The organism is Mycoplasma simbae ATCC 49888 (assembly GCF_000702705.1).
In the GTDB taxonomy this organism is placed as follows: Bacteria; Bacillota_I; Bacilli_A; order Mycoplasmatales; family Metamycoplasmataceae; genus Mycoplasmopsis; species Mycoplasmopsis simbae.
Genome location: NZ_JNJG01000007.1, coordinates 1 through 85,108, shown reverse-complemented (window position 1 = coordinate 85,108; position 85,108 = coordinate 1). Strand labels below are relative to the sequence as shown.

Sequence of the window (85,108 nt, the reverse complement as noted above, 5' to 3'; positions counted from 1 at the left end):
GTGAGGACTGGTGGAGCGCTAAGAAGTGAGAATGCCGGTATGAGTAACGATTCGTGGTGAGAATCCACGACGCCTATTGGGGAAGGTTTCCTGGGCAAGGTTCGTCCACCCAGGGTTAGTCAGGACCTAAGGCGAGGCGGATACGCGTAGTCGATGGACAACAGGTTAATATTCCTGTACTTTCTATAATAGTGATGGAGTGACGGAGAAGGATAGGCTTACCTCTTACTGGATTGAGGGGCAAGTAGCAACTGGAAATTGTAGGCAAATCCGCAATTTGTAACCGGGAGCTGTGACGCATAGGCGCAAGCTGAATTAGTTGATTTCATACTTCCAAGAAAAGCTTCTAAACTTAATATTATGGAAACCTGTACCGAGAACGGACACACGTCCCCAAGATGAGTATTCTAAGGCGAGCGAGAAAACTAGTGTTAAGGAACTCTGCAAAATGACCCCGTAAGTTCGCAAGAAGGGGTGCTCACGCAAGTGAGCCACAGAAAATTATGAGGGGCAACTGTTTATCAAAAACACAGCTCTCTGCTAAACCGCAAGGTGATGTATAGGGGGTGAAGCCTGCCCAGTGCCCGAAGGTTAAGTGGATGCGTTAGCTTTATGCGAAGCGTTGAAATGAAGCCCGGGTGAACGGCGGCCGTAACTATAACGGTCCTAAGGTAGCGAAATTCCTTGTCGGCTAAATACTGACCTGCACGAAAGGCGCAATGATCTCTCAACTGTCTCAACACTAGACTCGGTGAAATTATGGTCCCAGTGAAAACGCTGGGTACCCGCATCAAGACGAAAAGACCCCATGGAGCTTTACTACAACTTCGTATTGAAATTTGGTCTAACATGTGTAGGATAGGTGGGAGACTTTGAAGCTAAGACGCCAGTCTTAGTGGAGTCAACCTTGAAATACCACCCTTGTTATATTGAGTTTCTAACCTGCCATCATCATCGGGTGGGGGGACAGTGCGTGGTGGGTAGTTTGACTGGGGCGGTCGCCTCCTAAAGAGTAACGGAGGCGTTCAAAGGTACACTCAATACGGTCAGAAACCGTATGCAGAGCGCAAAGGTAGAAGTGTGCTTGACTGTGAGACTTACAAGTCGAGCAGGTGCGAAAGCAGGACTTAGTGATCCGGCTGTACATTGTGCAATGGCAGTCGCTCAACGGATAAAAGTTACCCTGGGGATAACAGGCTTATCTTGCCCAAGAGATCACATCGACGGCAAGGTTTGGCACCTCGATGTCGGCTCATCGCATCCTGGAGCTGGAGTCGGTTCCAAGGGTTGGGCTGTTCGCCCATTAAAGCGGTACGCGAGCTGGGTTCAGAACGTCGTGAGACAGTTCGGTCCCTATCTGATGTGGGCGTTGGAATATTGATGAGAGCCGTTTTTAGTACGAGAGGACCGAAACGGACGTACCACTGGTGTTCCAGTTGTTCCGCCAGGAGCATAGCTGGGTAGCTAAGTACGGAAAGGATAACCGCTGAAAGCATCTAAGTGGGAAGCCTCCTCAAAGATTAGTATTCCCTTGAGATTCCTTATAGACTATGAGGTCGATAGGCTGGATGTGTAAGCATGGCGACATGTTGAGCTGACCAGTACTAATAAATCGATAGGTTTAAAAGTAATGTGTATTTATGACATTTCAATGAATTTTAAAACAACTATTCAGTTTTCAAAGAGCACGCTGCCTAAGGCAGTTTTTTTATACTTTAATGCATATAAACCTATATTTAGGCTTATTTAAGCAAAATATTATTCACTTTAGCGTGTTTTTTTGTTTTAGATATTGCATTAAAGTATTAAAATTTAACTAGTATTAGATATTAATTTATAGGGGCATAATGGATATAAAATTTATTTATAAAGTCACAAATGTGCATTGAATTTTATTTTCCTTATTGAGTATAGTGTTAGCATCACTAAGTTGGCTTATACCCTCATTAATATTTGGATACGTGATTGGAGCAAGCGTTTCTTACTTGCTCTTTGAGTTAAGAATATTGCTGAGCACAAAAATATTAACTAGCAAACAAAGTGCTTATGCTTATAGCATGCTTAATTGAGTTTTAGCTTTAACACTAGTTTCGCTTGTATTAGCGTTAATTTTTGCAATCAATTATTTTGCGCTTGGCTTTGATCACATCGTTAGTGGGCCAGTTAATGTGTTTAGTTTTAGTTTTGCATTAATTAATGTCAAAGTAGCAATAATTTTGGCTCATTTGTGAAAAAATAAACGAAAGGAGGCACATGGAAGTATTCGCTAAACATTTTGGTGTTTGAAATCAACCCCAACTGCTTTCACTAGCTGTTACAGTGTTAATAATTTTAATTATTAGTCTGGTTGTATTTATTAAAATCAAAAAAGGCTCGCAAGTTAATAAAGCACCTTCAGCTACTCAGCTAGTGGCTGAAACATATGTTAATATGCTAGATAATGCATATGATGATACAGCTTCAGGTAAATTGCCATGAGCTCGCTTTTACATTTTTGCTCTCGCAACATTTTTACTTATTGGTAATATGCTTGGCTTAATTGGTCTAGAACCTATTGCTTCCTCATATTCAATTACTTTAACGCTTGCGTTAATTACTTTCATTGGCATTTACTTGGTGGGTATATGATACCAGCGCCTATGATACTTTTTCCGTTACATTCGTAACCCCGCGGAAATATTGGGTCAATTTTCACCTTTAATTGCGCTAAGTTGCCGTATGTTTGGTAATATCACCGGCGGAGCTGTAATTATGGCGAGTGTGTATTATGCAGCTGGCTGGGCATGAAGTTTAATTTTTCCCGGCCCGCAACTATACTTTTTTGCCACAATCGTGACACCGTGAATGCACATGTTTTTTGATATTTTCGGTGCTGCAATTCAAACTTTAATTTTTACGGTTTTAACTACCATTTATTGAACTAACGAAGTACAAATGCGTACTAAAAAACCAAAAAAAGTTAAATCAAATGCTAAAGAACAAAATTCTAATATAATCACATTATCAAATAATATTTACTAGGAGGTTATTATGGATAAAGGTTTAATCGCTGTTGGCGCTGGTATTTGTATGCTAGGTTGCATCGGTACTGGACTAGGGCAAGGACTTGCATCAGGGCGTGCTGCTGAATCAGTGGGACGTAACCCTGAAGCTGCTTCAAAAATAAGAACTATCATGATTATTGGTATGTCTTTATCTGAAACAGCCGCAATTTATTGTTTTTTAATTGCTATTTTACTAATTTTCGTATTTGCAAACAGATAAGGAGTAATTTATGCTTACATATTTAACTCACTTATCACAATCCAGCGGAGCATTCGCTCCTAAAAGTGTTGAAGAAGATTTTGGTGAAAAATTTGCCAAATTATATCCTTCTTGACCAATGCTAGTGGCTACATTAATATCACTACTTTTAGTGATGCTTATTTTGTGACACTTTATGTATAAACCAGTCAAAGAAGCTATCGCGGCTCGGCAAAAATACATTCAAGACAATATTGATCAAGCCGAACAAGCTAATTCAAGTTCACAGCAACTTTTGGCCAAGGCTAATGAAAAGTTGCAAATCGCTCATGATGAAGCCCAAAACGTATTAACGCGTGCACGCTTGCAAGGCGATAAAGTTTTAGAGCGCTACATCAATAAAGGCAAACGCGAGGCTGAACGCATAATCGAAGAAGCTAAAACCGATGTAAGGCTGCAAAAAGAACAACTTGAAGAACAAAATCGTGCACAAATTGCTTCAGCAGCGTCAATGCTAAGCCGCAAAATTTTAGCTAAACATGCAAATGAAGAAATTGAAAACGAAATCATTGATCAATTTTTAGAAGGTAAATAATGTATCAAAAAGCTAACGTTGAAGGCTATGCGTATGCATTATTTGAGTTGGCCAAAGAAAACAATGAGCTTGAGCAAACTTACACTCTTTTTGCCAGCTTTCATAACGCGGTGCGTGAACACAAACCATTTTTACAGCTTTTAGCTAATCCTGCCTTGGATAATGAAACTAAATTTAGCTTCATTGATCAAACATTTGCATCTTTAACTACTTCAGATTTAATCACTAACTTTTTTAAAGTGTTAATAGAACGCAAAAGTGTTGGTTTATATTCGCGCATTACTAAACACTTTTTTACTTTGGTAGAAAAACATCAAGGTGTTAAACGTGCCAAAATTTATACCTCATTTGCTCTAGATCAAGCACGCAAGGATAAATTTAAAAACTATTTACAAGCTAAATATAATTGCAAAATTAATTTAGTGAGCATTATTAAACCTGAACTTTTAGCTGGTTTTAGAATCGAAGTAGATAGCGATGTAATTGAACAAAATAACGCTTTAGACTTAGATAAACTTGCTAAATTAATCTCGCGAAAGGAGGCGTAGATGGCATCATATAACGAAGATATTTACAAAATCATTAAAGCTCGCATTAAAAACTTTAATTCAACTGTTGATTTTAGCGAAGTGGGCCAAATTATCACCATTGGTGATGGAATCGCTTTAGCAACCGGGCTAGACAACGCCAAAAACGGTGAAATCATCGCCTTTAAAAATGACATTTACGGCATGGTGCTTAACCTTGAAGAAGAAGTAGTCGGTATTGCTATTTTTGGTCACGCCAACGAATTAAGCGAAGGTGATGAGTGCAAACGTACTGGCCAAGTTATTTCAATTGGCGTAGGCAACGAATTAATTGGCCGTGTGGTGGACGTTTTAGGTCAACCAATCGATGGTAAAGGCGAAATTAAAACCACCAAAACACGTGAAATCTTCCGTGTTGCACCTGGCGTTATGTCACGTAAAGAGGTTAATGTTACCTTAGAAACCGGAATTGTGGCAATTGATTCAATGATTCCAATTGGCCGTGGCCAACGTGAATTAATCATTGGTGATCGTCAAACTGGTAAAACTGCCATCGCAATTGACACAATCATTAACCAAAAAGGCAAAAACGTTAAATGTGTTTACGTTGCCATTGGCCAAAAAAATTCAACCGTAGCCCAAATTGTGCACAAACTTGAAGAAACAGGTGCACTTGAGTACACTACGGTTGTAGTTTCAAGTGCTTCTGAACTTGCGCCTCAACAATATATAGCTCCCTATTCAGGAGTAACTATTGCTGAAGAATGAATGGAACAAGGTCAAGATGTGCTAATTGTTTATGATGATTTAAGTAAACACGCCGTGGCTTATCGTACACTTTCACTATTATTGCGCCGTCCACCTGGACGTGAAGCTTACCCAGGGGATGTGTTCTATTTACACTCACAACTACTTGAGCGTGCTGCTAGAGTTAACTCAACGCATGGTGGTGGTTCAATTACTGCCTTGCCTATTGTAGAAACTCAGCAAGGGGATATTTCAGCCTACATTCCTACTAACGTAATTTCAATTACTGATGGCCAAATTTTCACGCGTGAAAACTTGTTCCACTCAGGTCAGCGCCCTGCTGTTGATGTAGGTTTTAGTGTTTCGCGGGTTGGTTCAGCCGCCCAAATTAAAGCCATGAAGAAAGTTTCTTCTTCGCTTAAACTAGAACTGGCTCAATATAATGAAATGCTTGCGTTTGCTCAATTTGGTTCAGATTTAGACCAATCAACCAAAACCATTTTGCAACATGGTGCTAAAGTGTTTGAATTGCTAAAACAAGGCCAATATCAACCAATTAATGTTTATGCTCAAGTTGCTATTTTACTAGGCAACAAAGAGCGCATCATTAACCCACTACCTAAAGAAGCAATTTTAAAATACCGCGACGAAGTGGTCAAGTTCATGGAAAGCTCAGAAGGAATTATTATTAGTGACGAAATGGCCGCTAATGGTAATGATTTAACAGATGAGATTAAAGCTAAATTAATCAAGCAACTAATTAAAATCGTTAAAGAAATCACGATTGCTTGACCTAATTACAATCCTGAAGATTATGCCCCAATGCCACAGCAATATTGTGCTGAGCTAGAAAGCTAATTATGGCCAGTTTACAAAAAATCAAATCTCGTATTCACACTGTTGAATCGATTCGTAAAATTACGCACGCCATGGAACTAGTTTCCACTTCCAAAATGCGTAAAGCACGCGAATACTTTAATGTGGTCACTTCATATCATGATCAAGTACGCGATGTCTTTGACAAGTTTTTAGCTAATGTGGACTCACTTGAACTCCAAGAATACACTAATCAGCACCGCTCAGCTAAACGTTTATTTATTGTAGTTGCCAGTGATTTAGGTTTAGCCGGAGCGCACAACTCTAATGTTATTAAACTAGCTAAACGTACAATTAATGCTGATGATTTAGTTATTTTAATTGGCTCTAAAGCTATTTCTGCTTTGCAAAATCGCTTTAGTTCACAGCTAATTTGAATGCAAAAATGAGCTAACATCACACCTGATAAACTAGCTCAACAAATAGTTAAATTAGCCATGCAACAATATAACTCTAACGCTGTAGGCCAAATTAATATTATTTATGATCATTTTGTCAACAACTTAGTGCAAAATGAAACTAACGAGCAAATTTTGCCTTATAACATCAACCGCGAGGTTAAACAAAAAGACAAATTGCGCAGTTTAATTGAATTTGAACCCAACGTTGTCGATGTGTTAGTTAACACATTGCCACTTTTTGTGGGAGCAAAAATCAACCTAGCTTTTGCCAGCGCTATTATAAGTGAGTTTGCTTCCCGCCGTGCGGCGATGGAAACAGCCACCGATAACGCTGATGAATTAATTAACAATTTAAACTTAGACTACAACCGCAAACGTCAAAGCAACATTACCCAGGAATTAAACGAAATTGTTGGTGGAGCCAACGCTGTCTAGGAGGAACATGAACGTAAAAGGAAAAATTATTCAAATTTTAGGTCCCGTTGTGGATGTTAAATTCCCCAAAGGACACTTGCCTGCCTTATTAAACTGCTTACGTGCTGATTTTAATGGCACTAGCTTCACCCTAGAAGTAGCCCAACACATTGGCGATGAAACTGTGCGTACAATTGCTATGGTTTCAACTAATGGTTTAGCTCGTGGCGTTGATGTTATTGACACTGGAGCACCAATTTCAGTGCCGGTAGGTGAACAAGTTTTAGGACGCATGTTCAATGTGCTTGGTGAAGCCATTGATGAAAAAGAGCAACCTCAAACTGAATTAATGCCAATTCACGCCCAAGCACCTTCTTATGAAGAGCAAAAAACTGCCAGCGAAATTTTAGAAACAGGTATCAAAGTAGTCGATTTATTAATCCCCTATGCTAAAGGTGGTAAAATTGGTCTATTCGGCGGGGCTGGAGTAGGTAAAACCGTCCTAGTACAAGAATTAATCAACAACATCGCTACTCAACACGGTGGTTTAAGTGTGTTTGCTGGCGTTGGTGAGCGTACTCGTGAAGGAAATGATCTTTACTACGAAATGAAAGCTACTGGCGTGCTAGATAAAACTGCTCTAGTGTTTGGACAAATGAATGAACCTCCAGGGGCCAGAATGCGTGTTGCCTTAACTGGTTTAACCATGGCTGAATACTTCCGTGATAAACAAAATCAAGACGTACTTTTATTCGTGGATAACATCTTTAGATTCACGCAAGCTGGTTCAGAAGTGTCAGCACTTTTAGGCCGTATGCCTAGTGCGGTGGGTTATCAACCTACCTTAGCTACTGAAATGGGTCAATTGCAAGAAAGAATTACTTCAACACACAAAGGTTCAATCACTTCCGTGCAAGCTGTTTATGTGCCTGCGGACGATTTAACTGACCCCGCTCCTGCAACTACTTTTAACCACCTAGATGCCAAAACTGTGCTAGATCGTAATATTGCTTCGTTAGGTATTTATCCAGCCGTAGATCCACTTGAATCTAGTTCAAAATTGCTAGATCCACTAGTTGTTGGGCAAGAACACTACAACGTAGCTTATGGCGTAGTTTCAATTTTGCAACGTTTTAAAGAATTGCAAGATATTATTGCTATTTTAGGTATGGGTGAGTTAAGCGAAGAAGACAAGCTACTAGTTTCACGTGCACGTAGAATTAGAAACTTTTTATCACAACCTTTCACTGTGGCTGAAAAATTCTCTGGTAAAAAAGGTGCTTACGTTAAACTAGCTAACACCATTAAAAGCTTTAGAGCCATACTGGACGGCCATTACGATGAAGTTCCTGAAGATTTATTCTTATATGCGGGCGATATCAGCGATGTTGATGCACGCTACGCTGAATATAAACAAAATCAAAAATAATGAAATCTACTAACTCAATCAATTTATTCATCACTACTCCTACTGGCATTTTCTTTGATGGTCCTGTGCAACAAGTAACTCTTTCCACAATCGCAGGTGGAGCCATTACTTTGATGCTAAACCATGTGCCATTTATGTCGAATATTGCTGTAGGTAAATTATTGATCAATTCAGCTTCAGATCCAGAGCACAAAACCTGTGCTATTGGCGGTGGTTTAGTTTTTACCGATGGTAAAGAAATTAAAATCATCACTGATGATATAGTTTATGATAAAGACATCGTGCTGGCTTGAGCTTTAGATCAGCGCGACCATGCTTTAGCCCAAATGAAATCAGCTGATAGCATTGACTATGTTAAATACGAACTGCAATTGCGCAAAGCTATTTCCAAAATTGACATTTACAATAACCGCAAATAACACAATGCACGCCATTGTGTTATTTTGTATAATTGGGGCAATGAAAAATATAATCACCAAATATGAACAAATTTACAATCGACTAAAAGATAAATTTGATAACTTAAACAACGCCATCGACGCGCTTGCATGCGAGCTTGAAACATTAGACCAATTAAAACAGTTTTATCACTCAACTCAATACCAACAGCTTATTACAATGGATCAAAATACTGATCAATTCGCTTCATTGCCGCGCGCAATTTTGTCTCAGGATGCAATTTACAATTTATTTTTAGATGCTGATGAAACCATCTCAAAACTCGATGAGCTTACCTTAGCTATAGATAAGGCAATTTCTTAGTTTATTCATCACTTACCAACACTTAAATGTTATAACCACTATATACTTTTTTACTTTTTAGTTTTTAATCAAATACAACCGCACCAAAAAATATCCTTTTTTTAGTAAACATGGATAAAAAAACAACATCTTTTTTAAAGCTGGACAAAAAAATTAACATCTGAAAAAAAGGTGTTAATTTTTCGTTTTACAGAAAGGGAATTAAAATGTCTAAACATTTAACCAAGGAAGAATTTTGTCTTATTTATCAAACATATCTAGAGGAAGGGTTTGAAGCTTCAATCAAAGTTATGTACGAGATTTCCCCAGATACCCAAAAAGCTAAAAGGAAAAATATTCGCAAACGAATATCCAAAATAATAAAATACTATAATTTAGGTATGGAAGATAAATTACTTACAAAAAAAGGTTTGGAGCGTAAAAAAGGAAGTGGTAGACCTAGAAAACGTATAGAACCTGACTGGAATATTTTTAATAAAGATGAACTAATAGAAATTGCTAAAAGATATTATGAAATAACTAAAGATTTACCAATTAAGGACAAGATTAAGGAATCACAAAAGATAAACATAAGTGCGGTAAAACTTTCAACGTTTTTTAACCTTTGTCGACAAACTATCTCAAAACATAAAATTATAAATATCAGTGCAAAGAAAGTCAAACACAGCGAAATCATTAAAGAAGCATTTAATTCTAATAAAGGTCGTTATGGAAGAGAGAAATTAAGTGTTTATATTGAAAAAATGTACAAAATATCAATAAATTCGCGTACTTTGGGAAGATATTTAAATATTTTGGGTTTAAAATGCATATTGAGACAAAAAAGAAAAAATAAGGAAATTAAAGATACAGCTTCTTCAATTTTAAATATAGTTAATAGAGATTATAACGATAGCTTAAATAGAAATATTTTTGCAACTGATGTTACATATGTTAATTCACCGCGTGATGTACACGAGTCTTTTGTGTATTTATCTGCTATTCTTAACCACAAAACAAAACAAGTTATAGGTTTTAAACTATCAAAAACAAATAATTTAGATCTTGTTTTAGACAATCTTAAAGATATTGAAAACTCGGGTTTCAGTAATTTCATTATTCATTCAGACCATGGTTTTCAATACACTAACAACGCGTATTTAAACAAGGTTAATGAGCTTGGTGGTACAGTTTCGCTATCTAGAGTTGGAAATTCTCTGGACAATAGAGAAATTGAATATTGATTTGGAATCCTAAAAACAGAATTATTGAACCACTTAGACTATACAAAAATATCGTTTATTGAGTTGGAATCAACTATAAAAGATTATATCCATTGATACAATTTCAATCGCATTCAATCAAACTTAAATTGAAAAACACCTCAGCAATTTGTTGAGATGTTATAATCATAAAAAAATGTTAATTTTTTATGTCCATGTTTATTGAGATGTTATTTTTTGTCCATGTTTAAAACGTTAAGTTTTTTTGCTACTTATTTATATTCCTTATTCTTCAAAAGGTTTAAAGAATCAAGCTAAACCATAACTCATTGGGTTTTTTGCGTGTAATTTCATGATGAATGAAGCCAGCGAGTTATTATTATTTAATTCCAGTGGGTTTTGTTTATTTCAGTTTATCCCAAAGTAATTATGAGAATTAGTGCTGTAGGTTCATGATTGCAAGAATGTTAAAGGCGCACCTGAATTTATTGTTGAGATATATTGATTATCTGGACCAATAACTCCTGTACCAGAGTTACCCGCGTTAAAGAATGTTTGCACATAGCCATTTTGGCGTGAAAAACCAATTGTTTTATCAGCTGATGAAGCTCTGTTGGCAATATAACCACTTTGCTTACCATATGGGAATCCGTTGAAAGCAAAATGTTTACGTGTAGGTGCTCAAAATTCTAAATCTTCAGCACCATTAGTTTTAAGTTCTAAGTCCGGCAAATCAAATCAATTTTGCAATCAAAATGCTTTTAAGAACTCGCCCTTAGCTTTAGCCTGCGCAATTAATGGATTAATATCCACAATTGAAACAGTAATATCTACAAAACTTTGCCCATTGCCCTGCTTGTCTTTTTGTTTAACACCTGTTCAAACTACATTTGTGTTTTTTAAACCAACATTATACAATCCGCCTCAATAGCTAAATCCTGCATCCACAGCATTGCCATAATCTGGTGCGGCTATAGCCATGTAACCGCCATTTGTTTGTTTAGGTAATGCGTCACCAGAATTAGAATCTATATCAAAATTATGCCCTGCTTCCACGTGGTTATTAGTAATAATGTAGAATTTGCCATCTTTAGGATCTTTGTTCACTTTAGCCAGCATGGTGGCTGAACCAAATCTATATCCAAATGTACGCTCGCGTGAGTTTTTAATTAATTTAGTTTGCTCGGCATTTGAGTCTCATCCTTTATGCATGAACTCGAAATCCATTAAATAACCTTCGTGCAATTTGTAATGTACGTTTTGGTTTGGATTATATTGCTCTAAATCATATGCTTTTTGATCTGAATAGAATGTAATTGGCTGATTTTCCTCATTAAAATCAATTTTGTGATAGTTAAATTCATTAGTTTTAATGCCAAAGTCCTCATTTTCAACACTGTTTGTGTACTCAATGTGAAACGCCGCTGAATTTTTGGCTAGTAAAAAGGCTTTTTGTGGGTTAAATTCATCAAATTTTTCACTTGAATAAAAGTTTGCACCCTGATACACATTTTGTGAAATTGTACCTAAATGTAACTTATATTGCTCATTAGTTACTCTAAATTTAAAGTCAATATCACCATTAGTTTTAAGTGTTGCTTTTAATTCATAATTAATAGTTGGTGCTTGGCCCTTACCTTGATTTTCAAAATAAACTTTAGATGTATGACCTGTTAGAGTAAGCGTTGTATTGGTTTTTAATGCGTCATAATCTAAGGTTAAATCCTGACCTTCATTAGCTTCGCGACCAATAATTCTTTTTGATCTATTTAGGTTTTGTACCAACGTATTACCAAACAAGTGAATATGAATTTTACGTCTTGAAGCGTTGTTGGCTTCAAAAGTTTTAGCTAAATATTTAGCTTTAAGCGTGAAATTAGCGCTTAGATCTTGTTCATCAAAGCTTCATAATGCGTCTTTGTAAAATAGCTCTAGTTCACGACTTCTAGTTACAGAATTATTGCTATCATAAATTGTGGTTAAAGGCTTAGTTTTACTGATATTTAACTGAGCTTGTGTGCTGTTTTGGCTTGAATTAAACCCTTGAATTAAATATCATGTTGAGCCTTCAATGTTGGCACCATTGGCACTGTATTTTAGCCGAATATAAGCTTTATTTCCTTCGTGAACCTTAACTTCTGAAAGCTGAATATCGCTGGCGTTAATTGTGAAATTATTGTATGTTAATGCTTGTGGTTTAATGGTTATATAAGAATCAAAATTCGATGAATTTATTGAGCTTGCACTGATATTTTGTACATTTATGTTTAAATCCGAATGTTTAATCCGATTTAAAATTACCTCTGGATACAATTTAATCTTGTAGTCATTTACTAAATTAACTAATGTGATTCTATGATTTGTTTTATAACGCTTATTAGTGTCTTGTTTATTGATAAAACCAAGCTTAAAGCTCATTTTGCCTTTTTCTGGATTTTGAACATCATAGAAGTAAATAAAGTATTTATTAAACAATGCATTTGTATCTACATTATTTGCCTGATCTGAGCTAGTAAAAATATCTTGATTTTGAATATTAATGCCGTTAGCATTGCTTGGTTCATTGTTTGCTTTAGAACCATCAGGGTTAGTAGTTTCACTTGGGTGAGTGTTAGCAAAGTTATTATTATTGGCGTTATCTACTTGTGGCGTATTTTTTATTGTAAGCACGTAATTAAGCATTGATGATGCTTTTTGGGCAACAATATCGGCTGGATCAATTAAGCGGTACTGTACTGATTTAGATCCATTTTTTTCACCTTCGGCTTTACGATAGTCAAAATTGCGAGCATTCAGCTGATTTATTGCATTAATATCTGCTTGTTCAATTGAATTTGATTGACCCTGTGAAGCAATTGGTTCAAAATCAGCATCTGTATATTCATTACCAGATTTAGGTTTAATGTCTCTATATTGCGCTGGTTTTCAATTCTTAATTGTGATTTTATTTTCGTTTTCAAAAACACTTTCTCTTGTTGATGCGGTTGTATTATATGCAACTCATTGATTTGAATCGTCTTTGTATCAAAAGAATATATCAGCACTTCCTGCTAAATTATTTTTTGAAACTGTTTTTTTAGCAAAAATTTGATACTTACCAATCTTTGGAAATTCATAAAATTCATTGAACATTTCAGCAGGATCGCCTTGAATTACTGAATAAAGACCATTATTTTTACTTTGATCTTTGATTTTCAAGATGCTGAATAATTTTTCCCCAGTTTTATCAGCTAAAATTTCTTCAACTTTATCTTTGTATCTTTGATCTTCGGTAGAAATGACTGGTTTATAGTAGTTTTTCTTAGCGATTGCAAACTTGATTTCTTTTTGTAATTGGCCTTTAGTTAAGGTGAATATAAAGTTCGCTGTCGAGTTTAATTCGTTTTGGTCAACTGAATATAAATTGCCATTTTGTAATTTAAAATCAACTGTTACATCATCGGCAACATTTCAATTTACAGTGTTGTTTTGCGATTTAAATCACAGTAATAATACTTGTTTAACTTCTTCAAAATTAAGTTCATTTTGAGCATATTCTGAGTATTTTTTCTCAAAAACAGCTATTTGTTTTTGTTTTGGTAAACCTCTAGGGTTAGGAGTTTTAAGAGGTTCTAATTTAAATACCTTATTATTAAACTGATCTTTAATAGTTTCATAAAACGGAGCAATTTTATATTTTCAGAATCAATATCTAAAAATCCCTTGTTCTTTAGTTGCTGAATCATACTCAGTTTTGTTTGTTTCTGTGAAATATTGGAATGTATTTTTACTATCATCAAAATATGGGTCAGAATCAATAAATTCTTGCGAAAGTGTAATATTTGCATCAAAGCTTTGATCTTGAATGAAGCTAATTGATTGCTTAGATTTAAGAGTTAAGGTTTTAATAAGGCTATTATGTAAAAACAATTCAACCTCAAAACTTAATTTGTTATCAGCATCAACTAGATTTGATTGACCTTGTTTAATATCAAAAGTAAAGTAATTTGATGTGTATGTTTTAGATTTGCTAATATATTCATTTAAATTGGCTATGTTTAAATCAATTTTACTTATATTTGACAACGCAACATAATTAATGTCGTATATTTCGTCTAAATCAGCTACATTTAGATCTGTAATTAATTGATTTACATCAACATTAGGGTTAATTTGACTTAAATCAAGTTGTGCGCTAACGTTTGCTCTTTGATTATCGTTTAACGTTGATGTGGCAATATAATTAAATTCAACAATGTTTTTGTTATTTTGGTTTAAATTTACTGAACTAAGTTCATAATTTACGCCATTTGCTTTAGGTTCCACTAGGTATAATTTAGCATTTTCTTTATTGAAAGATACAGAACTAAGGTACCTTTTAATATCATATTTATCTAGTCTTGGGTCTAAGGTAATACTTAATAATCTCTGCGCTTTAGTTTGAAAATCTTGATCAACCTCTTGATCATTTTGGTTTTGTTTGAACTCTTGCATTTTAGCATTTCATGCGTGTATAGCATTCAACACATTATCTTTGTATGTATCTAATTGTACAATATTAAAATTTTTAAGTTTATTGTTATCAAAATGAATTACAACGTGATTTTTAAGTTGTGCAAGCTCACGGTTTTGTTCCTGAGTCAAATTGGTAGACGATAAGCTTTGTTCAGTCTGTTTTGCTTGTTCAAAATCAACAAAAATTTGATCTAATTGAGTCAATTTATTGCTAATTTGTTCAATTTTACTTACAAGTGTTTGTTCCAAAACTCAAGTAGATAATTTGTTTTTCAATGAATCAATAAATGGTTTAGAAGTGAGTATATGATTGAAAGAGTTTTTAGCTTCTTGCAAGCGTTGTACACCGTCAAGATTGTTTAATTTTGTTGTTAAACTGTGCTTAAATTGTGTCAATGAGTCTAAATAAGAATCAGTTTCACTCATTGTATAAATATGTTTAAGTTTTTGTGCTGAACTAGCATCATTAAACATATTAGAAGCAACATAATCATCAAGATCTTGTTTGTTAGAAGCATTAATATAATTAGAATCTGTGTTTGCTACAAGATCAGTGTATTGGTTAAGTTGCGAGTTTAATTCATTTTTAGCATTATTTAAAGCTTTTGCACGTTCAACAAGCAATGAAATATTTGCTTTTGACACTGAATTATCAATGTTTTGATTAAATAAGGACTTACTTTCATTTGTTAAAAGATCTAGACTATTAATTTGTGTTTTAGATTCAGCTTTTAGATTGATAATTTCTTGGTTTTGGCTTGATTTTTCAGCAAGTTTAGCGGTTATTTTTTCCTTTAGATCATGCAATTTTGCATTTAATGTTGCTAAATTGTTTAGGTTTGAATCATCACTTTTAAGAGCAGAATATGAATTTAATTCTTGACTAATAGCAGGCTCGTTTTGATATTCATTATTGATGTTGTCTAATTCGCTTGTTAGTTCTTTGTGTGTTTGTAATTTGGTTAAATAAGTGTTGAAATTAGAGTTTTGTTGGAAGTCATTTTTTAACTCTTGACTGGCAATAATAACTTTTTTATCAATAAAAATGTGTGAAAAATCAATAGATTCAATAAATGAATCATATTTATTTTTAAACTCTTGCACATTCAATTTTGTTTGTTGATTTTGTTGTTTGATTGCGTTTAAACTATCGTTTAAGTTAGCAAAATTAATATCAACCTCGCTGCTGTTTATTGTGTTTGCAAGTTGTAATGAAAGTAAAGCGAATGGATTAGCGTTGCTAACTAAATTTTCATAAGCATTTTTAAAAGAATTATCACTCAGTAAAGCAATATTTTCCTTGATTTGGTTTTGCAACGATTGATAGTTATCAATTAAGATTTGCAACTGGGTGTAATAGTTATCATTTAGCAAGTATTCGCTAGTTTGGTTCCCTTTTAAATTAGCTAATATTTTATCTTTAAATAGCTTTAGCGAAGTTAAACCCGAGCTTATAATTTCGTTTACTTTTTCAATGTATTTTTGTTTATTATCATCTTCTTTTTTAGGTTTAGGTCGAACTACTTCGCTTTCTTGTACGCTTTTATTTCGACTTAACCCTATTCCTAAACCAATAGCAGCACCAGTCACTAAAACACCTGCTCCAACAGAAGCAAAAATAATTTTTTTGCGTTTTTTATCGTTTTGTAAACTCATAGTGTCTCCAATTTAATTGTACATATTATATTTTTCTTAAAGTTTGCATAATTTCGCTAACATTAATGTTAGGCCAATATTGCTTTTCCCATTTATGCATAGGTTCGGTTGTAAAATCATTGATTAAATCAAGGAAATATTGATCAAAATCTATTTTTTTGCCATTTTTATTTAATGTTTGAGAGTTAGTTGCATACACATTTTGTTTGATTCAATCACGAATTTCTTTTTCAGCTTCATTAATTTTTTGCTCAATGCTTAAAGCGGAGTATTTTATGCTGATTTTGCCCACTGCATTTGCAAAGAAAGCGTAGGCAAATGTATTTTTATTGGCTTGCGCTAGCAATTCATTTAATTGATCAGCGGTATTATTTTGCACTAACAGTGAAAAATAATAAATCTTGTTTATGATCTCTTCATTACTTGAGCCAAAGTCTATTTTAAAACCTAAAATTCGCAGAAAAATTACTGTAAATCTATAGAAAAAACGTTTATTTCCGCTAATTAATTTGTGTGAACGCAACAATGCAATAAATAAATTAAACATTAAGTCATGTATATTTTCAATGCCATATTGAACTCTACGCATTAAATAGTTTTGATATACTTCGCCATTGTTTAGGTATAAATAATCCATTTCAGAATGTTCAAACTCTTTTAGATCATAAAAAGTTCTATTTACTGCATAGTTAATAATTTCGGCTAAATTTATTATGCCTTGTTGAGAATGCAAATCTAACTCAAAAATTGAGTTTTTTGAGTCATTTTCAGTAGTTTCAACTGGTCTAATGTGTGCTAATGCCTTATCGATGGATATTGTGTCTGTGCTAGTTAAGACTAAATTATTTTTACTCACTTTTCTCCTTTGGTTAATTATAAAAATTAATTTGCACCATATTTAATAGGCAAATTAATTTTTTATTTAATGAATGGTTTTTCAAATTCATTGAAAATATTAATCATTTTATATTTTTCTGGATATAGTCTGTTTCTTCTTTGAATTAATGCAGCAAATGAACCCTCATTATAGTCGTTTAATTCACCCAAAAAGTTTATATATTGGCTATTTAATACATATCCTAAAGAATAATTGTGAAGCGATGCTGCGTGAATACCATAAATGTTTCCCTCAGCATCATAAATTCCTGTTCCAGATGAACCACCAGTTAATAAGTGGTCAGCTTCGCCGTTTTTTTCTCCTTTAAAGGTTCTAAAAACTGTGTATTGATCTGAATAACCCAGGTTATGATCTCCAGGATTTACTCTAAAGAATTCAGCCATGTAGTTAAATCTAACTTGAACATTTTTCTTGGTACGGCCACTGTTTGAACCAGGGAAGCTAGAGGCATAAAGTGAGACAAATTGTTGACGTTTAATGTATCTACTCATCCTTGAAACTTTTACATTTTTATTTAAGTTTTTTCAATTGTATGCGTGCTCTGCAGCTTTAAACTTGTCACTATTACGCATTGATGCGTTGTCTTTGTGTTGATTATAGTAATCAATTAATGGTTTTATATTCATTTTATAAATTCAAATGTCAGCCGCTGATCTAATGGGAGCTGATTTACCAGTTACTTCACTGCCATCAATTTTGCGATTGTTTGTAGCTGCTCAAACAAATTCATTATCAGTATATCATTCGCCTATAGAGCCACGTGTAGTCGTTGTGTCGGTTTTATCATTATGCAATAGTGGCGAGTTGACGATTGTGCTAGGTGAAACTGGGACGTGTCCATTGGTTGCAAAATAGTATCAATTATCAGCATCATTATCAGGATCAACTTTAGCAACAATTCACCCTGAACCATAATCAACACCAAAAGAACGAGCCACAACTTCCTTAAGAATTTTATCGTTTGTTAAATGATTTTTTGTTCTTCATTCTGTGGCTGCAAAATCAGCTTCTTCGGGCGCAGTTTTTGGTTTAAAGTTAGTTTTTTTGTCGAATAAGAAGCCACCAATATTGGCATATGAATCAATGTTTTCACTTACAAATTTAAGTGGTTGTGATTCATTTTCAATATACATTAATGAGAAGTAATTTTGGGCTTTTTCAACAAAAGTTGAGTAATTTTGCGATAAATTGTGAATATAAATATCTTTGTTGATTCTACCTTTTCTAGCTTGCAATTCAATGGTTATATAGCCATCATTATCCAAAGTGACTTTTGCTTTCAATCTTTGGTTTATTAATTTAGCTAGTTCTTCATCAGTGTGTAATTTTTTGTATAAATCACTTTTATCTGTACCTTTATTTAAACGTGTATAAATTTGGTTTCAGTCTTGAATAAAGTCTATTTTAATGTTATCTAAGGTATGTGAAGCAGCATTTTTAAGTTGATCATATGAGAAAGAAACTGCGTATGAATCAGTGTTTTGAGTTCATTTACCTAAGTTAATGTTGTCAATACTTGCAAAGAAGTTGAAGTTGAAAATTACATCTTTTTGGCTATCTAAGTTTTGGAATTGAGAAAGTTTTTTTCTAATGGTGTATGTTGTACGATCTTGTGATTCTTGGAACTCTTTTTGTTTGTAATTTTCAATTAGTGTTGCGTAATTATAGTTTAAACCACCAATATTGTAGCTAGGTATATAAAGCTTAGTACCAGTTGGCAAATAATCCGCTTCTGGCAATACGGCAAACATTTTTTGTGTGTTTTTAATGTAGAAATTATTCAACACTTTATAGTTTTCATAGTTTAGAGCAACATTTTTGTTAACTTCAGAATCTGCGGTGTAATCTGTTGTATAAGCACCTGTAAAAGTAAAATAGCGATCTTCAAGGTCTTTTCTGGTGATATGACTTGAGTTGTCAATGTTGTTAATCTGAGATTTAAATGAATTGCCTAATGCATCAGTGAAGCTATGAGTTTCTTCAAATATAGTTGTTGATAAATCGGATAAATTATTGATAAAACTTGATATATCATAGTCTTTAACAGTTCTTAAATTATGCTTGTTAACAAGTTCAATTCTCAATAATTGTCAATTAATGCCCTCAGTTAAATGTGAAATTCTAAAATTGCTTAATTCATCAAGATTTAAAAACACATATTTATGATTTTCTTCATAGTCACGTTGTTTTTCTCTAAAGTCAAAGCCGGTGCCATCAAAAGCATAACGGTCTCTGTCTCATTCTAAATTGGCATTAGTTGCTATATTTTGTTTTTGATCAACAAAAGTTAATTTTAAGTATTTGTTTTTGTATTGAGCTATTTCATCAGCTCTAACGTTAAGTTGGATATTACCAATAAATTCGTTAGTGCTATCAACCTTGTTAAATGAAACGGATGTTATTTGACTGTTGTAGTTATTATTGATTGTAAATTCAATATTTTCATTGACATTTATTCGTTTTAATGAATCCAGTTCATAGGCAGAAGTAAGCACATATCTTGAATAACCTTTGTTTATTTTTGATGCGTCAGCAACAAAAATTTGACCATTTTGTACAACACCTTCCAAAGTCACGTCGGCATCGTAAACATTATCGTATGGCTTAAATGTCAACATTACTTTTTTATTTACACCTAAACTATATATATTTCCTGATGCACTAATTGTAGTTCCGTTATAACTTACCGAATTAATGTATGAATTAGTTAATTGTGAATTTGTGGCTTCTTTTTGTGAAACCTGTATGTTTTGTGCGATTATAGAGTCATTATATCTGACGCTTTCAAGATATGGTATATTACTTTGATCAATATTAATTACAAATATTGAGCTATTTCCATCATAATTAAAACCATAATTGTGTATTCCAATATTGAAAGATAATTCTTTATTTTTAGCTTTTGGGTTACCACTAAAGTGAAATATTAGTTTTGATTGATTATCAGAACTAGTCTGCTCAACTCTATTTAAAACTAATTCTGAGTAATTATCAATATTGGCTCCTAAATTATTTGTTCCTGTGTTAGGTGTAGGTTCGGGATTGTATGGCTGCGAGTTTTGATTGTCTGTGTTTGGTGGAGTTTGTTCGCCATTATCTCCGCTGTTAGATGAACCATTTGTGTTGCCGTTACCATTGTCGCCATGATTAGAGTTATCATGGTTGCTGCCTGGTGTTGAAGGATTTTGATTATCTCCGTTGTTATGTGTGTTGTCGCCAGGGTTTTGCGGTGAATTATTGTTGCCTGTGTTTGATCCACCAGAATTGTTGTTAGGATCTACCGGAGGTTGTTGTGTATTTGATCCAGTGTTAGAACCATTACCTGTGTTTGGATTAGTTTCACCAGGATTAGTGTTATCAGGATCTTTTGGTTGCCCATTATCGGGATCATTTTTTGGCGGAATGATTAAATTGTTTTGCGCAGTTCTAAATACAGCTTGGCGACTTAATAAATTTGTTTCGTTAAGCAAAATATCAGTTAAAACATATTGAGTATCGCGTTCCAAATTGGTTAGAGTTAAGCTGATTATGTTTTCGCCAGCCTCTTTTCCAAAGTAATTAACTCCAAAAAATCTTTGATTTCCATTTATTTTAAATGAAAGTAAGCTAACGTATTTTAAATCCTTATCTAAAGGGAATTTAAAGTTCAAGCTAAGCGAATTTGTGTCTCGAGCACTTAACTCAACATTACCATTGATTTGTTTTTCAATCGGCAAGATAGTTTTTTCTTCTGCGGTTGCAGTTGCATCATTGTATTCAGGAACGTGAAAGTTTAAATTAGATAAATCGATATCTAATTTTTTGTTGTTTAAACTTACAGATGTTACTGTGTAATTTTCCCCTGGTTCAAACAGTGAGTGATCAAAGAAAATTAATTTTTTAGCTGTGTCGACTTTAATAGATTTAATCACTTTGTGATTTAATTCGGTAAACTGTACAGCAATCACATTTTGTTGATCATCTACGAAACCATTTTGTGCAAAATCAAACGAATGGCCTAGAAATAAATTGATACCGGCAATTTTATTTTCATGGCGTAATTTAACTACACTTATTTGGGGAACATTTAAGCTAAAATCAATTTTTTTTCTATAAGAATGAGTCTTTAATACTGAATTTTTAACAATGTATTCGCTGCCATCAATCAAAACGGAATTGATAATAACCTTTTGATTTGGCTTAAAGATATTGATATTGATGTTGGTAGAATTTTCAAAAAATTCTAAATCCGTAGATTTAGGCTCAAATTTTAATCCGTTGTTGTAGTTAACAACAATTTTGCTTTCAGGTTTGATTTTTTTATTAATTTGCAAAGTAACAGTATCTACATACTCAGAGCTTGCCAAAATTGAAACATTATCCTGTTGATTAGCGGGATTGGTACATGAAGCTGCCAAAATTGTTGAAGTAAACACTGAGGAAGATAAAGCTGAAATAGCTAGCAATAATTTTCTTGATCTTTTCATATTTAAATTATATTTAAATATTAAATATTAATCTTAATTTATTTTTGAGTTGAAAACAAAAAAATTCCACAGCGTGGAATTAAATGTTTTAAGCTTTAAATACTGGCATTTTATTGAAATTAGATTCGCTAAATTGCTCTGGATATAGATATGAAAGATATCTCATGCGTTCATAAAATGATGCTGTGTTGACTGGGTTATCACCCGAGCCAAAGAAACTGCGACGTTGAGTATCAACTAAGAATAATCCAATTCTGTATCCTCTATGCGGATCATTACCTTTTTCTGACTCAACACCATATCCAGCAAAATTACCTTCTGAATCATATATTGGTGATCCAGACGCACCACCATTAAAGTCCATATATAGAGTTGAAAAATTGATTGCGGGGTTACTTAAAGGTTTATCAGTTAAATAGCTTACTGAGCTAAAACCAATTGGGTTAGCAATCATGTATTCACGATATCTACGTCCATTGTAGCTATCTTTGTTATTGGTACCTGCCAGTGGAAAAGCAGCTATGTATCAGTTGTAAATTGAATAATCGTTAGCGTTTTCTAACTCGTTTGAAACCTTAATTGTTGGTAAATCCATTCAGTTTCAGAAAAATCTCATAATATCTTTTTCATCGCTTGTTAAAGATTTATTGCCATTTCGAGCACTATCTAGATTTTCTCTTGTGAATTTGGTCATTAATGGAGCCAAATCCATAATAGCTATTGCCATATCGGCGTGTGAAGAAAGATTTCTTTTGCCCTCTTTATCTAATCCACCGTTTTGTCCATTATTGAAGATAAAATCACCAATAGCTTTATTATTATTTGGGAAATCATTTGTTTCTTCGCTCTTTGTGTGTTTAACAATTAAGTCAAAATTAATTTTAATATTTTCAAAATGGGCGTCTTTATTAACTACAGTAGGTTCAGAGTTTCCAGCGTTTAAATCACTTGGTTGATCAATTACTTCAGGAATTCTAAATCTTACATATCTGCTGTTGTATCTAGAGTTGGTGTTGTTAGAGCCATAAATTGAATGGCCAATTAACTCTTTACGTTTGTAGCCATTTACCATCCCTAAATCGTTAGTTATGCTAAGTCAAGAACCATCTCACACGTGTTGGTTTGTAGTTACATAGAAGCGATAATCATTGTTGTCGCCAGGTTTTACTTTACCAAGCATTGAGAAAGTGCCTCCAAAATTTGGATCGACAATAAAAGTTCTTTTTCTTAGTGATTCTATTGCTTTATCTTGGTTTTGTTTAAATAATCTGACAACTTGTTCATTTTCGTGTTCAATTGCAGATTTAAGTGAATAGGTATTGGTTATGTTTGCTGTTTCGTTTTTACCAGCTAAAATGTTGCCATTACTGTAGCCTTTTTCAACAAAACGAATTGGATCTTTAGCATTTTCACTGATTCAGTGCACGTAGAATAAAGTATTTCCGATGTAAACAGATCTGCCTAAATTGTAGTAATGATCACCTTGGCGGTTGAAAAGTTTAATGTCTTCAAATCTAGGTTTTATAACCAATTTCAACACTTTGTTTTCTAGGCTAATGCTGAATTTATATAGACTTTGGATATAGGTTTTTAAATATTTTTCACTCTGTGTGTGTGATCTAGAAATAAGATTTATTGCTACATCATCTATATTTGAGTTCTGTTTAATCATTTTATATGAAACCGGAACACTTACAACATTGCGACGTTGAGCACTCAACTGGCTTTTATCGCTAAATTTACGGTAAAACGGCTCAAATTCAAAGTCAAAAGTGAACATTATATTTTCATCACTATAAGTATCTAGATTCTCAAATCTAGTTAAATCCTTAGTTAAAACAGCTTCAGTGTTAGTTTCATTGTAGGTGAAAACATTGTTTCTGATTAGTTCACGTGGCACCATTACGTTAATAGCTTTGGTGTTGCCATCTTCATCAATTAAGCTGAATTTATTATTTTTAGCGTTAATATCGCTAACTGCATCAACAGATGAGTTAAATATTTCTTTATTAAACTGAACCATTGATGAATAATTTTCAATAGAAAAAGGAATTATGTTTTTGTTAATGTTCGAAAGTCAAATATTTCTAATATCCGATAAACTTAAATCGGTTTTATTAGTTGCTAACTGTTCAGTGTATGAAGTATTTCTTAAGTTAAATTCTTGACTTGCATAACCTAGTTTTTCATTTAATTTATTGTATTTAAAAGTTCTGACAAAAGCCGTTGAATCTGGATGAGCTATAGTGATATTTTCAAAATAAGTTTTTAAAGTGTATGGCTCTACAACACTAACTGATTTAAGTTTGTATTTAATGTGATCATAGAACTTAGATAAATCAAATTTGTTTAATTTCTCAAAAGAAACATACACTTCTGGATATTTTTCATAATTTAAATTGTAGAACTCTTCTTCACGATCGGCAGGAATTATTGTATCAAAAGTAAATTTGAATCATTTATTTTTGAATGCTTGTACATGATCAGCATCAAAGTTAAAGTCAGCAGACGCATAAAATCTTTTTGTGGCGTTATCTTTTAGATATTTTATTGAATTTAAGGATACATCTTGCAATGATAATTGTTTATTGAAAATGTATTTAGAATCTAGATTAAACTTAGAAACTTCATTATCGTAGCTTAAACCTACAACGATATACTCTTTGATGTTTTTAGCTAAGTCATTGATGCTAAATGAAGCGTTTTGTCCACTTGTTTGATTTGCACTAATAACTTTTGATCATTTTTGGAATGGATTAGTACTTTTAACTAGTAATTTAAATGTTTTTGATGAATCTAAAGCGGTATTTGTGTGTACTGTGATGTTGGTTGAATTAACACTAATTCTGTTTATTTCAACATTGCCAGTTGTAGTTGGTGCTGTACTTTCATTTGGTAATAATACAGGACCAGCGTTGGTTATGTTGTAAGTTTGTTCATTTTCTTTGTAGAATAGCCCAATTGTAGTTTTATACTCATCTTTAGCCACTTTATTTGCAAAATATGTAATTCCATATGAATCGGTTTTTTTCTCAAGTTTAAGTGAAACAATATCCCCGTTTTTTTTCTGAACTTTTCAATAAAATTCGGGTAAAGTGGTTCTAGTTTTTGAGGTAATTTTTACTGTAATTCCCCAGTTTCTAGATCCAGAAATACTATCTTCCAGTCTAAAGGCAGGTCTGTTAGGAACTCTGTTTGTAAAGTTGAAATCAGCTGAATATTGGCCAATTTTTAACATTTCATATGTTTTATTTTTGTTTTCAAAATCACTGACTATTTCTGAATTTTTCAACAAATCAGTTATTACAAGTGTAGAAAAATTAGAGTTAAGCACCTCTAAAGAAGTTGAATAAGTGTTTTGAGACCCATTATCTTTGTTTAATATTAGTTCAGAAATTTCTTCGTCTTTTTTAATTTTTAATTTGTATGTAGCAGCTGAATCTGAGTTAGGAATATAAACTTTTAGATTGAAATTTCTATAATTTTTAGTGTATTTAGCCGAAGTAATGACTGGAACTGTGCTGAAGTTATCAAAGCTTTCTTGGGGAGCAAGTTGATTTTGAGTTGAACTATTTGATTTGATGTAGTTATTGTATTCTGCGCTTGTTGGTTCGCTTAAAGCACTAACGTCGTTAACATTTAATTCGTCTTTTTCAAATTTTTGTCATTCATGTTTAGCTACATAAGGAAGAGTTCTGGTAAAAGGACTTTGATCTTCTGATAAAGTCTGTCTAAAAATATCTAAATATCTAGCGTCTTGCTCGGCAAAATTTTGACTATTAGCTGAATCAGATGCAAGTGTGCTGAATGTTTTAATGAAAGAAGAATTTGAAATATCTACAGGATTGTTATTGATTTTTATTGAATAAATGTTAAATTGAGTTGAGCTAGGAAGCCCATCTAACACATAATCAAGAGTGTTTTCTGAGTTGTAATTACTTTTAGTGAAAGTTACGAAAGCTCCAGAAGAGTTTTGTAACACAAATTCAATAACATTGTTATTGGCTTTAGCTAAAGTTTTATCAGAAATAGAAAGATGCAATGTAGCTCTATTTGATGTAATTTGATCTACACTAAGAGAAGAAATGCTTAAATAATCAATTGTTCTTGGTGTTGTTGTGAAAGATTTATTTAGACCTGATTGAATATTTATGTTGGTTGAACCGTTTTTGATTTTTGCAATAGTGTATTGAGTATTTGCGCTTAAGTTTTCAATAGGGAATTCAACGTAATTAGACATTTTAGTTCCCGTTAGAGTTAGCACATTTGCTGGCTCTGAAGCTTTATGGTATTCAAGTGTATATATCGCGTTTTGGTCAATGTTATCTAAGTACACTTTAACCCTTGCAGAATCTTGATCTACTTCATCAAAATTAATATTTGTTACATTTTGCTCAACAGGTGTATTTTGAGGATTGTTAGACTCAGATGAACGGGTCGTAAAGCTTATGTTTTGATCTAAAACAAGAGTTTTTGAGTTTAATTTAAGCGATTGAACGCTATATGTTGTTAGAGATTCAAGGTTACTAATTTCAAAAGTTAATGAATTCGAGTTAGGTTGATAATTAGTGTTGGTGTATTCAGCGCCGTTGATGTTTAAAACAAATGTTTTATTAGCTGTGTTAGACAATTTAAATTTGCTAAAGTTAAATGTGATTTTGGCACTATTTGAAGTTATATCGTGGGTTGAAACTGCAGAAATGACAAAATCATCGGTTTGTGTATTAGGATCAGGTTGATTCTCGCTATTTTTAGCAGGGGTGGTAAATGTTAATTTTGTTGCAAAATCAGATAAGTTTAGCGCAGTTCCGTCAATATTGAATTCTTTAAGTGTGTATTGAGTGTTTGGTTTCAAACTATTTAATTGAACTTTAAATGATTTTGTTTGAGTGTTGAATTGAATTATTTCATCCTGGTTGGTTGATGAGTTTACAAAAGTTAGCTTAATTGGCTTTAGTGATGATATAAAATGAGTAAAAATAACATCTAAATATGTGTATTCGCCTTCGTTTTCAAAGCTTATATTTTCTAACCCAAATTCTACAACAGGTGTATTGAATTGAATTTTGTCTGTTTTGATAGCAAATAATTGATCATTAATTTTAATTTGATCAATGCTATATGTTTTACCTTGCGATAAGTCTTCTAATTTGAATACAAGTTTAGATTCATTGGAACTAATAATGTGATCAAGCGATATGTTTTTAACTACACCATTTAACTTGATTTCTAGTTTGGAAATATCGTTTTGATTAATTTGTTTGTTTAATCCCAGTTCAATAACAGCACGATTGTGTTTAAGGGTTACAAGTTTAAATGAATTAACAAATTCGGTTGCAGATTTTTCTTTTGTTTTAAATATGAAACTTTGTGAAATTTTTTTGTTGTTAATTAATATTTCTTTAATTTCGTAACTTGTATTGTCTTTAAGTCCTCTAAGGGTGAATGAAGCAAGCTTATCTGATTTTTTTTCAAGGTTTAAATTGTATCTAGTGTTTAATTGGCCAGTGCTTGAATCCACTAATGTTACATCAACACTATATTGTAATAGCTCATCTGAATCGAATTCAACATCAACATTAGCTAAGTTAACTTCGGCTTGAACCGATTTAACGTCCATTTTGATGCTAGAGTTGTTAAAACAAGAGGCACTAAGTACGCTAGTGCCAACAACTGTTAAAACAGCTGATGATAGTATATTTAATAATCTTCTCTTTTTCATAGTTTAATTATAATACTAACCTTAATATATACGTATATAGCCTTGCATAATTTAAAGCGAGGTTTTTTATTAAGTTTTATAATTTCCATATGAAAAAAAATACTAAATTAGTTTTATTGCCCCTGTTGAATGCCCCAATATTGATAGCTTCTTCGTGTACAACTAAAATTATTAACAATTATGAAAACCTAAAAATTGAATTCGATTTCAATGCAAAAACTAAAAAGTTGCAAATTGAACTTAACAAAAATGTAGCTGACTTGGATCTTAAGAAAGTAGAAATTTTATTAGAACATCAAAATCAGTATTCATACCAAAATACTGATTTTACAGTTGTTAATACAAACACTATCGAGTTAGATTTAACTCCTTTTTTTGAACAACATAATCAAGATACTATTAAGATTTTGGGTGTTAAATTTAATGATAATTCAATAAAAATCAATGAAAAATTGTTTAAATTAGAAAAAGATTCTACGGCTCATGAAGATATGGCTTTATCAGTTAATGCTTTAACATTTACTAATATTGGCGAGCATACAGCTAGCGTTAAAATTAGTATCAATAATCTTGATGCTTCTAAAATCACAAGCACGTATATATTTGTTAATGGTTCCAAATTTGGCAATTACTATATTGAACAAAACTCGTTAGTATTTAATTTGAATAATCTAAAACCATCAACAGAATATGCTATAGAGAGTTTATACGTAAACGATAAGGTTGTCGAGCTTAACAACACTTTACAAACTACCTTTACAACACTAACCAACAATGAACCGCCAATGGATAATCCAACTCCTCCTGCACAAAAAAATGATAATTTTCTTGTTTCTTCAATAAATTTTACTGAAATCACGACAAATTCGGCTTTAATTAATATTGAATTTAGTTCGCGTGAGTTGGCTAATGCACAGCAAAAAAACTTTGTTATTAGAATAAATGATAACGATTACCAAATTAATAATTATATCGCCGGTTCAAACAATATTAGTGTAAGACTGAATAACCTATCTCCCAATTCTCTTCACGCAATCCAATGATTAAAGTTAAACGGCAATAATCTAAATATCGCAAATTTTTCAACGTCTTTTAGAACACTGCCACACACATCTGATAATAGACTAAGGGATATTAATATCACTGACGTAACATCAAATTCTGCAAGAGTCCATGTAATATTTAGTGAAAACATTGAGTCCACTAGCATGTTTAAGCTTGGATATACTGATTCTAATTCAATCTTTAGTACAACTGATGTGACTATTACATCACCAAATTCATTGTATTTTACACTTAATAATTTAAGTTCTAATACAGCATACAAACTTAACGCTGTTAGCCTAAATGGTAAAAATTTAAACAAAACTGTTTATTTTCCTGAATTTAGGACTCAAAATATTGAGTCAATAGTTCATCCTTCTGATTTAAAAATTAATTCTGTACAAGTGGACTCAACAACTGATAATCAAGCAATTATTAGAATAAAATTCAATAATTTTATAGAAAATTCTTCACTAATGTTTGGATTTGCTGATAATTTAAACAATAGATTAAATGATTCAGATATTAATGTATTAAAAACCTCTAGCACAGCAATAATCACACTATTAAATCTAAATCAGTCGGCAAAATATCAGTTAAAAAATATATATTTAGATCAAAATTCTTTAGATATTGATGAAAGAGACCAAAAGATTTTCTATACAAAATCTTCCTTAAATACTCACAACGCTATAGATTATAGATTAATGGATTCATTTAATGATTTTGAAGCACAAAAAGCAATTTTAAACAATGAAAAAGGATTGCAAATAAGCAATATCAAAAAAACATTTTTAAATAATGAGCAATATCTCCTTTTTGAATTTAATTCTATTCCAAAAGAAAAAAACAAGTTGTTCACGTTTGAATATGGAGCTTTAACATACAAACTTAATTACGATGGTAATTCAAAAGTATTGCTATCTAAAGTTAGTGCAGCTCAACATGATAATGTGACCAATATTACATATAATTCTCAAAATATTGTTGCGAATGTGGTTATAAATTCAGTATTAAATTCAAATTCTACAACTTATGACCAGGTCAATAGTATTTCATTAGATGGTGATCAGCTTGTTCTAAATGGATCAAATATAAACGATGACGAATACGTTTTTACACTTAAACCTGAAGTAAATTATTATAACGCTGACTTCACGTTTAAATCGCTGGCAAGCAATGGAACAATCCGAACAAATGCAGACAATTTGGATAAAGGTTTTGACACCTATGTACTTACATCAGTGTTTAATATAACAAAAGGTAAAAAACTAAATTTACGCGAAGGAATTAAGTTGCGCTTAAACAACAATCTAAATGCAAGAGTATCTAAAGTGCAGTTTGCCAAAAAAGCTAATTCTTATAATACTTTTATTGGCTCAATTAATCTTCATATAGATAGCAATGAGGATGTTAAAAAACTAAAAAACAAATATATTAAACTTAGTTTTGTTGATAAATTCCAAAAAAATCTACCTTCACAAGCTGATACAGAGAGAAATTACTACCATGGGCAAGGATACGATTGAGAGCCTAAAGAACAAAGACTTGAAAATAATAAATTTGTATATTTAAATTTTGACGAGCTTAAAACTTTTGAATTTAATAACCTAACTCAAGGAATTGAATGAGAATTACGTTCAATAGATATAGTTAATAAACATAATTTACAAGTGTATAAAAGTCTAGATTTAGCTAATACGGCTAAATTAGGGTTAAACGTACTTTACGAACAAATTCACACAAATAATTCAGGTTTTATTAATGCATTTTCAAACTCGTTAAATAATCAAACAATTGAGGGAACAAACATTACGTTTGACGAATTTTTAAACATGCAACAAGCAGGTGAGCTAAGCGAGCTTCCTTTCAATGATCATGATATTGCATTTACACGTGAAAACTATTTAAATTTAAATAAATTTTATCTTTATGAAACTCAAAAATACTATTGGGTAATGCAAGAGGGTGAATATAATAATAAATTGCAGCGTGCCAAATTTGGCACAACCAAGTTTAATTTGGGTAATAAAAACTATAATTTTGCAACGATTGTAGAAAATTATGCACAAAAAGAATTTGCAGAATCTACTGATAAAACTACATTTACAATGCGTAAAAAATTGAATAATTTTAAAAACCTTGATCAAAGTAAAGACGCAATCATTAATTTTAATTTCTTCGGCTCGCCTACAAATATCAATTTAAGTTATTGATCTCATAATCAAAACTCATACGCTATAAGCTTTTCGTATAACGAGTTAGTTAAAAATAATAATGTTTTAGACAATATCAAAATAGATTTTGTGCGAAATTGAGAAGGTTTATACCGTGATATTTACTTTAGTTTTAACAATAATCGTTCGTTAAGTGCTAGTTTAAGTGATTTAGAACTTGAAAACATTATGAATCAAATGCTTAAGGCTAAGGTTTGGTTAGATTATTCAACCAATGAATTGGTTATTGAGCTTAAAACTAGAGACATTAACGCACAAATAAATAAAGATATATATTTACATGATTATTCGCAAAAACCTTCAATTTTTATTGAAAAAGCACTAAATTATACGTCAATCATGTACATTGATGAGTCAAATTCAACTCGTTTTAGCTACGTAAATGAAGAGTTACCTAAAAATAATTACCTAAAAATTTCAGGCTTTTTATTTGATAAAAAAACAGATTTTAAACCAATTAATATTGAAGAGCAAATTCAATTTGATGCCATAGAATGAAGAACTACCGAACCTAATAATCCTCTTTATAACGATGAAGCTATGAATTCAGCTTTAGCAAGAGGAATAGGAAGTAGAAAAGGAACGATGTGAATGGTTGCAAAAGTTGATCCTTATAATGATAAAGATTATAGATTTTATGTAGCAACTAATAGACACGTGCCAGTTTTTACTAACGAAAACGTGCACACGCCTCTTGATCACATTTCAAGGGAAGACAACAGTTTAACTGTGTCTAAAGATCATGAATTTAGAGTCGATAATCAATTATTCTGAGAAGGTGTTGGTAATAAAAAAATTGATGGAACTAGTGTTACTGGCGCAAACTCTAATTTACGTTCTGGCGCTGATATTCAAATCAATATTATGAATATTAAGTGATTTGTTGATTTTTACAACGCTAATAAAAGTAATGAATCTACTTTGTTTGGTGAACAACTTCGTAAATTTAAAATATCTAAACATGTTGAAAAATGAATGCATATTAAGCATAATAAAGTTTCAAATAAAGGTAGATATATAAAAAATCAGCAATTTGTGAGTTTATATGCCTCAAGTTTTCCATACCATGCAGGTAAGAAAAATGCGCAAGTAAGATTTAATTATATGCCTTGGATTAAAAGCGAGGGCTCAGAGTTTAACAAAGGACTTGCCGATGAATATAGGGTAATGAGGATTTTTAAAGATGTTAGAGCCGGCTCAACATTCAATTTAGCAAGCGGATCTTCAGGAACTGGAATTTTTGACGATGAAGGAAATATTTATGGAATTCACGCTTTAGGGGCAGGCTTATTTTCGGGTGGAAATATTCTAAATACTCAAAGAATCAATTTTTTAGGTGAATTAGGCGATTATAATGATGCTTCTTTCGCCTACAAAGTTGAACAATTACATAGACTTTATCCAGATAAATACCCTTTAACGAACATTTTTAACCAATTTGTTAAACCAATCGATAAATAGTTAAAATAGCGATCACTTGAATCGCTATTTTAAAATATTTTTTAATACAAGCTGTTTAGGTATTGAATTAACTAAAAGTTATTAATGAAATATTAATTTCAAGCAAAACTTAAAAAAGTTAATATTTTAATATTTTTTTGTTTAAAAAATAACTTTTTATAATTATAATGTTTACATTACTGAATATAACCAATTATGGAGGTACATATGCAAATCAAAAAAATATTTAAATATTCACTATTGCCAATGACGGCACTAGCACCAGTTTCTTTGGCGGTTTCATGCTTTAAAATAACAGACCCAAATCACCCAATTGTTGATAAAGAAACAAGAAAAGAAATGGATAAAGAAGGGTCTAAAACTGTTAAAAGAAACTACGATATTGACTTTACTCAACACGGCATTGCTGCTTTTAGTGGAGAAGTTAAAGTTAGAACACTTTTATATCCAGCACAAACTAGAGACAATAATCTAGATAAAGATGGCGTTTTCAATATTAAATTGCACCTTTCACCAGTTAAAGGAGCAACAGGTGAATGAGTTGCGTTTGCAACAGAAGTTAAATCATCAACTGACAACTCATTAGTTGATCCTGTTGTGATTAAAACCGCAACCACAATTGCTAATCCTCAAGATTCATATCCATTAAGATGAAGCTTTACAGGAGATCAAAGTTTAGAAAATGGAAAGGCATACACATTTGTTTTCTACAAAAAAGATGGTTCAGAAGTAATCGTATTTAATAGAGATCATATTAAATCAAACAAAGATATTTTCCCTGCTGTTTTACCACAATAAAATGTTTTATCACGCTATAAAAGCGTGATTTTTTGTCCAAAAACACTGTAAAATGAGTATATAAGTAAAATAAAAACCCCGTCGGGTTTTTATTGTGGGTTTATTACTAATTTGATTTGGTTTAGAATCTCTAATAATTTAGTCGATTGAGTTCTTCAATTAATTAACTCATCACTGGCTTTTTGCATTTGTTCTTTAATAGCTGCTAAATCTAAATTGATATGGCTGTAAAACTCGTTTAAATAGTAATCACGTTTTTGGATATTACTTAAAGTTGCTATTTTTTCTTTTAAGGCTAACACCTTTTCAAACCGCTTAATAAAATCTTGGTTTTGACGAATCGAATTCAGGGTGATATTGACTAATGCGTGCGAGTGAGAGTGCGAGTGTAAATCGCCACTATGGTTATGTTCATTATCTAGAGAATCTGCTAAATCACTTTGGTATTTAACATCATTGTAAATATAATCATCTATAAACAATTCAACTTGTTTAACAAGTCTATTTATCTCTTCATCTTTATATTGTTTGTTGCCTTGTTCCTTTAAATAATAATCAAAGGTTACAAAGGCATTTGAATTATTTTTCGCATTTAGACGACGTAAGGCAGAAGAAATTTGGATTTTAGCATCATCAATGATTGAGCGTGAAGCTAAAAATAATTTCGAACCTTCTTTTGAAGCTAGTCAATTATTGTATATGTTTATGCTGTCTTGATCTCAGGATTCATAATCTTGTTGATTTAACTGATAAGCACCAGAATGACTTAAGTTAGTTACCTTTTTAATCAAGTTAAATACTGTGCCTTCATTGTCGTGGTTAATTGCTTCAAAATCTTTGGCAAATTTTGCAAAATTTGTGTTTATTGAATAAAATTGTGCATCTTTTTGCCCAAATCCATTTTTGATTATGTCAAGTTGAGCATTAAACTTAGCTCATAAATCATTAATAGTTTTATTGTCGCCTGTTAGCTTATTTTCTTCTTTTTGAGGGGTTTTTGAATCATTATTGCATGAAGCTACTGCTAAAGCAAAGGGAACAATTGTGCCAACAGTGCCTAAATATAATCTAAATTTCATTTTCCCTCCTAAATATTTATTCTGCCAAAATTAAGTTAAATGTAATGTTTTGCGAAGTGTTATCCGCTACTTTTGTAACTTTAACAGTTAGTGAAAGTGTTACATAATCCTTAATTGTTTCAGATTTAATTGTGTATGTGTGTTGTTTTACTGCTACTGTGTTGCTTAAAAACTCATATGTGTATGCTGGTGTTTCTTCACCGCTAAAGCTGAAGCCAACACGTTGAGTTAGTGTGTTTTTCAAATCAGCAAACGAAATTGAATTTGCATCACCGTATAGGAAATCTTCTAATTCAGTGTCAATAGCAGTTAAAACATCTGCAACTGTTTCTAGCTTAAATGTTCCATTTTTTACTTCTTGAGCTCTTGCAACGTATGATTTAAGGTTTTCGTGTGCAATATTTGAACTTGTGTATTGAGCAATTCTTTCATTTGCTTTTTTCAAACGACCTTCAACAACAATTTCAATTAGTTTTTTTCTTGATTCTTGAATTAATGTACTTAATTCTTGAAGTTTTTGTTTTTTATCGTCAAGTGTAGTTGCGGCTGTTACAGCATTAACTGCTTGAGTAAGTTTTCCAGGTGTTAATTGTCCTCTTCTATACACATCATTCAATGATTTAGCATATTCAACTTGCTCTGCTGTGTATAAATTGTCTGCATTATCTTCAATATCGTAGTTTAAAATTAATTCTTTTAAGCCCTCGATTGTAGATTCACTATTACTTTCGTCTTCTGATTCTCTTAATTCACTAATTTTAGCTTCCACTTCAGATTCTTGAGTAACGTTAGTGAATGTGTAACTAAATGCTTGTTTTTCAGCTAGTGTTGGGTGTGCGCCTGAAGAAGCTGAAGTTAGTCATGTTTTAATTTCTTCTGCACTAACTTTGCCATTTGTGTATTGAGATGTGTTCAATCTTAATTCACCAATTTGAACATCTGTGTAGAATCTGTTAAATACAATATCGTGTGTGTTGGCTTCTGTATATTCAGTTGCACCTTTACCTTTAACTTTAATTTTAACAATTACTTGGTTTAATTCATCTGCTTTTTCAACAGGTGTAATTTCATAATCAATTTGAGAGTTATTACCTGATGTGAAAGCTTCAAAATCTTGTGATGAATATTTTTTAATCACGTTTAATTTTGCGGTAATATCAGCCGCTTCTTTTAATTCAGTGATAAAGTCGCTTGCTTTGATTTTTCTACCAGCTTCATTTACAACATTGTGTTTGTAAATGTGAATATTTTCAATTAAAGCAATACGGTTTCAACCATATAAAGTAAAACCTGGATGTCCTTCGGCATCAAAACCACGGTAAACTCTACCGGTATCTTTTTTCTCCGCGGAAATATATGCGTGGAAATTACCATCACCATGGTTGTGTGAGTTGCGGTGGAATGTGTAAATTCATTGTGAATTTTCGCCAAATTCCCCTTCAATATCTAAGTATTGGTTATCTTTAGCTCATTTTAATAATTTTGAGCCATCGCCATTAACGCGGTCAAATTCTTGGGTGAATAGTTCTTGGAATTTGATCGCACCAATTTTTTGTGCATTTCTTGCAATTATTGTGTTGATGCTGATATCTCCAATTTGAACTCTACCACGCTCAATTTTGCCTGTTTCGCCTTCTTGAGCCACATAAGCTTCAAAGCCGTTTAGTACAAAGCTTGATTCAACGCCTTGTGCGTTATTGAATTTAACTTTTAAGCTTCTGCCCTCAACTTCAGCTGAAAGGTATGTAGCTTTGGTTGCGTCGACTGGTTGAGTTAAAAATTGGTTGATATAAGCTCAAATTTCAGTGTTAGATTTATGTTGTTCTTTAAGTTTTTCAAGTCTTGCTTCAACTTCATCAGCGTTCATTTCACTACCAACGCTATTAAGTGTGTAAGTTCTTGTTTCTGGTGCTGGTGTAACTGGACCAGATGGTGGGGTAGGTTTATCACTGCCACCATTAGAAGGAGGTTTTACTTGGCCTCCAGGTGTTCCTGTTTCATCTTTAGTGCTTGTGCACGCTGAAGCTATAAATGCTGTAGGTGCTAAAATTGATGATGAAAGTAGGAATAAATTAAGTTTTTTTCTCATTATTACTCCGATTATTATTAATGCTTTATATAGCATGAAAAAAATGATTATTAGTCAAAAAATAAGGTATATGTTAATCAATATGATTATATATTATTTGGCAAATTAGCAAAATAAGTAAATAGACTTGAAAATGAACAAAAAAACGCAAATAAATGCGTTTTTCATTATTTTTTAGCGTTTTCAATTGAACGCATAACTGCACGAACTTGTGATTCTGAAGGTTTTTTACCCATTTGTGAATACATAGCTCTAATCATTTTTTCGGTAATTGGAGGATTTTCTTTTAATTGTTTTTGAATTTTAGATCTTGCGATAAAAAAGCCAATTAAACCACCAATTAGTCCCATTGTTATGGATACGAAAATACATGTTAGTACTCATCCTGTTAATCCCATAAAGCCTCCTAATAAGTTTTAACCTATTTTACCATAAATTTTCAAAACTTTATTTGGTATCCACAGGTTGATATCCTTTAATCATATCATCAAGCAACACTTCTTTAAGTTTTTTACTTGAATTGTATTTTTTATCAGGGCTATCGCCTCAATAAATATACGCTAGTGTGTGGTCACGACCATAGAAATAATCTCTTAGACCGTTAGCGCGTGAATTATATTTGCTTCAACCTCATGTAATAATTTGCAACCCTGAAATATAGTAATTTAATGGCTGTTTGTTACGTTGCAACCCAATTCACTCTAATTTGTCTCCACTATATTTGTTAGTTAAGTCTGGATATTGACCAGCTTGCGATCTGAAGGATTGCATGTAGGCATCCATAATCATTGCTTCTGAAGTTGTGTTTGTTGCGTTTCAAAATAGTCCCGAAGGTGTATTTTCATACATGATTTGGGCAATAAAAGCATAAAAGCGTCATAAACTTTGATAGCCAGCTGAGTTTTGTTTTAGCTCATTAATAGAATTGTATGTGCCTGATTTATCTGTCAATTCTTTGTAGAATTGTTTAACCATTGGCTCAACAAAAATCTTGATAAATTGTGACACTTTTCCTTTAAGTATTCCACCAAAACCGCTAGTTGCGTTGAATTTAGTGCCACCGTTGCCTCCAGATCCTTTTTTAGCAAACATGATGCCATAAATTCCTTCATTGAAGCTTTTTGGTGAGTATTTAAAAATTAAGTTTACAAAATCAACATAGGCTGCACCATCAATATTGCTTAGAATTTGTGAAAATACATTCATGTTGTCGAAGATTTTACCTAGCATTATTGTGCCATCATCAGCACTAATAAATTTAAGGGCGCCTTTTTTAAATGCTTCTTGTAATTTGGTTGATAATTCGCTTAATGGATAGCGATTAATTGATTTAAGTGTGTTGAATAATTCATCAACAATATTGTCTAAAATCTGAGTATTTACTGCTTGTTTTGCGAACGAATCAATGAATTTTTGTACTTTGATATCTTCTTCATTTGGCAGTGCAATTTTACCTTTACGCATTGTGTTGGCTAAAATTTTACCTAATGCGTAAGTTAAATTATTTTGCTCAGTAATTGATTTTTTAATTCAGCTTTTCAATGAACGCTTGATTACATCCGCATTGGTTGAATTAAAGAACTTAACTAAAGCATCTGGCCAAGAAGTTAATCTTGCATATTCTTCGCTATTTTGGAATATTTCGTCTAAAAACGTTGTTAAAACTTGTTTTAGCTCATCAGATTTAAATGTTTTTAAAACTGTATCATGTGCATCTTTTTCAGTTAAACCTGCACCAATTAATCCGCTAGTTAAGCCAAAGTCTTGTGCAAATTTTAGCAATTGCTCATCTTGAGTGGTAATGCTTTCTACAATTTTTAAAATAATTGCTTTAAGTGTATCTTTATTAGCTGCTAAAGTTTTTGAACGCAACAGAATTTGGATGTGTTTATAGTTAGTTAAATCAAAAGTTTTCAGTAATTTTTGTGTAAAGTTAGCCCCAAATTCAGTTAAAGTATTGTGTTCAGTGGCTGTAACTTTAACCGCTTTAATAATTGAAGGAACTACTCCTAGAGAGTGCATTAACTCAGGAATTTCTTCGAACAGATCTCGAGCAAATTTGACGTTTTCAGCACTTTCAGTGTTAACTCCATATGGACTTATGTGTTGTTTTCATAATCCGTTTAGCAAGTTGAATATTTTTTCATGTTTTAGAGCTCTTAATAAAATAGTTTCTAAATTAGTTGCTATAACTTGTTCATTTTGCTCAGATTTTAAAATCACATTTACTAAATCTAAAGCTGTGGTTGCTGCGTCAATGCTTTGAGAGTTTGCAATAGCTATGTTCATTAATTCTTCAATTAAAGCAGCTATTTCTGTTGAAGATTGAGCTAGTGTGTCATTAATTACAACTTTAAACTCATCTACACTCATGTATTTAGAGATTTCAGTTTTGGTTTTTTCATCTAAAACTGAATAAATACTTTGCGCAATATTTACATTGGTATTTGCTCATTCTATTGTGTTTTTCAATAGTTTGATCAATACTTCTTTATGTGTTTGCAATAATTCTGCGTTTGCTAAAACTTTTAAAACTCCGACTATATTACGTTCTGCATTTTCGCCTGTAAATACTGTGGTAGCTATTGAGTTAGCTAAAGCAACTAAGTCAATACTTGTGCCTTGTTCAACAAATTTATCAATAAAAGTATTTATTGTTTGCGAAAGCAAGTTGGTGTTGTTTTCTCAGTGCGATAAATTAGCTAATGCACTGACTACCAATGGCTTGAATTCCTCAAAAGTAATATTTGTTGCTAAATTATTGCTCTTCAATTGAGCAAATCCGATTGTTGCTACCAGTGTCGCAAAATCGGGATTGGTTGAAAGTTCAACAAATAAATTCTTGATATTTTCTTTAATATTGTCTAGACTTTGATTTTGGTTAAATCAACGTTGAATTAGACTAGCAAAATCCGAAATATTTTCAGTTGTAGTTTGCTCATTAAATAAACCTTTATTTATAAAATCAGTCAATAACGTTTTAAAGTTTTGATTATCTAAGGCAAAATTAAACAGATTTTTTACTGAATTTAATTCAATTTCTTGGAGTGAGGTTGGCAATTTTGTAATTAATTTAGTGATAACTGGATCAAATTCTTGTTGCTGAAGAACAAATTTTGCCACATTTGAAATTGCTTGAATCAATTCGGTGTTCACGTTGTCTTTGAACACTAATTTAACTAGTTCGAAAATATTGGTTGCTGTATCTATGTTTGTGGTGTTGATTTGTGTTAATAATTGGATGACTTTGTCCACAAAGCCTGAAAATTCTTGGCTTGCTAAAACTTTTTTGTTTAATGAGCTAAATTGTTCCAATGTTAAAGTATTTTTGGCGTTAACACCCATTAATTCGTAAATGCTTGTTCACACAGCATCAGTATCTTTAGCGTAAATTAACAGTTTATTGATTGAAAATTTCAGTATATCAACATGTTTTTTAGCAAAATCATCTTTTAGTGTTTCTTTGACAATGTTAAATGCAATAGTGCTATTTCCTTGCGTAAATAGTGATTTTAATAATGTAAATATCGCACTTGATAAATCAATATTTTTACCATTTAGTGCTAATTCATCAACAAATGTGGTCGCAGTTTTTTGAATAAGTTGAGTAGATGTTTCTAAATTAATTAACTTTTGAGCTACATCATTGACGAATGATTTTACTTTTTCAATTGTAATTGATTCGGATTGTAAACTAGGGAATAACAAATATGCTAATAGCTCTTTTATTGATGAATCAGATAGCAATGATTGTACAAGAGTGCTTAATTTTGTTATTATTTGTTGTTTGTTTTCTTGAGAATTGAACCAACGCTTGATAATGATATTAAAGTCAGTAAAATCAGAGTTTTGACTTCCCTGTGTTAATAAAGCATTATCAATGAAATTGGTCAATAACGGTTTAAAGTTTTCTTGTTGGATAATTGCTTTGAAGCTATTTTTTAACGCTTGCAATTGCTCGCTGGTTGGATTTGTAAAGATAATTAATGCAACTTCGTTTAGTATTGTGTTAGCTTGTTCGCTGTCAATAAAATGAATTAAAATTTGACTTAAATCACTCAATATTTGGTCTTTATTAGCTACTTTTCACGCTTGTGCACCTAAATCTAGACCAGTGTTGATATTATCTAAATTTTCAGATGTGATGGCAAATAATGCCTCAAAAAGATTTTGTGTAATGTGTGCTAGATTTTCACTTGTTAAAGCTGCATTTAAGGCTTGTTGTCAAATTTGTTGAGTAAATGTTTGCGAAACTTTAGATTCTAATAAACTAAATGTTTTTTGTGCTAAAAATTGCACAAATGGCTGGAAGCTAACTGTATTTTTAACAAGTTGTTGTAAGACATTTTTGCTTTGTTGTACATTTGGTGATTTTAGGCTTAGTTTAATGATTTTAACAATACTTTGTTCAATGTTTTGTGATGAAAATACTGAATTTACAACGCTTTGCAATATTTTGCTAAAGTCAACGTTGGTACCTTCTTGACTTAAATTAGCCAATGTTTGGTCAATTAAAGTTGAAATGAAATGGTGATCATTTTCAAGGTTAGATAGACTATTGATTGCAATTTTAACTAGGTTTTTAAATTCTTCTTCATTAATATTATTTGCTAAATGTTTAACTTCTTTTAATTCATTGTAGGCAAATTGTGCCACTATATCAGCAAAATCAGGTTGCTGAATCAATGCTTGAATAATAGCCTTAGTTTTTGAAGCCACAAATTCACGTTTTGAATCTGATTCTAATCATTTTTGGACGATGTAGTTAAAGTCTCTAAGTTTTGTTAAATCAAAATCAGGTTCAATTACTGTTGAATCTATAAAATGTTTTACAAGTTCACGTAGATTTTGGTTAGTTAGTAAGTTTTTAATTACTCATTTTACACGCTCAGGCGAAATAAATCTAAGTTTTACTGGTAATTCAGGCTTGATTTGCTCGTAGATTTGGCTAGTTTCATCATAATCCAATATTTTTTGCAATAAAGCTATTGAATGTGAACCAATATTTGATTGATCAAGTTGAGCAAAAAGCAGTTTTATTAAATCATTTAAGCTATTTAGCTCGTTAACTTTTTCAATCGGTAGAGTGGTAAACAATTCAATTAAGATTGTAATCAATTGAGCATATTCAGGTTCATTAATTAATTTAGTGATGATTGCATTTGTGTGTTCTGGGTTGATTAAACGGATTGCTTTTTCACCTAAAGCTTTTTCTAAGAAATTAGAATTCAATGCGTAATCTTTTAGTGAAGGTGAAAAAGCAATAATTAATTTAGCTAACACATCTTTGTTATTACCTAATAAGTTGCTTTGAACCAGTTGCTTAAATAGCGCTAATATGTTTGCTTCTATGTTTTGTGGACTAAAAATTTGTTGATTTAAGTTAGCAAAAACGGATGCAAAATCAACTCTAATTCCGTTTATTTTAATTTGCTCAACAAGTTTAGCTGAAAGCGTGTTAAAAATCTGAGTTGAGTTATTGATTGGCTCAATTTGAGTTAATACCGCTTGAATTAGTTGTTTTAATTCATCTTTAGTGATGTTTTGTGCTTGTGCGCCATAATTTTGCAATTGATCATGAGCTAATGTGGCTAAAACATCTATTAAGTTTTGATTTTGGCTAAAACTAATAATTAATTTAGGTACCTGTTGTGCTAAGTTTTGTTCATTTTGTTCATTTTGCAATCATTTTTTCAATAAAAAGTCAAAGTCAAGTATCTTGTCTAATGTTGTTTCATTATTGAAAATAGCATCATTGATAAAGCTTGCTAAAACAGGTTTTAAACCTTCAAATCTTAATGCATCTTTAGATAGATTTATCAGACTTTCAACATTGATATTTTGAATGAAAACCGGTAAATTTTTCTGATTTTGTTGAATAATTTGCACAAATGATTCTTGGCTTAAAATAGCAACAACTAAATCAATTGTTGAATTAACTAAATTGTTGACGTTTTGGCCACGCAAAGATGTTTTCAAAATGTCAAAAATAGTGTTTTGGTTTTGAATTTGTGAGTATTCAATGCTTGCTAATGAATCAATTAAGTTATTGGCAAAATTTTTGAATTGTTGGCTGGCAAAAGTGTTTTGAGCTAAGGTCAAAAATTTGTCTTTAGCTACATATGTTTGAATGTTAGTTGGCAACAGTGAGTAAAGTTTATTGTAAATACTATCCGCGTGTTGTGGAGAGCTAATAACATTAGAAATTAAAGTGGAGATAAGCTCTTTATTTTGAGTTAAAATGTTATTTTTTGCTAAGTATTTAACAATATTTACGATTTTTTCTTCACTGTTGGTTGCTTTAGTTAGCGTTGCTAAAATATTTTGAATTAGGGCATTTAAGTCAAGTTGTGTACCATTGGTTGCTAGTTCATCAACAAATAAATTAATTAAATCATTTATTAAATTTGTTTCATTATTGAAGTTTTCTAAATCTGCTAGCAGTGTTGAATACAGATTTACAAATTGCTCTTTGGTTACGTTGTTAGTGTTAGGGAATTGACTATCGTGGTATTTTTTGCTAATATTAGCAATAATTTCAATAAAATGAGTATTTTTTGTAATATTAATTGCTAGTTTAGTTAGATTTTGTTTTAGGTTTGATTTAGCTTGCTCATTTGCAAGTCAGTTTTTAATATTTGCGTTAAAGTCAAAATTTTCTACTGTTGCAATTGGCGAAAGTAAAACATTATCAATAAAATCACGTTCAATGGCAAGAAAATCTTCATTTTTTAATAGTGTTTTGGCTAGATTTTTTAGCGAATCAATATCTGCTTGATCTGTTTGGATTGGTAATAAACTTAAACCTTTAGCAATAGTTGGATTGAGTTCAGGTAATTCTAAAATTTTGGCAACCAAATTATTTAAAGCTACGACTACATTTGCATCATTGACAAATAAAGTGCGTATTAACTCATATAAATTATTTGCTTGTTGAATTTGTTGCTCATTTGCACTAGCAAATGCATCAATAACGCTTTCAATTAATGTGCCAAACTCGTCAAATTTAATTGTTTTATTGATCAGTTGAGTGAAATTGTCTCTGCTAATTCAGGCTTCAATGTTTGTGCCTAATTTTGAGTAAATAGAATTGATAAATTCAACAAAACTGTGTGAATTTTGTTTTGAATATTGTAATAAGTTAGATAAAAGCGTTTTTAGAATTGGTTTGTATTTTGCAATTTTACTTTGTGAAGCGCTTTTGATTAGGTTTAAAACAGTTTGCTCAATGTTTTGTGAGTCAAAGTGAGAGGCAAGCGCGCCAAAAGTTTGTTTGCCGAATTCTTCAACACTGAATTTGTTTGGCAATTTAGATTGTAATTGCGAAATTAGTGAGTTTGAAATAATTTCTACTAGATTAAATTGCGAATCTAATCGAGTTCATAGATTCAACACATCTGCAGAGAATTCACCCAATAAATCTGGGTCAATGTTAGCAAAATATTGAGGGAAATTGTGTACTAGGTTTGATCCTATACGCGCCAAAATGTGTTTAAATTCTGGTTGAGCCACAAAATCTTTAAGAATATAAGTGAAAATATTTTTAATTGAAGCTGTATTTTTTTCGTTACGGATAAATTTAAATCATAAATCTTCAAAGCTTTGGCTGGTGGCGTATAGTTTGCTATCGGCTATGATATTTTCAATAATATCGGCAACATTTTGTTTTAATGTTTCAGAATTTAAGGCCAATAAAATTAATTTTTCTACATCTGAACGCGAAATAACCTTCGCAAATTCAGGTTTATAGAATAAATTAACCAACTTAGCTACTTTATCAGTTGTGAAATCATGGGCCACTAAATTAGTTAGCAATGTTTTTACAATTTGTTTAAATTCAGCTAAGTGTTTAGTAAATACGCTGGTTTGAGTTAGGCTAAAAATATATCCAATAATTCTTTGCTCGTTACCTAGTTCATCCCTAAAAGCTTGAGCTAAATAATTAATTCTATAGTCTTTAGCACCTGGTAAGCCGTCTTTGTCTCAGTCTGTGTTTCAAAATGCTTGTTCTACATTTTGTAATAAATTAGCAACAATATTTGAATCTTTGAATCATTTTTTCAAGCTTTTTAGGTTTTCTTTATTGTTTTTGTTTAAAAAGTTGCTCAATAGTTGATCTGGATCAATTGAACGATAAAACTTGGTTTGCAATAGAGTTGGCAAAATTTGTTCAAAAACAATTTCTTCAAAAGCAATTGAGTTTAACACTCTACGGAAGTAGTTTTGTTGACTAAGTTTATTTTTTTGAGCATCATATAGATTATCTTTAGCCACAATAAATGCATCTTTGTCATTGCCAAAGATTTTGTCAATAATTTCAAAAGGTTTTTGAGTGGTTTGGATTTGAGTTAAAAATGATTCTTGGTCACTTTGAATATATTTTTTATCCCAATTAATTCCATGTTTAATTAATTCAGCTTGATCACGTGAAGGATTAATTAGTTTAATAAAAATGTCTTGAGCAATTTTTTTATAGCCCCTAGCTCCTGGGTGAATATCAAAAAGTGTGTTAACCAAAACTTTATGGTTAGCAATTCAATAATCATGGTCAAAAGGGTTAATGAAGTAAGTTTTATTACTGTTAGCAGTAAATTTGATTTTTTTATTGACTAGATCAATCAAAATTGAACTAATGCTAATTCCTTTATTGTCACTATATTTATTTATATGACGATCAAGCATGTCAAAAATCATGCTTAAAGGAGTAGGAAAACCTATAAAGTTAATATTTGCTTTAGGAGCTAAAGCACGTAATTGTTTGATGAAAAGGTCTTGGCGCTGTTGAATATTGGTGAATAATGTATTGAATAATTCACTCAGAAGTCGTGTAATTTCAGAGTAATTTGCATTTTGCGAATTAATAACTTTGACAATTTCGCTAATTGGAAAACTACCGATGCTTTCGGCTACGGTTTTCATAAAATCATTTGCACCTAGCGAAACAGTAATTAAGTTTGATTTATTTAATTGTTGTACAAGATTAGTGTATTTTTGTTTTCAATTAGCTGTAAATCTTTTACGCATTAAAGCTAACTCAATTTGAGTTAAGTTTGCTTCTTGTCCACGTGATTTAAGTAAAATATTTCAATCGGCAAAAGTTGAGCCAGTTACTGCAAAGTTTTCAAAGCTTTGTAAACGATTAATTTGTTGAAACATTTGCGCTAAATAAGCAGGATAAGATAATCCGTGCACTTGGCCATTTTCGAATTTTCCAGGATAGTCTTTATCTAGTCGTGCAACAAAACCAGCGGTAATTGAATCGCCTAAAGCAACATAAGAAATTTTTTGATCTGGTGCTATTGCTAACGAAGAATATTTTCGATCAGATAAACTAATTAATTCGGTTGTTTTATGATTTGGCCGAATTGTTTCAGATTGCTTTCCAGAAGGCAAAGATGGAATCAAAGTATTAACAACATCTTTTTTTTGTTTTTGTTTTACTTCTGATGTTTGTTTAAGTGTTTTTTCCTTGGTTGGTATTAAACTTAAAAACGTAGCTAAAGTAACAGTTCCTGTCAAAGCGGTTAGGGATGCTAACACACCACGCAATATTTTTTTCTTCATCTTGATATTTCCTTTATATGTATTGATATATTATATATCAATAACTTTTTTTCAAGCTTTTTGCATACCCTTGCAAATTTGAAGATAAAAAAAGAAGAGCATTGACAAGATGCTCTTCCTATTATAAATTTTAATTGATTCGCTTTGCTTGGAAAAAAGGGGTAAACATTGCGATTTTGGATAAAAAAATGAAAATGTTCAAAATATGTTTGGTTTTTAACCTTTTTGCAACAATGGCTTTCTCAAGCTATTGTGCATAATTATTATAAATCAATTTTTTAATAATTTTCAAATAATTTTTAATTTTTTTTATTTTATTTTTAAAAACTAATTATTTTATGCCTCATTAAGCTATTTTATAGCACTATGAGTTAAATTGTTTATCGCCCACGCTAACTTTTACGTTAGTGTCAATTTCTAATTTGCGACATTTTATTTCGCAAGATTCTAAAATTTTACGAGCAATTTCAGCATCTTCAGTATCGTGATATTTATCTGATTCATAAATAATATCACTTATTCCTGCTTGGACAATTGTTTTAGCACAGTTTGAGCAAGGGAACAATGATGTATACAAAGTTGCGTTTTTAGTTTTGCCAAAAGCGTTAATGATTGCATTGACTTCGGCGTGAACTACATAAGGATATTTAGTTTCTTTAGTGTGCTCAGCACTTCTTTCTCATGGAAAAGCATCATCAATTCCTTTAGGCATACCGTTGTAGCCCAAACCTACAACTTTTAAATCTTTGTCAATAATGCACGCTCCAACTTGTGTGCTAGGATCTTTAGAACGCAAAGCCGAAACTTTGGCTAAGGCCATGAAATAGCCATCTCAATATAGTGATTCTTTTTTCATGGCCATAATTATACATTAATATACATTTTTCAATCATTTATGAGTAAAAATGTGTGTTTTGATAGATTCAATATTGCAAAAAATAAACCCAAAAACATATCTACTTTGAAATACTGAAAAATGCTTTTTAAGCTATAATTAATTAAATTATATATTTAAGGAGTTAAGATGGCATCTATTGAACGTGACCCAATTATTGCGGCGGAAAGAATTCAAAAACGAAGAGAACTTTTAATTCAATTACACGAAGAAAACAAACAACTTTTATCTAATCCAGCACTCGTTAAACTAGATAAAATGAGTGAAAAAGAATGCGAACATGAAGAGTGTTTATTGAACCATAATAAAATTGATTTACGTGAATACAAAAAAAGAAAAATCAGTAAAATTCTATCAATTTCAATCTCAATTGGAATAATTGTTGTTGCACTATTAACTGCTTTAATTATTGGGAGATTAGGACAATAATATGCATTCAGATTTAGTTCGAGATATTATTATTTACATTTTACTTGCCCTGGTAGCAATAAATATTTTAGTAACTTTATTGCCACGTTTAATTACAGGCGTGAAAGCTAAATTCGCAAAACGTCGTTTTGACAAGCTTGGTTCAAGCACTCAAATTAGACTAATTAACCAGTTGCGTGAGGCTGTGGAACATTTTTCAGCAAACAAAATTGGGGCATTAATTACAATTGAAAATAGTGACTTAATTGATAGTTTGCGTACCGATGGGATAATTTTAAATGCCGATATTTCTTCATCATTGCTAATTGCTATCTTCAATAAAGAATCGCCATTGCATGATGGAGCCGTAATAATTAGAGATAACAAAATTTATTACGCAGCAACTTTTTATAAAATTTCTAAAAAGTCTATTGACAACCACTATGGTGCGCGCCACCGTGCGGCTATGGGTATTAGTGAAGTGTGTGATGCATTAACTATCATTGTCAGCGAAGAAACTGGTGATGTTAAATTTGTAAAAAACGGTACATTTTTCAAAATAAGAATAGAACAATTCCAAGAACAATTAATTAAATACTTAAAGGATTAAAATGAACGAGAGTCAAGATATTCAAATACATGAACGAATTAAAGAAATTGTTGCCAATAAAAGTATTAAAGGCGCTAGAGAATTAATTGATGAAGTACCTAATGCCGATATTGCCGCCGCTTTAGGTGAATTAACCAAAGACGAGCAATTAACTTTTTTAAGAATGCTTAAAACTCCTGACGCTGCTGAGGTTTTTTCATACCTAGAGTCAGATCAGCAAACGCAATTAGCTTTGAGTTTTAGCGAAGAATGAGGCATGAAACTACTGCAAGAGTTGCAAAGTGATGAATTAGCTGACGTTTTAGAAGAATTACCAGCCAACGTAACCAGCAAAATTATTGCTTATACACCTCAAGATAAACGTAACGAAATCAACAAATTGCTTTCATACGCAGAAGATGAAGTTGGAAGCATCATGAGTATTGATATTTCTTTTATTCAAAATACATACACATGCGAGCAAGCTTTATTCAAAATTAGACGTGATTATGCAAAAAACAAGGCAGAATTAGTGCATTATTACTATGTTGTTAGCCCTACTCAACAACTTTTAGGTGTGCTAACACTTGAAGAAATTGTTTTTGCTAAATCTAGTGACAAAATTGATGATATTTATTCACCAGTAACTTCGATTATGGCTAATGAAAAGCAAGAACAAGCTGCTAAAATTTTTAGTGAACATGATATGTCAGTGTTGCCAGTAACTAACCAAGACAACAGACTAATTGGAATGATTACTAGCGACGATGTTATTGACGTAATTCATGAAGCAGCAACTGAAGATTTATACAAAATGGCCGGAATTAACGCCAAATCTTCAGACCCAGACGATTATTTAAAAACCCCCTGATATTCACTTGTAAGAGGCAGAATTTTATGGGGAATTATGATTTTACTTTTCTCTTCAATTCTAGAAGTGAGTGGTTATTTCTTGTTCAAAGAAGTAATAAGCGATTTTAAACTTGATTTAATCTTGCCAACATTATCTTTAATTATTTCATTAATGGTGTTTGTACCTTCAATTAATACTGCTATTCGTAATGGTGTCGCACAAACCAATATTACAGTTAAACGCGCCTTAACCATGGACTTAATTGAAAACAAACACTTCAATAAAGTTTTACTTAAAGAAACACTTGTCGGCTTAGCTTTAGGTTCATGCTTAGCCTTAATTAATGTTGGCCGTTTATCGATTTTCCTTGCCGCAACTAATGATTTAGCTCAAAATTCAGCTCGTGCATGAGCTATTATATGTGGAACTTCACTGGCATTCGTGTTAGCTTTAACACTAGCTCAATTCATTTCCGCGCTAATTCCAATTATGTATTACAAACGCAAAAAAGACCCATCTAATGCTTCATTAGTATTACTGCAATCTTTTGCTGAGTTAATTTCAACATTGGTAATTTTTGCAGCTGTAATTATTTGTTTAAAAATATTTATTTAATTAACGTGCAAAGCACGTTTTTTTACACTGTAAAACGTGTTTTTTGGTCAAAATCAACACAAAAAAGACTATATTTAGGCCAAAAATATTTAAATATTAATACTCAATTTATGTTATTATAAACATATAAAAATAACATTATAGGAGAAGTATGAGGAAGAAAAAATTAGGATTTTTAACACTGGCTGCGCCAACATTTTTAGCTATGCCAATGCTGGCGGTTGCCTGCGGTCAAGAATCTGAAAAAACTAAAACAACAGACGAAAAATCAAACCAAAATCAAATCAGCATTAGTGTTGTTGAAGGAGCAAAATCAAAACAACCAAGCGAAGTTACAGCTGCTGACTTTAAAGTAACAACTACTATGCCAAATACGGAGCCAACTATTCAATCAGTTAGACCAGCTTCGCAAGTTTCCGGAGCGGTAATGGTTGAAATCAAGTTAACTAATAAAACAACAGGTGAAAGCACAGTTGAGACTAAAATGGTTGAAGGTTTTGCTAGTTCACAAACTCCAAACCCTTCAACACCAAGTCAAAAAAATTATAACGATCTAGTTAGCGTCAGTGTTGCTGACGAGCTAAAAGCTAAACGTCCTAGACAAATAAAAGTGAGCGACGTTCAAGTAAACTCGCAAGACGCTTCATTGCAAGTTAGTGTAAAATCGGTTTCACCTAATCAAGGTGTTAAAACTACTCTAAATGTTGAAGTGACAGTGGTAGATGGCAAGCAAAGCACTATCTTAATTAAGGAAATTGAAGGCTTTAAAGAAGATTATCCTAAATCTATAGATGATGCTTATACTGATTTTGGCCCAGCGGTAAAAATTGTTAAATCAATAGCTTCATCTCAATGATTTGCGAATAGCCAAAACGGAGCAACATTATATTGAGACTATGCAGATAAATCATTCTACGACAAGAAAAAAACCGCAGAAAACACTGAGCGTGTTAAATTATTCACTGTTGAGCCATATTCACCAAGTTTTGGTGTAGCACCAGTTGGCATTAAAGCTGAAGGGCAAAGTGATCAAGATGTCAACTTACAAGCTCAATTGCTAAAAGAAAATAATTCTTATGGCCTTAAATTTAGACTAGGTTTATACAACAAATCAAAGAAAACAACTAAATTCTTTGACGATGTAATTACAACACCATTACATGTATTTGCTTCAGTTTCGCAAGCCGATGTTGATGCTCAGGTTGATAAAGCAGTGCTAGATTACACTAATAAAGCTGACACATTTGATAAAGATGCTGTTCAAGCTAATGTAACACATAGCAACGTGGATCAAGGTTACATTTTTGAGATTAAAGAATTTACCCAAAATGTTGGTAGCGATTCAGTAAGTGTTAAATTTACAATTAAATACCAATTAGACACAGAATTTATTGAAAGTAAAGAAAAAACAGTTGTTATTTCAGGGTTTAAAGCCAACAATTTTGGACACCAATTTGTTAATTTAGGCGTTAAATACGAGGGTAAAGAAACAAAACACGCTTCTGCCGCGGATTCAACAATGGTGAAATTTGTTGATGAACAAAATCGTGACTTCAACTTTGCTCAAGATATTGTTAAAACTGTAACTATCAAAGCAGGCACAGTAAATGATTACAAAGGAACTTTAACTGTCACAGTATCCCTAACAAAAGAAGCAGACAGCTTCACAAAAGATTTTGAAATTAGTGGCTTTATGAAAAAACAATTTGATTTCAATAATTATGTTGATCAATTAGCTACTCCTAGTTTAGCTTCTTCAATTAATAAAACTGAAACCTACGCTGGTTCAGTTGAAAAATCAAGTATCGTACTGCCTGAGATTGATTCTAACGCAGTTTCTGCTGAAATTACTTCAGTTCACGCAAAACAAGGTGAAGATACAACACTGCAAATTAACGTTCAATTTACTGATTTAGTATCCGAACAGCCCCAAACAAAAGAAAAAGTTTATGAAATTACTGGCTTTAAAGCAAACGCTAAAAGATATTTACGTCAAGAACTTTTTGCACTAGCTGAAGGCAGACACATTTTTGTCTTTGAAGATAATGCAGAAAACCGTAAAAATTTAACTGCTTTTGCTGCTGAAGATAAAAATGTCATAACAGTGGACAAGGGCACAGTGAAATTCTATTCAACTGATAAATATAATAAATCTTATTCTAGACTAAAAACTGGGTTAACTTTATCAGAAAATGCTGTTGGTAACATGTCAACAAATGGAAAAGAAACAACGTATGCAACACTTCATTCTGCTACGCCAGGCGGCAACCCCCCTAGACAAAAAGGTATTTCACTAGTTAAAGAAGGCAATACTGTTAAAATTAAATTCCGTCTAATTCTAGAAGATGGCACCGTTGATGATGTTTTATACGAACAAGAACTATTCACAATTACTCAATAATATTTAGGAAGCCAAATGGCTTCCTTTTTTGTTCATCAATAACCAACGAATACAACCTAAGTATTTGGTATAATATTAAATATTAAAATTTAAGGAGTAGTATGCAAAAAATTTCAGTAAGAGAATTATTAGCAAATTCAGCAAGTTATAGTGAAAAAGAATTAGAGTTTGAAGCTTGAGTTGTTTCAAATAGAGGTAACAAAAAAATACGTTTTATTTCAATTAATGACGGTTCAACTGTTGAAAATTTACAAATCACCTTGAAGGGCGATAATTTTGATTTTGAACAACTAGATCAAGTGCACTTAGGCGCAGCCGTTAAAGTTAAAGGGACAATAATTTTAACGCCGCAAGCTCAGCAACCTCTAGAAATGAGTGCAAGTGAATTCACTTTGCTTCGTGATACAGATTTAGATTATCCAATTCAAAAACAAGCTATCAATGTTGAAACATTGCGTGAAATTCCACACCTAAGACACCGTACTAGCTTAATTAGAACTGTTATGTTAATTCGTTCAACACTAGCGCAACAAGTACACCAATATTTTGCCCAAAAAGGATATTTATACTTTAACGCCCCAATTATTACTTCAAATGATGGCGAGGGTGCTGGTGAAACATTTGAAATAGCTGACTCAAATTCAAAAAACCCTTTCTTTGGAGCTAACAAAAAAGCAACTCTAGGTGTTACTGGTCAATTGCACGCTGAAAGCTATGCAATCGGCTTTAAAAAAGTCTATACTTTTGCGCCAACTTTTAGAGCTGAACACTCAAACACTAAAAAACACGCAGCTGAGTTTTGAATGATTGAGCCAGAAGTAGCATTCTATGACTTAAAAGACATAATTAATTTGGCTGATGATTTCTTGAAAACAATTATTAAAAACACAATTGAATTGCATCCAAATGAATTTAAGTTTTTGGTAAACAATGTTGACAAAAACCTTTTAGACAATTTGAACAGTTTTATTAACACTAAACTAGCAATTCTAGATTATCAAGACGCACTAGTGGAACTTGACAAGGTAAAAGAACGTTTCGAAGACCAAAACATACGTTTTGGATTGGATTTTGGTACAGAACATGAAAAATACTTAGCTTCAGAAGTGGCTAAAGGTCCAGTAGCTGTAATTAATTTCCCTAAAGAATTCAAAGCTTTCTACATGCATCAAAATGAAGATGGCAAAACTGTTGCTTCATTTGATTTATTGGTGCCAGGCATTGGTGAATTAATTGGTGGTAGCCAACGTGAAGTAAACTATGACAAATTATTGCAAAGAGCAAGTGAAGTGGGCATTAGTCAAGAAGAATTGCAATGATACTTAGACTTAAGACGCTTTGGTGACTCGGGATCAAGCGGCTTTGGTGTTGGTTTTGAACGTTTAGTGATGTATGTTACTGGCGTAGACAACATTAGAGATGTAATTCCATATCCACGTACATCTGGCAACATTAAAATGTAGGAGGAAAAGTGAAATTATCAATCATTGTACCTAATATTAGTGAATATGAAGAGCTAGATTACGTTATTAACACACTAAAAAATCAAAATAATCAAGACTTTGAAGTAATTTTGGCAGTTAATAAACCAAACAAAAAAATGTATTCTCTTTTAGAAAGTGCTGTTAACTTTTTTGGATCTCGTGGCAAGCTAATAATTAACCGTAAACGCAAAAACATTCAAAGCGACATAGTGTGTGGTTTGCACTTAGTTAAAAACCACTACGTTTACGTGTTAAATCCTGATGCGGAAATTAGAAAAAACTTTGTCACAACCGTTGTCAATAAACTTGAAGACGAGCAACCTGATATTTTAGAATTTGCTCCTCAGCTTACTGGTTCAATTAAATGAAAACCTAATCCGCGTTTAAAAATTGATTATTTATACAAAATTAGCGAGCAGCCTGACCCTGTGGCTTATTCATTCCCATTCATTTTCAACAAAATTTTCAAAAAAAGCTTTGTTGAACAATTCATTAAATACAAAGTTAAAGAAATCAATGACACTAAATTTGGAACTGAATTTTTATATCACACGCTAGTTAATGCTCAAACATATGTATATTGAAACAAACATTTAGTTAAAGAAAACATTTCTTCAGCTACTTGATTTAACCCATCTAACTTTGTTTCACAATTTAAAATTGTACTTAATTACATTCAAGCAAGAGACATCAAACTTAAACACGAGCTAACCTATGCCATGCTTTATTTTCTACAAATTGTACTTGCTGGCTTTTTAAATACATGAGAGTTTTCTGTATTTAAAGTACTTAACTATATTTTCGAATCTAGAAGTAACTTTAGCGAAAAACGTGCTGAAAAATTCTTGCTAGATTTATACACATATTTAAGTAAATATCATGAAGAAAATCCTCAATTTTTCCTAACTAATCTTTATATCACTCGCCCTACGCGCGAAGCTGAATATTTAAGAACTTTACCAAGTCGTGACAAAATGTTACCTTGATATAAAAATCTATAAAAATGAATAAAATTTATCACAAAAACGCATCTTTTTGATTGCGTTTTAGCTCTAATTTAATTGACTTGTTACTTATTGCTGCAACCATAATTTTACTGTGAAAGTTTTTAACCTTGTTTAATCCTCAAATCAATGCGCTTAAATGATATTCTTTTATCATTTTAAGCTGAATCTGTGTAGTGATTTATCACTTCTTAATTCCGTGATTTTGGAATATGCGCACAATTGGCTTAATTTGCACACGCTTGCAGATTTTGGGTCAAAAAAGCTCAAAGTTTAAAACACTTTTAGGTTTAAGTTTTGCATCGGTGGGCTTTTACACCTTAGTGTGCGTTCTGTTACTCGTTTTTATTATGCCTTGACAAATTAATCATTTGCTAATTAGTCAACAAAACAACGAATACCCCCTAAATTTGAGTATTTTGGCACGTGTAATTTCGACAATAAGTTCATTTTGAGCTTTTATCAACTTGGTCAATTATGCCTTGATTTTGGGTTCAAAAAAACGTCGCGGAATATATGAACGTATGTTTAATTTCCGTGTTGTTTACCTAAAACACTTCACTTCAAGTCAGCAAATGCAAACAATTAAACTTTTACCTCATCCAGTAACCAATATTGAAATTATTTTTGAAAAGGAGAATGATGGCGAATAGAACAGATTTAATCCTCTCACAATTAAATGCTGAACAAAAAGAGGCATTATTGTACTTTGATGGACCTTTACGTATTATTGCGGGTGCAGGTTCTGGTAAAACCAGAGTTTTAACTCGTAAAGTGGCTTATTTAATTAATGAATTAGGTATTGCACCTAGTGAAATTTTGGCTCTAACCTTTACCAATAAAGCAGCCAACGAAATGACTTTGCGTATTAAACAATACACGCCATCCAATGCAGAAATAAGTCAAGTTTCTACATTTCACTCATTATGTTCACGGATTTTACGCGCTGAAGCATTCCATTTAGGTTTAAGTGCTGATTTTCAAATTATTGACGCTACTGATCAAAAAGCCATTATTAAGCGTATTTTAAACGAATTTGAAATGAATCAAGATGAAGAAGATGATTCATTGAATATAGCCGAAATTTTGAGAGTAATTTCACTTGCAAAAAATAAAAATTTAACCTCCGATGAGCTGATTCGCGAATTAAATGAAGACTCTCCTGCCTCACAAGATTCCAATATTAAAACAGCCCAAATATATGAACGTTATAATGAGTATTTACTGGAGCTAAAAAGCCTTGATTTTGATGATTTAATCATTAAAGCACACGAATTGTTCACCTCTAAACCCGAAATTGCTGCCATTTGATCAAATAAGTACTCATACATTTTAGTTGATGAGTTTCAAGATACCTCGCGTATGCAGTATGAAATTGTTAAAAAACTAACTGGCCCTAAAACACAATTAACAATTGTGGGCGATCCTGACCAAACAATTTACTCGTGAAGAGGAGCGGATGTTAATTTAATTTTGAATTTTCACCAAGACTTCCCAAACACTAAAACAATAATTTTGAACGAAAACTACCGTTCAAGTCAAAAAATATTAGACGCTGCCAACAGTTTGATTAAACACAATAAAAACCGCTTTCATAAGGATTTAGTAACTGGCAACGAAGTGGGCGAAGAAATCGAATATTCGCACGCTTTTAGCAATGAAGCCGAAGCTAGATGAGTTGTTCAAACTATTAATAAGCTAAAAAAACAAAAAATTCAACTGAAAAATATTGCAATATTCTATCGTTCAAACTATTATTCGCGTCCTTTTGAAGAAGAGTTAATTAAAGAAAATATTAATCACAAAATTTTCAATGGCCAAAAATTCTACCAACGTAAAGAAATTAAAGACTCACTTTCGTATCTACGTTTAATTTACGATGGCCTAGATTTACCTTTGCTACGTATCATTAATACCCCTTCACGTAAAATAGGTAAGCAAACTTTGCAAGTGTTACAAAAATTTGCTGAAGAAAAGAAAATGGGGCTGTGAGACTGCATTAAAACACATCTAAAAGAATTGCCAACCACTAAAGAAGTTAAGAAGAATTTGGTTGACTTAATTAACGCTGTGAACTATCACCGCCACGCATTAAAAAACAATAAAATTCACATTGTTTTAGACAAATTCTTAACAAAAATAGGCTATTTTGACTATTTAGCAAGCGATGTTGCTCTTAAAGGAACTGGCAAAGATAATGTTTATGAATTAATTCGCTCAATTCGAACCTGAGAAGAAAACAACAAAGGCAAAACACTAAAAGATTATTTAGAATTTGTTTCTTTAGCTTCTGCTGGTGATGATTTTGATAATTCAACAAACTATGTTACACTGATGACTGTTCACTCAGCCAAAGGTCTTGAATTTGATAACATCTTTTTAGTTGGTATGTCTGAGTATATATTCCCAAGCGTACACGCTTTAGGTAATCCTAACCAAGAAGCTCTTGAAGAAGAGCGTCGCCTAGCTTATGTAGGAATTACACGTGCTAAAAAACGTTTATTTATTTCTGATTCTAGAGGTTATTTGATTGGCACTGATATTCAAAAAATACCTTCTCGTTTCATCAAGGAAACTGGCATTGATGTCAACAAATACATCTTGCAAAAAGATCACTCAACTACTAATTTTGACGATATTTCGGAAAAAGAAGTTAAAGAAATAAACCGCTCAATGATACCTGGTGATATTATTTCGCATGCACACTTTGGCGAGGGTACTGTTTTAGAAGTTAGGGGCGATACAATTGTAGTTCGTTTTGCCGGCACCAGTGTAGGCCAGGAAAAAACTCTATCTAAAAACCACCCTTCAATCAGATTATTGCGTGAAGAAGGTCACTAGAATGAATTCTGAAATTGAAAAAGTATCTAGATTTACTTTTGATGCTGTGTTTTTTCTAGCTATTGGTATTTCAGCATTTTTACTGATAATTTTGCTTAGCGCTATTGGTGTTATTTTAACCAAGAATAAACGCGCCAACCACAAAGGAATAGCAGTATTTAAAATCAACGCTAAACATAAATGAGTAATGCGTTCTAGCTCTTCATCGCTAAGTAAAACTATGCGTTTTGACCTGGGCAAACAAGCATTAACTCAACAAAAATTCTACACAATTGAAGAATTTTTGTCATATTTTGATGACTCCACCGCATCTGAAATTGATAATATAATTAAAAGCAGCGTAGTTAAAAAGCGTTTTAGCTTTTCTGGAGTTTTAAAACACTCTCACAAACATCTTTTCAAGCACGAAATAACTAACAAAGTGATAGGTTTTAACCCTAGCGCTGTTGATATTAAAATAACTATAACGGGAAAAAATTATGATGAGTCTTTCTACGTTATGGTTAAATGAATTAATAAAAATGTTAGCATACGTAAAAAAAGTAAAATTACAACATTTTCAAGCATTAATGAGTTAAATTTCAATAAAAATTCTAAATTTACAGCTTTAATTTGCGTTCAACCACACGCTAGTTATACAGCAACCCAAAACAACGAAGAGTACTTAAATGACTTATTTAGTTTTTTTGATTTAGATCCTAAAAAATGAATAGCAATTCATGAAAAAGGCTTAATTTACTTGATAAACAGCAATATTTATTCAAGTTGTGGCTTAAAATTTAGATTATTAAAACTCAAAAGAACATACAAGCGAATTGAAGGCGTGGTTAATATTGTGGGTCTAGTTCAAAGTTTAGGAATAGGCTATCTTGATACTAAATCTATTATTAATAACCCTAGTTCGTTAAAACATTTTGGAATATATTTAATTGCTAATAAATTAAATAATTCATTGATTATGGGTAAAGATGTCCAAACTAATTTAGATAAAACTAAAGAAGATTTAGAAGAATTTTCAGTTAAATTAGTTGATTTTGAAGACAAGATTCATGCCGGAAACTATATCAAAGATATAGCTCCCGTTTATGAAAATGGTCAAAAAATTGATTCAATGTTTGTTTCCTTAGCGAAATTACCGGGTATAAATTTAGATGATGTTACAACCTTTTTGAAATTAAAGCAATATGAACACGATTTTGAGCTGTCATTGGCCAAATTTCATTTAAATTCAAGTGTTTTAGGTTATGAAAATATTATAAACATTGGAGAAAATACGTTTTTAAATAATGTTGAATTACTAAATAAGCAATATACAACTTATATTCTTCGTCCTAGCATTCAACACAATTTTCAAAATATTGAAAAAATATTTGACTTAAAAACTGATTTAAAATGCAAATTAGGTCTTTATATTAATTATCTTGATATTGATGTATTACACACAATAACACGTTTTGATATTGATAAATTTATAATTTCGGCATCATTATCACAAAAAATTGTTTCAAATGTTGATACGTTTTTAAAATTAGTTAATTTTGTTGCGTTCGTAAAGCAAAACCCAAATGCTATAGTAATTTGAGAAAACTTACCGCAGCAATTAAATAGTTATTATTTTGATAAATTAAATATAAAATATACATATAAAAATAGATACTTTATTGATTAGAGTATATAGAGAGGTTATATGAAAAAATTAGGAATTATTTTTGACTCTTTTGTTTGTTTAACAAAAGATGAAGCTGAGCAAAGTGGATACTACTACATTCCATTAATTGCTGAAATTGACGATAAACCATATTTAGATGGCGTTGATGTTGATCGTTACGCATTACTGGAGCAAATGGCTAAAACTGAAAATATTAAAACTTCATTGCCATATATGGCTGAAATTGAACAAGTATTTACAAAAGCGAGCCAGGAAAATGATGAAGTGATTTATTTCCCAATTTCATCTAAACTTTCATCAACATTTAGTGCTGCTCAAACAGTTGCTTCAGAATTTAAAAATATTCATTTAATTGACACTTCATTTGTTGGGGACCAATACTTAGAAGTGGTTGAATATGTTAAAAAACACTTTGCAAAGCACCAAGACATTGAGTTATTAAAACAAAAAATAGCTGAAATTGAGCAAAAATCAGTGATATTTATTTTGCCTCAAGACATTAAGTACTTGGTCAAGGGTGGCCGTGTAAGTTCGTTCAAAAAGTTTGTTTTGGGAGCTTTATCTAAAGTTAAAATTTACCCATTTATTCGTTTCGATGCAAACGGAACTTCAACTGGTGGAATGGGTAGAGGGCCTAAAGGAGCAATTAAACAAATCATTGGCAAATTAGAAGAATTCACAGGCTTAAAAATAACAGACATAGTTAAATCTTATAAACTTTTCTCTATTAACGGTATTGATAAAGAATTCAATGATTTAGCCGTTGAAGCATTCAAACAACACGGAGTTGAATTTAATAACATAAAATTCAACTCATCTGTGATTGCAATTCACACAGGTCCTCAAGCTCACGCTTACTATATAATTCCTGATCTTTCAAATTGAGAAATTTAATTTAAACACTCATTATTGAGTGTTTTTTTTATACAAAAAATGCCCGAAGGCATTATTTGTTTTTACGTAGCACAATTAAGCGCGGCAAGTCATTAACGTTTCTTAAACGTATGCTCAGTTCATTAACGACTTTTAATTGGTCTTCAATACCTAAATATGGTTGCAAATCAGGATCAAAGTGTTCATAATCAATTTTGCTTTTTAGCTCATGATAATTCATTTTGAATATTTTAGACATATCAACAGCTCTTGCTAATGTTATGCTTTTGCTTGTGCCATCACTCATCATTCCTTTTTGTTGGCTTATTTGTGCTAGATCAGCGTTGGCGATATCGTATTCGTTTCACTCCTCCTTACACATTAAAAAGAACACATATTCGTCTTGATCGGCAATGATCATAATTTTATTTGAGCTTAAGCTTTTGCCTTTAATTTTGTCAATAAATTCTTGCTTGAGTGCAAGTGGTTTTAGCACCGGAATAGATGCTAGGTTTGTTTCTATAGTTATCATTTTTTCCATGGCTTAATGATATAGATTTAAAATAGCACAAAATCATAACTTATTTCATATTTACACCGTGGGGCAAAATGACTAATTTAACTTATTTATGCACCAATTGGTAAAATTATTGATATTTACTTACGGAATTAAAAAACTTGGGCACGCCCAAGAATTTTATTTGCTTTGTTCAATTTGTGCAGCAACTTCAGCAGCAAAGTCACCTTGTTGTTTTTCAATACCTTCACCAACACCAAAACGTACAGCTTGTAGCAATGTTAAGTTGTGGTTTGCTAAGTATTTTTCAATTGAAACGCTTTCTTCCATCATGAAGCCTTGTTTAACTAGAACAACTTCACCTAATTTTTTGTTTAGTGAACCTTCAATGATAGCTTGTTGAATTTTTTCTGGTTTGTTTTCAAAGCCAGCTGGAATAACAAATTCTGCTTTAAATGTTGCTAATCTTTCCGCTGGAACTTCTTCTACGAACACAAATTCTGGTTTCATAGCAGCCATGTGCATAGCTACGTTTCTTGTTGCTTCTTCGTGTGAACCTTTAACTTTCACTAATGCAGCAATTTGGCCATTTACGTGTGCAAACGCACCAATTGATTCGCCTTCGTTAGCAACAAATCTTTCAAAACGACGAATTGATAATTTTTCACCAATTGTAGCGGTAGCATCTTCTAAAATAGATTCAACGCTTTCGCCTTTGTCTTGAACTTGTAAAAATTCTTCAACAGTTTTAGCATCTGAAGCTAAAAGAATTGATGTAAATCTTTCAACAAGTTTTTTAAAGTCATCATTTTTAGCAACAAAGTCTGTTTCTGAGTTAACTTCTAGCATTACAGCTTGGTTTTGGTTTTGAGCAATTGAAACCAAACCTTCAGCAGACACACGGCCAGCTTTTTTAGCAGCTTTAATTTTACCGTTGCTTTTTAGTCATGTAATAGCCTTTTCAACATCTCAATCTGATGCTTCTAAAGCTTTTTTAACATCGATCATACCACCACCGGTACGTTCACGAACTTCTTTAATAAGAGCTAATTGGTTAGCCATTAATTATTCTCCTTTTTCTTCTGTTTTAACAACAGTTTCAGCGTTTTCACCTTCGTTTCTTCTAACGAATGGTCTACGTTCGCTTCTTGTGAAAGTTTTAACTTCAGGTTCAAATTTAGGTAATTCTACTTCTGAATCTGGTCTGTAAGCGTATTTAGCTTGTCCACCACGTGCTGTAGCAATCGCGTCAGCTAGGATTGTAATAATCAAGTTGATGCTTTTTGCTGAGTCATCGTTAGCTGGAATACCAAAGTCAACTGCATCTGGGTTTGAGTTAGAGTCTAAAATACCAATAACTTTAACACCTTTTTTACGTGCTTCTTTAACAGCGATTTCATCTTCGTTAGGGTCAGCAACAATCATGAATGTAGGTAAACCACGAATGTTTCTGATACCGTCTAGGTTTTTGTGTAGTTTGTCTAATTCTTTTTGTTTTAATAGTTTTTCTTTTTTAACGTAGCCTTCGAAGTTGTTAGCAGCTTTTTGCTCTAATTCTTCCATTGTGCTTACTCTTTTGAAAATTGTTGATGAGTTAGTTAAAGTACCACCCAATCATCTGTCAATTACATAGAAGCTATTTGTTCTTAAAGCATTTTCTTTAATTGTTTCTTTAGCTTGTTTTTTAGTACCAACAAAAATGAATTGTGCACGAGGGTTTTTTGAAACAAATTTGTGCAACAAGTTGTAAGCGAATTCTAAACGTTGTACAGTTGTAGCTGTGTTGATGATGTGAATTCCTCTTTTTAGTTGTGGATATAGATAATCCTTCATTTTAGGGTTTCATTGGCTAGCTTTGTGACCAAAGTATGCTCCTGCTTCTAAAAGTTTGTCTTTAGAAACGATTGGAGTTTTAATTTCTTTTTCTTCAACTTTTTTAGTTGAAACTTCTTTTTTATCTGTCATTGTATTTTCCTTTAGTTTGTTATTCTTCCTAATGCTTCTAACGCCTAGCACCCTTTCTACAGGCACACCCAGGCGAATCCACAAAAGTGTGTTATTTGATATCAAATTGAATTAAAAAATTCTTTTTAATTATAAATTAAAACTCATTTTTACGCAGTAAAAACTTAAAAAATGATCCTAGATGCGTTTCATTATATAATTATTAAATACGGGGGTAACATGGATAATTTTTTTACATTTAAAAACCGTCATATTGAATTTTTAAAAATGGATAACAGCAAAGATAAAACCATTTTATTCATTCACGGATTTTCATCAGAATTTGCTTTTTTTGAGCAATTAATTGAACTTTTAAAGCCAAATTACAATATTTTTGCACTAAATATGCCATCACACGGCAATAGTGAAATAGCGCCAGAATTAATGAATATGGAATCGTTTAGAGAAATAGTTGTCGAGTTTGTGCGTTTGCAAAATCTAAATAATATAACTTTAATAGGGCACTCAATGGGTGGGGGCATAAGTTCTATAGTTGCTCCAGTTTTACAAAAGGAAAATAGACTTGATAAGGTTGTACTTTTAGGGCCAATGAATAGAACCATGCTAATGTTTTCGCATATGTGACCATTATTTTTCCCACGTTCATTTGAGCAATATATCAAATTATTGCCCGCTTTATACAAAAATACTGAAGTTTTATTGAAAAATGATGAATTTGTTGAGAACGTTAAGCAATATTATGCGTCTGAACAAGTGCAAAAAAGATTGGATGTAATTTACGAGTGAGGCTTAAGAATGCCTCAAGAAAAAAACCAAAGCATTGTTGACCAAGGTATTGAAGCAATCAATGTTCCGCTTGCATTAATTAATGGTGATAGCGATGGAATAGTTGATGTAGATGTGTGCGAACAGCACTATTTAAAACTTAATCCAGCAACTAATTGCTACGTGATTGAAAATGCAGGTCACTGCATGTGAAGTGATAATTTTGAGCAATTTAAATCAGTGTTAATTTCGTTTTTAAGTAAATAAAAAAAGCCGTTTTGGCTTTTTAATTATCAAATTTTTACACGTTTTTCAACTGGAATAAACATTTTGTCTGTTTCTTTAATGTTGAAAGCTTCAATGAATTCTTCACGGTTAGCAGCTTGAATGTTCGCTCTTAGAATTGTTGGGGCGTGTGGGTCGCTTTCCAATAATCTTTTAGCAATTTCAGGTTTGTATTTTGTTTTTCAAATTCTAGCTCAGTTAATGAAGAATTTTTTAGCATCATAATCTTTTTCTAGTTTAGCTGCTTCTAAAGCACAACTTAAACCACCAGCATCGGCAATATTTTCACTAACAGTTAAAGTACCACTGCATTTACCATTGTCAGTTTCTGCACCTTCAAATAAATCGATCATTCCTTGAGTACGTTTGCCAAATTCGGCAAAATCTTCAGGAGTTCATCACATTCTTAAGTTTCCTTTTTCGTCAAAGTTTGCACCGTTGTTGTCAAAGGCGTGGGAAATTTCGTGTGCTATAACAGCTCCAATTCCACCATAGTTTTCTGATGATGAATGTTTAATTGAATAAAAGGCACCATTTAAAATACCAGCTGGGAAAACGATGTGATTGTACATTGGGTGGTAGTAAGCATTAACTTGGTCTGGAGACATGCTTCAAAGATTTTTGTTAATTGGTTCTTTGTATTGGCTCAAGTTTTGTTTAACTACAACTTCATTAAATCTAAAAACGTTTTCAATTAGTGAATTACCTTGCACTTTTAAGTCTTTATAGTGAGGTTTAAATTCAGTTGGATAACCAATGTGAACACCTAAAGTGTCAAGTTTTAAAACAGCTTTATCAATTGTTTGTTGACTTAATCAAGTGTTTTTTTGCAATCTTTCTTTGTAGATTTGAATCATGTGTGAAACCATGGTTTCAACATTCTTTTTAGCTCTAGGAGAAAGAACTTTTTTAGCGTAGTGAGTACCCACTGGAATTGAGAAGTAGTCAAGTGCTAAAAATAGTGCTTGTTTGTTTTTGTTTGCTACTTTAGATTGGCCCGTAACAGCAAGTGTATAAGCTTGTGCTGCTGTACGTGTTTTTTGGTCTAAATATCTTGAGAATTTAATTAAAAGTTGCACTGATAATCATGCTTTTAAACGATCAAATACTCTCTCGTTTAGCAGTCTATCTAGGTTTTGAGCGAATTTATGGTCGCTAAAAACAACTTTATCTACTGGTTTAGAAACTAGTTTTGACACAATGTCTTTAATGTCAAGATTGTGTGTTAATCTAGCAATTCTATCCAATTTGTAAGGTTTGTATAACTCTGTGTATCTAACTTTTTCTAGTGAAGTTAGCGAATATCTGGCGATTAATTCGTCGTATTGCAGTGCCAATTTAACAATTGCGTTTGCTTGTTTAAAATCGTTAACATATGGTAATAATAGTTTTTTAGCCATACTTTTGAATGATTTTAAAAACTTAGCTTTAATTTCTGGGTTGTCATAGTGTGCTTTATCTGGCAAAATGTGCGGAGCAATGCCTGCATAAAGTGATTGCACGCTTGAGTCTAAAAAGTCTGTTTCTACACCAAAGTTAATTGGTAATACGTAATCTCTGTATGTAAATTCAATAAATTTGCTTTTAAAGTCGTCAAAATCTTTAAGTTGTTGGATTTCTTCAAAATATTTTGCAAGAGGTTTAGTACCTTCTTGTTCACGTTTGTCAATATCACTTGTTAATGCGTAAAATTGTGCAAAATTAATTAAGATTTGATCGTCAATTTCACCATTTTGTTCTTGTTTAAGTAATTTTTTTGCTAGTCTAGCTATTGCTTTCTCATTTTCAATGTCTAATTCGAGAAATTCACCGATTGATGAACGATCGCTGGGAATTTCAGCAGTTTTTAATCATTCGTCATTAACAGATTTGAATAAGTCATCTTTAATTTCAAATTTCATTTGGCTCTCCTTAATTAGATAATAATTTTATATATTTTTATTGAGTTATTTGAAAAGTTTTTCAAATATTTGATCATAATCTTCAACAGCGATAAAAGTAATCGCATTTCTTACTTCATCGGGAATGTCTACAAGATTTTTCTCATTAGTTTTAGGGATAAATACAGTTTTTACGCCTTTTTTAAAGGCTGCAAATGATTTTTCTTTTAATCCACCAATTTCAAGCACACGACCACGAAGCGTAATTTCACCAGTCATTGCCACATCTTGCGGTACAGGTTTATTTGCCAAGGCGGAAATTAGAGCTGTAGTAAATGTTACACCAGCACTTGGCCCATCTTTTGGTACTGCACCTTCAGGCACGTGAATGTGAACTTCATTGTTTTCAAATTCAAAGTCAATATTGAATTTTTTAGCGTTTGAACGAACAAATGAATATGCAATTGACGCAGATTCTTTCATTACGTCTTTAAGTGAACCAGTTAATTTGAAGCCTCCATTTTTGTTTGGATATGGGATTACTTCAATTTGCAATGTGCTACCACCAATTGATGTGTAAGCAAGTCCATTTACCACACCAATTTGCGGTTTGCCTATGGTTTCTACTTCAGAATATTTAGGTGTTCCAAGTAAATCAAATGCTGTTTTTTTGTCAATAATAAACTCTTTAATGTTTTCGCCAGCAACAATTTTTGTAACGATTTTACGTGCCATTTTGTCAAATTGACGTTTCAAGCCCCTTACACCAGCTTCGGTTGTGTAGTGTTTAATAATAGACTCGATTACATCGTCACTAATTTGGAATTGTTCTTTAGTTAAACCAGATTGACGTGTGGTGATGTCAATTAAGTGTTCTCTAGCGATTTTTACTTTTTCGCTAGTTGTATATGAGTGAAGCTCAATGATTTCAACACGGTCAAGCAACGGTTTAGGAATATTTTCATAGTAGTTAGCTGTGGCAATAAACATTACTTTTGATAAATCGTATTCGTGCTCTAAGTAGTTATCTTGGAATTTGGTGTTTTGTTCAGGGTCAAGCACTTCAAGCATGGCCGATGAAGGATCGCCTTTATAATCTGAACTCATTTTGTCAATTTCATCCAATAAAATTAGTGGGTTAGAAACTCCAGTTTTTTGGATCGCCTTCATAATTTTTCCAGGCATTGCTCCAACATAGGTTTTTCTGTGTCCTCTAATTTCACTTTCATCGTGCACGCCACCTAATGAAATTTTCACATAGCTTTTATTTAACGCTTCCGCAATAGCACGAGCTAGTGAAGTTTTACCAGTTCCTGGAGGCCCTACTAATGTTAAAATTGGCACATTATTGAAGTTTTTCTGTATTTTATTAGCATTTTCTTGCTCTTTGAACAAGTCCAAATCGATTTGATGGTTGTCATCATAGTCTAATAAAACGTCTTTATTAGCTAATTTTGCTTGATTTTTGTGGTTAATAATTAATGATAAGTATTCAATAATACGCTCTTTAACTTCGCCTAAACCATAGTGGTTTTTATCTAGAATTTCTCTAGCCTTTTTAATATCTAAAGTTTCTACTTCAACTTTTCTTCAAGGCAATGTTTTTAATAGATTTAAATATGCTGTTGTTATGTTTGCATCAGGTGTGCCTGACATCATAGTTTTCAGTTTATTGCTTTCGCTTTTTATTAGTTTTAGAACTGATTCAGGATAAACTTTGGATTTTTGTTTATCTTTCATATTGCGAGCAAATTCTGAATCATCTTCTTCTTCGCCATCGCCTTCTTGTAATTGTTCTTTAATAGCACGCAATTTTTCTTTAAGCAAGAATTCTCTTTGTTGTCTTTCTAGATTATCTTTAATCTTTTTGTTTAATTCATTTTCGACTAAAGCATCTGAAATTGCATCATTTGATCTTTTGGTTGAGTTAGCTTTTTTCTCTGCATCTTTTTCGGTTTTTTCAATAGCTTTTAACTCGTCTTCTTCAAAAAAGCCTTGGAAAAATTCTAATTTAGCGAACACTCTTTTTTCTACTGGAGATCAGTCCATTAGTGAGTAAAAGCCTTGAATATGTTTGATTAATTCTAGAGCTTGTTCTTTTACGCTGACAGCTTCAAAAATTGATAATTTTTCAATGCTGTTGCAGTGTGTGTAATAAATTAGTTGTGAAATTATTCTTACTAAGCTACCTTGATTAATGTCTAGTCTACCTTTTGGCGTATCTAAATGATCGTCGCCATAGTGTTCATAGTCAATTCAAGGGTTTGGAGTTTTTAAAATTTGAAGCAATTTTTCTCAAATATCATATCTAGATATTTCAGTCATTGTTTCTTCAATTTTGTTGATTAAAAGCTCAGTTTCAAGGTATTGTTCATCAGGTTCAGAATAAGGTAATTTTTCAGTTTTAACTTGTTCTATATTTTTGATGTAGCCATGAATATTTTCAGTTGAGCTTACTGAATCAATAATTTTGTGACGACCAACACCTTTAAGTGTAATTTGATATACATTTTTAGCAGTTTGTTCAACATCTAAAACTCTTGCAAATGTAACTACTTCTGAAATATCATCTAGTTTAATTCTACCCATTTGCTTAATTTTACCGTGGTAAAACTCTTCAGGCGATACAGCATAATAACCTAGCATCAAGTAGTCAGGATCTTTTTCTTTTAAGTTATCAACTTCTTCTTTGGTGCTTATAAACTCATTAACCATTTCATCGTGATATTGTTGCATTGGGTCGATACCATTATTGTAGCCACCAATTGTGTAGTATTTATCTGATAAAGCTTGTAAACGCTCTTTTGTTCAGTAGTCACCATATGGCTTGACGTAAATAGTTCTTACTTCGTTACCATATATCACGGTAGCGGGCAATTCATTATCGCCAAGTCTGACAACAAGTAATTTTTCGTTCATTCATACCTCATTTCTATGTTTATTTATATATTTTAGCAGATTAAATGTTAGAGTGCTAAAATTAAATATTTATTTTTTTGTCGCTTTGAAGAAAAAAAGGCACTAAGCCTTAATTACAAAATTGACGATTTTATTAGGAACGTAAACCTCTTTGATGATTTTGGCTTCGCTTAGTCAACTTGCAACCGCTTGTTTTGCTAAAGAAAGAACATTGTTTTGGCTATTTTGATCTTTGGCAATACTAATTTGCGCCCTTACTTTACCATTTATAGTGACTGCGTAGGTGATTTCATCTAGTTCCAATGCTTTAGTATCAATGCTAAAGTCATATAAGTTTGCTAAATTGAAAAATCTATGCGAAAGTTCTCAAGCTAAGTGCGGAATGTATGGTTCTAAAATATTAAGAATAATGTAGAAAAATTCAGTATTTAACGTGTGATTTTCAATATTTTCATATGCATTTAATGTTTCCATGCATCAAGCAATTATGGTGTTAAAGGCATAACCATTTCTGCGGTCATTAAATAATTCTTCTTGTTTTTGCAAGCCTAAATGCAGTTTTCTTCTTGCTGTTTTTTCGTCTGGACTTAAAGAGGTTAAATCTATATTTTTAAAATCAGCAACTACTTCTAGCCTTGAAGCTTTGTCAATTAATCTTTGAACAAATTTGGCGCTGCCTTCAATTCCCGAGGTTACTCATTCCAATTCTTTTTCGGGTGGGGCTGCAAAAAGAGTGAATAATCTTAGTGTATCGGCATTATATTCTTCAACCGCATCTTTGGGACTTACGGTGTTACCTTTAGATTTAGACATTTTAGATCCATCTTTAAGCACCATTCCTTGAGTTAGCAAGTTGGCAAAAGGTTCACGGAAGTCAACATAACCTAAATCTGCTAAAACTTTTGTGAAAAAGCGTGCGTATAATAGGTGTAAAATTGCGTGCTCTACTCCACCAACATATTCATCAACTTGATTTCAGTATGCTACAGATTCAGAGTCAATTGCTACTTCGCTACGTAAAACGGGTGGGACTGTATAGCGCAAAAAGTATCAACTAGACTCAAAAAAGGTATCAAAAGTATCTGTTTCTCTTTGAGCTTGCTCGCCACATGCAGGGCAAGTTGTGTTTAATCAGCTTTGATTTGTTTTTAGAGGTGAACCAAAAGTATGAAAATCAACGTCTTTTGGCAATGCAACTGGTAAATTTTCTTCTTTTTCTGGCACGATTCCACATTTTGCACAATGAATCATTGGGATTGGTGCACCTCAGTATCTTTGTCTTGAAATACCTCAATCACGCAAGTTCATTTGTTCATCATTTTGCAATTTAATATCGCTTACATTTATTGAATTTTGTTGAACATTTATTGAGTTTTTGATAGCAAATTCATTGTGAGATTTAGATTTTTCAACGTTTGCTAAAACAACTCTATCGCTAGCACCAATTGATGCAAAATCACTTACAACAACACTTAATTTTGTGTCATTAATGTAGGCCTCAACTGGCAAGTGCAAACATAATTGCTCACTAAAATCTTTTGCTTGTGCTTTAGATTGAATATTTTGAAGCACATTTTGCTCACTTGTATTTAATATATTGTTTTGAATTAGTTGTTTAACTAATGGGTGTGATGCTGAAACGGCAATAAAACTAATTTTTTCTAATGCTGAAGCATCTTTGATGAATGTTTCAAGTGCAAAAATATTTTTACCATGACTAATGATGTCAAAGGTTGCTTTGAAACCTTTTTCGAAATCAATTCAACGTCTTTGCATTGTTAAAACTTTGTCAGGTCAATGATTTTTAAGAGTGTCTAGGTCTTGTTGCAATTCTTGCGCGTAAGATTTAATTTTTAGATAGTATTGCTCCATATCTTTTTGAACAACAGGTTCATCACATCTTCAACACAAACCATCAATAACTTGCTCATTAGCTAAAACAGTTTGGTCTTTTTCGCATCAGTTTAAGGGTGAATTTTTACGATAAACTAAGCCTTTTTCTCACATTTTAATGAATAAAAGTTGTTCTCATTTGGTATATTCTTCATCGCAAGTGATTACATCATAATCTCCTCAAGCAAACGAAATACCCAACCTGCGTAATTGAGGGTTCATATTGGCTATATTTTGGTATGTTCAATCTTTTGGGTGAATATTGTGTTTTACAGCTGCGTTCTCAGCGGGTAAACCAAATGCATCTCAACCAAAAGGGTGTAAAACATTATAACCACGACGGCGGTAATATCTAGCCATAGCATCACTTATTGAATAGTTACGAACATGGCCCATGTGAATGTTGCCTGAAGGGTAGGGAAACATACTTAAAATGTATTTTTTAGGAAGAGTAAAATCATTTTTAGGCATATAGTATTTTGTTTCATCTCAGTAATTTTGTCACTTTAATTCAATATTTTTTTGATCATAATTAAACTTTGACATGATACCTCCTTTGTTAAAGTGTAGAGTTATTAGTTTTGGCTTGCTCGAAAAGTTTGGTTTTTAAGCTAAAAGCAAGCACTAAAAATAGAATAATTGAGTTAATAGAATAATTGAGTAAATTAAACACTCCAAAAACAACGCCTGCGCCTAAATAATAGTTAGGAATGAAGAAAAATAAAGGCCTAAAATTGTCATGATACATTGTGGCGATTGTTGTAAATTTTGCGTCTGGAGCAAATTTAAGCAGATAAAAAAACGCTGGCGTGGATATAAAAAGATTAATAATAATTAAGAAAGCACTAGCAATTATTGAAGCAATGGTTAAGCTAATCAATAGTTTTAAAATTTGTTTTTTGATTGATAAAGACTCATTTTTTGTATATTTTTGAATAATTTGTCGGCTCAATAAAAATACAAATATAAAGCTAGCTTGTGAAATTAAAAGCATGCCATGGCCCAACAAACCAGCTGGTTCATAACCTAAAGATGAATATGAAGGACCTAGAGCAAACAATAAAAATAATATTAGCAAGCCCCACCAAAATCCTGAAATTACAAAATTAGCTAGAATAAAAATTAAAGATAAATTAAACTTTAAAAAGCCATTAAAGGGCATAAATTGACCCATCAAATCAGCTACAATAGCTAAGGCCAAAAAAAGTCCTGTGAGCGTTATTTTTTTAATGATTTGTTTGTTTCAATACATTATTATTTTGTTCCAAAGATTCTATCTCCTGCATCCCCCAAGCCGGGAACAATGTATTTTTTATCATTTAAAATCGGGTCTAGTGAAGCTAAGAAAATATTAAAATCTTCTCCAAAATTTTGAATAACATTTTCCACACCTTCTGGTGCACCCACTAAGCAAACAAGCTGAATGTTACTAAATCCGTCTTCTTGTAATTTTTTAATAGCATCAACTGCTGATCCACCTGTGGCAAGCATTGGATCAACAACAAGTACATAGCTATCTTTTGGCACCTCTGGCATTTTATAAAAATAAGTTTCCGGTTTATGAGTTATTTCATCACGGTATAAACCAATATGACCAACTCTAGCTTTTGGTATTAATTGCAGCAGCCCCTCAGTCATTCCTAATCCAGCTCTTAAAATTGGTACAATAATCACTTCTTTATCGTATGTTGCACCAATGTATTCATTGTTCAAAGGAGTAACGATTTTTTTTGGTTTTGTTTGATATTCGCGCATAATCTCATAAACCATTAGTGAAGCTATTTCATTTAAATTTTGTCTAAAGATATGGTGATCAGCACGTTTATCACGCATATTTGTTAATTTGATTGAAATTAATGGATGTTCAATAACTTTAAGCATAATTTCCCCTTATATTATTATTTTTTTAAATAATAACACATTTCAGTGCTTATTAGTTAAATAAGGAAAAATCTTGCATATTTTAGTGATAATTTCGCAAAATAAAAACAGGTGTCCCTGTTTTTGTATTAATAATATACTTTTGCAATTGATGTTAATAATTTTTGTAACACTTGATTCATAATAAATGATGAGTATTTTTCAATTGAGCCTAATAAAGGATTCAAGAATATGTCTACGTGGCTTGACAATACATTTTTTTGCGAAGCGTTCAAATTAAATTGCTCACTTAGTTCTTGAATCATTTTTACTTTATCGTTTTGATAAACATCTGTTTTAAAAGGTGTTAAGCCGTTTAATGTCATGAACTTACGACCAAAGGTGGTATTACCAAACTTAGCAGGGTTAGGCACAACAGCAGTTTTTGTTTTATCACTTTCAAGCAAAATTCCACGATCAATTAAGCCCTGAATAGATTGACTATTATTGTTTGCACCATTAATTAAAATGTCTCAATCTATGTTTCCATAGTAATGAATAATTTTATTTAGAATAGCAGTTAATTTTTCGCTAAAACTTGCAATAATTTGTTCTTTATTTGGCAAATTACTAAATTGTTTGTTTTGATTTACTTGCGCTACAACTTGGCTAATTAAATTAGTAAATTTGTCTTTGTTTGTATTAACAACACTAAATATTGCTTGTGAATATGGTTTAAGTAAATTTGGGACCAAAACAACTTTTCCTACACCATATCCTTTACCCAATAATCAGTGACTTTCGTGATCATCTTTTTCCAATGCTTTCACCCACATGTTTCCTAGCGCTTGTTGACTAGAAGTGAAGAATTGATCAAGCATAGTACCTATAGCTTTTGTGTTTTCGTTAATGCCATAATATTTAAAATAGTACTCATTTAAAATTTCATCTTTAATTGCTTTTGATTCAAGGTATTTTTCGTTTCAGAATTTTTTGATTTCAACTTTGGCTTTTTCTTTTCTGGCTTGACGCTTGTCATTATCCGATTTGAATTGTGAAGTGATGGTGTTTAAAAAGCTATCTAAACCTGAAATGAAATCATTTTTTTGCTTGTTGCTTAGTGTTTGTGTTTCTGTGTTTATTGACGAAATATCAATATTATTAGGTTTAAGCAACACTGTCACATTCTCGCTGGCTATAGAGCTGTATTTATCGTCTTTACTTTGTAATTTAAAGATAACTTTTTTAAGATTTTGGCCAGATTCATCCACAAAATCTTCAATCGATACAACTTTAACAACCGCGTTTTGGTTGACTATTTCGCCTAAAATTTTAGTTTTATCAAATTCATCGGCAAAAAAGTAATTATCTAGCGGCATTTTTGTTTTAGCATCGCTTAAAATTGCAACTGCTGCTAATTCATCTAAACGTGTTTTTTCACCCTGAGCTTGACTTCAAAATTCATTATACTTATCACTGCTTGCAAATCCACTAATTTGACGTTGGAAAGTGTTTGAGTATTTAGTACCGTTTAAATATTTATTGACAGTAATATTAAAGGTGATTGTTCCTGCCTCGTTATCAAACGAAGCTATATCAACATTTCTTTCTTCTTCGCCAAAACCGTTATTTCTCATACGAAAGTTTTTGATTTTAAAATAAACAAAACCTTGTCAATCATCTTTTGCGTGTTCGGCGTCGTAGTGTTGTTTTTTGGCATTTCCTTGTGATGTGAATTCTACATCAAAGTTAGCCTTATCAGCAATAGCTAAGAAACTGTTTTGTAAAAATCAGCTAGATAAATCAATATTTATTGCTTTGTTTTTAGAAACAAAATTTTCTTTACCATCCAAAGTTGAAACAAAGTGGTAGTTTATGGTCAAAATGTTATGGTATTCATTTTTATCATTTATTTGTTGTTTTGTTTCTTCTATTGAATGATCATCAATAACTATGTTAGCGTTTTGGTTACTTAGAAAATCAAGTTTTAAAATCGGTTTAATATCTTTTTTTCCTAAAAAACCTTCATATTTTCGTTTTCAAGAAGAAGCATTAAATACTTGTGAATCGTTTTGGTCGACAATTTGCAATTCAAAATTATTCAAAATTGTATCTAAACGATAATGTTCGCTGTAGTATTCACTAACATTTAATGTAACGTCAATATGAGCTTTAGCTCTTTGTAAATTTGGTTTAGTCGAAGTTAAAATAACTCTTATTGTTGCATTTCCAGTTTCATCGTCTGTGGCAACAATATCTAATTCAGTTTGAGCATCGCTAAAGCTTACATTATTTTTAAGCGCAAAATCTTCTAATAAATATTGACTAGCTAAAGTATTTTCTTTTTTGTTGGCTAATTCAACTAAATTTTCACTATTTTGTCTAAGCAATTGATTTAATCTGCTTATTTCGCTTTGTTCGTGCTTTAATTGGCGCGCTGAGTTTGTTTCAAAACCACTTATTTTGGCCGATATTTTATTTGAAATTAAATTTGGGTGTTGCTTTGAACTTAATCAATAGGTAATATCAATTTCACCGTTTTCATCATTTGCTTGTATTTGCGAGTGTAATTGACATTGCTCGTTTTCAAAGTTGAAATATACACCATTTTGTGCAATAAATTCACTTGCTAATGTTGAATCTTTATTCACTTCTTTACTTTGATAATTGATTTGCTCTATCGCTTTATCTAGTAATTCTTTGATAGTTAAATAACCACCAAATTCAACATTTTTGATTTCACTTCGTAAGATTTCTTTACCATATTTATCAAAGTGAACTAAATAATATTCTACATTAATTGTGCCATCAAGATCATTTGTTATGTAGTTATTAATTCTAAATGCCACAGTAGAGTCTAAGCTTGTGTGTTTTAAGTTTTGCGATAAAACTTGACTTGCTTGCATTTGTTTTGATGGTTGATGCTCACTATCAAAAAATAATTTAACGTTATTTGCACTTAACTCAATAAATGACGAGTTAATTGCACCTTTTTGTGCTAATTTATCACTATTTGCAGGTGCAAGTTTAAACATAGGTAAAGACACTTTATTATCTTTGTTTTTTAAATCTTGTTTTTGTAGTTTTTTATTTTGGTTGCTATAGTATATAGCTGCTGAGCTAGCTGCAACTACGCTTGTTAGTGAGAGTGCGCTAGTAGCAATCAAAATAGCTTTGACTTTCATTTTCCTCCCTTTATAGTTTTTATAAATAAAAGATTGCTGCTAACAATCTTTTATCATTGACAATTATTTTAAGTTTGCATCAAAAATTGTTGCAAGTTCATAACCTGATGTTTTTAATTGCTCGATTGAACTTGTATATAGCTCAAAAACTTTCATTACTTTAGCATCAATCGCTGCGTTGATAGCTGTTTTGTTTTCTTCGTTAAATCCGTATTTTTCATCGGCAACTTTGGTTTTTAGGCTGTTTTTAAATTTGTCAATTGCGGTTGTAACTTTAGCAACTTGAGCTAAGTAACCTTCTGTACTTAAGTTTTCAAATGAAATAGCTTCAATTTCAGTTTTTAATGTATCTAAGCCAGTTGTCACAGCTGCTTTAGAGTCTGTAATTAGTTCAGAAATTTTAGCAATATCTTTAGTTGTTTCAGCAACATTTAATTGGTCAAACAACCCTCCCATAATTGCCTCAACATTAGCTTTATTTTTAGTGATTGTACCAACAAATTCAGTTTTTAGGGTGGTTAGTTTTTCTTTAGTTAGTTGAGCTTTAATGGCATCAAGACCGCTTGTAAATTTATTACCTGCAACAAATTCACTAACTTGAGTTGCTGATACCTCAGCTAACAAGTCATTAACTTGTGTTGTTACATCTGTATAAGCTGCTGTTAGTTTTTTGGTATCTTCCGCATTTAAACCTAGAGCTACAATAGCATCATCAATTGTTTTTGCAAAAGCTTGTGCAGTTTTAGTTCCAAAATCACCAAAAGCTTTTTTAACTTGAGCTTTTTTAGCTTCATCAGTAATGCCATCACCGATTGTTGCGTATTTTTCGCTCATTGATTTACTTAATTTAGTGCCTTCGCTTTCTCCTTGTACCTCAGGTTCTTTCTCACCTGTACCAGGTTTTCCAGATGTGTCGCCGCCTTGTTCTACAGGTGCAGCTTTAAATCCAGTAATTTCTTTTGTAACTTCTGCAGTTTTTTGACCATCTTTAACACTAATTACCACTACCAATGTGGTTGGCATTCCTGCTTTAACAGCTTTAGATTTGATTGCTGTTGTAAGTGTTTTATCAGTAGTTGTAATTATTAAATCAGTATCTAGAACATCTTTGGCTTCTTTAGCTGCTTTAACACCTTCTTTGGCATCGATAGCTATAAGCGTATTGTAGTCTTTTTCAACAGGTTTTTTCTCATCAACACATGATGATGACATTGCAACAGGTGTTAAAACTGATGCGCTACCAGTTAATAAAATACTTAAATATTTTCTTTTCATTAGTCTCCTTGTAATTTATTTTTCCTATGCTTAAATTATACTTTTTTATTAAATTGCGGCAAATTAGCCCATTTTTTACACACTTTTTCTTTATTTGCCCTGTTTATTGCTGTTTTGGGGTGTGCTCTAATGGCAAACTTTTACAAAAAAAAAAAAAAAATGCGCCAGCGCATTTAATTAAACTTTATTGAAATAGAATTTCTCTTCAATTAAGCTAGCTACAACATTAGTTAGTATAGTAATAACAATAGTGCACCCTAAGGCTATGGCAAAGCGAACTATCATTGAAAGTGAGCTTAATGAAGTTGTAATTACTAAAGTGTATAAACAGCTCAGTGGCACTATAAAATTAATTGATTTAAGGTTTAATTGTTTAAAGTAAATTAAAACTATTGCAACTACTATAGAAATAATAGAGATTGCAATTGGTACTCACAAAATTATATTAAAGTCAAAAAGAATTTGGTTTAAAAAATCTTTAGTACCAACAAGCCACAAAGTTGTCAAAGGTAAGATTTGAGTTAAAGCTATAAAAAAGACGGCAATTAAAGGAGCGTACTTGTTTTTACTCATATTTTGCTACTAAATTATGTAATAGGGCAACAAATTCATCCACGCTAACAGTGTGGGTTGATTCTTCGCCATATTTACGGTATGAAATGGTGTTTGTATTTGCTTCGTTAGCACCCAAAATAACTTGGAATTTAGATTTAGAAATTTGTGCTTCACGAATTTTTTTATTTAATCTTTCATCCCGATCATCTAGTTTAACTCTAAAGCCATGATTTCATAATAAATCAGTAATTTTGCGTGCATATTCTAGATTTTCCTCTAAATTAACTGGAATTACACTCACTTGTTTAGGAGCTAGTCAAAATGGCAACACACCTTTTGTTTGTTCTAGTAAAATAGCCACAAAACGTTCATAGGTTCCAATTAAACCACGGTGAATCATCACGGGACGTGCATCTGAACCGTCTTTGTCTGTATATTTAAGATCAAATTTCATTGGCTGTAAAAAGTCAAGTTGAATTGTTGCAACTGTTACTTCATGACCTAAAGCGGTATGAATTTGCACATCCATTTTAGGTCCATAAAAGGCTGCTTCACCAGGAATGGCTTCATATTTAACATGCATTGAATCAAGAGCATCTTTAAGCATTTTTTCGCTTTTGTTTCACATCGCATCATCGTTAAAATATTTTTCTTTATCGTTAGGATCACGTAATGAAAGCGAAATAAACGAAATTTGGATATTAAAAATCTTTAATGTTTCAGAGATTTGGTTGTACATTCTCACGATTTCATCAAAAATTTGATCTTCTCTTACGTATAGATGTCCTTCAGTTAAAAGCATTCCACGTACACGTTCTAGACCAGTTAGTGCGCCAGATTTTTCATAGCGATATAACTGTGATTGTTCTGAATATCTAATTGGTAAATCACGGTATGAACGTTTTTCAAGTCCATAGCAAATGTTGTGGTGTGGGCACGTCATTGGCCGTGGAATTAAACGTTCTTTTTCAATTACAATTGGAGCAAACATATCGTCTTTATAGTGAGCTAAGTGACCTGAAATTTGGTAAAGTTGTTCGTTACCAAAGTGTGGTGTTAAAACTTCAGTAAAGCCGTATTTACGGTCCATTTTTAGCACTAAATTACGGATTTCATTGTGAATGTACATTCCATCTTCTAGTCAAATAGGTAAACCTTGACCAGTCAATTGGTGCATTGCAAAAATTTTCAAGTCTTTACCAATTTTACGGTGGTCTCTTTCTTTACGATCTTGCAATAGTGCTAAATATGAATCTAACTCATCTTTAGTGCTTCAAGCTGTACCATAAATTCTAGTTAATTGGATATTATCTGAGTTACCTCTTCAATATGCACCCGCTAAAGATAAAAGTTTAAAGTGTTTGATGTGTTTAGTGCTCTCTACGTGGCCGCCAGCACATAAATCTTTAAAGACAATTTCTTTGTTTAAAGGATCTTGCAAAGCGTAGAATGTAATTGTTTCAGCTCTAGCTTTTAGCTCATCGTAAAGCTCTTTTTTGTATGGTTTATTGCTAAAATCGTATTCAGATTCGCTAATTTGAATAGTTTCAAGATTGCGTGAAGCGAATTTTTTCATTAGTTTTTCAATTTTTGCTAATTCTTGATCACTAATTGGTTGTTCAAATTCAAAGTCGTAGTAAAAACCTTCTTCTGTTGCAGGTCCAAAACCTAACTTTACATTTGGGTATAAATGTTCTACAGCCGCACCTAAAAGGTGTGAGCATGTGTGATTTAATAATTTATCTGCTTGTACTTTCATGTTTATTCCTTAAAACCCATTTTTTGTGCTAATTGAGCAACAATTGGGCCACATATTTGTTTTGCTTGTTGCATCCCTTGCTCTGTGATTTGATCAATTAATTTAGATGCACTTTGATAATTGGTTTGAATTTTGATTAATTCATATTTTACTTTTTGAGCTACTGCCATTTTAAATTCAGCATAATTGCTATCTTTAAAAATTTGCTCTGCTTGCTCAAGACTAATGTCAGCTAAAGCTGCATAAATATTTAATAAGTTCGTTACGCCAGGCTTGTTTTCACTAGCATAAACTTTGTTTTCTGAGTCAGTAACAGCCTTCATAATCTTGTTATAGGCTTGTTGAGGATCTTCCAATAAGTAGATAGTTCCCCTATCGCTTTTATCGCTTTTTGACATTTTATTTTCAGGATTGGTTAATGATTTAATGCGTGCACCTACAGGTGGAACAACACCCTTAGGCAATGTTAAACGCATTTTGTAGTTTTTATTGATGCGCTGAGCAATTGTGCGCGTTAATTCCATGTGTTGAGTTTGGTCTTCACCAATAGGCACTACATCAGCGTTGTAGATCAATATATCAGCAGCCATTAAAATTGGATACATTAACAAACCTACTGGTATTTTTTCAGTCCCATTGTCTTGTTTTTGCAATTTTTGTGCTTTATCTTTAAATTGCGTCATTCGTTGCAATTCACCTAGCGAAACTTCGGTGGTTAAAAGCCATTGAGCATAGGTGTGTTCATATAAATCGGATTGGTAAAATATTGATGCTTTATTAGGATCTAGCCCACAAGCTAAATACATAGCTACAGTTTGTTTTCTGGCATTTAAATTTTCTTTAGCGTTGACAGTTCCAGTGGTCAAGCCGTGTAAATCTGCCACAAAAAAGTAGGCCTCATAATCATCTTGCATCTTGACAAAGTTTTTCAATGCACCTATGTAATTTCCTAAAGTTAGCTCGCCAGTTGGTTTAATTCCACTAATTAATCTAGGTTTGTTCATTTTTTCCTCCTGCATGCTAAAAATTATTTTAAATTATAATACAAAGTTAGTGTTGATATAATAAGAGCATGACAAAAAAAGATAAATTTATTTTGGCAATTTTAACTATTTTAACTTTAGGTTTTTGCTGATTACACTGACACTTGCAAAACAAAAAAACTCAAGCTATTAAACAAGGCAAAGCTAACTATAAATTGAATAATCATGAAGCTAGCTTACTGTGCGAATTATTGGGCTCAAAAGACAATATTGCTTTTGTAGAAGCTAAAGGTTCAAAATTGATTGTGCAAATCAAGGATAAAAACTCTGTGCAATTAAAACAAATTATTGCTAAAAAATTAGCCAGCGGTGCTTTTATGAATACTGATAAAGTCAGTTTAATAGTTGCCGAAAAAGCACAATCATACGCCCAAGCTTTACAACAAATAATTTAAATAAAAGTACTTAGAACATTTAAGCACAGGCTGCTTAGATGATACAGACTTGAATGCCGAAACAAAAATTTATACTGAATAATACAAAGCTAACTCCGAAGAGGCTGGCTTTTTTGTCTAATAAATATTAAAGAGTTCTACTTAAACAAGTTTATAAGCAACATAATAACTAATGTTTTTTGTTTGTTTTAGAATATTTTCATGACTAAAAATTGATTTTTTCGTAATACATTCAAAACTTTTAAAAAGTAACAATATTTATATTAAAATATTAAACGTACACCGACAAGGTTAATAAAATTGTCGTTTTTTATGGAGTTAATTATGGAAAAATTTAAGATTTTAGATTTGTTTTCGGGCGCGGGTGGTTTTTCCTATGGTCTTGACTCTCTGCCTTATTTTGAAACATTAGTTGCGGTCGATTTCGATAAACATGCTCTAGAAACATTTAAATTTAATTTCCCTAAAGCTAGATGTGTTTTGGGTGATATTTGTAAACCAGATACAAAAAAAGAACTGTTGGAAATTTCAAAAAAAATCGGTATTAATATGATAATTGGTGGGCCACCATGTCAAGGATTTAGTTTGAAAGGAAAGAATTTAGGGTTGGATGATCCAAGGAATTTTCTTTTTCTAGAGTTCCTTGATATTGTAGAAGATTTGCTTCCAAAAATTGTAATTATTGAAAACGTGAAGAATATGATTAAATCTTCCAATGGTTATTTTATTGATCAAATAATAAGTAAATTGAAAAAAAACGGATACAAATGTGATTATGGGGTGTTAAATGCACATGATTTTGGCGTCCCTCAAAACAGGGAAAGAGCCATCATAATTGCACACAAGGGTGATAAATTGATAACATTACCAAAACCTCCCAAAAATAGTTTAAAACTAACCGTCAGAGACGCTATATCGGATTTATCATATCTTAATTCTGGAGAAGGTTTATTTGTTTCTCAATATCTTTCTCAGCCTTTATCAGATTATCAAAAAAATATGCGAAAAGATTCTGTGCAATTATATAATCATATTGCAACCAGCCACTCTAAAGTGGCCATTGAAAAATTGTCTTTTATCCCACCCGAAGGAAGCAAGAAATATTTACCAAAAGAGTTTCATGGAAACCAAAAATTCGGCACAACTTGATCGAGATTGGAGTGAGATAAACCAAGTCCAACAATTGACACAAGGTTTGATACGCCATCCAACGGGAAAAATTCTCACCCTTTTTTAAATCGCTCAATAACGCCGCGAGAAGCGGCGAGAATACAAGGATTTCCCGACCGCTTTATTTTCAAAGGGCCCAAAACTTCAGTTTGTAGACAAATAGGAAACGCGGTGCCACCAGCATTATCTAGAAATATAGGAAAACACATAATTTCGGAGTTGCAAGATGATTAAAAAAATAGAGTTATACAACGATGATGCACTAAATATAATTGAAAAATTTTTAAATTCGAATTGCAAGGTAGATCACATAATAACAGATCCGCCATACAATATTTCAAAGACTAACAATTTTCACACACTTAACAACCCAAGAAAAGGTATTGATTTTGGTGTTTGAGATAATGGTGATTTTAATCTATACTCATGAATACCACCTTATTCTAAAATATTAAGATCAGGCGGCTCTATGATAATTTTTTGCTCATACAGATACATTAGCCATATTATCGAAATCCTAGAAAACAAATGCGAAGGAATTTTCGTGAAGGATGTAATTATTTGACAAAAAAACAATCCCATGCCAAGAAACACAAATAGAAGATATGTTCAAGATATGGAGTTTGCTATTTGGGCAGTAAAAGGCAAATCCAAATGAATTTTTAATAAACCGCAAAATCAACCATATGTTAGAAGTTTATTTAGGTACCCAATAGTTTCTGGCTTAGAAAAAACTGGGCATCCAACGCAAAAAAGTTTAAAACTAATGGAAGATTTAATTTCAATTCACACAAATGAGAGAGACACTATTTTAGATCCTTTTATGGGAAGTGGCACAACTGGTGTAGCGTCATTAAAAATGAAAAGAAATTTTATAGGCATCGAAATAAATTCAGATTACTTCAAAATAGCAAAAAATAGAATTTCAAGGGAACATAATGAAAGTTAGCCAATTAATAAACATGACAATAAATGAATCGGTCGCGTACATTATTGGGCTGGCATACCCATTGATTAAAATTAAAGAAATTAACGGTGTGAATTACTTAATAAGTCCTATAAATCACAATCCTAACATGATTGACAATGAATGTATAAACTCCCATTTTTTATCAGTGATTAAACTTATTAAAAATATTCCCGAAAAACCTATGATCTTATCCAATAATTCATCAGTGGCGAAAATATCAAGAAAATTAGGCTTTAGTCTTTTGTTGGTTTTAGATGTAGATATTTTATCTTTACATTCAATTCTAAACGAAATAGTTTTAAGGATAAAAAGTTCAACCACAACAGTAAAAAAATATTTTTTAATGGGTTGCTTCGATGGTCGCTCATCATACGATAAAACATTTGGTTTTTTATCTATTGATGTAGATAGAGACTATGAAAAACAAGACATAATAAATTTGATAGCTTCAGAAATTGGTATATTTATCAACCTAAACAGAAGAGATAAAGATCAAACGAAAAATGATCAGTTAAGAATAAGAAAAAAATGCCTGCCTAAATATCTTAAAGAAATTGGATTTCTGTCACTGTATAGAAAAAATATAATTGAAAAATCCCTTTATTAATAAGCGTAAGGAAGATTGTATGAAATTAATTTATAATAAAGAAACTGGAAAATACCAGTTAGGAAATAACATTTTTTCAAAAGACGAATTGATTGAATATGTTAAAGGCGGTATGCTCGAATCACTCCTAAATTTAGAGAGTGTTAATTTACAAACTATTTCGCATGATGACTCTGGTAATAGACAAACAGGTGGTCAAAATATAATATTTTATGGTGTGCCGGGTTCAGGGAAAAGCTACACTATTGATAAGCTATGTCAAGATCAAAAAGTCACAAGGGTGGTTTTCCATCCAGAATACACTAATTCAGATTTTATTGGTCAACTATTGCCCATACTAAAAATTGATGAAGCTTCAAAGCAAAAAACAATATCTTATGAATTTATTCCTGGACCCTTCACGAAAGTTATTGCAGATGCTTATAAAGACCCGTTAAATAAATATGTTTTGATTATTGAGGAAATAAACCGTGGCAATTCTCCGGCCATATTTGGCGATATTTTTCAGCTTTTGGACCGAGATCAACAAGGTAATAGCAAGTATTTCATAAATAACAGAAATATTGCCAAAATTATTTTCGGTGATGAGGATAAACCGATAAAAATACCTTCTAATCTAAGCATTTTAGGATCTATGAATACATCTGATCAAAATGTTTTTACGTTAGATACAGCGTTTCAAAGACGTTGATCGATGAAAATGATAATTAATGATATAGAAAAAGCAACTCATAAGGATATTAAGATATCAGATACAGATATAACGTGAAAAGTATTCAACAAAGTAATTAACGAATTAATATTAATTAGCAACGTAGAACTAATTTCATCAGAGGATAAAAGGTTAGGTTCCTACTTTATTAACGACTCGGATTTAGCTGATAATGATACAAATGGGCAAAAATTTTCCGAAAAAGTTATTAAATACTTATGAGATGATGCTTTTAAATTTTCGAGAGATAAATTGTTCAATACTGATTATAAAAGTCTTGATGAAATAATATTACATTTCACATCATCTAGTGGCAATGACAGACTTAATATATTTAATGAAAATATCAAAAACCATTTGCTAACTTATAGCGTAAATTAAATATTGGGAATTTAAAATGAGTAATTCTGAACAGGCTAGTGACAAATCAAACATTAATCTTTACGACTATTGTAGAAACGCAACCAACATAAATGGCGATAATTTTGTGGGCATAAAATCCGAAGTTATAAACGGCGAACGTTCAATAACTATACACTTTCCCATAGGTTATTCAATTTCAAAAGATGATGCAAACGTTCGAGATGATATATTGCTGTTGTTTTCCATACTAAAATTATACGGGGATTATGAATCGAATATCCCAAGTCAAAATTTGCATCGCGGCATCATGAGCCTTAATTTTCCAATAGATTCATATATCTATGTGCTTACAAGTTATTTAACTAACGGTATATATAAAATAAAACAAAATAAATTTATCAATGGTAAAAGCGGTATCATATCTTGAAAAAAAACTATTTCAAAATTCATTCCATTTTTAACAGAAAAAGGTTTAATATTTGATAATTATCAAGTTAAAAAAATATCATATATTGACGATTCTTTAATAACGGAAATAAATAGATATTGTGTATACGAAAGTTACTTAAAAATAGGTTGATTATATAATATGAATAGTATGCAAAAACCTATTATGACAAAAAATATTTATACTTATAAATCATATTTAAAAAGTATGATGCATTATGTATGTAATGACACTGAAATACGCTTGTTTTTAGCCATGTCGAATATATTGGAATCGCTTGATACTAACACTTTTTCTGAAGAATACTTTTACGGCACTAACAATTTTGAGTACGTATGAGAAAAATTAATAGATTCTTCATTTGGGAATGAAGATAAAAAGTATTTTTTTCCAAAAACAAAGTGAATTTTAAATACAGGGAACAATAAAGAAAATAAATACTTAGAACCTGATACGATAATGAGATACGACAAAGATATTTTCGTATTAGACGCTAAATATTACAAGTATGGTATCACAATGAATTCAAATCACTTGCCCGACTCAGCATCAATAAATAAACAAATTTCTTACGGTGAATACATTGCAACCAATATCAAATTTAAAAATGAAATTTATAGTGGTGCACGAATATACAATGCTTTTTTAATGCCGTATTCTTCATCATCTGAAGATAAATATGAGTATATAGGTGTTGCCAAATCCGATTGAAAAGATAATTTACAAGATTATCATTACATACATGCTTTTTTGATTGATATAAAACACTTGATGAGCAATTTGGCAAAGCCAAATTTTACAGAAATCAAAAATCTTTCATCTAAAATAATAAATGCTTCTAGTAATTTAAAAATATATAAATAATTGAATAGAAAAATCCAACATTAGTCGTTGGATTTCCCAAATTGTATATTCAAGTGCAACACTTAGTAATATAATACTGGTGTTGCATTTTTAATAAAAAAATGCCCTATCTACTGGTACTAGAAAGGACATAAATGAATTATAGTAAAAAATATTCTCATATTGATAAAAATCAAAGATTCTTAATCGAAAATCTTAGATATAAGAATTTTTCGATTAGAGAAATAGCTTCGATTTTACATGTTTCTCCTTCAACAATATCGAGAGAGTTAAAGAGAAATTCAGATAATAACGGTAATTATTTGTCAGATACTGCTGATATAAAAGCCAAAAACAGAGCAT

The 85,108-nt window shown here is 31.9% G+C and carries 53 protein-coding genes and 1 rRNA gene; 32 read left to right on the top strand and 22 right to left on the bottom strand.

Features of this window, described 5'->3' with window-relative positions:
* The 12 genes from T329_RS0102425 to T329_RS0102370 all read left to right on the top strand — a co-directional run.
* Positions 1 to 1,629: ribosomal RNA gene (locus T329_RS0102425) — 23S ribosomal RNA — on the top strand; the annotation flags it as partial.
* A 218-nt stretch (positions 1,630 to 1,847) separates the two neighbouring features.
* Entirely contained in the window at positions 1,848 to 2,270 is a 423-nt protein-coding gene (locus tag T329_RS0102420) for a hypothetical protein (protein WP_051630139.1), read from the top strand.
* Positions 2,254 to 3,021 (top strand): F0F1 ATP synthase subunit A, encoded by a 768-nt coding sequence (locus tag T329_RS0102415; RefSeq protein ID WP_029608856.1) that lies wholly within the window; start codon positions 2,254 to 2,256, stop codon positions 3,019 to 3,021. The genes T329_RS0102420 and T329_RS0102415 overlap by 17 nt, the downstream gene beginning before the upstream one ends.
* A gap of 9 nt (positions 3,022 to 3,030) precedes the next feature.
* A complete protein-coding gene (gene atpE / locus T329_RS0102410; RefSeq protein WP_029608855.1) occupies positions 3,031 to 3,264 on the top strand; it encodes an ATP synthase F0 subunit C in 234 nt (77 codons plus the stop codon).
* A 10-nt stretch (positions 3,265 to 3,274) separates the two neighbouring features.
* Positions 3,275 to 3,838, top strand: coding sequence for a F0F1 ATP synthase subunit B (gene atpF / locus T329_RS0102405; protein ID WP_084273873.1), 564 nt, complete (start codon positions 3,275 to 3,277; stop codon positions 3,836 to 3,838).
* On the top strand, positions 3,838 to 4,386 hold the full coding sequence (gene atpH, locus T329_RS0102400) for an ATP synthase F1 subunit delta (RefSeq protein ID WP_029608853.1): 549 nt from the start codon (positions 3,838 to 3,840) through the stop codon (positions 4,384 to 4,386). The genes atpF and atpH overlap by 1 nt, the downstream gene beginning before the upstream one ends.
* The gene (gene atpA / locus T329_RS0102395; RefSeq protein ID WP_029608852.1) at positions 4,387 to 5,970 is read left to right on the top strand and encodes a F0F1 ATP synthase subunit alpha; all 1,584 of its coding nucleotides are present in this window, start codon (positions 4,387 to 4,389) and stop codon (positions 5,968 to 5,970) included. It begins immediately after the preceding gene.
* Between the two features lie 2 nt (positions 5,971 to 5,972).
* Positions 5,973 to 6,824 carry an ATP synthase F1 subunit gamma gene (gene atpG, locus T329_RS0102390; RefSeq protein ID WP_029608851.1) on the top strand — a complete coding sequence of 284 codons (852 nt, stop codon included), beginning with the start codon at positions 5,973 to 5,975 and terminating at the stop codon, positions 6,822 to 6,824.
* A gap of 7 nt (positions 6,825 to 6,831) precedes the next feature.
* Complete coding sequence (atpD, locus tag T329_RS0102385) at positions 6,832 to 8,232, top strand: F0F1 ATP synthase subunit beta (protein ID WP_029608850.1); 1,401 nt, start codon at positions 6,832 to 6,834, stop codon at positions 8,230 to 8,232.
* Entirely contained in the window at positions 8,232 to 8,651 is a 420-nt protein-coding gene (locus tag T329_RS0102380; RefSeq protein ID WP_029608849.1) for a FoF1 ATP synthase subunit delta/epsilon, read from the top strand. The genes atpD and T329_RS0102380 overlap by 1 nt, the downstream gene beginning before the upstream one ends.
* 40 nt (positions 8,652 to 8,691) lie before the next feature.
* Complete coding sequence (locus T329_RS0102375; RefSeq protein ID WP_029608848.1) at positions 8,692 to 8,994, top strand: DUF4298 domain-containing protein; 303 nt, start codon at positions 8,692 to 8,694, stop codon at positions 8,992 to 8,994.
* A 206-nt stretch (positions 8,995 to 9,200) separates the two neighbouring features.
* Positions 9,201 to 10,382, top strand: coding sequence for an IS3 family transposase (locus T329_RS0102370; RefSeq protein WP_029608847.1), 1,182 nt, complete (start codon positions 9,201 to 9,203; stop codon positions 10,380 to 10,382).
* 99 nt (positions 10,383 to 10,481) lie between these two features.
* Here T329_RS0102370 and T329_RS0102365 read toward each other — a convergent pair whose 3' ends face one another.
* The 4 genes from T329_RS0102365 to T329_RS0102350 all read right to left on the bottom strand — a co-directional run bounded on the left by T329_RS0102365 (position 10,482) and on the right by T329_RS0102350 (position 27,432).
* On the bottom strand, positions 10,482 to 16,346 hold the full coding sequence (locus T329_RS0102365; RefSeq protein ID WP_029608846.1) for an MGA_1079 family surface serine endopeptidase: 5,865 nt from the start codon (positions 16,344 to 16,346) through the stop codon (positions 10,482 to 10,484).
* Positions 16,347 to 16,371: 25 nt separating this feature from the next.
* Positions 16,372 to 17,202 carry a hypothetical protein gene (locus T329_RS0102360; protein ID WP_029608845.1) on the bottom strand — a complete coding sequence of 277 codons (831 nt, stop codon included), beginning with the start codon at positions 17,200 to 17,202 and terminating at the stop codon, positions 16,372 to 16,374.
* A gap of 62 nt (positions 17,203 to 17,264) precedes the next feature.
* Positions 17,265 to 21,710, bottom strand: a complete 4,446-nt coding sequence (locus tag T329_RS0102355; RefSeq protein ID WP_029608844.1) for a hypothetical protein — start codon at positions 21,708 to 21,710, stop codon at positions 17,265 to 17,267.
* A gap of 88 nt (positions 21,711 to 21,798) precedes the next feature.
* On the bottom strand, positions 21,799 to 27,432 hold the full coding sequence (locus T329_RS0102350) for a hypothetical protein (protein ID WP_029608843.1): 5,634 nt from the start codon (positions 27,430 to 27,432) through the stop codon (positions 21,799 to 21,801).
* A gap of 89 nt (positions 27,433 to 27,521) precedes the next feature.
* On the opposite strand from T329_RS0102350, the gene T329_RS0102345 reads away from it, so the two are divergent.
* Entirely contained in the window at positions 27,522 to 32,174 is a 4,653-nt protein-coding gene (locus T329_RS0102345) for a hypothetical protein (protein WP_029608842.1), read from the top strand.
* A gap of 207 nt (positions 32,175 to 32,381) precedes the next feature.
* The gene (locus T329_RS0102340; RefSeq protein WP_029608841.1) at positions 32,382 to 32,972 is read left to right on the top strand and encodes a hypothetical protein; all 591 of its coding nucleotides are present in this window, start codon (positions 32,382 to 32,384) and stop codon (positions 32,970 to 32,972) included.
* An 89-nt stretch (positions 32,973 to 33,061) separates the two neighbouring features.
* Here the strand turns inward: T329_RS0102340 and T329_RS0102335 are convergent, their stop codons facing one another.
* The 5 genes from T329_RS0102335 to T329_RS0102315 all read right to left on the bottom strand — a co-directional run bounded on the left by T329_RS0102335 (position 33,062) and on the right by T329_RS0102315 (position 46,560).
* Complete coding sequence (locus T329_RS0102335; protein ID WP_029608840.1) at positions 33,062 to 34,051, bottom strand: MAG5150 family histidine triad lipoprotein; 990 nt, start codon at positions 34,049 to 34,051, stop codon at positions 33,062 to 33,064.
* A 16-nt stretch (positions 34,052 to 34,067) separates the two neighbouring features.
* On the bottom strand, positions 34,068 to 36,140 hold the full coding sequence (locus tag T329_RS0102330) for a hypothetical protein (protein ID WP_029608839.1): 2,073 nt from the start codon (positions 36,138 to 36,140) through the stop codon (positions 34,068 to 34,070).
* Between the two features lie 167 nt (positions 36,141 to 36,307).
* Positions 36,308 to 36,538, bottom strand: coding sequence for a YneF family protein (locus T329_RS0102325; protein WP_029608838.1), 231 nt, complete (start codon positions 36,536 to 36,538; stop codon positions 36,308 to 36,310).
* 49 nt (positions 36,539 to 36,587) lie between these two features.
* Entirely contained in the window at positions 36,588 to 45,704 is a 9,117-nt protein-coding gene (locus T329_RS0102320; RefSeq protein ID WP_029608837.1) for an SGNH/GDSL hydrolase family protein, read from the bottom strand.
* Between the two features lie 364 nt (positions 45,705 to 46,068).
* Positions 46,069 to 46,560: a deoxycytidylate deaminase gene (locus T329_RS0102315; protein ID WP_029608836.1), complete on the bottom strand. Its 492-nt coding sequence runs from the start codon at positions 46,558 to 46,560 to the stop codon at positions 46,069 to 46,071.
* A gap of 168 nt (positions 46,561 to 46,728) precedes the next feature.
* Between T329_RS0102315 and T329_RS0102310 the strand changes: the two genes are divergently transcribed.
* From T329_RS0102310 to T329_RS0102255, 10 genes are all read left to right on the top strand, one after another.
* Positions 46,729 to 47,028, top strand: coding sequence for a hypothetical protein (locus T329_RS0102310; protein ID WP_029608835.1), 300 nt, complete (start codon positions 46,729 to 46,731; stop codon positions 47,026 to 47,028).
* Between the two features lies 1 nt (position 47,029).
* On the top strand, positions 47,030 to 47,617 hold the full coding sequence (locus tag T329_RS0102305) for a diadenylate cyclase (RefSeq protein ID WP_029608834.1): 588 nt from the start codon (positions 47,030 to 47,032) through the stop codon (positions 47,615 to 47,617).
* A 1-nt stretch (position 47,618) separates the two neighbouring features.
* On the top strand, positions 47,619 to 49,064 hold the full coding sequence (gene mgtE, locus T329_RS0102300; protein ID WP_029608833.1) for a magnesium transporter: 1,446 nt from the start codon (positions 47,619 to 47,621) through the stop codon (positions 49,062 to 49,064).
* A gap of 151 nt (positions 49,065 to 49,215) precedes the next feature.
* Positions 49,216 to 51,465, top strand: coding sequence for a lipoprotein 17-related variable surface protein (locus T329_RS0102290; RefSeq protein WP_029608832.1), 2,250 nt, complete (start codon positions 49,216 to 49,218; stop codon positions 51,463 to 51,465).
* A 101-nt stretch (positions 51,466 to 51,566) separates the two neighbouring features.
* Complete coding sequence (gene asnS, locus T329_RS0102285; RefSeq protein WP_029608831.1) at positions 51,567 to 52,928, top strand: asparagine--tRNA ligase; 1,362 nt, start codon at positions 51,567 to 51,569, stop codon at positions 52,926 to 52,928.
* A gap of 8 nt (positions 52,929 to 52,936) precedes the next feature.
* Positions 52,937 to 53,950, top strand: coding sequence for a glycosyltransferase (locus tag T329_RS0102280; RefSeq protein WP_029608830.1), 1,014 nt, complete (start codon positions 52,937 to 52,939; stop codon positions 53,948 to 53,950).
* A gap of 353 nt (positions 53,951 to 54,303) precedes the next feature.
* Positions 54,304 to 54,606 carry a hypothetical protein gene (locus T329_RS0102270; protein ID WP_156933787.1) on the top strand — a complete coding sequence of 101 codons (303 nt, stop codon included), beginning with the start codon at positions 54,304 to 54,306 and terminating at the stop codon, positions 54,604 to 54,606.
* A complete protein-coding gene (locus T329_RS0102265) occupies positions 54,593 to 56,794 on the top strand; it encodes an ATP-dependent helicase (protein WP_029608828.1) in 2,202 nt (733 codons plus the stop codon). The genes T329_RS0102270 and T329_RS0102265 overlap by 14 nt, the downstream gene beginning before the upstream one ends.
* A gap of 1 nt (position 56,795) precedes the next feature.
* Positions 56,796 to 58,463, top strand: coding sequence for an MHO_4530 family protein (locus T329_RS0102260; protein ID WP_029608827.1), 1,668 nt, complete (start codon positions 56,796 to 56,798; stop codon positions 58,461 to 58,463).
* 18 nt (positions 58,464 to 58,481) lie between these two features.
* Entirely contained in the window at positions 58,482 to 59,357 is an 876-nt protein-coding gene (locus tag T329_RS0102255) for a DegV family protein (protein WP_029608826.1), read from the top strand.
* A 52-nt stretch (positions 59,358 to 59,409) separates the two neighbouring features.
* On the opposite strand, the gene T329_RS0102250 is transcribed toward T329_RS0102255, so the two are convergent.
* The 3 genes from T329_RS0102250 to rpsB all read right to left on the bottom strand — a co-directional run bounded on the left by T329_RS0102250 (position 59,410) and on the right by rpsB (position 61,818).
* Positions 59,410 to 59,868: a hypothetical protein gene (locus T329_RS0102250; RefSeq protein WP_036461440.1), complete on the bottom strand. Its 459-nt coding sequence runs from the start codon at positions 59,866 to 59,868 to the stop codon at positions 59,410 to 59,412.
* Between the two features lie 165 nt (positions 59,869 to 60,033).
* Positions 60,034 to 60,915 carry a translation elongation factor Ts gene (tsf, locus tag T329_RS0102245; RefSeq protein ID WP_029608824.1) on the bottom strand — a complete coding sequence of 294 codons (882 nt, stop codon included), beginning with the start codon at positions 60,913 to 60,915 and terminating at the stop codon, positions 60,034 to 60,036.
* 3 nt (positions 60,916 to 60,918) lie between these two features.
* Entirely contained in the window at positions 60,919 to 61,818 is a 900-nt protein-coding gene (gene rpsB, locus T329_RS0102240) for a 30S ribosomal protein S2 (protein ID WP_029608823.1), read from the bottom strand.
* A 219-nt stretch (positions 61,819 to 62,037) separates the two neighbouring features.
* On the opposite strand from rpsB, the gene T329_RS0102235 reads away from it, so the two are divergent.
* The gene (locus T329_RS0102235; protein WP_029608822.1) at positions 62,038 to 62,850 is read left to right on the top strand and encodes an alpha/beta fold hydrolase; all 813 of its coding nucleotides are present in this window, start codon (positions 62,038 to 62,040) and stop codon (positions 62,848 to 62,850) included.
* Positions 62,851 to 62,873: 23 nt separating this feature from the next.
* Here the strand turns inward: T329_RS0102235 and T329_RS0102230 are convergent, their stop codons facing one another.
* The 10 genes from T329_RS0102230 to trpS form a co-directional block, all read right to left on the bottom strand.
* Positions 62,874 to 64,769: a M13-type metalloendopeptidase gene (locus T329_RS0102230; protein ID WP_029608821.1), complete on the bottom strand. Its 1,896-nt coding sequence runs from the start codon at positions 64,767 to 64,769 to the stop codon at positions 62,874 to 62,876.
* A 45-nt stretch (positions 64,770 to 64,814) separates the two neighbouring features.
* A complete protein-coding gene (lon, locus tag T329_RS0102225; protein WP_029608820.1) occupies positions 64,815 to 67,667 on the bottom strand; it encodes an endopeptidase La in 2,853 nt (950 codons plus the stop codon).
* Positions 67,668 to 67,769: 102 nt separating this feature from the next.
* A complete protein-coding gene (locus T329_RS0102220) occupies positions 67,770 to 70,106 on the bottom strand; it encodes a class I tRNA ligase family protein (RefSeq protein WP_029608819.1) in 2,337 nt (778 codons plus the stop codon).
* Between the two features lie 13 nt (positions 70,107 to 70,119).
* Positions 70,120 to 70,812, bottom strand: coding sequence for an MPN527 family putative ECF transporter permease subunit (locus T329_RS0102215; RefSeq protein ID WP_029608818.1), 693 nt, complete (start codon positions 70,810 to 70,812; stop codon positions 70,120 to 70,122).
* Positions 70,813 to 70,814: 2 nt separating this feature from the next.
* Positions 70,815 to 71,444 carry a uracil phosphoribosyltransferase gene (upp, locus tag T329_RS0102210; protein WP_425411728.1) on the bottom strand — a complete coding sequence of 210 codons (630 nt, stop codon included), beginning with the start codon at positions 71,442 to 71,444 and terminating at the stop codon, positions 70,815 to 70,817.
* Between the two features lie 125 nt (positions 71,445 to 71,569).
* Entirely contained in the window at positions 71,570 to 74,605 is a 3,036-nt protein-coding gene (locus T329_RS0102205; protein WP_029608816.1) for a lipoprotein 17-related variable surface protein, read from the bottom strand.
* A 63-nt stretch (positions 74,606 to 74,668) separates the two neighbouring features.
* Entirely contained in the window at positions 74,669 to 75,880 is a 1,212-nt protein-coding gene (locus T329_RS0102200) for a hypothetical protein (RefSeq protein WP_029608815.1), read from the bottom strand.
* A 177-nt stretch (positions 75,881 to 76,057) separates the two neighbouring features.
* Entirely contained in the window at positions 76,058 to 76,453 is a 396-nt protein-coding gene (locus T329_RS0102195) for an MAG3450 family membrane protein (RefSeq protein WP_029608814.1), read from the bottom strand.
* Complete coding sequence (thrS, locus tag T329_RS0102190) at positions 76,446 to 78,194, bottom strand: threonine--tRNA ligase (protein WP_029608813.1); 1,749 nt, start codon at positions 78,192 to 78,194, stop codon at positions 76,446 to 76,448. The genes T329_RS0102195 and thrS overlap by 8 nt, the downstream gene beginning before the upstream one ends.
* Positions 78,195 to 78,196: 2 nt before the next feature.
* Positions 78,197 to 79,198, bottom strand: coding sequence for a tryptophan--tRNA ligase (trpS, locus tag T329_RS0102185; protein WP_029608812.1), 1,002 nt, complete (start codon positions 79,196 to 79,198; stop codon positions 78,197 to 78,199).
* Between the two features lie 68 nt (positions 79,199 to 79,266).
* Here trpS and T329_RS0102180 point away from each other — a divergent pair, with 68 nt between their 5' ends.
* The 7 genes from T329_RS0102180 to T329_RS0102150 form a co-directional block, all read left to right on the top strand.
* Positions 79,267 to 79,632 carry a hypothetical protein gene (locus T329_RS0102180; RefSeq protein WP_029608811.1) on the top strand — a complete coding sequence of 122 codons (366 nt, stop codon included), beginning with the start codon at positions 79,267 to 79,269 and terminating at the stop codon, positions 79,630 to 79,632.
* Positions 79,633 to 79,956: 324 nt separating this feature from the next.
* A complete protein-coding gene (locus tag T329_RS03940) occupies positions 79,957 to 81,036 on the top strand; it encodes a DNA cytosine methyltransferase (protein ID WP_029608810.1) in 1,080 nt (359 codons plus the stop codon).
* Complete coding sequence (locus T329_RS03935) at positions 81,029 to 81,751, top strand: DNA-methyltransferase (RefSeq protein ID WP_029608809.1); 723 nt, start codon at positions 81,029 to 81,031, stop codon at positions 81,749 to 81,751. The genes T329_RS03940 and T329_RS03935 overlap by 8 nt, the downstream gene beginning before the upstream one ends.
* Positions 81,741 to 82,379, top strand: coding sequence for a hypothetical protein (locus T329_RS0102165; protein WP_029608808.1), 639 nt, complete (start codon positions 81,741 to 81,743; stop codon positions 82,377 to 82,379). The genes T329_RS03935 and T329_RS0102165 overlap by 11 nt, the downstream gene beginning before the upstream one ends.
* Before the next feature lie 112 nt (positions 82,380 to 82,491).
* Positions 82,492 to 83,472, top strand: a complete 981-nt coding sequence (locus tag T329_RS0102160; protein ID WP_169734330.1) for an AAA family ATPase — start codon at positions 82,492 to 82,494, stop codon at positions 83,470 to 83,472.
* Positions 83,473 to 83,488: 16 nt separating this feature from the next.
* Positions 83,489 to 84,766 (top strand): LlaJI family restriction endonuclease, encoded by a 1,278-nt coding sequence (locus tag T329_RS0102155; protein ID WP_051630137.1) that lies wholly within the window; start codon positions 83,489 to 83,491, stop codon positions 84,764 to 84,766.
* 134 nt (positions 84,767 to 84,900) lie between these two features.
* On the top strand, positions 84,901 to 85,108 hold a 208-nt coding region (locus T329_RS0102150; protein ID WP_029608805.1), incomplete at its 3' end, for a helix-turn-helix domain-containing protein.